Raw genomic sequence first — 107,959 nt, 5'->3', positions numbered from 1 at the left:
GCCCATTTTTCTGATTTGCTTATACCTAAAGATAATCAATCCGGAAAATTTGCACAACCGCTACAAACAAAAAAAGACTGCCTCATTTGAGACAGCCTCTTTTTTCGTACTTAATGTTATAGTTTCTTAAACAAGCAATCTACATTAATAAAGCACTTCATACCAGTGTTCTCTTGCGGCTATTCTTTCCACTTTCGTAACCCAGGCTGCTCTCATGGTAAATATGTATTTGATCTGGCTGCCTTTTGGGTCTTTTTCGTAATAGATAATGCGGATCCGGTCGGGAGATGCACCTGTCACAGCATCTTCTATCGACTTGTATTTAGCAGGAAGTGTATTATCCAGGTAACCAACGGAGGGCGAAAAGTTATTTTTAGAAAGTGATTTTACTGCTGCGGCGAAATAGTTATCAGGAAGTTTGATCTCCAAGGTTTGCCGCTCGTCGTTCCATTGACTGCTGCCCTTTTCTGCACTCTGCGGAAGGAATTCATAAAGCTTTTTACCTGTAGCATAGGGTACATTGCCATGCGGCCCCGAATCAATGACATGGATATTGACAGTCTGCGAATTGAAACTAAATGCGGAATAACCCACGAGCGCTAAAAAGGTAGCCCCATCAATATTTGCTTCGTTACCCAACAGATTTGATGTTTTCGTCACCCCAGCTTGTTCAATCGTCAGCTCCTCACATCGCCAGTATTTGTTTCCTGCTTCCAGGGAGGCCAGCAATGCTTCTTTATCAACAGTCGGTTTTGTTTCAGCCTCAACGGGATCTTCTTGTGAGCACGCGGAAAGGGAGGTAATTAATAGCAGGAGGTACAAATAACGTCTCATAAGTAACAAGTTAGTTCATATGCAAGATAAGATAGTTTTGTAAGTCACCGCACGGCGCATTTTATTTTTTGTAGCTTTGCGCCCCTTTTCAAAACTTTCTCTATGTCAGCCTCCAATCAACTTGGGCATGCTCCTGTCAGATCTCTGTTTTTTCAAAACTATGGTCCTGCTATTATTAGCCTGCTATCCTCCATTGTGCATCAGGTAATCAATGGGATTATACTAGGACAACAGGTAGGGAAAGATGGGCTTGCAGCCGTAGGTCTGTTTGGCCCGGTCGTCATCGTCCTGATCGCATTGAGCTTGCCTGTCATGATCGGTGGAAGCGTGCTGATCGGCAAAGGAATAGGAGCAGGTGACTATAGAAACGTACAACAGGTATTTCAGTTTGCTACCACACTGGTCATTTTAATGGGAGGCTGCGTAGCTGTCAGTGCGCCATTCCTGACAATGCCGCTTGCCCGCTTCCTAGCCGGCGCAGGTAATCTTGCTCTGACAGAAAACACAGCAGACTATGCATTCTGGCAATTAGTCAGTCTTCCGGTATTCTTTCTGGGAATGATCTGGGGCAGCTTCGTACGTGCTAACAATGCACCAAAAGTATCAAGAAATGCGTCGATCCTGGCAGCTGCAGTCAACATCGTTCTTGATGTAATATTCATCATCGTCTTTGAAATGGGTGTTGAAGGTGCATCAATCGCAACATCAGTCGCATTAGCCTGCGGCGCGGCCTACCTTTTTGTCTTCATTTCAAAGGGCAGTACACATTTAAGTTTTTCTTCTTTCCGATTTACACTCAGGCTAGCGCAATGGAAAGAATATTTTCAAATCGGCCTGCCTTCGTTCGCGTCTGAAATCGCGTTTTCATCAGGTTTGTTGCTTATCAACCAATCATTAATCCACTACGGTGCCACTGCAATTGCTGCATTCGGGTTGGTCAATTACCTTAGTTTCCTTTTGATCCGACCATTTACTGCAGCCATGATTGCCGCACTTCCGATTATATCTTACAATATCGGAGCAAAACAACCAGATCGGGTACTTGCAACCCTGCGCTTTTCACTGGGTTTTACCCTAATACTCGGCATAGTAGTTGCAGGGCTGGGTTTGTTCCTGTCTGACGTGCTAGTTGGGTTATTCTCAGGAGATCAAACTGTTAGTTACCGGGAAACTGCGGGCGAAGCAATGGGCTTATACTTCCTGCTATTTCTGGCAGCGGGCCCTAACTACCTGCTTGCAGCATTCTTCCAAAGTACAGGCAAGACAATCGCCTCTCTTTTTGTCAATCTTCTGAAAGGTTTCTTACTGATTCTCCCTGCGCTCGCGATACTGCCTGATTATCTGGGCCTTCCGGGAATTTGGCTGTCCAGGTCGATTTCCGAAATAGTCACGCTCATCGTCATTGCAGCTTATACATTGTATTTCAAAAACCGGTATTACACTAGTGACGCTATCCTTCAAGTTAGTGGTCGCCGGAACTTTTAGGTCTCATTATCCTTTGTAAAAGCAGGCCTACTCTGGAATATATATTATGAAAAAAATAGGATTTTTATCGTTTGGGCACTGGGCTAACCACCCCGCCTACAACGCCCGGACAGCCAGTGATACCCTGCTTCAATCCATTGATCTGGCTGTTGCAGCCGAAGAAATCGGCTTGGACGGGGCGTATTTTCGGGTACATCATTTTGCGTCGCAACTCGCTTCTCCATTTCCGCTGCTTTCAGCGATTGGAGCGAAAACAAGCAAAATTGAAATAGGCACGGGCGTTATTGATATGCGCTACGAAAACCCGTTGTATATGGTGGAAGACGCCGGCGCGGCAGACCTGATCTCGGAAGGTCGATTACAGCTGGGTATCAGCAGGGGATCGCCGGAACAGGTCATCGATGGCTGGCGGTACTTCGGATATGAACTGGCTGGGGGAGAAACGGATGCAGATATGGGACGTCGCAAGGCGCTGGAATTCCTGGAAAGGCTGAATGGAGTTGGGTTTGCGAGACCGAATCCCAACCCAATGTTCCCGAACCCGCCAGGTTTGCTGCGCCTGGAACCCTACTCCGAAGGTTTGCGTGAGCGGATTTGGTGGGGTGCTGCTTCGAATGCAACAGCTGTTTGGGCGGCCGAAAACGGCATGTACCTGCAAAGCTCCACATTGAAGTTTGATGAAAGCGGCAAGCCTTTTCATGTGCAGCAGGCTGAACAGATCAGGCTGTATAAAGAAGCCTGGAAAAAGGCAGGACACCAGCGTGAGCCGAGGGTTTCCGTGAGCCGGTCTATTTTCGCATTGGTCAATGAACAAGACAGATATCTATTCGGTCAGGAAGCCAACAGACGCGACAAGATCGGCATGATCGAGCAAGATAAGCGGGCTATCTTTGGCAGAAGCTATGCTGCTGAACCTGATCAGCTCATTAAAGAATTGGCTCAGGACGAGGCTATTCAGGAGGCGGATACGCTGTTGCTGACCATCCCAAATACGCTGGGCGTCGATTACAACGTGCATGTGCTTTCATCTATTTTGGAGCATGTCGCACCCGGCTTAGGCTGGCGGTAAGTTCTGAATTTGAATGAGATATAATGGCAACCGGTGCAAAGCTGGTTGCCATTGTTCGTTAAAACAGGTCATTCCACACGACACTTTTTTGTACTTTCGCCTAAACTCCTGCTAAACCGTTTATTCAAATGAATCCAATCTGGGCGATTGTAGCTATTATTCTCGGCGTTACTTTGTACAAACAATTTGATTTTCAAACCCTGCAGTTCGAAAAGCCTGCGCTGGCTGTTGTATATCTGCTCACATTTATTGCCTCGGTGTATTTTCTGATAAAAAGCAGAAAACAATCGACCAAGTAAGTTTACAATCATGAAAGTGTGTATTGCTGAAAAGCCCAGCGTTGCGAAGGACATTGCAGGAGTGATCGGGGCAAACCAGCGGCGGGACGGTTATTTTGAGGGGAACGGTTACCAGGTAACCTGGACGTTTGGGCATTTTTGTACGTTGAAAGAGCCTCACGACTACACCGAACGCTGGAAAGCGTGGCGGCTGGAAGATCTGCCTATGATCCCGTCAAGTTTCGGTATCAAGCTGATCGATAATGCAGGCGCATTGAAGCAGTTTGGTGTAATAGAGAGTCTGGTCAGCCAGTGTGAGGAAGTGATTAACTGTGGTGATGCAGGGCAGGAGGGAGAGCTGATCCAGCGCTGGGTCCTGTTGAAAGCCAAATGCAATGTACCTGTCAAGCGCCTCTGGATTTCGTCGTTGACCGAGCAGGCAATCCGCGAAGGTTTTGAGAAGTTGAAGGACAGCGAGCTTTACAACAACCTGTATGCCGCGGGCAGTGCGCGCGCCATTGGCGACTGGCTCCTGGGCATGAATGCGACGCGACTTTTTACCAAAAAATTTGGTCAGGGGAAGGTGGTACTCAGCATCGGGCGCGTACAAACACCGACACTCGCGCTCATCGTGCAGCGACAAAAAGAGATCAATGCATTCGTCTCCGAGGAATATTGGGAGCTCAAAACCATTTACCGGGAAACAGAATTTACAGCCAATATAGACCGCCTTAAAAGTGAGGAAAAAGCAAAAAAAGGCTTGGCTTATCTGCTGTTGCATGATTTTGAAATCACCTCATTTGAAAAGAAAGAAGGTAAAGAAGGAAACCCAAAGCTTTTTGACCTGACTTCCCTGCAGGTGGAGGCCAACAAGAAATACGGCTACTCTGCGGAAGACACATTGAAACACACACAAAACCTTTACGAAAAGAAGTTTATCACCTATCCAAGGGTAGATACCACTTATCTCTCGGAAGATCTGCATCCCAAAGTGGAAGGAATATTAAGAGAACTTACGCACTACGCGCAGTATACCGCGCCGCTACTTGAAAAGCCGATACCGAAATCAAAATCGGTTTTTGACGATAAAAAGGTAACCGATCACCACGCCATTATTCCTACCGGCGTGCAGCCGAATCACATTAGTCAGGACGAGAAATGCATTTACGATCTGGTCACCCGGCGTTTTATAGCCGTGTTTTATCCGGAATGTAAAGTTTCAAACACGACAGTACTGGGGAAAGTCGGTCAGGTTGAGTTCAAGGCTACTGGAAAGCAGATACTGGAACCCGGCTGGCGTGCGCTGTATGCCAATGATGCGAGTGCCAAAAAGGAAGCTGCGGAAGAGGAAAAGCTGATGCCTAACTTCGAAGTAGGTGAAAGAGGGCCGCATGAACCGCGCGTGCACCAGGGAAAAACGACGCCGCCAAAAGCGTATACAGAAGCTACGCTGCTCAGAGCAATGGAAACAGCCGGCAAGCAGGTGGAAGACGATGAAATGCGTGAACTTTTGAAAGACAATGGAATAGGAAGACCTTCCACCCGGGCCAACATCATAGAAACCCTTTTCAAAAGACGATATATCGAGAAGAAAAAGAAGAATATCGTCGCCACGCAGACAGGCATTGATCTCATTGATACGATCCAGAACGAATTGCTTAAAAGTGCCGAGCTGACGGGGAACTGGGAACGCAAGCTGCGCCTGATCGAAAAAGGCGAGTATTCTATGGATACATTCAAGCAGGAATTGATCCAGATGGTTGTGGATCTCACGCAGGAAGTGAAGAACAACCGCGGTCGGGCGATCAGCATTGCGGAGGAAGTGCCGGTAGAAGTCGAAAAAGAGGTAAAGGAAAAGAAGGTCGCCAAACCCAAAGAGCCCAAGGAGGAGATTAATATTGAGACACTTACCTGTCCGAAATGCAAGGCGCATTTGCTGAAAAAAGGTAAAACAGCTTACGGCTGTGCCAATTTTCAGGTTTGCGGCTTTAAGATACCTTTTGAATTTTTGGGTAAAAAGCTTACTGACAAGCACGTTTACGATCTGCTAAGCAAAGGGAAAACGACGCGCATAAAAGGTTTGCAAATCCCGGGCAATCCTGAAACAACCGACGCCAAGCTGGTCATGAACGGAGATTTCAACTTCGAAGTAGGCTAGTTAAGGTTTGATCTTCTCAAAATCGGATGCATTGACCCAGCCAGCTTTCATTTTCTCACCTTTCATGTAGCGTTCATAGAAGTTGCGGGAGGCAGGTTCTGCAAACGGGTAGCTGTCGAAAACGTCTCCTTTCCCAAACATGCGAGGATCATTCTGACTTTTCAGCTCTTTTTCCAGTTGGGTTCGCAGCGCGTTTTTTACTTTGGCGTAAGCAGGGTCTTTCGCGAGATCGGTCATCGCGTCGGGATCTTTGAGATAATTATAAAGTTCTTCCGCCCCCTTTTTTCCAAAAGATAAATTCCATCTTTCCTGATCTTCCCCGGCACGTTTTGCCTTTAGTAGGACGGTTTTCGTCGGACTTCCATCCGTATCGAGGTAGCCGGTTTCGGGGTTACCTGCCGGCCAGCGGTCAGGTTCATAGTTGATCGTGTAAATCAGGCTGTCTTTAACAATCCCGCGTACCGGGTATCCCTGATCGTGTGGCCGGCCCACGTCCGTGCGCTCTTTTCCAAGCAAAACGTGGTCACGTGTTTGATCTGTGCGTCCCGCCTTTCCGCTTGCAAATACAGGAAGTAAAGACTTACCCTGTATTTGCATTCCGGTTTTGCCTTGCAGCCCGGCCGCTTCCAGCAGGGTTGGCGCAAAATCTGTAAAACTTACAAAATCCGACACTTTCCGGCCAGGCGATTTGATCCCGTCTTGCCACATAATAGCCAGTGGAAGGTGGTTATCATATTCGTAAACATGTCCTTTCGTTCTGGGAAATGGCATTCCATTGTCCGAAGTAACGATAACGATGGTGTTGTCCAGCTCGCCTGCATCTTCCAGTATCCGCAGCATCTTTTGTAGATGCTGGTCGAAGTACTCAACCTCGTAGGCATAATCGAGCATATCGTTTCGAACTGTATCATTGTCGGGCCAGTAAGCTGGCACGCGTTCAATATCGGAGCGCTTCTTATTTCCCTTGGCTGCGCCGCTGCCATATTCGTATACGCGATGTGGTTCGTGGCCACCATACCAGAAACAAAATGGCTGGTCGCTGTTGCGGTCTTTCAGAAATACTTCCAGGTTGGCAGCATAGTTTACGGGTGAAATAGCCTTCGTGGGCGCATCCATTTTGATTTCGTTGTAATGCTTCCCAGTCAGCAACCGCGGACTTCCATTGATTTCCCCGGGATCACCAGGTCCCCAGCCTTTGCCGGTAAAACCGGTCAGGTATCCTGCATTGCTCAACTTTTCCACCCAGCTGCTGAATTTCGCCGGAAAAAACGGCACGTGGTTAGCTGCTTCTTCCAACTGCCAGGGATTGCGTCCAGTCAAAATGCAAGAACGGGATGGCGCACACTTGGCATTAGGAGTGAATGCGTTTTCAAACAGGATTCCATTTGACGCAACACGATCAAAGCCCGGCGTGCTGACCCACTTATTTGATAATCCGTACGCGCTCATGTGCCGGTAGGAAGCATCGTCAGCAATGCAAAAGAGGATATTTGGCCTCTTCTGCATTGCGCCAATAGCATCGTTACGGATGATTTGCACAGCAGCCATCAAAGGCAACAGCAGCAACAGGATCCAGCAATAACTTTTGACTTTGCTTTGTTTGATCATGGTCATTATTCCAGCTTGATAGTCCCTGTCTCGCGTTTCGGACTACCTTTCTGTATTTCATTCAACAAGTCGGTCATCTGCTTCAACTTTTCCGGCTGCGAGGAAGCAAGGTTGGTAAGCTGTCCAACATCCGTTTTTACATTATATAACTGGTACTCTTTCGCATTGCCCAGTTCGATATTTACATTCTTGTTTACTGCCGGGCCATTGTAGGGAGGTATCATCACAAAATCACCTTGCCGCAATGCAGTACGGGAGCTCGCTTCTATCACCAGCTCATTCCGCCCTTTTTTGCTTTTACCCAAAAACACATCGAGGTAATTCTGACTGTCCAAACCCTTTGCTTCCTGTCCCGCCAAATGCGCGAGCGAACTTAGTAAATCAAGCTGGCAAACCACGGCGTCGGATACTGTGGGTTTGATCGTGCCTTTCCAGTACGTGATGAATGGAACACGAACGCCAGCTTCAAACAAACTGTATTTGCCGCCCCGCAATGGTCCCGCCGGTTTGTGGCTGCCCAGTTTCTCAACTGCATCGTCATGATAACCGTCATTTACGACCGGTCCGTTGTCACTCGTGAAGATGATCAGGGTGTTTTCAAGAATACCTTCTTTTTCGAGTGTTTTCAATAACTCACCCAGGCACCAGTCTGCCTCCGCGATCGCGTCGCCTCTGGGGCCTATTCCGGTTACCCCTTTAAAGCGGGGATTGGGCGTGCGCGGCACGTGTGGCTGCTGCATGGCGTAGTAAAGAAAGAACGGCTTTGATTTGTTGGAAACAACAAACTGCTGCGCTTTGGTCAGGAACAGGTCGGCCATTTCTTCATCATTCCACTTCGCCTTCGCGCCGCCTTTCATGTAACCAATGCGTGAAATTCCATTGGTGATGCTCTGGTCGTGCCCGTGGTGCCATTTCATTTTCAGCAACTCGGGATTATCTTTCCCCGTCGGCTCACCCGGAAAATTCTCTTTGTAGCTCACCTGAATGGGATCATTCGGGTCAAGACCAACAACACGCGTATTTTCAATGTAAACCGTCGGTACCCTGTCCTGCGTGGCAGCCAGAATGTAGGAGTAGTCGAAGCCCAGCTGGTTGGGCCCGGGCTTGATTTCCTTGTTCCAGTCTGTATTTCCATCTCCCAATCCCAGATGCCATTTACCTACGATCCCTGTCGCATACCCTGCTTTTTTCAGGATTTTCGGAATGGTCGCTTGCGCTGTATCGATCAGCAGCGGAGCATCACCCGGCAGGATCTTCGCGTCTTTGTTACGCCACGGATACACGCCCGTTACCAATGCAAAGCGGCTGGGCGTACAAGTTGACGAAGTGGCATAACCATTTGTAAACCGAATGCCACCTTTCGCGAGCCGGTCCATATTCGGGGTATTCAAAGCAGTCGCTCCATAAGCACCCACATCGCCATAACCGAGGTCGTCGAGATTTATGAGAATGATATTGGGTTTCGCTGCGTCAGGCTCTTTGCCTGCAAACTGCCAGCCGGTAGCAGCCATCAAAACTGCAAATGAGAAGCCCAGAATAGTAAGCTGTATGTTTTTGTTCCGTGTTTTCTTTATCATGTGATATAAAATTGAATGGGGGATATGTGGTTAATTGAGCTTCAACCTGCATTGAAGAAAGTGTTAGGCTTTACATTTTTACCTTGTTGGTTTAATAGCTTGGTTGCTTCTCCCCAACACCTCACTTACCCAGCTTAGGATTTACATTCACCTCCGTTTCCGGGATTGGCCATAATTCGTCAATGCCTTTTCTGAATTTTTTTGACGTAACATACCAGCGGAATTTTGGGTCGGTTTTTTTGGAAGTAGCTGCGTATCTCTTGGAATCCGGGAAGGCGGCTCCCCAGAAATCACTGGACAGAGCCTGATCAGCTGTGCCCCAGCGCAGCAGATCCCACAACCGTATCCCTTCGAAAGCCAGCTCAATGCGCCGCTCTCTCCGCAGGATCGTTCGCAGTTCAGCCGCTTTGGTTACCGTAATCTTGGGTAAATTAACAGAAGCCCTGCCGCGTACTGCATTGATCGTTTGATCCAGAAGTGACTGCGTAATGGGCGTGCCTGCTTCCAGTTCGGCTTCCAGGTAGCTCAGCAGCACTTCGGCGTAGCGGATCACAGGCAGGTTTCCTCCGTAGTCGGCAGTCAGACTTCCATTGAAAGATTCATCAAAAAATTTGCGAAGCCCGTAACCCGTGCGCGTCGCTTGCTTGGAATAAGTGAGCTGGTCGAGTGAGTTGACGGAGTCTGGATGTACCACGTACCTGCGCCCGCCGAATGTAGTTCCATCCCACAGGAAAGTCGCGCGGAAACGCGGGTCGCGGTTGGCGCCCATATCTTTCGGATTGTATTTGGGGCTGTCATAAGAGAATGGCGTTCCGTCTGCAAATCCATATTCCTCAGCCAGACTTCCAAGCGGGTTGATAATATGCCAGCCGCCGTTGATCGCAGGATAAGCATGCTGCGGCATCGCATTAGGCGCTTGTCCAGGCACGTGCTGCAAACTGAAAATGATCTCCCTGCTGTTTTCATTGGCAGTATTGAACAAACCTGCGTAGTCCGGGTCAATGGTATTTTCACCTAGATCAATGAGCTGTTTGTAAGCAGCAGCCGCTTCTTTAAAGCGTTTTTCACCCAAATACATCCGTCCAAGAAACGCCAGCGCGGCCTGTTTGGTAGCGCGACCACTTTCATTCGCAGCCAATGATTTTTGTCCGGGCAGGTCAGCTGCGGCGGCAGTCAGCTCGTCAATTACAAACTGTACAATTGCTGTTTTCGGCGCTTTTTCAACGTTATTGGCCTCATCCGGCGTCAGCGTTTTGGTGACCAGCGGGACCGAGCCCCAGTATTGCGACATATAGAAGTACTGGGTTGCACGCAGGAACCTGGCTTCTGCTGTTAGCCGGCGGATAAAGGCCTCGCTGGCAGGTACTTTCCCAATGTTTTCCAGAAAATCGTTGGTGATTGCGATCCTTTTGTACGAACCTGTCCAGTAACCCTGGATCACATTGTTGTTGGCAGTTAATGTTCCGTCGGTAAGCTTGTTAAAAGTCGAATTGTCGCCCCGGCGGTCGTATGCATTGTCTGTTGCAAATTCGAGAAAAACGCTGCCAAAGTAGCTCCACCAGTCGTTCGGCACCGTGTTGGTTGCATAAGTAATGCCGCCCCGGTACATTCCCGAAAGTGCGATCATCGCATTTGATTCTGAATTCCAGAAAACATCTTTGGCAAATGCATTGGTAGGAAATTGCTTCAACTGGTCGTCGCATGAAAGCAGCGGCAGCAGGATCAGTAACAAAGTCGATTTACGTAAAATATATTGCGGGATTTTCATGACCTAAAATTTGATATTGACACCGAAAGTATAAGTAGATAGAATAGGGTAGTACGGGCCGCCGGTGTTGATCTCGGGATCCCAGCCCTCGCGATAGCTGCTGAATGTGAGCGGATTTTCGATACTCACATAAAGCCGCAAGCGGTCGATCTTCAATTTGCCCAGTACGGAAGCCGGCATAGAGTAGCCCAGCTGCACATTCTTTACCCGCAGGTAAGCTGCATTCTGAACCCAGAAATCGGATTGCACGGTATTGGGCGTGCCGCTGTTGGTGACTACTTCGAGACGAGGGTATTCAGGGTAGCGCTGCGGATTGGCGGGATCAAACCGTCCTTCCATTTGCCAGCGCTGGATATTACCCAGATTAAAGAATGCAACACCGGCGTAATTGTTCAGCTGGCCTTTCACGCCCGCTACACCTTGCAGGAACAGCGAGAAATCAAAGGCTTTGTAGCGCAGATCCGCATTGAAGCTGTATGTATACTTCGGAATGCGGCTGCCGAGGTAAGTGCGGTCGTAAGTAGCGTCCACCTTTCCGTCGGGTACGCCATTGGGTCCGCTGATGTCTTTGTAACGCAGATCGCCGGGCCGCGCGCCGGGTGTAATTGTCGTTTGATTGGGCCAGGCATCGATGTCTGCCTGGTCGAGGAAAACGCCATCGGAAAGGTAGCCGTAGTACATTTCCATTGGAAAGCCATTGAATAGCGTCGAACCGTTTCCGACAAATCCGTTTGGCTGCCGCACATTGCCGAGGCCCAACGAGACCACCTTATTCTGGATAATGGAAAAGTTTCCGCCAAGCGAGTAGTTGAGCTTCCCGACATGGTCGCGGTAAAATCCGTCAAATTCCCAGCCTTTGTTTTGTGCCTCACCCGTATTCGTTTCGCTGATCGCTACGCCCAGCACAGAAGAAACGCTGGCCGAGGGTTTGAAGAGAATGTCTGTTGTATTCCGTTGGAAGTACGTTGCATTAAAGCCTAGCTTCCGGTTGAAGAATTCTGTTTCGATACCGAAATCAGTTGTTCTCGTCGACTCCCATTTGATGTTTGCATCACGGTAAGTGGCATACGCCGCGCCGGTTGTAATGCCGGTGCCAAATGGATAATTGGCGCCCGAATTCAGCACGGTCTGGTAAGGATAGTTCCCGATATTCTGATTACCCAGGATGCCCCAGGAGGCTTTGAGTTTCAAATTGGAGAGCCAGGAAACACTTTTCAGGAACTGCTCTTCCGAAATGCGCCAGCCGGCCGCCGCGGAAGGGAACACGGCATATTTGTTGTTATCAGGAAAGCGCGAAGAACCGTCGTAGCGAAGGGTCGCTTCCAGCAGGTACTTATCCTCGCGGTTGAAGCGCAGCCGGCCGAAGTAGGACTGGATCGCCCATTGCTCCCCATACCCATTAACCTGCTGATTATCCGCGCCGCCCATATCAATGGCGGTATAATCGTTGCTCGGGAATCCCTGGCGATAACCAGAAAAGTAGTCACTTTGCTCGTTTTCAAAAGAATATCCCAGCAGAAAGTCTACCGTGTTCTTCTGGAAACTCCTCGAATACTCTCCCACAAATTGCAGTGTGCGATAGATCTCTTTATTGCGGTCCTGGTTCAGTACCGACTGGGCCAGGTTTACTGTCGGGCTCAGGCGCTGCGATGCATTGTAGGAGACACGTTCGAGCAATGCAAAATTATAGCCGCCTATTGCCGATAGGTTTAATCCGGGAATGGGCTGCCAGTTGAGCTTCATATTGGTAGTCAGCCGGTTTTGCGGATTGCGGAAATAAGATGAAGATGCAATCCAGGACACGGGCGTGCCACCACTTTCCGGACCTAACCCAAATTCGCCGTTTGAAGCCTGGCCCAGGAAAACAGCCGGATATCTCACTGCATTCTGGATCAGCTGGTCTGTGAGCTCGCCGCCTTTGTTGCCTGTGGCCTGCGGCTCCTTGCGCAGTTGGGAAGAACCGCCAGTTCGCGTGGTCAGCTTGAAGTTCCTGCCCAGGTCGTTTTCCAGGTTCAGGCGCACATTGTAGCGGGTAAAGTTGTTCTTCGGCACAATGCCGTCCTGACTCAGATAGCCGCCCGAAATGAAATATTTTGCCCGCTCGTTGCCGCCATTGATGTTGATGGTATGACCGGTCTGAATGCCCTTTTCAGAAAAAAGCATGTCGAGGAACCTGGTATTGGGAAACCGGTCGGGATCACTCTGCGAGCGGAATTTGGCAATATCCTCGGCAGAGTAAGCCGCGGTTCCGGAAGCGATATTGAACATTTCTGCATACTCCCAGGAATTAACGAAATCAGGCAGCTCCGTTGGTTTGTTAAAGCCCACATACCCGTTGTAGCTGATCTTCGCCTTTGCCTCGCCGCCGCTTTTTGTAGTTACCAGGATCACTCCATTAGCGGAACGTGCGCCGTAAATGGCAGCAGAAGAAGCATCTTTCAAAACTGAAACAGACTGGATATCGTCCGGACTGATATCATTCAGCTGTCCGGGTATACCGTCGACAAGGATCAGGGCATCGGGCGTAGCACCGAAGGAACCTACGCCGCGTACCCGGATCGTGCTTCCATTACTACCCGGCCGGCCCGAACCTGTGGTCACGGTTACCCCGGGCATTTGACCGGCAATAGCCTGACTTACCTGCGTCACCGGGCGGTTTTCGAGCGCATCCGAACCGATCTGCGACACGGAGCCGATCACATTCACCTTTTTCTGCTCGCCGTAACCTACTACCACGAGTTCATTCAGGAGCTTTTGGTCAGAAACGAGCGTGACTTCAAGCCGGGCTTTGTTGCCAACTGTAATTTCCTGAGTTACGTACCCGACAAAAGAGATAATTAAAACGGAGCTTTCGTTGACACCGTCAAGACTGAATGCGCCATCGCCGGCGCTGGAGGTGCCTTTGCCTGTACCCTTGATCAGCACGCTCGCGCCGGGGATACCTTCGCCTTTTTCATCGGTAATTTTTCCGGTTAAAGTGCCGGCATCCTGGGCGAGACTTGTCTGCGCATTAAAAACCAGCAGCAAAGCGGCTACGCAAAGCATGGCTGCGAGCCGCTTTTTCAAGGCTGCATTTGGTAAGGTAAAAAATTTGTACATAAGGGTTATAAATTGATAAAAGGGAGCATACCGCTGGTTGAGGTATGGTAATCTATTAAGTCTAGCAAATATATAGGCTTAAAAGACTGGTTTGTACAAAAAAGTTGAAAAAACTGTGAATGGAGCGGATAATTGCGTCCGCTATCGGACACTTCCCGTTCTTTTACGGACAAAGATTTTCTACTGATAACCATTCAAATCGCGCCTGAATGCTCTTATTCGGCATTTCTGGTAAGTGGCACATATTTGTACTATAAAATATAAACTAATCAGCCGGGCTGATGCGACGAACTTATCTGGGAGAATTTGAAGAACTCGTTTTACTGATGATCGCCATCCTGGACGGTCAGGCTTATGGGTTAACCGTCAGTCAGGAAATCGAGCAGCACACGGGACGGATAGTCACCCTGGGCGCCATTCACAACACATTGATCAGACTGGAAGAAAAGGGCTTTGTGCGCTCCGAACTCGGCGGTGCAACTATGGAGCGCGGCGGCAGGCGGAAGCGGCTGTTCAAAGTAACAGCGCTAGGGGCAGGCGCACTGCGCGATATACAGCAACTACGCAGCAAGCTATGGCAGCTGATGCCCGATAGCGGGTTAAATACCAATGCACTATGAATACGCCACAGCCACCCCGCTGGGCCAGATCTGTGCTCAGGTTACTGCATCCGGACAATACACTGGAAGAAGTGGAAGGCGATCTGGATGAACTGTATGCATACTGGTACCGGCGCGCAGGAGCTGGTGAAGCACTGCTGAGATACCTGCTGAATGTGGTTTCCCTGTTGCCGCCTTTTGTGCGATCTCGGGCCCGACAATACGAATATGAACAACCTTTTGCCTTAAATCCTGCTATGTTAAAGAACTACTTCAAAATCGCGTGGCGCAACATTGTCCGTCAGAAAGCTTACTCAGCGCTCAACATCGCCGGACTTTCCATTGGAATGGGGTGCAGTATCCTGATCCTGCTTTGGGTTCAGAACGAGCTGAGCTACGACCGCTTCCACGCACAGGCAGACCGGATTTTCAGACTTACATGTAATGCGGGAGATTTCAAGGCGGCAGTGAGTCCTGCTGGAATCGCGCGCGGTTTACAGCAGCAAATGCCGCAGATTGAGGCAGGTGTGCGGCTAAGCAAGCCGGTAACCAGCCTTTTTGAAGCTGGCGAAAAGAAGTTTGAAGAAAAGCGCGTCTTTTTTGCCGATTCAAATTTTCTCCGTGTCTTTTCCTTTTCGCTGCTGAAAGGGAACCCGGCTACTGTGCTCAGCGATCCGGGCGCGTTGCTCATCACCCAGGAAATGGCCAGGAAGTACTTCGGGAGCGATGATGCTGTGGGCAAGATCCTCAGGAGAAACAATGGCGAGAATTTTAAGGTGGCAGGTGTTCTGGCCAATGCGCCCTCCAACTCTCATTTACAGTTTGATTTCATCATTCCGATGTCCAATCTGGCGCGCACTGACCGGGATTTGCAGACGGATACCTGGGGCAATTATAATTTTTATACCTATTTCAGACTTGCTGAAAATACGGATACCTCACCGCCCGCCCTGCAAAAGCTGACTGCCCGGATGTTCGAGATCTATAAAGCGCATGGACAAGCTTTGAAAGTCGGCTTTCAGCTGCAACCGCTTACCGCCATTCACCTGCATTCCGATCTGCAGATCGATCTTTCCGGTCACGGTAACATCCAGTATGTCAACATCTTCTTTGTTGTGGCGATTTTTATCCTGATCGTCGCATGTATCAATTTCATGAACCTCGCCACGGCCCGATCTGCACGGCGCGCCAAAGAAGTGGGGCTGCGCAAGGTAGTAGGAGCGGGGCGTTACCAGCTTGTGCTGCAATTCCTGGGCGAGTCACTGATCTTTTCATTCCTGTCACTTTTCATTGCAATCGGCATTGTCTTTTTGCTTTTGCCGATCTTCAAAATGCTGACCGAAAAAGAACTTACCATACAATTGCTCGACGCCAGGCTGTGGCTGACCTTAACCGGAATAGCACTGCTCACGGGACTGGTCGCGGGTAGCTATCCTGCCTTATTCCTGTCAGGATTTGCGCCTGTTAAAGTGCTTAAAGGTAAAATGAGGGTAGCAGGTGCGAATCTTGTGTTCCGCAACGGGCTCGTCGTGGCGCAGTTTGTAGTCGCGATCGTGCTGCTTGTGGGTACTGCCGTCGTGTATAAGCAATTGAATTTTATCAAAAACCGGAACCTCGGATTCGATAAATCTAACCTGCTCTATGTGCCTATGACGGGTGAAATGTGGGGGAAAAAACAAAGTCTGAAAGCCGCCCTGGCCCAGGAGCCGCTCACTTCCAATTTCTCCATTATATCGGACTTACCCACCGCGCTCATATCAGGCACTACCGACCTGGAATGGCCCGGACAAGTGGCACCGAACCAGGTTATCATTCCATCCCTGGACGTCGACGAGCATTTTGTCGATGTTTTCAAAACCAAAATACTCGCCGGCCGCAGTTTTTCCAGCGGATTCCCGGGAGATAGTTCCAGCTACATCATCAATGAAAAAGCAATGCAGGTGATGGGCATGAGCCTGCAAAATGCCGTGGGGCAAAGCATTACATTTAGTGAAGTAAAAGGCAATATCATAGGTGTCGTAAAGGATTTTCATTTTAAGTCTTTGCAGTACGAGGTAGAGCCGCTTGTGCTCAGGCTCAATAAATGGGGCGGGTATGTGATTGTTCGCACGCCGGCAGGAAACAACGAAGCGACCATTCAGGCGCTGAGCAGGCTTAATCAACAGCTTAACCCCGCTTTTCCCTTTACGTATGGTTTTCTGGACAAAGACCTGGATAACCTGTACCGCGGCGAGCAGCAAATGGGCAGTATCTTTAACCTTTTTGCCGGACTGGCCATCTTCATTTCCTGCCTGGGATTATACGGTTTGTCCGCTTTTATGGCTGAGCAGCGGAACAAAGAGATAGGTGTCAGAAAGGTGCTGGGTGCAACTGTCACCGGCGTAGTAGCATTGCTTTCGCAGGATTTTTTGAGACTGGTACTGATCGCGATCGTTCTCGCGTCACCAATCGCCTGGTATGCCATGCACAAATGGTTGCAGGATTTCGCTTATCAAACAAGCATCGACTGGTGGGTGTTTGTGCTGGCCGGCGCACTGGCTGCTTCCATTGCTTTGCTTACAGTCAGTTTTCAAAGTATCAAAGCCGCATTAATGAACCCTGTAAAGAGCCTGCGGAGCGAATAATGGAGTGGATTCATAGTCCCGAGACGCGCAATCCGCTTGGTACGGAAGCAGGTACTGTTTTGTCGAAAGCATCATCATTCAGCGTATTCAGGAACTCGACGATCCGCGAGATATCTTTGAAGTTGACATCCATATGCGTAGCCAGTGAGTCCATTTGCGAGGCTTTTACATTCGGGTTCGCGATCTTTCCGCCAGCTACGTCTTCATAAAACAGCAGCACCTGATCCAGCGTGGCAAATTTCCCGCTGTGCATGTACGGAGCAGTATACCGCAGGTTTCTGAGAGTCGGCGTGCGGAATGCATAATCGTTATTGATTCCGCTGTCGCTTTCCTTTCGATTACCACTGTCGGGCACGCCGAGCGTATGTAATTTGAAGTCCGAGAACATCGGACCGGAGTGGCATTTGGCACATCCACTTGTCAGAAATGCATTCAGACCTTCTTTTTCACCGGTCGACAATGCATTGCTGTCGCCGCGCATATACTGGTCAAACCGCGTATTCGTCGCGATCAATGTCCGCTCGTAAGCTGCCAGTGCCTTGGCCATATTCCATTGGTTCACAGGTTCAGGTTCGTTGTAAAAAGCTTTGGCGAACAGCTCCTGATAGGTTGGTATCTTCCGGATCCTGGCGATGATCTCGTCAATAATATTTTCTTCTCCAAAAGCATTGCCACGCATTTCTTCCAGTGTCCTGACGGGCTCCAAAGCCTGCTGCTCCAAACCTTTCGCGCGCAGGTCCCAGAACATCGGCGCTGATTCTGGCTGGTAGGCTTTATGATTTTCAATCCCGTTGAAAGCGGTATTCAGGATACTTTGCGAATTGCGCTTCACAAAAGGAATGGTATTGGCATGGGCAAACCTCCTTTTGCTGCCGGTTCCACTTCCGTTTACACCAATAGACGTTTCGAGAAACTCTGCATAATTGAACTCAGGCTGGTGGCAAGTCGCACACGCCACGTCCTGATTACCCGATAGTACCGGGTCAAAAAACAGCAGCCTGCCCAGCTCGACCTTCTCGGGTGAAGTAGGATTATCCACGGGATGGGTGACGCGCTCTGGCAATGCGCCGAGGTCGGCAATGGTTTCGACAACTTTTGGTTTACGCTGGCGCGTGCTGCTTCCATCCTGTCCGCAAGACAAACAGCCAATGACCAGCAAAGACAAAAGCAGTGTTATATTCATTGCCTTACAAAAGCTTTTCAGAATTGATTTTTACGCAAAATCTCACCGCATTTTGATTCGATGCTCGATGGGTATTCTGAAACACTCCACTGCTTTTAAAACTAAATTCAATGCACATTGATTAATAGATAGGAACTATCGAATGATAGAATTAATCAATTTTCATTATAATCTCCAAAAACATAACTTGCCGACCTGCATTGAAATCCTGTGCAGGTACTGACAGTAAATTCTGAACTTACAATATGGAAAACGAATCAAACGACATTAGCAAATGCCCGTTTCACAACGGCACTATGAACAACAGCAATGTGGGCGGCGGCGGCACGCGAAACCGTGACTGGTGGCCAAATCAGCTTAAATTGAACATTCTGCGTCAACATTCCTCCAAGACAAACCCGATGGGTGAAGACTTCGACTATGCAGAAGCGTTCAAAAGTCTGGACCTCGCCGCTGTAAAGCAGGACCTCCATGCGCTTATGACCGACTCACAGGATTGGTGGCCGGCCGATTTCGGGCACTACGGTCCATTGTTCATCCGTATGGCGTGGCATAGTGCAGGTACTTACCGCGTGTTTGATGGCCGTGGGGGCGGTGGTTCGGGACAGCAGCGTTTCGCGCCGCTGAACAGCTGGCCTGATAACGTGAGTCTTGACAAGGCGCGTCGTCTGCTTTGGCCCATCAAACAAAAATATGGAAACAAAATCTCCTGGGCGGATCTGATGATCCTGACGGGTAATGTGGCCCTGGAATCAATGGGCTTCAAAACGTTTGGATTTGCCGGAGGGCGCGCCGACGTATGGGAGCCGGATGAAGACGTTTATTGGGGAGCGGAAAAAACGTGGCTCGGCAATGACCGCCGGTATCCTCAGGGTGTTCCGGGAGTAGCAGACCACGGTGTGGTATCTTCGGATGAAGATGCGGGCCGGGGCATTCACTCGCGTGACCTGGAAAAGCCGCTTGCCGCAGCACACATGGGACTGATCTACGTAAATCCGGAAGGCCCGGATGGAACACCCGACCCGGTTGCATCTGCAAAGGATATCCGAGATACATTTGGTCGCATGGCGATGAACGACGAGGAAACGGTTGCGTTGATCGCGGGTGGACATAGTTTTGGTAAAACACACGGAGCGGCTCCTTCCGAGCACGTGGGTAATGAGCCGGAAGCGGCAGACGTGGAACTGCAGGGTTTGGGTTGGAGCAACAGCTTCGGCTCAGGAAAAGGTCCTGATACGATCACCAGCGGACTGGAAGTAACCTGGACCGCGACACCTACACAATGGAGCAACAATTTCTTTGAGAACCTTTTCGGTTTTGAATGGGAATTGACAAAAAGTCCTGGCGGTGCACACCAGTGGGTAGCGAAAAACGCGGAGCATATCATCCCTGATGCGTACGATAGTACCAGGAAGCACGCGCCGACGATGCTCACGACCGACCTTGCATTGCGCTTTGATCCGGTTTACGAAAAAATCTCGAGGAACTTCCTTGAAAACCCGGACGCATTTGCCGACGCATTTGCCCGCGCCTGGTTCAAGCTGACGCACCGGGATATGGGCCCGCGCGCCCGCTACCTGGGCCCGGAGGTACCCGAAGAAGTATTGATCTGGCAGGATCCCGTTCCGGCTGTTGACCACGCGTTGATTGATGACGCGGACGCTGCTGCATTGAAGTCGAACATTCTGGCTTCCGAATTAACAGTATCTGAGCTGGTATCTACTGCCTGGGCATCTGCAAGCACATTCCGTGGCTCCGACAAACGCGGTGGCGCGAATGGCGCGCGTGTACGGCTGGCACCTCAGAAAGACTGGCTGGTGAACAATCCGATCCAGTTGCAAAAAGTACTGAGTACGCTGGAAAGTATCCAGGGTGAGTTTAACAGCATTCAGACCGGTGGAAAGAAGGTATCCCTTGCCGATCTGATCGTGCTGGCCGGCTGTGCCGGGGTTGAGAAAGCTGCCCAGGATGCAGGTCACGCAATTTTGGTTCCGTTTACACCCGGCCGCACGGATGCTTCACAGGAGCAGACTGACGTAGAGTCGGTGGCATTCCTCGAACCGGCTGCGGACGGATTCCGTAACTACCGCCGGACAAAAGCGGATGTAGCTACGGAAGAGCTGCTGATCGACAAGGCGCAATTGCTGACGCTCTCGGCACCTGAGCTGACTGTGCTGGTAGGTGGAATGCGGGCATTGGGCGCCAACTTTGACGGTTCCAAAAACGGCATTTTCACGTCACGCCCGGGTGTTCTGACCAACGATTTCTTTGTTAACCTGCTCGATATGCGCACGGCGTGGAAGGCAATGGGAGAAGACAGGGAAACGTACCTCGGTACCGATCGCGCAAGCGGACAGCCGAAATGGACTGCAACGCGTGCCGACCTGGTTTTCGGATCAAACTCAGAGCTGCGCGCCGTTGCAGAAGTATACGCAAGCGCAGACGCCCAGGGCAAGTTTGTAAAAGACTTCGTTGCAGCCTGGAACAAGGTAATGAACCTGGACAGGTTTGATCTTGCAAAATAGGGCAGAAAAAGCCGCATAGCGGCCAAACATAGGTAGGAACAGGTAAAAAGAGGGGAGTAAATCCCGTAGGGATGCAACAACAATGCGCCGCGAAATTATTTGGCCTCTCCTAAGTTTCATGCATAGCCTCCATGCAGACGTTCCGGTTTTCCGGAGCGTCTTTTTTTATCCATCCAAATAAATTTCCCCGAAAACATTTGCGTAGTTAAATGGCTACATTTATATTCGTAGCCAAATAACTACATAATGAATTTAAGAAGAGACGTATTCCAGGCTATTGCCGACCCGACCAGAAGGGCGATCCTGATGCTGGTAGCATCGCAGTCGCTGACAGCCGGCGCGATCGCGGCCAACTTCGACTCGGCGCGCCCCACCATTTCCAAACACTTATCCATCCTGACGGAATGCGAACTGCTTGAACCGCAGCAGAATGGGAGAGAAGTGTACTACCATATCAATGCGAAGAAGATGAAAGAAGTGGCCGATTTTATCGAGCCTTTCCGGCAGATGTGGGATGACAGGTTTAACAAACTGGAAGCAATCATGAAAAATTATAAACCCAAAGAATAAAAGCAATGGAAAGAAAAACCAGAGTGGATGCCGAGGAAGGAAAGCAGGAAATTGTGATTACCCGGGAATTTGATCTCCCGCTTGAACTGCTTTTTAAAGCCTATGTCGAACCCGAGATTGTGGCCCAATGGATGGGAACGAAGGTGCTGAAACTGGAAAGCCGGAAGCACGGCGCTTATCAGTTCGAGACTTCCGATCCGCAGGGTAACGTCGTTTTTCGCGCCAATGGAGTGATCCCCGAATTTGTTCCAAATGAAAGAATTACGCGGACTTTTGAAATGGAAAACATCGTTGCCACGGCGCCTCCTTTCGCCGTGCAGCTTGAATTTCTGGAATTTGAAAAACTGACCGAAGGTACCAGCAAGCTTACCATGCAGATCATTTACAAATCCGTCGAGCTGCGTGATCAGATGTTGAAAATGCCTTTTGCGTACGGATTGAACATGGCGCACAACCGTTTGGAAGAAGTTGTAAAACAGTTGAAATAAAACGATTATGGAAAAACGAAACAGAATCATTTACTGGATTGCCACCATCTGGCTTGCGCTCGGAATGACTTCAACCGGCGTCGTGCAGCTCATGAAGATGAAAGAAGAAGCGGATATGATGACGCATTTGGGCTATCCATCTTACTTTATGACATTGATTGGCGCCTGGAAAATCCTCGGTGTGGTCGCATTGCTTGTTCCAAGGTTCCCTTTGTTAAAGGAATGGACTTATGCGGGCTTTTTCTTTGCAATGTCGGGCGCGGTGTTCTCGCATCTGGCAGCAGGTGACGAGGTGAAGGATCTTTTCGGGCCGGTGCTGCTGATCCTGCTGACAATTGTTTCCTGGTACTTCCGCCCGGCGGAGCGCAGGCTGGCTAGCAAGGGTTTGGCTTGATCCGATTTCAGGTAAACTTGGTTCCCCGTCCAGCTTTCCGATTAGTCAGCTTAACGGTTATCGTCTATCCATTTGTACAGGTAATCCAGAGTTTTGCCCATTGTTTTCAGGTTTGTTTTCAAGTGCAGCGGAGGAATATCTTTGTCAGCAGGGCGGTGGGTGATTGTGCGAAAGCAACCGGGACATTTGTAATGTTCATGAGAAGCTTTTTGTCGCATGTACTTGCAATCATGCGCCTCCAAAAAAGCGACCCAATCATTAACCTTAACGGGCCTGTTACTTCCCAATTATGCAGCTTGTACAATAGAAGTTTTTACTTTTTCCGGGAAGTCAAAGTTTTGCAAGACTCCATTTATTCTGGCCTCTGGCATCATCATTTCATCTGTAAAAGATATTTCCTGCCATCCGAGGCTTTGTAATTCATCATGCATTTCAGTCTGGGACAGCGAGAATAAATCTTCAAAAAAAGTTTCAATATTCTCTTTCAGGGAAGTTAACGCTGTGTGCTCTTCGGAACCATATCCTGACACGTTCAGAGACGGGATAATGCTGACAATGTGTTCCCCTTGTTGACCCGTAAAGACACGAAGTGTGCCTTCGAAACCATCTTTGGAGATCCGTAGCTTCTCTGACGGAACTTCGCGCGAGTCTGACGACTGGTTTGTTGAAAGTATATCTAAGCTAGACATAATTAACGAAGATTGGTTATGAGATCAAGTACTAAAAATACGAACTGATATTCAAGGTAAAAGCATTCAATTGATTTGGTTACCCTAGTTCTTTAGTGGCTATCGGTAATGAATGTGCGGCGCATTTCACGCAGGCAGCTCTACAAAAAACGTAGTCCCGTCGCCCGCTGACTCAAACCAGATCCGGCCGCCGTGGGCTTCCACGATCTGCTTGCAAATGGAAAGCCCGATGCCGAATGATTGCTCACCGGCCGTGCCCGATCGCTTCGCGCTGCTCAAATGGACGAAGATCTGGTCTTTCAGTTCCGCAGGTATCCCGATCCCGTTGTCCTGAACAGCCAGCAGTACTTTTCCTGTTTGTACCTGTAAAGCAACACGGATTGTTCCGCCTGCCGGAGAAAATTTAATCGCATTGCTCAGCAGGTTACAAAACACCCGCCATATTTTTTCCCGGTCAACAGACACTGTTACCTTTTCGAATTGATAGCCGATTTTCTGGTGCTTTTCACTGGCTTTGTAGCTGAGCATATCAATGCACGATTGCACGATTTCCTCTAATGCAACTTCGCTTTTGATGATTTTGTCACGGTCTGGTGTCGATTGCAGGATCTGTCCGATCAGTCCGTTGGCACGTTGCCCGGCTTCCTGAATGCCCGTGATAATTTCCTGCTGATCAGCCGACGGGTCCAGGTCCCAGAAGAGCAGCTGCGAAGCCGACATCATGGACGCGATAGGGTTCCGAAGGTCGTGCGCGATGATTTTCAATACCGCTTCATTTTCCATTTCAGCCTGTTCCAATGCATTCACGGTATCCTGCAAAACAATATTGCTCTGCGTAATGGCGCGGTTCAGTTCGGTGACGGCGAGCAGGTTGCTGGCGCTTTTCTGCGCGCTCCGCCAGATCAGGTACACGATCACACATAGCGAAATGGATATGATCAGGGCAAAATTGAGGATCACTTTCTGTCGGGCATCTTGCTCTGCTTCCAGGTCTATCTCGTGTTCCCGCTGGATCTGCTGCAGAAGCTGCCCCACGTCGCTTTTGTTTTCTGCATTGTTTTTGAGATCAGCAATCCGCTCCGCTTCCATATTGGCGACAAACAGTTTACCGGCCGTTTCAAAATCTCCTAAACCATACGAAATAGCGCCTTGCAGCTTTCCGTACAACCTTTCCGACTCAGGGTCAGGAGCATTCGTGACGCTTTTCAGCAAGTCCAGTTGCTCCCGGGCTTTGGTAAATTGTTTGGTATCAATGTAAAGCTTTGTCAAAATCAGCCTCGATTCCTGCTCCACGTCAAGCGACCATTCAATTTCATTGTCGTGCTGCAGGCAACGTTTGATCAAACTTTCGGCAGTCTGCGTCTCGCCTTTCAGCGCGTAAGCTTCGGCTTTATTTTTCAGGATTACCAGCTTTGCAAAGCGGATAAACTTGTGTTCTCGCGGGAAATCTTTTGCATGGGCAGCAATGAAATCCTCTGCTTTTTTGAAGTATTCCAAAGCAATATCAGGCTCGTTCCGGTGAATGTGCGCAATGCCGATGTTCCGCAAACTACCTTGTTTCTCGATGAATTGCAGCTGGAAATTCTCCTTATCTGTGCATTCCGCCAGTTCTTTCAATTCCTGTTTCCAGTACTGGATTGCCTGGTAATAGTTCTCTTCCTCGTAAGAAATGTTCGCGATTCGGCTGCTGTACCGCGCGCATTCGCAAATCTCACCCAAACCAAGCAAAAAGGATTTTCCATTATAATAGTTGCGGTAAGCTCTATAATAGTCTTTTTGTTTCAGCAGATCGTCTCCTTTCAGCAGCAATGCCCGGGAGTAGTCGATCGGGTTCTCTTCGCGGATCTGTACAGAGGGAAAAAGTTGCATGAGACTGTCGGTATACAGCAATGCATCCGCAGCCCTGGTGGAATCGCGGTGGCTGAGCACTTTCATGAACTTGTAGTATTGAACCTGGTCAGTGAGGCTGAGCGTGCCCAAAGTTGCCACCAGTGAATCGAGTGTTTTGACAGATTCTTTCACGCCAACTATCCTGGAACTTCGGTCGAGACTGTCAATCCACGTTTTAAGTTGTTCATTAGGCTTGTTCTTCTCAGATTTCCTGCAAGCATTCAGGCCGGAGATTAATGGAAGCCAAAGCAGAAAAATGATAAACGGACTTGCAGGTATAATCTGATGAAATCGCTTGTTCATTGCAGTAAAAGCCAATCTATACGTCGGCTTAAATGGGGATAGGAGTGGGTTAATGCCGGATTAATACAATTGTAACACAGCTGTTTGCGTACATAAAGACATAAACTGAACAGAAAGCTACACACAAATCTTTAAGCAAAATTGTAGAAAAACTTGTGTAGTCACCTGGCTACTTATATATTGGTAGCCAAATAGCTACATAATGCATTCGTGAGAAAAGACGAAATGCTTACTTTTAACGAAAACAGCAGCAGATTAAATGCCCTCATGCTTCGTGAAAATTCGTGCATTCGTGGCATCAAAGAATGCGCATTAAAGGATTGATCAAAAGCAAAAAACGAACCAAATCGCTATCATGAAAACAACAAAAAAGCAACTATCCGCTGACCAGACCTCCGAGCTGCTGGCGATACTGAAAGCACGTTTCGAAAAAAACAAAAACCGCCACAAAGGCATAGTATGGGAGCAGGTACAGGCAAAGCTGGAAGCGGATCCCGAAAAATTGTGGACGCTGGATGAAATGGAAGTGACAGGCGGCGAGCCGGACGTGATCGGAATGGATGAAAAAACGGGGGAGTACCTGTTTTTCGACTGTTCACCGGAGACGCCCAAAGATCGGAGAAGCTTATGCTACGACCGCCAGGCATGGGAATCACGCAAGGCAAACAAGCCTGAAAACACGGCCATGGACGTGGCTGCCGAAATGGGGATCGAGCTGCTGACGGAGGAACAGTACCAGGAGTTGCAGCAGCTGGGGAGTTTTGACCAGAAGACATCAAGCTGGCTGAAAACACCCGCTGACGTGCGAAAGGCAGGCGGCGCAATCTTTGGCGACCGCCGCTTCGGGAGGGTTTTTATTTACCATAACGGCGCTGATTCTTATTACGCAGCGAGAGGCTTCCGCGGCGTACTGAGGGTGTAGCAATCAATGCAACAGAATAAATTAGAACTGCTTCAAACCACGCTTTACAGATCAATGTAATTCACCTAAGATATGACGCTCGAAGAAACCCTTAGCAAGCTCGAAGCACTTGGCAGCGAAAAGATGCGGGCTTTTAACACGAAAAATGGAGCAGGTCCCAACCAGTTTGGCATCAAGCTCGGGGATATCCGTGCCGTGGCGAACAAAATAAAAGCCGATCACAAACTGGCGCTAGCGCTTTGGGATACGGGAAATGTAGAGGCGCGGCTGCTGGCTACGCTGATCATGAACCCGAAAAAGCTTTCGGCGGATGAACTTGAAAAAATGGTCAGGTCTGAGCGGTACGTGCAGGTTTTCGAGTGGCTTTATGCCAATGTGGTCAAGAATTATCCGGATGCTGAAACCCTCCGTAACAAGTGGCTGCAATCCGACGACTCCATGTGCAGGCGCCTGGCATGGAGCCTGACGAGCGGCTGCGTGGCAAGGAACCCCGGCGTGCTGGATCTTCCTGCATTGCTTGACACCATTGAGTTCAAAATGCCCGCAGAGGCGCCGGAAGTACAATGGACCATGAACTCAGCACTGGCCAATATCGGCATCCATTTCCCGGAACACCGGGAACGCGCATTGGCGATCGGGGAGAAGCTCGGTATTTACCGCGACTATCCGGTATCCAAAGGATGCACCTCCCCATTTGCCCCGACATGGATCAATGAAATAGTAAGCAGACAAACTAAGTGACCGTTGCATGGAGGCTTTTACAATTTCATGTGTAAATTCCCTCCATGTTCCCGATTGCTTTTGACCCTGTATATAAGTACCCGGTGCCGGAAGGCCACCGCTTTCCAATGGACAAATATGAGCTGCTGCCCATGCAGCTCCTGCGGGAAGGTATCGCGACGGAGATAGATTTTTTCAGTCCTGCGCCAGTTGAACTGGAGTATGTATATGCAGTGCATGAGCGGGATTACATTGACAGGCTTGTGCAAGGGAAGCTGAGCAGGCAGGAAATGCGGCGGATCGGTTTTGAGCAAAGCGCATTGCTGGCCGAGCGTGAGCTGCGGATCACCAACGGTACCGTACTGGGCGCGCTTAAAGCGCTGGATAGTGGCTGTGCTTTCAATATAGCAGGCGGCACGCACCATGCGGGCTACAATTTTGGTGAAGGCTTTTGCATGATCAACGATCAGGCTGTGGCCGCGCAGTACCTGCTCGATCACGGCAATGCAAAGCAGGTGCTGATCATCGATCTAGATGTGCACCAGGGAAATGGTACCGCTCACATTTTCCTCAACGAACCCCGTGTTTTCACCTTTTCTATGCACGGGAAAAATAATTATCCATTCAGAAAGGAACGCAGCGACCTTGATGTGCCGCTGGAAGACAAAACTGGCGACGCTGCCTACCTGCGGTTACTGGAAGAAAATCTCCCCGACCTGATCAGCCGCGTCAAGCCCGATTTCATTTTCTACCAGGCCGGCGTTGACATTCTTTATACAGACAAGATAGGCCGCATGGCGTGCACGGTGGAAGGCTGCCGCATGCGCGACCGGCTGGTTTTCGGGCTGGCTGCACAACATCGCATTCCGTTGCAGGTCAGCATGGGAGGCGGCTACTCACCGCAGTTACGTACCATTCTCGACGCCCACGTGAACACATTCCGTTCCGCTGCGGCGCTTTTATAAGTTGTTCCAAAATTTTTTTTGCTGAGGCACATGGATTTATCAATTTCGTATTTAACTTTGAATTACAAAGTACTTTGGTTAACACGACAAAATGAACTTTCTATGCGCGAACAAATCCTGTTGAACATCGACAATCCTGGACAACTTGAGAAGCTGTACCGGAACAACAAGCCGAATTTCAAGTCGGCATTTAACGACCTTTATCCTCAGCTGCGCGAGAATATGCTCGCGGAGACCTGGTACCAGCGGCTGAATTTCAGCCAGGATGAACTCTTCTGGGGAACGCCCGGCGAGCGCGTTTTTGTAGTAGCCGCTTCGCTCGTCGCCGCACTGCTGGCGCAGCTTCCACGTTTGCTGTCCCTGGATCAGGAGTTTTTTTATTCCCGCAACCTGAGCTTTATCGTTTTCCCGATCCTGATCGCCTACTTCGCCTGGAAAAACAGGATTTCATTTAAAACAGTCGCTGGCCTAGCTGTTTTAACATTGGCTACTGCCGTGTTTATCAATGCGCTCCCGAACGAAACACCCGGCCGGACTGCGGATACCCTCATTCTGGCTTGTATCCATTTGCCTTTGTTGCTGTGGTCGCTACTGGGCTTTGCATTCGGTGGCGGGAAGCTGCGTGACAGGGCAAACTGGCTTGGTTTTCTGCGCTATAATGGCGAGCTCGCCGTGATGATGGTGCTGCTCCTGATCGCCGGTGGCCTTACTACCGCCATTACGATCAACCTTTTCCAACTGATCGGATTGCGCATTGAAGATTTCTATTTCAACTATGTGGTAATATGCGGACTGGCCGCAGTGCCGGTTGTCGCTACTTTCCTGACGCAGGCACAGCCCGCCATTGTCAACCGGGTAGCGCCTCTTATCGCCCGGCTGTTCAGTCCAATCGCGCTGGTGATACTGATCATTTATCTGGGAGCAATGGTATTTTCAGGTAAAAATCCCTACCAGGACCGGGAGTTTCTGTTGCTTTTCAATGCGCTGCTGATAGGAGTAATGGCGCTGATCTTCTTCTCGGTTTCAGGAAGCGACGCCGGAAAGAAGAACGAGATCCAGGTACAAATTCTCTTTTTACTGTCAGCTGTTACTATTCTGGTCAACGGGATCGCGATGTCGGCCGTTTTGTTCCGGATATCGGAGTGGGGGATTACACCTAACCGTCTTGCCGTACTGGGCGCTAACCTGCTTATGCTCATTCATTTGTTCTTCGTGGCCGCTAATCTCTGGAATGCATGGAGGAAAGAAACCGGGTTGTCGCCCGTTGGAAAGATAATGGTCACATTTCTTCCGGTCTACGCATTGTGGGCTGCCGTTGTTACCTTCCTTTTCCCTTTCATTTTTGGATTTAAATAATCAACAGAAGAGCAGGTTGATCTGCGTTCAATTTCAAAAAGCCGGTTGCTGTCACCAGTAACCGGTTTTTTTTTCGAAATAAAATATACTCTATTAAATTGATAGATTTAATGCTTTTTATTTTAGTTTTGCACGCAGTCACAAAATCTTGAAACCAGTGTCACGAATTATCCCCTGCGATCGCAGCCGATGTCAACCCAGTTCCCCTGTCCGGAATAGCGCGGACGTTAGCCATTTTATTTTTAACACCACCAAAAAATAAGCAGATACCTCTCTATGAAGACATTTTTTAAAACCATTCTAAGTTCCGGCTTGATTCTGGTTTCGTTTTTAGTAAATGCGCAGGACCAGCCCATGATCAATGCCACTGTCAGCGGTACGATCCTGGATGCGACCAACGACACGCCGCTGGTTGGTGCCACGGTCACCATTAAGGGAACTACGAATGGGGATGCCACAGACGCCAATGGTCAGTTTGACCTGATTACCGGCCAGAAATTGCCATTTACGCTGATCGTATCGTTTTTGGGTTACCAGAAAAAAGAAGTGCTCGTCAGCGAAACGCAGGTGACGATCAAGCTGGATCCGGCAGCTGATAACCTGGAAGATGTGATCATTTCTTCGCGCCGCCGTCAGGAATCAGCCCAGGAAGTACCTATCCCGATATCTGTAATCCGCGGTTCTACTGCCGAGGATGCGGGTGCGTTCAATGTGAACCGTTTGAAGGAACTTGTGCCTACGGTGCAGCTTTACGTGTCCAATGCACGGAATACCACCCTGAACATTCGCGGGTTAGGATCCACCTATGGTTTAACCAACGACGGTGTTGATCCGGGCGTGGGATTTTATGTGGATGGCGTGTATTATGCGCGTCCCGCCGCAACTGCGCTGGATTTTATAGACATCGAGCGGATTGAGGTACTGCGTGGTCCGCAAGGCACTTTGTTTGGAAAAAACACCACTGCGGGCGCGTTCAACATCAGTACGAGAGCTGCAAGCTTTGATCCGGGTGGCAGCTTTGAATTGAGTTATGGAAATTTCGGGTTTGTTCAGGCCAAAGCTTCGGTAACAGGTCCGATTTCCAAGAAACTGGCAGCACGCGTTTCTTTCACGGGAACACAGCGAAACGGATTGTTTTACAACGTGCATACGCAGCAGCCGATCAATGATATCAACAACATCGGTGTCCGCGGACAGCTTCTTTACACGCCGAATTCAAAAACAAACATTACGATCATCGGAGATGTTTCCGATCAAAAGCCGAACGGATATGGCTGGCCGGTGGCCGGGGTGGTGCCTACCAAACGCGCACCTTACCGCCAGTTCAATGCCATCATCGCGGATCTGAACTACCAACTGCCTTATAACAGCGCATTCGAAAGAAAGTTGGACCTGGATACACCTTCGAAAGCGGATAACCAGCTTGGCGGTGTTTCAGTCAATGCAGATTTCAAAATCGGAAATGGGACATTAACGTCCACTTCGGCATGGCGTTATTGGAAATGGACCCCATTGAATGACCGTGACTACATCGGGCTGCCTGTATTTACGATATCATCGGGTAATTCGAAACACGATCAATGGTCGCAGGAAATCCGCTATTCGGGCAGGATTTCTCCGAAGCTGAGCGGGGTAGTAGGGCTGTTTGGCCTGTGGCAGGACCTGGCTTCCGATCCTGTACAAACAGAAGAGGCAGGTTCGGCGCAATGGCGCTTTGCGCAAAGCTCGAACAGTCCGCTCTGGAAAACACCAGGCTTGTTTGATAATTTCGGAATCCGTACTACCAATCGTATCAAAAGCACGAGTATGGCAGTTTTTGCCAACGTTGACTGGGCGATTACCGACAAGCTGCATGTGCTGCCGGGTATCCGTTACAACTACGACAAGAAGGTGGTAAATTATGACCGCAAAGCATACGGCGGTCTGCAAACCACAGATGCGGCACTGCTCGCACTCAAAAAAGGAGTTTACTCCGACCAATCATTTAACACAGACTATGATCAGGGTAACTTCTCAGGGCAGTTGTCGCTCCAATACAAAGCGAGCGCCAGGTTCAATGCATTTGCAACTTATTCTATTGGATACAAGCCGATTGGAGTGAATGTAGGTGGCTTGCCGACAGCAAACGGCGCGATTCTGCTGGATCTTGCGAATGTGAAGCCGGAACACGTGGAGCATAAAGAACTTGGTTTCAAAACTAAGCCGACTGCCAACTCTATCCTGAATTTAACATTGTACCGCTCCGATATTCGCGATTACCAGACACAGGTTCAAACGCCTGAGCCAGGTGTAAACCGCGGCTACCTGGCCAATGCGGAGAAAGTGCGTGTGCAGGGAATCGAGCTGGACGGTAACATCCGCTGGACGCATTTGACCCTGAATGCAGCTGTGGCTTATACAGACGGTAAGTACGTGAAATTTGCCAATGCGCCTGTTCCTCTGGAAGAAGTGGGTGGTGAGCAGGCATTTAAAGATGTTTCCGGCGGTGCATTGCCAGGTATCTCCAAATGGTCGGGATCGATAGGCGGTGAAGCGAATGTGAAAGGTACTTTCCTTGGATTGAAGGGTAACTACTTCCTGGGTATTGATGAATTTTACCGCTCAAAATTCTCGTCGAGTCCATCGCCTTCCCAATACCTGAACATCGACGGTTATGCGCTGACAAACGGCCGCCTCGGCTTCCGGGCATCTAACGGAATCTCTGCCTTTATCTGGGCGAGAAACCTGCTTAATAAGGATTATTACGAACTGCTCCTGGCCGCGCCGGGTAGCTACGGCCAGTATGCTGGTATCGTGGGCGACCAGCGTACGTACGGCGTAACACTGCGCTACTCGTTCTAAGCGGAGCAGGATTTTAGCTTAAAAACACATTTTACAGCCGGGATTTCCATGCTGTAAAATGTGTTTTTTTTGTTTGTTAGAACGGCAGGTCAATCCTTTTGCAAGAAGGGATATTCATATGTTTTTGGAGGGTCAAATGTTTCCTTGATCGTTCTTGCAGAAACCCAGCGCAGCAGGTTCAGAATGGAGCCGGCCTTGTCATTGGTACCCGAGCCGCGAGCCCCGCCGAAAGGCTGCTGCCCCACGACGGCGCCCGTAGGTTTGTCGTTGATATAAAAGTTACCCGCCGCATGCCGGAGCCGCACCGAAGCTTTCTCAATTGCTTCGCGACTGGTGGCGATCACCGAGCCTGTCAATGCGTAAATGGAAGTTTGATCGATCACATCCATGATCTTTTCATAATCATCGTACACAAAAACAGAGAGTACCGGGCCAAATATCTCTTCCCGCATTGTCACATAATGAGGGTCGGTTACCTCTATGATCGTGGGATCAATGAAGTAACCTGCTGATTTGTCGTAGGTACCTCCTGCAATAAGCTGCGCCTCGGGATCTTTCCGGGCCTGCTCGATATAGGCGACGATCTTGTCAAAGGCTTTTTCCGAGATGACCGCATTGATGAAATTGCCGAAATCCTCCACTGTGCCCGTTCTGATCGCTTTCAGGTCGCTCAGCATACGCGCTTTGACGGCCGGCCAAAGCGCCGCCGGAATGTAGGCGCGGGAGGCGGCGGAGCACTTCTGGCCCTGGTATTCAAATGCGCCGCGGATTAAAGCGGTGGCCACCACGTCCACAGGTGCGCTCCCGTGTACCAGTACAAAATCCTTCCCGCCGGTTTCACCCACGATCCGCGGATAGCTTTTGTACTTTCTGATATTTGCGCCAATGTGGTTCCAGATGGTCTGGAAAACGCCGGTGGAACCTGTAAAGTGGATTCCTGCAAAATCGGGATGATCGAAAATCACCTCGCCGGCCTTCGGTCCGTCCGCATTGATGAGGTTGATCACCCCGGCAGGCAGTCCGGCTTCCCTGAAAACTTCCATGATCACCGCCGCCGAATACACCTGATTTTCCGAAGGTTTCCACACGGCCACATTGCCCATCATGGCCGCAGAAGCGGGCAGGTTGGCTGCTATCGCAGTGAAATTGAATGGGGTAAGTGCATACACAAAGCCTTCCAGCGCGCGGTATTCGGTCTGGTTCCAGATCCCCTTGCCGGAAACGGGCTGCATTCCGTATATCTCTGTCATAAACTTCACATTAAACCTCAGGAAGTCGATCAGCTCGCAGGCGGAATCAATTTCTGCCTGGTAAGCATTTTTCGACTGCCCCAGCATGGTCGCTGCATTGATCTTGTACCGGTAAGGTCCTGCAATGAGGTCGGCGGCTTTCAGGAAAATCGCTGCCCGGCTTTCCCAGGGCGTGTTTTCCCAGCTGGGTTTGGCTGCCAATGCTGCTTCAATGGCGAGTGTTACGTGGAGTTCATTACCCTCGTGGTAATAGCCGAGTATGTGCGCGGTTTCATGCGGCGGGCGGATCGCTACTTTCTTGTCAGTCCTGATCTCCTTATCCCCGATATACATTGGAATGTCCGCTTCCGTTGACTTTGCTGCTTTGATTGCCTCATTCAGTTTTGCCCGTTCCGGGCTTCCGGGAGCATAATTGAGTACAGGTTCGTTTTGAAGTGCGGGAGCGTCGAAGAATCCGTTTGCCATATCTGTTGTTGTGCTGGTTGGTTATTTGTTGAACAATGCGCGGGTGGAATGGTAAAACCGGGTGGGTGCGCATTGAACTAGTTCTATATATATCAAAGGTAAAGCAGGCGCAGAAAACCGCTTTAATCGCAAATTATCCATCTCTAATCAGAAATTGGCATTGCAGGAAATCTGAAAATCTGCCGTTTATTTTTGATGGAAAAAGCTGATCAATACGATGGAAAATATGTTTGAAGACGCAGAGCCTGCATTTGCTTACAAGTCCGACAATGAGCTGAAAAAGGCTTTCTGGATGTTCAGGGCAATGGGTTTCAACCAGCTCGTGGGACTTGGTACCAGTGCTATCCTGAACGCAATCAAATGGAAACTGCCGGTCAATCCAATCCTGAAAAACACGCTTTACAACCAGTTTGTAGGCGGTGAAACACTCGAAAAGATAGGGCGTGTCGCGGATAAGCTGGCCGCCTACCAGGTGGATGTGATCCTCGACTATGGCGCCGAGGCAAAAACAGGTGAAGCGAATTTCGATCTTACCAAACGGGAGTTCATCAAGGCGATCGGGTATGCTTCTTCCCGAGTTAATGTCCCGTTTGTAAGCCTCAAAGTAACCGCACTCGCAAGCTTCGGACTGCTCGAAAAGCTCAATCCCTTTTTCAGGATGAATGCAGCCGGCTTTTCAATGGACACCACGCAGCTGACCGAATCCGAAAGCCGGGAATGGCTGAATATGACTGACCGTATTTTCCAGATCTGCGAAGTGGCGATGAACAAACAGGTAGGCGTGCTGATCGATGCGGAAGAATCCTGGATTCAGAACACGATCGACTACATTACCATGCGCGCCATGCAGATGTACAATCAAAAGCGCGTAACCGTGTTCAACACCATTCAGCTTTACCGGCACGACAGGCTTGCATTTCTCAAAGCAAGTCACGCAGCAGCAGGCAGTCTGGGTTTTCGTCTTGGTGTGAAGCTCGTACGCGGCGCTTACATGGAAAAGGAAGCAGCCCGCGCAGCCGACCGCAACGAAAGTTCGCCTATTCAGCCCGACAAAAGCGCAACCGATCGGGACTACAATGCAGCACTCGCATATTGTCTCGACCACCTGAATGAAATCTCCGTCATCGTGGCCACGCACAACGAGTTCAGCAGCCTGTACACGACAGCAAAGCTCAGGGAACAACACTTGCCTGCGAACAATGGGAAAGTGTTCTTTTCGCAGCTCTATGGGATGAGCGACAATATCACATTCGGGCTGGCCAAAGAAGGGTACAGTACGAGTAAATACCTGCCTTACGGGCCAGTGAGCGATGTTATTCCTTATTTGCTGAGGAGGGCGCAGGAGAACAGTTCGGTAGCGGGACAAACCGGCCGCGAGGTGGAATTACTCCGCCGCGAAATGAAGAGGCGCGGGTTCACAACGTTCTGACAAAAGCCTGAAAACGGCGTGGATAATATTTAATAATTTTTCGCTAATAATAAACATATATTAACCTCCCCCTAGGTTCTTCGGAGAAAAATGATAATATTGATTAAGGTTGTAAACACACTTCATTACGCGTAACCAAACAGATTCGCCGCACAGTTCTGTTTAAAGGCACTATGCCTGTTACAAACCAAAATTTTCATGAAATACTGATATTAAAATTTTACTATTCGTATATACCTAAATCTTTAATGTTTGTAACCCATTTAATGAAAGTTTATGAAAGTACTTCAATTTACTCCGCCAGTCCCGAAAGAAGACGCAGTAGTGGTAGAAGAGGATCTGCTGCCCCACTTTTACAATTTCCTTCACCGGCATAAGGAATTGCAGGTCACTCTCATTATCAAAGGAGAGGGTACATTGGTTGTAGGCAACTATTCGCAAGCCTTCAAATCCGGGGACGTTTATGTGATCGCTGCGAATCAGCCGCATATCTTTAAATCCAACCCGGCTTATTTTGCGAGAATGGAGAAGGACAGTGCGCACGCGATCCACATCTTTTTTGATCTCGAACGTATTCCCGACGCCTTTTTCCAGCTGGCCGAATTCAGTTCCATCAAGAAGTTCATCTGCTCCTGCAACTCGGGCTTACAGCTGCCGGAAGAACACGCAGCGCATGTGGCCGGGGTAATCCGGGCACTTACGGGGCAGAGCAATCTGGAAAGGCTGTTGTCGCTTTTTGAATTGTTCCAGTACTTCTCTCTGCAGGTGAACAGCTGGAAATCAATGTCGACCGGCTTCTTCGATTACCCTGTTTCAGAATCCGACGGAAACCGGATGAACGACATTTTCCAGTATACATTAGAGAATTATGCAGAGAATATTACATTAAACAAAATCGCTGCGATCGCGCACATTACGCCGCATGCATTCTGCAAGTATTTCAAGCAGCATACCCGTAAGACCTACAACAACTTCCTGAATGAGGTCAGGATCAATGAGGCTTGCAAGAAGATCATCAGCGGTAATTACGACGGCATTTCAACGATCGCCTATAAAACAGGTTTCAATAGCGCCATTAATTTCAACCGTGTTTTCAAAAAGACAACCGGCATGTCGCCCAGCGATTACAAACGCGAATTCCGCCGCAAGTTTGCATAATTAGCAATTGCGTATATGTGCTAGCGTTATGTATTTTGGTTATTAGGTGGTCATTTGTGGTCATTGATTGTCATTAGGAGTCATTTGTGGTCATTAGATTGTTATAGCTGTGAGCACAGCAAACAACTCAATGACCACAAATCACCCCCAAACCCCCACTACCTTCCAGGCTGGACGATCTTCATTCCTGTCTTGGCCTTCTCATCATCTACCATTTTCTTGACATCTGCGAGCAGCTTTTTGGCATCGTAAATTACACCGTCTTTGATTGTGTACCGCACGCCGCCCACGCGGGTAACTTTATTGTCGGGCATGAGCCTGATTGCGCCGGTACCGTAAAGTACCTGGAAGTTTTGCAGCGGGTTTTCTTCCACCAGCACGAAGTCGGCGAGCTTGCCTACTTCCACGCTGCCCAGGTCCTGGTCAATGCCAAGCGATTCAGCGCCATTGAGGGTAGCAGCTTTGATCACTTCCAGCGGGTGAAAGCCGGCTTCGCGGAGTAATTCAAGCTCGCGGATGAACGAAAATCCGAAGAGTTCGTAAATAAAGCCCGAGTCTGTGCCCGTAGTGACCCTGCCGCCGCGGTTTTTGTATTCATTCAAAAACATCATCCACAAACGGTAATTTTCTTTCCATTGAATTTCCTGCTCGGTTCCCCACGAATGCCAGTACGATCCGTGCGAGTTCCAGCTAGGCTCGTAAAACCGCCAGAGTTGCGGCATGGTGTACTCGTCGTGCCACTCCGCCCTTCTTGCGCGCATTAAGTCGCGGTTTGCCTCATAGATATTCAGGGTAGGGGACAATGTAAAATTCAATGCGATCATCTCGTTCATCACTGCATTCCATTTTTCCGAAAACGGCGGCGCTGCCTGTTTCCAGAGCGTACCTGCTTCTCCAAACCGGTCCTGTTCGTTGGTATAGTTATAATCGAGCGAATAGTTCTGGACCGTCCGGTCTGCAAAGAGCGCTTCGGGCAGCCCATACCAGTGTTCCATAGAGTTCAGGCCGGCGCGCGCGCTGTTCAATGCATTCCACCTTCCCACGTCGGTTTGCGAGTGGTGCATCATCGAGCGGAGACCGAGCTTCTTGTTTTCATCAATCGCGGCTTTCATGATTTCAGGGGCTGCGCCAAAAAACTTGATACCGTCCGAACCTGCCTTTGCATTGGCTTGTACCCAGGCGCGCGCTTGTTCGGGCGTGGAGATAGGTGTGTTGCTTCCCAAACCAAACCGCGAGTACGCTTTGATCCTGGGCGCTGTGATCAGGTTTTTGGCACTTTTATCTTTTTCTTCCAAAGTCCATTCACGACCGTTCATGCTGCCCGGCTCGGCAATGGTGGTTACGCCGTGCGCCATCCAGAGTTTAAAAACATACTCGGCATGCGCATTTTTGCTGCCGCCCCCAATGTGCGCGTGGGTATCGATAAAGCCGGGCATCAGGTACATTCCTTCCGCCTGTAATTCTTTGCCTCCGGGCTTCAACACGGGGCGGCGCTTGGCGTCAACAGGCTGGCCGGTTACACCGACTGTTGTAATGCTCACAATCCTGTTTTTCTCCACCACAATATCTACCGGACCAGTAGGAGGAGCGAGGGTACTGTTGATCAGCGTGGCACCCCGGATAACCAGCTGGCTGTGCGGCCCGTCGCCTTCCTTCACTTCCGGCGCCTTCATGGTAGCAGCCTGTCCGAATGCATTCAATTGCATGGCAGCCGCAGCGATGGCGAAACTCCATTTTGTTAAAAAACGCATCATAGCAATGGGGTTAAGTTGTTCAAAGCCAAAGAAGCCCGCTGTTGGTGCGGGCTCCTTTGCATATTATTGACTGTCAGTATTTGGCAGGCTGGCCGCGTTTCGGCGTCGCTTTTTTGATGAAATCACGGAGGTCGTTATTGGCAGATACAAGGTCTTCCTGCCGCAGGTACATCATGTGACCGCTCCGGTATCCCTTCCAGTCCATGCGCGATTTAAGCTTACCGCTCGGATCCATTTGCCACATGTTGTTTTGTGCATTGAAGTAATCGCAGGCGCCATCGTAGTAGCCCGATTGTACCAGCAAATGCAGGTATGGGTTTTGGGCCATAGCCTGGCGCAGGTTTTCGCCTGTTTTGTCGGTATCATCTCCCGTCCGCGACCAAGGGTGCACCGGTCCGAACATATAATATTTCAGGTCCGTCTTGTAATTAAGTACCTCGCGGAAATAGTAGTTGATAGGGGGCGTAAATGAATGCAGCCAAGAAGTCAGCTCTGGTGCGTAGTCGGGCTTTTCACCGGCATCCTCACTGTCAATACCCAGGTAGCGCGAGTCGAGGCGGCCGACAGTCCGTCCTTTGTCACGGAGCAGCTCTTTCCAGAAAAACTGCGCAGGAATAACCAGGTTATGTTCCAGTACCACTTTTTCCGACAAGCCCGAGTACCGCGCGATCTTGCCCGCGATTTCTTTTCTTTTCGCAGGTTCAAGGGTACCGCCCATTGCAAGTGCGGGAATCAGCTCGAATGTCGTAAACTGCTCCACTTCCGGCAGCATCTGAACCAGGTCTTTCTGTTGCAGGTCGGACGCAAGTACCTTGTGGTGCCAGGCCGTAGCCGCATAGTAAGGAAGCATGTTCGCGTCGCCTACCGGGCCTTTCCTGTCAATCCCGAGATTGGTTGGGGATACCAGGATCACGCCATTCAGGTACATCCAGTTGGCATTCTGTAGTTCAAGCGCCAGCCCCGACACGCGGTTGGTACCGTAACTTTCCCCGATCAGGTATTTAGGCGAAAGCCAGCGGTTGCGGCGGCTCACGAATGTATTGAGCCAGTCAGCCAGGTATTTGATATCTACATTGGTCCCGAAAAATTTGGATTTGGGCACATCCTTGTCAGCCGGGCGTGAATAGCCGGTGTTGATCGGATCAATGTAAACGATGTCGGCGATATCCAGAATCGAATTGGGATTTTCCTTCACTGTATAAGGCTGCACAGGGTAACCTTCGCTGTCGATGCTCAGCAGCTTTGGTCCCGTGTAAGCCAGGTGCATCCACACCGAAGCAGTACCCGGGCCGCCATTGAACGAGATCACCAGTGGCCGCGTTGCCCGGTCTTTGATATCCGATCTTTCATAATAAGTGTAAAAAACGCCGCCGATTGCTTTGCCCGCTTCGTCCCACACCGGCTGGGTTCCCACGGTTACATTGTAAGGTACCTTCACACCTTTGATCGACACCGACTGGTTAAGCGTGGTCGCCGAGTCGAGCAGGAGCTTTACCGGTTTGGGCAATGGAGAAATGGGTGGTTCCGCCTTGGCTTTCGGGTCCGCTTTGGGCTTGTCCTCCTGCTTGGTTTCAGGCCTCGGGGCAGGGGCGGTTGGCCTTTGCGCGGTCAATGGGGAAACGGTGGTCAGGGCAAGTACAGCAAGTACGAATATTTGCTTCATGGTATGTTTTGTAAAAATGAATGACAGATTGAATGGAGTTGAACGAGGTGCCGACTAGTATTTGGCCGCCTGGTCCGCTTTCGGGGTTGTCTTTTTGATAAATTCCCTTACATCCTCGTTGGAGGTAACAAGGTCTTCGCTTCTCAGGTACATCATGTGCCCGCTCCGGTAACCCTTCCAGCTGAACCGGTCCTGCAACTTTCCGCTCTTGTCCATTTGCCACATATTGAATTTCGCATTGAAGTAGTCGCAGGCGCCATCGTAGTAGCCCGACTGTACCATTACATGCAGGTAAGGATTCTGAGCCACAGCCTGGCGCAGGTTTTCACCTGTTTTGTCAATGTTGGTGCCTTCTCTGTCCCACGGGCGCGTTTGTCCGGCCACGAAATATTTCAGGTCGGTTTTGTATCGGAGTACTTCACGCAGGTAATAGTTGATCGCCGGCGTGAATGAATGCTGCCAGGAAGTATTTTCAGCAGAATAGTCAGGTCTCTCGCCCGCAGTTTCCCTGTCAATACCCATGTACCGTGAATCCAGGCGGCCGATGTTGTAGCCTTTGTCACGCAGCAGTTCTTTCCAGAAAAAGCCGGTAGGGATCATCAGGTTGTGTTCCAGCACCACTTTTTCCGAGATACCTGCGTATTTGGCCACTTTGGCGGCTACTGCTTTTCTTTTTTCCGGTTCCAGAAACCCGCCTTTGGTAATCGCCGGGATAAGTTCATTGATGGTAAACTTCTCGACTTCCGGGAGCATGTCCGTCAGGTCTTTATTTTGAAGATCAGGCGCGAGCACTTTGTGGTGCCAGGCAGTAGCGGCATAATAGGGCAGGAGGTTGGCGGCGGCTACCGGCCCTCCCCGTTCAATGCCCAGGGAGGTCGGTGATACCAGTACCACGCCATTCAAATACATCCAGTGAGAATTTTGCAGTTCCAGGGCGAGTCCCGAAACCCTTGTGGTGCCATAGCTTTCCCCGATCAGGTACTTCGCGGAGCTCCATTTGTTTTTCCGTGTGACAAAGTTGTTGATCCACTCGGCCAGGTATTTGATATCCGCATTCACCCCGAAAAACTTCGATTTCGGGATGGAATCGTTCGCTGCTCTTGAAAACCCTGTATTCACCGGCTCTACATACACGATATCAGCCACGTCGAGAATGGAATTCGGATTGTCCTGGATCCCGTAGGGCTGTACCGGGTAACCTTCATCGTCGATCAGCAGTCGCTTCGGGCCGGTGTAGCCAAGGTGCATCCAGCACGATGCCGCGCCGGGGCCGCCATTGAAGGAGATCACGAGCGGGCGTTTGGTGCGATCGGTCACATCGGTACGTTCGTAATACACATAAAACAAACTGGCGATCGCCTTTCCGTTTTCGTCCCAAACGGGCTGGTTGCCCGCCGTGGCGGTATATGAAACTTTCTGACCTTTGATAGTGACCTGATCTTTGGTGACTACATCGGTATCAAACTTGATCGTCCGGTTTTGCGCCCACGTGGAGGAAACAGCAAAAGTTGCGAGCATCCAAATGGTTAGGATTTTTTTCATACGGCAGAAATTTATATTAGGATAAAAGGTTGGAATTAGCGGTATACTTCGTTCTGAACGACATTGGTGTTGGTGCGTATCTCAGCCGAAGGAATGGGCAAAACCTGCTTTCCGGCCACTTTGATACTGTATGAAGGAAGACTTCCTTTTGACCTTTTGACAGCGCCAAACTCAGTGAGGGCAAGCCCGCGGCGGATCACGTCAAACCAGCGCATACCTTCTCCCACAAATTCCAGCTTCCGCTCATTCAGTACCGCCGTAATCAATGCATCCTTGGTACCAGCAGCACTTGGCGCCACGCCTGCCCGCTTTCTTACCGCATTCAGATCTTCGGCTGCGCCTGGCAGCTTGCCAAGTTCAGCGCGGGCTTCAGCCCGGATCAGGTATTGCTCGGCGAGACGAAGCACCTGTACATTGTCTGCATTCTGGGCAGTGCTCCATTTGGTGGTGTAAAAAACATTGGCAGTTGTATTCTTGGCTGTCAATGCGGCGCGCGTATCAGCCGGGTCGGCGATGATGGCCGCGTACATTTCGTCGTGCAGCGCAGTGCCGCCTCTTCCGCTCAGGCTTGAAGGGAAGTACCAGTTTCTCAATCCGGCTCCGTCGGTCGCATTGAATTGAAGTTCAAAAAGCGATTCAGCCGTGTTCCTGGACCGGAATATGGTTTCAAACGGAGTACTTAATGCCTGGTTCGCGATTGCCTCCGTGGCATATTGCTCGGCCTTGTCCCATTGCTTGTTGTACAGATAGTACCTCGCCAAAAGTGCCCGGGCTGCCCCTTTTGTGGCTTTTGCTTTGCTGAGGATCGTGGAAGACCGCGTTTCGGGCAGCTTCGCAATCGCTTCCAGCAGATCTTTCTCTACCTGGTCGTAAGTTTCACGCAACGTATTGCGCGGCGCGAAGTCAGCTTCGGTGATACCTATTGACGGAGTCAGCTTGATCACCACGCCTTCTGTCCCGTACACATTTGGAATACCGCCGAAAAAGCGCGCAAGATCGAAGTAGGCGAGGCCGCGTACAAAGTGGGCCTGTCCAATTAAATCGTCCTTGCTGGTTTGTGCGACGGTCATTTCGGGTACTCCGGTAATGACGGAATTGGCAATGTCCACGCAGCGGTAAAGTGAGGTGTACAAATCTTCCACTTCCGAATTGTCAGCACTAAAGTTGAACTCGTCAGCCGAAATCAATGCATCCCAGGTATCTACCTGCTGAGACATATCGGAAGCAACGTCGCTGATCACCTGCACGCGCCACATGTAAACGGTTTGTAAATTGTTGTACATCCCGTTTACCACACCCTCGGCGCTGTTGAGACTGGAAAACGCCTGGCTGCTGCTGATCTGCGAAAGCGGCTCGATGTCGAGTACATTGCAGGCAGAAACCCCCGTGATCAATAATAATGCTGTCAGTATCTTTTTCATCGTATCGTTGATTAAAAGGTTAAGTTGATTCCGCCCATGAATACACGTGGCTGCGGCATAACGCCCTGGTCTACACCTTGCACGGTTTCGGATGGACTTACCGACACTTCGGGATCAAGGCCCGTGTATTTGGTGAAAGTGAGCAGGTTTTGTGAGGCCACGTAAATGCGGGCGCTGCTGATACCGATCTTGGAACTGAATGATTTTGGTACCGTAAACCCGAGGTTTACATTTTTCAAACGGAGGTAAGAAGCATCTTCCACGTGGCGTGACGGACGGAAGTTGGTGTCATAGTTGCTGTGCGACATGCGTGGAATGTCCGTCTTGTCGCCCGGATTTTGCCAGCGGTCGAGCTGCTGTGAGCTGTAACCCGTGGTGCGCTCGCCGCCATGCTCGAAGAAGAAGCGGTTGTAGTTGAACACATAATTTCCGTAGCTGTACTGGAAGAATGCCATCAGATCGAAAGCTTTGTACTTGAATGTGTTCGTCAATCCTCCCTGGAAGTCAGGCCACGCGCTTTTATCCAGGATAAACCGGTCGGTATTTACATTGAAAACCTCGTCGCTGCCGGTATTCCAGATGATATTCCCGTTTTGCTCGTCAACACCCAGCTGCTCGTGTACGTAGAAAGAAAAGAGCGGGTAACCTTCTTCAATGCGGATATAATCTCTCGTAAATGCACTGATCGGTGCAGCCAGTTTTTTTACGAGGTTTTTATTACGTGAGATATTGAATGCGATGTCCCAGGTGAAGTCTTCGCTCTGAACTGCCGAAGCATTAATACCCAGCTCAAAACCTTTGTTTTCCATCTCACCATAATTCTGGATCAATGTGCTGTACCCGGTTGAGCGCGGCACAGGTACTTCGAGCAGCATATCCTTGGTTTGCTTGTTGTAATAATCAAGCGTTACATTCAGCTTGTCCTGAAAAAGGCCGAGGTCCATTCCGATGTCAAACTGTGCCGTGGTTTCCCATTTCAGGTCTGGATTAGCCAGCTGAATGGAGTTGAAGCCAGGATAATCGCCGTAAGCCGCCGCACCGCCGGAGCCAGGAGTTACCCCGCCGCCGCCACGCAAGCCGCCTCTTTGTCCGCCCCATAAACCAAGCGAAGCAAAGTTTCCGATCCCGCTCTGGTTACCTGTCACCCCGTAGCTAGCTCTCAACTTCAGTTCTGAAATCGCTTTCACGTCTTTCAGGAATTCCTCTTCCGATACAGCCCAGCCCACGGAAGCCGAGGGGAACATTCCCCAGCGGTTGTTTGCACCAAAGCGCGATGATCCGTCATAGCGGATGTTACCTGTGAAAAGGTATTTCTTTTGAAAATCGTAATTGACCCGGCCAAAAAAGGAGGCGATACCCCAGGCTGTCTGGTCAGCAGTGGAGTTTTTAACTGCCGCCGAAGCGATGGTTTTGAACTCGTTGCTTGGAAAGCCGCTGCCCGTCGCCGAAGTCGCATTGTTGACGTTCTTTTGCAGCGTGTTACCCAGCAGTAAATTGAAGCTGTGGTCGCCCGCCAGTTTGAACTGATAGGTCAGTACGTTTTCGTTGATCCAGTTGAAATCCCGAACAACACTGTTCGTAGCGGTGCCGCCCACAGCTGCACCGGCGATCAGGTTGGTGTTTGAATAATTGTTTTCCGAGATATAGTTGTTGTCAATACTCCAGTTGGTGCGGAACACCAGTCCGCTCGCAATTTCCCAGTCGCCGAACACATTCCCGATGATCCTGTCGGTGTTCATCATGTAGTCCATTTCGTTGACAATCGCGATCGGGTTTTCCCAAACCGGTCTGTTGTATGTCCCGTCCGCATTGTAAACAGGTACATTGCTCGGGTAAAAGAATGCATTGGCTAATGCAGAAGTAGTATTGTTCCCATTCTGAATGCGGTTTCGTTTGCTGTTTGAATAAAAAATGCTCGTACCGAATTTGATCGCGTCGGAGGCGGAAAAGTCAAGGTTAACCCTGAAAGTTTTGCGGTCAAATTTGGTAGGCTTCATAATTCCTTCCTGATTGAAAGTATTGGCCGAGACCAGGTACTTCACCCGCTCATTCCCGCCTGAAATAGACGCGTCAATATTGTAAAGGGCGCCGCTCTGCATGATCGGGTCCAGCCAGTTGGTGTTCACAGCCGCGTCAGGATTGGCGTATTGTGGCTTGTAAGTGGCACCGGCAGGGTTGGGCGCAGTAATGGAGCCGTAAGTATCGACCCAGTTGTTGGCAGAAGCTTCATTTTGCAGCCGCTCGAAAGTAGGCCCGTCCACACGCAGTTCATTCGGGTCCCTCCATGCTTTGGAAGTACCTGCGTAAGACGAGATGGATATTTTTGGCTTACCAGATTTTCCTCTTTTGGTTGTAATCAGAATCACCCCGTTTGCAGCCCGCGCTCCGTAAATCGCCGTGGCGGAAGCATCTTTCAGGATTTCCATGGATTCAATATCGGAAGGGTTCAGGTCGGCGAGCGGGTTGGTGGGTTGTCCGAATGAAGTTCTCGCCAGGTTTTGCGAGACGATCGGCACACCGTCGATTACATAAAGTGGCTCTGAGCTTGCATTGATGGAAGTTGCCCCGCGCACACGCACCATCACGCTCGTTCCCGGCTCCCCTGAGCCTGCGCTCACCTGCACACCCGGGCTTCTTCCCTGAAGCAGCTGGTCGGGGCTCGGACTTGGTACGTTCTTGATCTGTTCTGCGGAAACGGTGGAGATAGCGCCGGTGACCGTGCGCCTGTTCTGCTCACCATAACCCACCACAACCAGCTCCTGCAATGCTTTTGCTTCCGCTACCAGCTCTATTTTATAAGAAGTTTGGGAGGTAACAGGTACTTCAATTGTCGTGTACCCGATAAATGATGCAACAAGCCGCGCGTTGGGTGCTACGTCAATTTTGAACTTACCGTCTACATCCGTTTGCGTACCCGAAGAGGTGCCTGCGACGCGGATAGTGACGCCCGGCATGGGCAGATTATCCTCCTTTGCTACAACCACGCCGGAGATCGGGACGGTCTGTGCCTGCGCGGCGCGGACCACACAAAACAGCAGCAATAACCATAGTAATTTAGCTCTCATATTCTTTCTAGTTTTTGTTTACCTCAATAAATTAACCAAAAAGAAAAATGACATTTCAGCCCGTTGCAGGGCACTGTATGGTTATTACCAATATCTATTTATCATGCGATAATTTTGGTAAAAACAGCAGGAAGTTAAATTTCTAAAATTCTGGAACTGCCTTTTATTGCGCTATTAAATTTTGATATATATAGATAAAATAATTCAATGCGCTATGAACGGGTAATTTGAAGATTTTTTATTTGGTGAGTTGCTGCGGATAGAATTTGTATTATTCAGGTGTTGCGTTTGCTGTTGATCATCCGCATCAGCCGGGTTCCTGTGTTGGAGCCATAGTCATGACCGTTAGTTGCTGGCACATAATTTGTGCGTACTGCCGACTAACTAATGTTGCCTTCCCAATCGAGGAATGCGCATATTACACCTTTCAACTTTTCTTTACTGAATGACGACAGAACAGATACAGGAAAATGTCCTGAAACTTGGCAAATGGTTTCATAACATTGATCTGCATGGCGTGAAAACTGCGCCCGACCACTTCCTGGGAGACTATCCCAGCTTCAAGTACCAGAATTTCTCCAAAGCGATCCCCGCAGACCTGACGGGCAAATCCGTGCTGGACATTGGCTGCAATGCCGGATTCTATTCCATCGAAATGAAAAAGCGCGGAGCCGAGAGAGTGGTGGCCATTGATTCGGACGAACGTTACCTTGCTCAGGGTCGCTTTGCAGCTGAGACACTCGGCTTTGATATCGAGTTTCGTAACATGTCCGTATATGAGGTAGCGGAACTGGGAGAGAAGTTCGACGTGGTTATTTTCATGGGCGTACTATATCACCTGCGCCACCCGCTTCTGGCACTGGACCTGCTGTACGACAATGTGGTTGGAGATATACTGATCTTCCAATCCATGCAGCGCGGGGGAGATGTGGTAGAGCCTTTGAATGTGGACTACGAGTTTAGCGAGACGGATATGTTCATGTCTCCGAATTTCCCGCAGATGTATTTTATCGAAAAGAACTACTCACACGATCCTACGAACTGGTGGATCCCCAACCGAGCAGGAGCAGAAGCAATGCTGCGCAGTGCGGGATTCGAGATTACCGCACATCCTGAACCGGAAGTATATATCTGCCGCCGGGCAGAGCTGGCCGACAACCAGCCACGCGCCGTTTACCCAAGCCGACAAACGAAAAAATAACCATGATAGAAGCAGTTAAATTCTGGAACGAACCGAACAATAAGTCGCATTGGGATTTTGAGATTGATGGAGATTGGCGCATTTTTTCTGAGATGGTCAAATTGGCCGCTCAGGCAGTAAAAGCTGAGAATCCGGGGATTCTCAGGGTGATGGGCGGCATTTCTCCCATTGATGCTACATTTATACAAAAACTGGATCAGTATGGCGCACTGACCGATATTGACCGCGTGGCTGTACACGGTTTTCCGCTCGATTGGAACCACTGGCAGCTGAATCAATGGCCTGAAAAAATTGCGGAGATTGAAGCGGTGACTAACAAGCCTGTCTGGGTTACCGAGGTGGGGATATCTACTTTTGGCGCCGAGGAAGTGCAGGAATTCGGGTTGAGAAGAACGGCAGAGCTGCTGTCCGGAAGAGTGGAACGCGTTCACTGGTACAGCCTGTTTGACCTGCCAATGGCGTGGGGAGCAACTACGCGCCACCGTGAGGCAGAGGGTTCTTCCTACTACCGCCACTTTTATATGGGACTGATCCGCGAGGATGGTACACCCAAGCTGGCATTAAAGCACTTTTCTGATTTTACACCTGAGTTCGGGATCTGTCAATGGTTTCACTTCAATGATGAGCGCCTGGAATCCGCGGTGCACTGGCTTCGCAAGCTTGGGGTGAAAAAGCTCCGCACCGGCCTGAGCTGGGCTGACTGGCTGCGGCCTGATGCACATATCTGGTTTGATAAGATGATGAAAGCGCTGGAAGAGTTTGATCTTACAGTGACATTCTGCTTTACACCGGAAGAAAAGGGCATTGCGCCGCACCATACCAGTGCGCCGAAGAATATCGAAGAATTTGCAGCCTTCTGCGTAGAAATGATGCGCAGATATGCCTGAGCCGAAAATGTGTTGGATATGAGTGAAGAAGTACAGTCAAATGCTGCTGAAAAGTGGTTTGAGCTCATGCTCAATGGCGAATTCGAAGCAGTCTGGAAAATCAGTGATGAGGGTTTAAAGGCCAGGGCTGGAAAGTCAGAGCACCATTTACCCCGTCACTTTCAACATATCTGGCAGGGCGGATCGCTGGCGGACAAGCGTGTGCTTGTCCGCTGCTACCACGGTCTCGGTGATACCATCCAGTTTATCCGCTATGCGCCTTTGATCAGGCAAATCGCAAGTGAAGTAATTATTTGGGTGCAGCCCGCACTCATTCCTTTGCTCCAAAACGTTGCAGGCATCGACAAGCTGCTGCAGCTTCACGATGGTACACCCGAGGTAGCCTATGATGTGGATATCGAGATTATGGAATGCCAGCATATTTTCCGTTCTACCCTCGACACGATCCCTCGTGAAGTGCCTTATATCTTCGTACAACCGCACTATTTGCCACATACCGAAGGTAATCTGGCAGTGGGGCTGGTCTGGAAATCGGGCGGGTGGGATGCGCGCCGCGACGTGCCTTTTGAATTATTGAAGACATTGTTCCGCGTACCCGGCCTGACTATTTTCATCATGCAGGCAGAAGCAGCCGCGTCGGGCTGGGAGGAAGGTTACGGGATCTACCCCGGCGCATTCGACCTTCCTGATTATGCAGAGGCGCTGAAAGGTTTGGATCTGGTGATTTCTGTGGATTCAATGCCGGTACATCTTGCCGGCGCATTGGGAGTACCCGTATGGAACCTGCTGCACGCGCAGGCAGACTGGCGCTGGATGAAAGACCGGGAAGATAGTCCCTGGTACCCTACCATGCGGAACTTCCGTCAGGAAACGGCAGGCGAATGGGAGCCTGTGATAAAGAAAGTGACCGCCGAGCTGGAAAAGCTCAGCGGCCGTTCAATTGCAGATACCGTTTCCTGATCTCACTGAATTTTCCCTGATGATATGCGAGTCCGTGGTACACGGCAGCGGCCATGCGCGCCCATCTGAGATAAATTTCGGGTTCATGCTGCAATCTTGCGCGGCGGAAAATGCGGTGGCTCCAGAGTGAAATATAGTACCGGGTCCGGTAGATCAGCTTTCGCTGGAAAGTCGGAGTGGCTGCGTCCGGCTTCACGCGTTTGCGCGTTTTGGAGCGTCCGGCCGCCCAGGTAAGCCGGTAAGAAAGTCCCTCGCGGCGCTGACGGAATCCAGCTGCCTGCGTTTGCGCCACGAAATCCCCGTCGACCGATTCAAGCTGCAGGCGGCCTGCCGCCACTGCCTCTTTCACCAAACCTGAAATCAGCTCGTTTCTGACAATCACCACGTTAGTGCCGCGTCCGTCTGACGAATAAGGTTCTACCCAGGCATCACCGAATGCGATATCGGCGGTTTCAGCTACTACATCGTCGCAGAAGTTACAAGCGTGGTTCATGAAAAAACCTGCACCCCAGTCTCCGTCTGCCAGGTGCCACCAGTCTTTGTACGTTGATTCTCCATTGTTCATTGTCAGCTCGGCGGTGTACAGATTGGCTGGCCGGGTCGGATCTTTACGCCGGTAATCCACACGGGAAATGTCGGTTGACGGAACATGCATTTGCCATGCAAAGCTCTCCACAAACCGCGCGCTTTTCATGTGACCGCAAAACAATCCCAATGTAAACTTGATCCGCTCACGAAAAACAGGATCTTCCCGGCGGAGCAGATGCACAGCCTTGATAAAACAGGGAATGCCGACTACCGCATAGTTACCGGGCTTTTCACGAATCAAATCCAGTATCCCCGACATTTCGATCGGGTGGTAGCGCGACTTGGCACCTTCGAGGATCTCTGTCTCGGTTGTGGATATACGATAGTGAAAATACCTTCCATTAGTCTGCGGATCTGTCTCTGTGACAACGTGCGCTACTCCGTCGATCAGCCCCAGCCGCAGCAGCTCGGTCGCGACCCAACTGACCATCCCGCCAGAGCTACCAAGAACTCGAAACTCCTTTTCAGCCACGTGCCCCACGTAAGCAGACTCAACTACACCCAGGAGCGGGTGCTTTTCTTGCTGTGTACCAAACTGTTCCGCAGCAATTTGATCTTCATCAGCCGCGCCGCGTGAAAAGGGGCAGGTACGCGTAAATGTTTCTGAATCCTGGTGCAGCCAATATTGCGGACCAGCCGGTTTGAGCTGACAGAATTCGTCAAACTGCATTCGGATGTCGCCTGATCCTGCCTGCGCCACGCAGCTGCCACATCCAATGCATAAACCTGCATCAATGATCTCGCCGGGGCTAAGGAGTTGGTTCATGCGTGAGTTGTTTAAGGCTAATCGCCTCGTCAAGGTAATGATCCGAAACCTGACGGAGCCGTATAATATTCTCGAAAACTGCCTGATCAAGTGGCTGAGAAAGCAGCTGACTTACGATTGCAGAATCTGTATTTTCATTGATCAAATGCTTATCTGCCCCCAGCGTGCCCAGCAGGCCCTGCACTTTGAAGCTGCGATAGGAGGTAACTTCCGTCACAAACGGCCGCTCATTCCGGATCGCGAACACGCAGCCGTGGAAAAAGTTGGTCGCCACAGCTTCGGCTTTCGCCATGAAATGCGCAAAATCGTGCGGGTCAGCTGTAATCCATTGTTCGTCTGCCCAGTCGTTACGGTAACCAATGCTGATCAGCGGCAGCTTGCTGGATTCGGCATATGCTTTGATTTTGGAGATATAAGAATCAGAAAAGTTGTGTCCGTAAACGGCGATATAAGGTTTTTCCCAATACGCACTTTCGCGTGGATCAGGGATGATCGGGAACTGGAGACAAGGATCCAAAACGATCACAGGCTCGAATCCAAGCGCATTCTTGACGATCGTTTGTGAATTTTCATCCCTTACCGCAATGCTTTCGAAATTACGCAGCCGCTGTGCCCAGCTTTCTTCCAATCCTTCCGAAGCAGGGTAGTTACCATAGCTGGCCGCATAAGAAATCAGGTGTTTGGCTTTCACGCCTTCTCCGTAAAATAGCGGGTTACGTCCATACCAAGGATGGTACAGATTCCACACCTCGTCGCTTCCTACCACTACCACATCGTAGTCTTCCATCTCTTCCGGACGGTCCAGCTCAAAGCGGGGAGAAAGCGGGAGTGACTCGAAAATTTCGAAAAATCGCTCTACTTTCTGGCGGTAAACCGGGTGGTCGGATTCAGGAACATGGGTAGGTAATGTAGGCTGTAATGCACATTTCCATTCCGCCATATTGACCCGCCGGGAGTCGTGGTCGAGGATCGTGGAACTGTGTCCGCGTGATTGTAAACCTTCTGCCAGGCAGCGCGCCTGCCAGTAGCTACCATAATTAATACAACGGTGAAAAGTCAGTACTCCGGTTTTTAAAACACTCATTCGGTATAAGGACAGTTATTTTAGGAAAGTGCAGTTATAAAGCTCCTTTTCGCACGATTTTTGAGCTGCGTCAATAATCTTCAATTTTTATGTAAAAAGAATGCCAAAGTACTTGCATTGGCATTCTGACAACTTGCGTAAACAGTAATCAACGATTTACATGACCCGATTTCTTCTGATCCGGCACGCGACTACCGACTCGGTGGGAAAGCGATTGTCCGGCCGAACACCACAGGTATCTTTAAATGAAGCAGGACGCGCCGAAGCTGAAAGGCTTGCAAAGCAGCTCACCGGCGTGACGATCCACGCCATTTACACCAGTCCGCTGGAACGCACGACTGAAACGGCCACGTTCGTTGCCAGGCCGCATAACCTGCAACCAGTCAGCCAGGAAGATTTCCTCGAGATCAACTTCGGGGAATGGACCAATGCTACATTTGCCGAGCTCGACGCCCTCCCGGAATTCCGGCATTTCAACACATTCAGGAGCGGCACGCGCATTCCCGGCGGCGAAACCATGCTCGAAGCACAGGCGCGAATGGTAGGAGGGATTGAAAAACTTTGTCGCCGGCACCCGGGCGAAACGGTCGCCATTGTGAGCCACTCGGATATGATCAAAGCTACCATCGCTTATTACACCGGCGTGCATCTTGATCTTTTCCAGCGCATTGAAGTGAGTCCCGCTTCGGTGAGTATCATCGAAGTTGGTGCTGATTACGCCGGCATCAAGCTGGTGAATTATACGGGTGAGCTGGCGTTCTGATCCTGCGGCTATTTCTTGTCTTGCTTGGCTTCAAGCCCCGCTTCTTTCCGGTGCTGTTCCATTGTTTCCAGCACCTGTTCGGGGCGAACATCTTTGGCAAGACTGTCAATCTCAGCATCATAGGATTCGGGAATATCCATTTTCTTGGCCATCGCCGTGGTGAGCTGGATCAGGCGCGTGATCTCGTGCTCAGCCAGCAGGTTTACCTGCAGGTTCAGCTCGGCGCGCCGGTCAGCCTCTGCATTCATCCGGTTCTGACTGATCAGTACAAATGTGGAGAGGAAAATAGCTTCCACGGAAGCAAACATGGCGAGTACCACAAAAGACTCGTCAAAGGGTTTCAGTCCGAGCCAGCCCAGGTTCCAGATGATCCAGATCACGAACATCGTGAGGTGAATGTATACGAACAGCATACTTCCGGTAAAGCCGGTAATGGAGTCGGCAAGTCTTTCCTCAAAAGTTTTCCTGCGTTGTTCTTCCTTGGTTCTTTCCAGCAACGCGCTGATATTGCGCGTAACGATCTTCATTTCAGGGGCGTTTGCGTGATCCGTTTCGTTTTGTGTTGGGCTGCCCATGTTCAGTTTGTTTAATCCGGCCGCTCCGGTCTACTATCGTGCCACTGAAAAGACCCGGATAAAATTGCATTATTCCTGGCTCTTCATTTTTCAGTCAAATCCTGCCTGTAAGCTGTTATCTTACCCGCAGTTTTTTCAAATACATGAAACAACCGGCGCGGGTCGCATTCTCCTCTCCCAATTTTGTTCGTATGAAATCGAAAATTGAGGGTAAGAAAATTTTGTCCGATAGGTGTTACACTGTTGAAATTGTCCGGGAGTTTGTAGGGAAACATCCCCAGATGGGATCAACAGGTGGTTTGTTCTCTACATGTGGTTACATGATTTATTAAAAATTTCGCCTTTTTTCCCGACTTTCTGCCTGCAAAATCAGGACAAGCCATTTGTCTCCCGGTGTAAAGCCGCTCTGTTCCATTTTCCCTCTTCAGGTACTTACCAGCTTGATTTTCTTGCAAATGACATGCCCACTTTTCAGTAATGCCGGTCGGCGGTCTGCATCATCTTCTACTACTTTATAGCTCCGGCCGCAGCTTCGTATACCGACTTAGGTACAAAGCTTGTAGTACCCAGCGACGAAAATTCGGGTTCACACATTTGTCCCCATCATCGGAGGAAGTGTCCCGCAGCCAGATTCAGGAGGCATATTCCCGCAAGTTGTAGGCTTGGATAATCCGGATTTTTCCGCGCATGGTGCAAGCAGGAATCTTTGATTTTGCAGCCGGGAAGCACAATTGGACAGCGGGTAGAATTGTAATTTTTATAGAAATTAAACTGAACGAATAACTAACCTCAAAGATCATACAATGAGCAAAACAGTTCTAATAACAGGAGGTGCTGGTTTCATAGGTTCTCATTTGGCAAATGAGCTACTCGAAAGAGGGTATAATGTAAAAGCGCTGGATAATTTAAGCGAACAGGTCCACGGAAAGAACTGCACGCGCCCGGACTACCTCAATGAGGAAGTAGAGCTGATCGTCGGCGACGTGCGCGACCCTGAAAAAGTAAAGCAGGCATTGAAGGGTGTGGACGCAGTTTACCACTACGCCGCAATGGTAGGAGTGGGCCAGAGCATGTACCAGATCAAAGAGTATACGGATGTCAACAACTGCGGAACCGCTGTCCTGTTAGAAGCACTGATCAACAATCCCGTTGAAAAGCTGGTCGTAGCAAGCAGCATGAGCATTTATGGCGAAGGTTTGTACCGCGACAAGGCTGGTAAAATCAGTCCGGGCTACGAGCGTGACCTTAACCACCTGAAATCAGGCAACTGGGAGTTGATGGATGCAAACGGTGATCTTTTAACCCCGTATCCGACCCCGGAAACCAAAGCACCTTCACTGGCTTCGGTGTATGCGCTTTCTAAATATGATCAGGAGCGCATGTGCCTCATGATCGGTAAAGCTTATAACATCCCGACTGTCGCATTGCGGTTTTTCAATGTGTACGGTACCAATCAGGCACTGTCAAATCCTTACACCGGCGTACTCGCGATTTTCGCGTCGCGACTGATGAATGGAAATGCGCCGATGATCTTCGAAGACGGCCGCCAGCAGCGTGATTTCGTAAGCGTACAGGATATCGCCCAGGCTTCGCGGCTTGCGCTTGAAACCAAAGCGGCGGAGTACGAATCCTTCAACGTAGGAAGCGGAAACGCTTATACCGTGGTGGAGATCGCCGAGAAAATGGCGCGTGTGCTCGGGAAAGAACACATTGAAGCAGAGATATCAGGCAAATACCGCGTAGGTGATATCCGGCATTGCTTTGCTGACATTACCAAAACGAAGGAAGTACTGGGCTATCAGCCCAAAATATCCCTGGAAGAAGGTCTGGTGGAACTGGCTACCTGGCTGGAAGGACAAACCGCGGAAGACAAAGTTGCACACGCTAAAAACGAGTTGATGACAAGAGGTCTGACCGTTTGAAATATAGTTTCTAATCTATAAACACGCAAACGAAATATGGTGCCGGAAATCCCCTTGAATAGAAAAGATATGGAATATGAAAACAATAATGTGGGACTTGTACAATGGTTCCATATCAATCAGCACCGGGAAGTGGAGAAGGCAGTGGAGGAGTTTGAGAAACTGGGTGTTGCACGCATTCGTACAAATATCTCTTGGGCAGACTGGCATCTGCCGGAAGGAAAAGAATGGTTCGACTGGCTGTTTGCGACGATAGGCAAGAAGCTGGAAATACTGCCTTGCATATTGTACACGCCGCCATCGATCGCATTGAAGCCGAAATCGTCTGCACCGCCGCGCAATGCGAAGGATTATGCAGATTTTGTGGATACCATCATCACCAGGTACGGCGAATATTTCGAATATGTGGAGCTTTGGAATGAGCCCAATAACCAGGCTGAATACGATTTTACATTGGATCCGGACTGGAATATATTCTGCGAAATGATCGGCTCGGCGGCAAACTGGGCGAGACAGCGCGGAAAGAAAACGGTACTCGGCGGAATGAGCCCCATTGATGCGAACTGGCTGAATGAAATGTTCAGAAAGGGCTTGATGGAGCACATTGACGTAGTAGGTGTGCACGGTTTCCCCGATGTATTTGATTACAACTGGGAAGGCTGGCAGGCCGAGATCAGCAAGGTGCGGGAGGTACTGAACAACCACCAGTCCAATGCAGCACTATGGATTACCGAAGCCGGGTTTTCTACCTGGCAGAAGAATGAGCGCAAACAGGTGAAGGAGTTTATCAATGCGCTTGAAGCCGGTGCCGACCGCGTGTACTGGTACACATTGAAAGATCTTTCGGCCGAGCTGCCGGCGGTGGACAGGTTCCACCTTGATGAGCGTGAGTATTATTTTGGTATAAAAAATGAGGACAACTCGCCAAAACTGCTCTACACGCTGCTCGCTGACAGCGGAGTAGCTGGCGTTAAGCAATACGAATGGCTGACGCAGCCGCTTCAAGGCGCAAATGCCGACGAACAATATACATTGATCACAGGCGGCGCGGGCTTTGTAGGTACCAACCTCGCTGAGCGGATACTGAGCTCGGGTAAGCCTGTGCTCATCTTTGATAACCTGTCCCGCGCAGGCGTACAGAACAACCTGTATTGGCTCAAAGAAAGATACCCTGATAAATTGCTCGTGATGGTGGGCGACATCCGCGACAAGCATGCTGTTAAACAGGCTGTTTCGGGTGCTTCGCAGATATTTCATTTTGCAGCGCAGGTGGCGGTGACGTCAAGTCTTACCAATCCTTACCACGATTTCGAGGTAAATGCATTGGGCACGCTCAACCTGCTCGAAGCGATCAGAAACTCGGATCACAAGCCACCGGTTGTTTTCACGTCCACCAACAAAGTGTACGGTGATCTGCACGATTTGGGCATGTCGGTGAATGAAACACGTTACTTTCCGGAGAATAAATATGTTGCGGAAAATGGGATTGACGAGGAACGTAACCTTGATTTCCACAGTCCGTACGGCTGTACCAAGGGTGTAGCCGACCAGTACATCCTCGATTACGCCCGCACATTCGGTTTGAAGAGCGTGGTGTTCCGGATGAGCTGCATTTACGGTCCGCACCAGTTTGGTACCGAAGACCAGGGCTGGGTTGCTCACTTCCTGATCCAGGCGCTGAAAGGTAAGCCGATCACGCTGTACGGCGACGGAAAGCAGGTTCGCGATATCCTGTTTGTTGAAGACCTGGTAGATGCATTCCTGCTCGCAGAGAAACACATGGACCGGATCAGCGGCAATGCATTCAACATTGGTGGCGGCGTAGGTAACACGGTCAGTTTGCTTGAACTGATTGATATGATCAAGCTGATCACAGGCGATAGGCCCGAAGTGAAAATGGAAGAATGGCGTTCCAGTGACCAGAAATACTATGTTTCCAATTTTGACAAACTGAAAGCAGCCACAGGTTGGAGCCCGGCGACAGGTACCATGGAAGGTATAGCCAAGCTGCACGAATGGTTGATGGAAAACGCACATATTTCATTGGACAAAACAAAAAAGGCGAAATCCGCTGAGAAGAAAACAACTCCTATTTTTTAAAATACCCGAAAATGATTGCAGCAGTACTGACCAAACCTGGTCTTTTCGAAATACAGAAAGTAGGCATACCGGAATTAAAAGAAGATGATATCAGAATACAGGTGGAAGGCTGCGGTGTATGTGCATCGAGCCTGCCGCTGTGGGAAGGCCGCGAATGGTTTGGGTACCCGGTGGAAGCCGGTGCGCCCGGACATGAAGGCTGGGGAATCGTGGATCAGGTGGGCGACAAAGTGACGGGTCTGAAATCCGGTGACAGAGTTGCATTCCTTTCTGGCAAGGCGTATGCCGAATATGACATTGCACCTGAAAGTGCAGTGGTAAAGCTGCCCGATAACCTGAATGGTGTACAGTTTCCCGGCGAACCGCTGGGCTGCGCGATGAACATCTTTGATCGAAGCGACATTTCAGAAGGAGATACCGTGGCCATTATCGGCATGGGTTTTCTGGGTGTTTTGCTTTGCCAATTAGCTAAAAAGCGGGGTGCAAAAGTGATCGCTATCTCCAAAAGAGACTTCTCCCTGGGATATGCGGAACAAAATGGCGCTGATGAAGTGATCCCGCTGACAAGTACCTGGGAGGTTGCCAATAAAGTCTCTGAAATTACAGGCGGCGCATTTTGCAGCCGTGTGATCGAAGCGACAGGCAAGCAGGAAGCCATTGATATTGCTACTGAGATCGTAGCAGAAGGCGGCCGACTGATGATCGCGGGTTACCACCAGGACGGAATGCGCCAGGTTAACTTTCAGAAGTGGAACTGGAAAGGCATCGATGTGATCAATGCGCATGAGCGTAAGCCGGAACGGTACCTGAGCGGAATGCAGCAGGCAGTAGCCGCGGTTGTCGACGGAACGATCCGCCCGGCTGACCTGTACACACACATTTTCCGGATAGAAGAGCTGGCGAAAGGTTTTGAAATGACCGCCAGCCGCCCGGACGGATTTATGAAAGCGCTTATTCAGATATAACATTCACGAGTTTGGAAATTTCGACTAACACAAAACCTGCGCTGGCTTTTGCGGGGGTAGGCTGGATAGGCCGCAGCAGAATGCAGGCTGCAATCGAGAGCGGCACAGCAGAAATTGCGCTCTTAACCGACCCGTCTGCCGAGTGCATTACCGAAGCATTGAAAATGGCGCCGGGCTCCAAAACCGTTTCTTCTTTTGAGGAAGCGATTGCAGATCCGGACATTGATGGCGTGGTGATCGCTACGCCTAGTGCGCTTCATATGGAGCAGGCGGTTGCCGCATTTGAAAACAACAAGGCCGTTTTTTGTCAAAAACCACTGGGGCGCAATGCGTCTGAGGTAGCTGCTGTGATCGCCGCTGCTGAAAAAGCGGATAAGCTGCTTGGCGCTGATTTCTCTTACCGCTATACTGCTGCTTTTCAGCAAATCCTGCCCATTATCTCGTCCGGCGAGCTCGGACAGATCTTTGCAGTCGATCTGAAATTTCACAATGCATACGGTCCTGATAAAGCATGGTTTTACGATATGAAGCAATCCGGCGGCGGCTGCGTGCTCGACCTGGGCATTCACCTGATCGACCTGATGCTCTATGCCCTCGATTTCCCTGAGGTAACTGCATTGAACAGCAGTTTATACAGCAAGGGTGTTTCGGTGAAAGGGAAAAATGAGGTGGAGGATTACGCCAACGTTTCGCTTGAACTGGCAACCGGCACCAATGCGCAGCTTTCGTGCAGCTGGAATTTGCAGGCAGGGCAGGAGGCAGTCATTGAGGCTTCTTTTTACGGTACCAACGGTGGTGTTTCGCTTAAAAACGTGAACGGGTCTTTTTATGATTTTACAGGTTCCCGTTACTGGGGTACCAAAACAGAAACGCTCGTGAGCCCGCCGGATGCCTGGGGAGGAAGAGCATTGACAGACTGGATACAAAAACTTTCGGTGAACACGGCCTTCGACGCCTCGGCAGCACAATACCTGCCTTCGGCCGAAGTGCTGGACCGCATTTATGGACGCAGCTAATCACATATCGCCCCTCAAAGTACTCATGACCGCCGATACAGTTGGCGGCGTATGGACCTATTCCGTAGAGCTTTGCCGGGCGCTGGCTGACTATCATGTGCATTTTCACCTGGTTACCATGGGTGCAAAAATGCAGCCCTGGCAGGCAGCTGAAATTGGTGCGCTGGACAATGTAACTGTCTACGAAACAGATTACAAGCTGGAATGGATGGACAATCCCTGGGAGGAAGTGGACGAAGCAGGCGCTTATTTATTGTCTCTGCAAAAAGCGGTACAAGCCGACCTGGTTCATTTAAACGGCTATGTACACGGCGCATTGAAATGGGATGTGCCGGTCATTTCGGTTGCGCACAGCGACGTATTCTCGTGGTTCAGGGCAGTTGCTAAAACAAACCCGCCTGCGGATTGGGATACGTATTTTACAAAAGTCCAAAGCGGCTTGCAGCAGGCAGATCACATTGTAGCCCCTTCCCGGGCGATGATGGACGAACTGGATGCGATTTATTCTTTACACGAAAACCATTCGGTGATTTACAACGCCCGCGGTGCAGACCGGGTTTTTTGTGGTAAAAAAGAAAAGACGGTGCTCTGTATGGGCAGGATCTGGGATGAAGCCAAGAACGTGAAGCTGCTGACCGACGCCGCACCCCTGATCCGCTACCCGATCAAAATCGCAGGCGAAACACAGTTTGAAAATAACAGCACGGAGGTGCAGCAGAGTAATATCTGCCACCTGGGCAAGCTGGGTTCCGAGGCTATTGCCAAGGCACTTTCCACGGCCAGCGTGTATGCATTACCGGCCAGGTACGAACCGTTCGGGCTGTCGGTGCTCGAAGCGGCATTGTCGCATTGTGCATTGGTGCTCGGCGACATTCCTTCCTTGCGGGAAATCTGGCAGGATCATGCGATTTACGTTCAAACAGACAATCCGCAGCAACTGGCCGATACGATCAATGCATTGATGCAAGACGAGGAAAACCTGAATAAAATGGCTGAAAAAGCCCTTCAGCGCGCACAGCAATTTACCACAGGCAACATGGGCAGATCCTACGCAGAACTGTACCAGCAGCTGGTAGAACAGTTTGAAGCGGCACAACGAAACATCCTTTAACTATGAATATTGTCCTTTTTTACCATTCCCTGCTTTCGGACTGGAACCACGGAAACGCACATTTCCTGAGGGGAATCGCCACCGAGCTGATCAAGAGAGGGAATACCGTAAGCATTTACGAGCCCAAAGATGCGTGGAGCCTGCAGAACCTAATTGCAGATTACGGGCAGGAAGCAGTGCAGGAACTGCAAAATTACTACCCGCTCCTGAGCAGCATTCAGTACGATCCGGCCACGCTGGACCTGGATGAAGTACTTAAAGATGCCGATCTGGTGCTGGTGCACGAATGGAATGAACATGCATTGGTGAAGGCAATTGGTGAAAAAAGGAAGAAGTACTCTTTCAAGCTGTTGTTCCACGACACGCACCACCGCGCCGTAACCGAGAAGGCGAGCATGAGCGCGTATGATATTTCCAACTACGATGGCGTACTCGCATTTGGCGGCAAGATCAGGGACATTTATCTGTCAGAAAAATGGACTAAAAACGCGTGGACCTGGCATGAGGCTGCGGATACCAATGTTTTTCATCCCATTGAAAATACCGGCTACGAAGGTGATTTTGTGTGGGTGGGCAACTGGGGCGACGAGGAGCGTACAAAGGAGCTTTTCGAGTTCATTATCGAACCCGTGAAAGAAATGAAGCTGAAAGCGAAGATATACGGCGTGCGCTACCCTGATCACGCAAAAGCGGCTTTGGCCGACGCGGGTATCGAGTACGCAGGCTGGCTGCCCAACTTCAAAGCGCCGGAGGTTTTTTCGAAATACCGGTTTACAGCCCACGTGCCGCGTGGCCCGTATGTAAAAGCATTGCCGGGTATCCCGACGATCCGTCCATTTGAGGCGCTTGCCTGTGGTATCCCGCTTATTTCAGCTCCGTGGGATGATACAGAAAACCTGTTTACTCCCGGAAAGGATTTTGTTTTTGCCAAAAATAAAGAAGAAATGAAGCGGTGGATCGACCGCGTGCTGACAGACGAAAGCCTGGTAGGAGAAATGACCACGCACGGACTGGAAACGATCCGCAGCAAGCATACCTGCGCACACCGTACAGACGAATTGTACCAGATATGCGAGGAGCTGGGTGTTAACAACTTAAACCAAACGATGACGCTATGAAATTTGCATTCTTCGGTTCGAGCCTTGTTTCAGCTTACTGGAACGGCGCTGCAACCTATTACCGCGGCATTATCCGCGCTATGAATGAACTCGGGCACGAGATCACATTTTACGAGCCCGACGCTTATGACCGTCAGAAAAACCGGGATATGGATGATCCTGATTGGGCACGTATTGTCGTTTACCAGCCCAATGAGGAAGATGTAGCCAAGGTGCTGAATGACGCGATGGATGCAGACGTGATCATCAAAACGAGCGGGGTAGGGGTGTTTGACGAGTTACTGGAAAAAGAAGTTGCGGCCCTCGGCCAGCGTGACAAGTTCGTGATCTTCTGGGATGTGGATGCGCCTGCGACGCTGGACCGCGTACATCACAATGAAAATGATTATTTCAAAGACCTCATTCCGCAGTACGATCTTATACTGACTTACGGCGGCGGTGATCCTGTGATCAATGCGTATACAGCGCTGGGCGCAAGAAAATGTGTGCCGATCTACAATGCGCTCGATCCGGCTACGCACCATCCCGTTGAAACGCAGACGCGCTTTGAAGGCGACCTGGTGTTTTTGGGTAACAGACTGCCTGACCGTGAAAAGCGCGTGGAGGATTTCTTCCTGAAAGTGGCGGCGGAAATGCCTGACCAACGTTTTATACTGGGCGGCAACGGCTGGCATGATAAACCGATGTCTTCCAACATCAATTACATCGGACACGTATTTACAAAGGACCATAATGCATTGAACTGCTCGCCGAAAGCGATCCTGAACATCAGTCGCGACAGCATGGCCAAGTACGGTTTCTCGCCCGCAACCCGCGTGTTTGAAGCAGCCGGAGCAGGTGCATGCATTATCACCGATTACTGGGAAGGTATCGAGTTCTTCTTCGAGCCGGGGATAGAGATCCTGGTTGCCCGGAGCGGGGACGAAGTACGGAGCCTGCTTACTTCTCTCACAGCAGAGCACGCAGCGCAGATCGGACAGGCAGCTTTGAATAAGGTTTTGGAAAAACACACTTATGCGCACCGCGCCGTGGAGCTGGACAAGCTTTTGAAAGATGAGCTTACATTAAACAAAGCGGCGGTATGACGGAAGGTAATTTGAAAATAGTGGTCCTGGGTTTATCCATTACCTCTTCGTGGGGAAATGGCCACGCTACTACGTTCAGGGGATTGATCCGTGAGCTGCACCAGAACGGACACGATGTTACATTCCTGGAACGCGATGTACCCTGGTATGCTTCCAACCGCGACCTGAAAGATTTTTCGTACTGCAAAACGATCCTTTACCAGAACATCGACGAGCTGAAAGCCGCTCATTCAGAAACGATCAGGAATGCAGACCTGGTGGTGGTAGGCTCCTATGTGCCGGAAGGCGTAGAGGTAGGAAGGTTCGTAACGGAAACGGCCGAGGGTATCACCGCATTTTACGACATTGATACGCCGGTGACACTTGCAAAGATCAAAAAGGAGGACTACGAATACCTGCACCCGGACCTGATCCCGCTGTACAATATGTACCTGAGCTTTACCGGCGGGCCTACTTTGACTTACCTGGAAGAACATTACGGCTCTCCCATGGCGCGTCCGTTCTATTGCTCTTTCGATCCCGAACTCTATTATCCGGAAGCACACGAAAAGCAATGGGACCTGGGATACCTGGGTACTTACAGCGACGACCGCCAGCCTCCGCTCAAAGCATTGATGCTGGATGCAGCTGAAAAAATGCCTGAAGGGAAGTTTGTAGTAGCAGGTCCGCAGTATCCCGGCAATATTCAATGGGCGGGCAACGTGGCGCGCATTGAACATTTGCCGCCTTCGGAGCACCGGAAATTTTATAATAGTCAGCGATTCACAATGAATATCACGCGGGCAGATATGATCCGAGCGGGTTACTCGCCAAGCGTGCGGCTGTTTGAAGCAGCTGCCTGCAACACGCCGATCATCAGCGACTACTGGGAAGGATTGGATACGATCTTTGAGCCCGGTAAAGAGATCCTGATCTCGCGTTCTGCTGAGGACACGATTGATTTTTTGACCAACATCACGGAAAGCGAGCGGCAGGACATTGCAGAAAATGCAAGACGCAAAGTGCTGGAATTCCATACCGCCGCACACCGCGCTACCGAGCTTGAAGGGTATTATGCCGAGGCAATGCGCATGCGGGAAGTAACTACCGCCGAAATCAGGCCTGATACCTATTGAACCAGCATTCGGCCGCAAACTGATTTACACATTTGCACGAACTGCCACAGCCAGATCAGCAACGAACCGGGGAAGCTGGATCGCCAGCATCCCCGGCGTTATCAGCTCTACTTCTTGCTGCCCCACTATCACTCCATTCAATGTGTCCCAAAAATGAACTGAATAAGTACCCGCGGACATGCCCGGTACTTGGACAGTCACATCAATGGAGGACGCATTTTCATTCAGTATTTTCAGATTGCCGGCTTTCTTGACCAGTGTATCGGTACGCATTGCCCATAAGACCGCCTGCTGGCTGTCGGCGCTGGCGAATACAGCCACATGGTGGTTGCTTGAAGCAATTTCTTCATTCAGATTTTTCCTGCGGAAATTTTTCCAGTCGATCAGGCTTGTGAAGCCTGACAAGCTACGTTGCGCCAGCCGCATGCCGGGCGTCAGACAATGCGGGTGCCGGTTAGGCCAGCGCATGCCGCCGCCTGCTGCTCCCGACGCAAGGTGCGCCCATTGTATGTGGCGGAAATACTCGTCGTCGAAAAAAGCCGGAAATGTGATATGCTTGTCTTTAAACGCGTGAATGGGTCCGTGCTCACTGTCGAAAAATGGTCTGTCGGGCGGTAAGTGCGACAGCGCTTCTCTTACAAGCCGGCCCGTAGCGATAGCCGATGCAACGGTATCCTTTGGATTGTCGATCGTAGCTGAATCGTAAAAATGGGTACTTGCAAAATCAAGGTCGGCGTGGCGGAAAATAACGTCGGCCGCCGCTGGGTGCTCGTTCAGTACCGGTCCGAATATCGATACGGTTTGTGGGTGAGTGCGCCCGTACAGCCGCATTTCGGTGTCCCGCAAATGGGTGCTCAGTTCGTGAACGAAGGTTTCGAAAACGTCGGTGCGCCCGCCTGCGTGTGCCGGGTGGATTTCATTCCAGAGATCCCACGCAAAAAGAACGCCGCTGCCGCCCCAGCGCTCGGCTACAAAGCTCAGCCTGTTCTTGATCGCCTGCAACGTGTCCGGACAAATCAGCCATTCGGTGCGTTTTTTACAGGGACCACCGTGTAACTTATTGTAAGGATGGTGCCGCCAGCGTATCCACATCCAGAAAGTATCTACCGGAGTGAGGAGTATGCGGATGTTGTATTTCGCACAAAGTAGAAAAAGATCATCCCAGAGCCTGATCATGTTTGGTGAGAATTTACCTGCGGGTTTCTCAAAATACCGGTGCTCTCCCTGGGCATATTCCAGCATCAGCCGAATGCAGGTAACCCCGTGCGCAGCAAGCCAGGCGAGATAATCCGCAACCTGCTGCACGTTTTTACGCCTGAAAAGACCCTCCAATTCAGGCCAGGTAATGGCGTCGTTCTGCCCGATCGGCGTCCAGTTCTCACCTTCCTCAGTCACAAAATAAGGTGTACCCGGTGCCACCTGCACCCAGGGCAATGCATGCACGCTATTTAAAGACAACTGCAATCCGCGGTTATCCCTCGTTCCGATACTTTCTTTTTCAAATAAGTCCATTGAAATTCTGCGCTGGTGACAACAATTAAAAAGATCAACAACCCTCGCCCAAAGTCCCCGCGCAAGACAAAATCATGCCAGAACAAACTCATAAACTCTAAACTCATAAACTCCCAAACGGCGACAAACGCCCTTCGTCCACGCCAGGATACCGTCTGCCGACGATGGTTTTAAAAGTCGCCAATTGGTTATTACTTCCTTTTTTGTCCAGTCCCAATTCCTATTATGTCCATGAAAAAACATCTATTCATCATCTTTTTCCTGCTTGCCGGCACTGCGGAAACGCTGCTGGCGCAGAACAGGGTCGTTATCGGAAAGATAAGCGACGCCAGCACCCGTGAGGCACTGCCCGGGGTGAGTATCCTGGTCAAAGGTACGCAGACAGGTACTGCCAGCGACACCGAGGGTAACTTCCGGATCGAAGTGCCTGCCAATGCACCTGTACTGGTTTTTAGCTTTATCGGCTATGCTACCATTGAAATGCCGGTAGGTTCGTCATCCAATATGGAAGTGACATTGCAGGCCGACACGCGCCAGTTGAGCGAAGTGGTGGTTACGGCGCTGGGTGTGGAGCGTACGCGTAATGCATTGCCCTATGCCGCCACCCAGATCGATGCGGCCGCAGTTACCGCCGGCAGAAACCCGAACCTTGTGAATTCGCTGGCGGGCAAGGTAGCCGGACTTAACATCACGCAAACCAACACGCTCGGTGGTTCTTCCAATGTGGTGATCAGGGGTATTAAGTCGCTTACAGGCAATAACCAGGCGCTTTTTGTGGTGGATGGTGTGCCCGTGAACAACGATGTGGCGAACACGCGCAGCCAGGTCACCGGTAGCGGTGGATTTGATTATGGTAACCCTGCATCAGACATTAATCCCGACGACATTGCTTCGGTAACTGTCCTGAAAGGCGCTGCCTCCACTGCCTTGTACGGTTCCCGCGCTTCAAACGGGGTGATTTTAATTACCACCAAAAAAGGGAAAAAAGGATTGGGCGTAACGATTAACAGCGGGCTTACCGTTGGCGCTGTGGACAAGAAGACTTTGCCCGTTTACCAAAAAGAATACGGCGCGGGTTATGCAGTGGAATGGGGAGCTTTTGATGTTGACGGCGATGGTGTGGAGGATAACATTGTCCCATTCAGCGACGATGCTTCTTACGGCCATAAATTCGATCCCAACCTGATGGTGTATCATTGGGATGCATTTGACCCGACTTCACCCAACTACAAAAAGGCCCGGCCCTGGGTAGCGGCAACACACGGCCCGGAGTACTTTTTTGAGAAATCGGTTTCTACCAACAACAGTATTACGATCGATGGCGGGAGTGACAAGGCTACTTTCAAAGTAGGCTATAACCGCACAACCGACAAGGGGATTTTACCAAACAGCCGGATCTCCAAGAACATGATCAATTTTGGCGGTACCCTTCATATGACGTCTAAGCTGTCGGTTAATGCAAGTGCGAATTTTACGGAACAGGAAGGATTGGGCCGCTATGGTTCGGGGTACGGGTCCATTAACCCGATGCTCGGCTTTCGTCAGTGGTTTCAGACCAACGTGGATCTGAAAGAGCAAAAAGAAGCTTATTTCAGAACGAAGCAGAATATGGCGTGGAACTGGAAAGGGCCGGATGATCTGGAAGCGGCGTATTCCGACAATGCCTATTTCACTCGCTACGAAAACTACCAGAACGACAAGCGGTACCGGACTTTCGGTAATATCTCGACAGTTTATAATGCAGCCGACTGGCTCAAAATTACTGGCCGACTATCTCTCGACAGCTTTGACGAATTGCAGGAAGAGCGCTTTGCAATCGGCAGTACGACCAATGAGAATATGCCTTATTACATCAAGTACAACCGCACTTTCCGCGAGTTCAATTTCGATCTTTTTGCCAACATACATAAGTCCCTTTCGAAAGACCTGGATCTGACGGGGCTTGTGGGGGCGAACATGCGGCGGTCGCAGCTCAATACCATGCGGGCTTCCACGAGCGGCGGGCTTGTGGTACCGCGGCTTTACGCATTGTCCAACTCGCGCAACCTGCTTTCGCCACCCATTGAAAGCGAGCAGAATATTGCTGTGGACGGTTTGTACGCCAATGCGACACTGGGTTTTCGGGAAATGCTTTTTCTGGATCTGTCGGCACGCCGCGAGCAGTCTTCCACTTTGCCAAAGGGAAGCAATGCTTACTTTTATCCCTCAGTCGCGCTTAGTTTTGCCTTTTCTGAATTGTTGAAAACGACTCCGTGGCTGTCGTACGGAAAGGTGAGAGCCAACTATGCCGAAGTGGGCAGTGATGCACCATTTGCCGCATTGGACAAGTACTACAACAAGCAGGATGAAGAAATAGGCTCGCCCATCGGTGGCTTCAATGGGATTCCGTTATACTCTGTGCCCAACACCCGCTTTAATCCAAACCTGAAACCGGAACGGACCAAAAGCACCGAGGTAGGGATCGAAATGGCGTTTTTCGGAAGCCGGGTAGGTTTTGACGTCACTACTTACCAGGCTAATACAATCAACCAGATCCTGCCCGTGACCGTGCCGACTACAAGCGGTTACAGCTACAAATACACGAATGCAGGAGAAGTATCAAACAAAGGCTGGGAAGTTTCAGTATTTGCCACGCCGGTGAAAACGGCGGACTTTTCATGGACGATCAATGCAAACTGGGCACGAAACAAGAATAAGGTAGAGTCGCTGGCAGAGGGTGATAATATGATCATCGCCACTTACCAGACGAGCGTTAGTTCCAATGCAACTGTTGGCAGGCCGTTCGGGATGCTGCGGGGTTCGGGATATGTGTACCACGAGAACGGTGGAAAGCTGATCGACTCGCGCGGGCAGTATGTACTGTCAGGCCCGACGAAAGAGATCGGTGACCCAAATCCCGACTGGGTAGGCGGCATCGGCAATACGGTGAGTTTCAAAGGGATCTCGCTCTATTTTTTGGTTGATGTAAAAAAAGGCGGACAGCTCTACAACCTGGACACATTTTACGGATTTGGAACAGGGCTTTATCCTGAAACAGCCGGACTCAATGAGCTGGGCAACCCGTCGCGGCTGCCGGTGGCGCAGGGTGGGGGAATACTGCTCGAAGGTGTCAAAGCAGACGGCTCGCCCAACGATGTCAGGCTGGAAAACCGGGCTTACGCACTTGGCCCGTACGGACCTAATGAATCCCATATTTACGGTGCAGGGTTTGTAAAGCTGCGCGAAGCATCATTGTCGTATGCATTGCCTGCCGCACTGATCTCGAAGCTGAAAGTGGTAAAGGGAATCGATCTCGCGCTGGTAGGGCGGAACCTGTGGATTATCCATAAAGATGTGCCTTATTCAGATCCCGAGGCGGGATTTGGCGCTGGTAATATTTCGATGGGCTACCTGGGAGGAGCCTACCCGACAGCACGCAACATCGGCTTCAATGTAAAACTCAGATTTTGACAAAACACCATGAAAAAGACCATTCTATATAGCATCGCGGCATTGTTTCTGACCGCAGGCTGCGTCAGTAACCTGGACGATGATTTCAATATCGACCCCAAAAAAGCCACGGATGTACCTGCCGCTACGCTGGTGAGCAATGCGCAGTTCAATCTGACAAGTATCATTACTACGCCGGATTATAACTACAATCCGTTCAGGTACTATCTGCAATACTGGGCTGCGGTGCAGTATCCCGACGAAAGTCAGTATAACATCAATTCGCGCGAGATCAACAAGGCGTTCTGGGACGTGATATACCGCGATGTGCTCAGCGACCTGCGTGAGGCACGGAAGACCGTCGACGCCAATGCATTTCTCACAGCCGGTGAGCGCGCCAGCCAGGTTGCTGCCATTGAAATACTGGAAGTGTATGCATGGTCGGTACTGGTGAATACGTTCGGCAACATTCCCTATTCGCAGGCGCTGGATATCAACAATGTACTGGCAGCTTATGAGGATGACGGGGCTATTTATGCAGACCTGATCAAGCGCCTCGACGCAGCAATCGCAAGCCTCAATGCCCACCCGGATGCAAGCGGGTTTTCAACGGGTGATCTGTACTACGGCGGCGACACGGAAAGCTGGCTTAAATTCGCGAACTCCCTCAAACTCCGGTTTGCGCTCACCATTGCGGACGTGGAACCTGCCAATGCCAAAAAGCTCGCCGAGGAAGCCGCGGCGCACGTTTTTACTTCACCGGAAGAAGATGCGCAGCTGAACTACACAGCAAACATGCCAACCGCAAACCCGATGTCGGACATACTTGCCAAAAGGGACGATAACGTGGCTGCCAATACACTTGTGGATGTGATGAATAAGTTATCGGACCCTCGCATTGACGAGTTCTTCCAGCCAGCCACAGCGGGGCCGAACGCTGGTAAGTATGTGGGCGGGGTTTACGGTGTTGCCAATGCTTACGCGCGGTACGCGCAGCCGGGTACTCTGCTCAGAGATCCTGTTTTGCCTGGTTTGCTTTTGTCGTATACCGAAGTTGAGTTTCTGCTCGCCGAAGCTAAGTTGCGCGGGTTTAATGTGCCTGGAACGGCGGCCGCGCATTACAATGCAGCAGTTACGTCTTCCATCGTGCACGATTTCGGGGGAACGCAGGCAGAAGCCAGCACTTACCTGACAAAGCCGGGGGTTGTTTTCGACGCGGCTAACTGGAAAAAAAGCATTGGTACTCAAAAGTGGATTGCAATGCATAACCAGCCGGTAGAAGGCTGGAAGGAGTGGAGAAGGCTGGATTATCCTGTTTTGCAAAAGCCGGCACAGGCTCTTTCTGAAATTCCGCTTCGTTTTCCATACCCGTTTTCGGAACAAAACCTGAATGGGGCAAACTACCGCGCGGCAGCTACGGCAATGGGCGGGGATGAGGTTACCTCACGCATTTTCTGGGACAAACCCTGAACTTATAAGTCTTAAAAACAAGCTGCCCGGAATGTATATATGCATTCCGGGCAGCTTGTTTTTGCCTAGTCGACCCGACCGAGCTCCTTTTTCAGGTTATACCATTTTGTTACATCGCCTTCTTCGGCATCTGTGTAGTTCTTGGCGAGGTAATCCAGGAATGCAAACTTCGCTTCGTCGGATTCCAGGAATAAGTGTTCTACAACACCTTCGGCTTTGATAAAGTACTGGTAGCCATCATTGGTGACTTCCTTGGTTGTATAAAACCGGCCTGATCCTTCAAAATTGGTAATTGAATCATACAGGTTGTAAACGTCTTCGTGATCGGCAAGGCTCACGCCTGAAAGCCATTCCTCATGATCAGTTGTTTTTTCCATTGTGGTTTGTTTTGATAAATTTCAATTCGCGTGGTTCTTTAAATAAGCCTCGATCTTCTCACGGTTGCCGCCTACGGCTTTAATAGCTTCCATGATCTGCTCGCGGGTAGCGCCGCTTTTCTTTGCCAGATATTCAATTTCATAATCCTCGCTGGCGGAAACGCGACTGCGGTCGCGTGCGTCCTTTTTGGTCTTGTCGTCTGCCATGATCGTATTTTTTAGTTTGTTGAACAAAGAATTTCGGGCATACCAGCAAAAACCGTGCTTGCATGCTTTTGAGGGCAGTCTTGCACTGAAAATTCGGGTAATAATTGAATAGCAGGCAGCGCAGGCAGCAGATAGCGTGTCTGTTGAATTAGTTGAAAAATGGTTTTAACAAGAAAAATTTGAACTATGCGAAAACTTCGACGCTACCTGCCGGCACTTGCTTTGCTCATTTTCGTTGCTTCCTGTTCACAGGATGAAGTTGCCAACCGCGAAACTGCGGTGAAGCTCGGAAAGGATTCTGTGAGCCTTCAACTCGGGACCTATCCGCTTTTTATAGCAGAAGCATACCGTTTCGTGGGATCAGATTCGGTCGATCTGATGCAGATTGATCCTAATTTCAACACTTACAGAAAGGAAGTGTATCTGGCATTTCGCCCGAGCGGAGGCTATATCAATTACTGGTTTGGCAGCGAGATCAACGAAGCGGCACAGCAGGGTGCATCATACACCTTTTCCATGAACATCAGAATAGAGCGGCCGATTGGTCTGCGCATTCACTGGGACGATGAAAAAGGCACGGCAGTAGTGGAATCAGAGGCAAATTCGCCTTTGCCAATGATTGTTCCGGGAAAATCGGCGTACCTGGAAACGAGTACTTACAGGATCTACAACACGCTGGAAGAAGCGCGGAATGCGACGGTAAAAGGCGGCGCCACATTCATTTACGAAGATACCGATCCGAAGCTCGGCAAAGTCACTTACAAGATCAGGTTAAAGCCGATGTACCAGTACTATCGCCAGCCAGGGCAGCAGAACGATGCCAAATTCGCGGTATTCTGATTAGTCCGTTGAATTTCAAACAGTTTTCAGGTAGAGCTGTTCCAGTTCATTGGCCGAGATGGCGCCTGCTTCGGTCACGGATTGCAGGTTGCCTTCTTTCATGATCCCGATCCGGGTTGCTACTTCGCGCGCCCGGAAAATGTCGTGCGTAGCCATCAGGATTGCGGTACCCGAGGCAGAGAGTGTTTTCAATATCTCTGAAAATTCGTTGGAAGCTTTGGGATCCAGTCCGCTAGTAGGCTCGTCGAGGAGCAGTACCTTGGCCTTTTTCGCGATCGCAATCGCAATGCCCACCTTTTGTCGCATTCCTTTGGAGTAGCCGCCCAGGCGATTTCCGTGCGCTGAACTTTGCAGCCCCGCCGTGTCCAGAAACCCCGCCAGCTGTCCCGCTTCATAGCTGAACCCGGCCAGGGACGAGAAATATTCCAGGTTTTCGAGTCCGGTCAGGTTGGGATAGAGCATAACGGTTTCGGGAATGTAGGCCAGTCGGGTTTTAGTCTCTTCGGCGTGTGTAGCCACATTCAACCCATCAATGGAAGCAACACCCGAAGTAGGCTCCACAAATCCCAGAAACAGGTTGATCGTAGTCGTTTTGCCTGCGCCGTTCTGGCCGAGCAATGCAAATATTTCCCCTTTCCCGATCGTCAGGTTCAGGTTATTAAGTGCGGTGTAATCACCGTATTTCTTGGTCAGATTGTTAGCTTCAAGCATTTTGCCTCCGGGTATGTTGGATAAAATTTCTTCTCAATAATAAAATGGCAGACAGTCCCGCCAGTACGCTCCACACGATCAGCGGCCAAACCGGTGCATTGCCAGCATTCATAGCCGCTGCTTCGGGCTGGTACTTCGGGTAACTGGTCCAGTCGAGGTGCTCGGTTTGTTCGTTTTCGAAAATAGGAGGGTAAAAAAACTCTCTCAGCTGTTTGTGGTAGCGCTTTACCGATTGCAGGTATTCGATGTGGTTCGTCAGGTCGGTGGCTGCAATGCGGTTGAGCATTTGCTGCGCGTAAATCACCGGATTGAATATACCAATCTGTTCAGCCAGGGCTTGTCTTTGTGCCAGCTTGTCAAACAGTTGCCCGGCCGATTCCCGCGCTTCCACTTCGCCGGCGTACTGCATCGCATAATACCAGCCCGGTGAATATTCATTTTCAGGGACAGGGTATTTGCGGTACTGCGGGTAAGCTGCGTAGAAAGTCTCCATGGTTGGTTTTTTAGGCAAGTCCCATTTAGCGTGGTAACCTTCCCGCTGTTTGACGGTCGTTTCGAGCGCCTCTGGAATGGCGATCTGTCCGCTGATCAGTACATTGGCGATTCCCGGAAAAAGCATGCAAAGAAATATCCAGCACGAAACAAGTGCCGTCGCATTGAAGGAGGAGCTCTTGCCCAGCGAAATCACGAATGCACAAAGCAGGAACCAAAAAAGGAGGTAGCAGACGATCACCAGGAAAAGCTGGAAAGTAGGGCCGGAAAACGGGAGACCGAGCAGCAAAACGCCCGTCAGAAACACGATCGACGCGGTGAGTACCACGGCTGAAAAGCGTACCAGCAGCTTGATGAAAATGATGGTAAGCAGGCTCGGTGCATTCGTTTCCACGATCCGCCACACCCCGTGCTCCTGCTCCTGCGATACCGTGTTGTAAGTGAATGCAATGATCAGCAGCGGGAACAGAAAGATGAAAACAAACGCGGCATCGAGGTTACCTACCAGCAGGGTAAGCGGGTTAGTAAGCTCCGAATCGTACAGCTGACCTTCAATGCCCAATATCTTGATTTTCAAACTGAATGCATTTACATCGCGCTGACCAATTGAAAACGACGCCCAGGGTGAAGGATAGTTGGCCGTGTAAAAGAAAGGGTAATAAGCGGTGGTTCCCACAGACTTCCCTTTGCCTTCCTCGGCGATATGTTGCAAATGGGTTTTCTGAACAGACGGAATGGAGCTGATTGTTGCCAACTGGCTGCCGATCACATTCTTACCATGATAAAAACTGTACAGACCAAACAAAACAAGTCCTGCGATTGCCCAGCGCACTGTTTTCTCGCGGAAGAAATTCCTGACTTCCAAATGGAGGAGCTTACTGCTGATTTTCATAACTGGAATTTGCGTTGGGAAGAAATGAACCCGAGTGCGGCGGCACCGGCAACAAGCCAGAAAAGCAATGCGATCAGGCTCCATTTTGCATTGTATATGGTGGCGGCAAGTGGCACCGGCCGGAATTCAAACGGTGGCATTTGTTGCCAGTTCGATTGGGCTACTTTCTGCGCACGGTCGTTTTCGTAGGAGATTTGCGTCAGGTGGATTTTGTTGATCAGCGTTGTTTTGTCAAAACGGTATTGTTCGGTTTGTTTCTGGAATTCAGAAAAAGTATCGAAATCAACCCCGCAGAGCTGCATGGAAATATTTCGCAGCGGAAGGTAGGGATCAAAGAAGCCGAGGATCACGGACACTGCATTCTGTGCTTGATAAGTTTCGATGAGCTTGTTGAACTGCGTCCCGAAGATGCCCGAGGTAATGCGCTCGCCTTCCTGCATCACCATCGCGCCATAATTCACCGGCAGTTTATGCACCGAGTCCACGCCGTACTTTTTCAGGGTATTGGCCCGCAACGCGGCGAAATGCGGATCGTCGGGATTGTGGCTGTCACCTTCTTTCCTTACTTCAGCTTCAATAGCCTGCTCAAAAGCAATCTTGTCAGGGGCTTTGTACAGGCTGCTGCCGAGCGTCTGCGCGCTTTTTGGAATAACAATAAAACAGACCATCCAGCCCAGTACGAGCATGATCAGCGCATTTGAAGCATTTTTGCTCATTGCCGAAACACCCGTTACGATCATGGTGATGATCAGGAAATAGACCGCGTAGACGAAAAGGATCAGTCCGCTCCTGAGCAGGAGCTCTGCATTGATTTCGTTTTGCAGCAGCACTGCGCCGCCGATCAATGCGGCCAGGATCAAAGGCAGGAACAGCAGCCACGTCACCGCGACCAGTCCGGCCGTTTTTCCAGCCAGTATATCAAAGTAGGAGGCTTTCTGGCATAACAGGATTTTCAGGACTCCGTTTTGCTTCAATCCGGCTACCGTAGCGAAGCCCAGAAAAATGATGAAAAGCGGCACCAACAGTTGAAGCACCAGCGCCATACTCAGCTCACCAAAGCGCAGCATACCATTTGAAAACCCTGCCTCGCTCATATTCACGGTATTCTGCCGGTGCGCTTCCAGGAAAACGGAGTTACCCACGTAGCTGTCCAGACCAAAGTCAAAGAAACTGAGCGGCGCTTTTTCCCTGAAAACGAGGTAGCCGTAATGCGCCACCCGGTGGGGATGGCGCTCGGGCTGGTTCATCCAGTTGTCCTGGACTTCCGTGGTGTACCGGGCTTGCTGTGCATTGAACTTACTCACGTAATTCCAGCCTACAAACCCGGCAAGTAAAAGCATGGCTAACAGAATACTGTAAAGAATAAAAGGCATTTTGCTCCTGAAAACGGTCCTGATTTCGTGCAGGGCAACAATGCGGATCAAATGGAGGTGCATAGGAGTGGGTAAATGAACACGGTTGCAAATATAACGGCGGGTTGCTTATATGCAACAATGTTGCACAAATTTATTGGCGGCTTTCCTTATATTTAGCTCAACCAAATACCAGCTATGTTAGACATTGTCATCGAAGCACGAAAGGCTGCCATCAGCGAGTCTGTCATGGTCAAGCGCATTCTTCCATTCCGTTTAAGGAGAATGGTAGGGCCTTTTATTTTCATGGACCACGCCGGTCCGATCGCCGACATACCGGCCAACCCGTCGTCACTCGACGTGCTGCCGCACCCGCACATCGGCTTGTCGACCGTAAGTTATCTGTTCGGTGGCCAGGTGACGCACCGCGACAGTCTGGGTGTGCAGCAGGTGATCAGGCCGGGTGAGGTAAACTGGATGACGGCAGGCAGCGGCATTGCGCATTCAGAACGTTTTGAAGATCCTGCTGCCTTGGCGGGCGGTTTGGAAATGATACAAACCTGGGTAGCCTTGCCTGAGAAAGATGAAGAAGCTGCGCCCGATTTCAAGAATTACAGCACTGCGGAGCTGCCCATTTTTACTGATAAAGACGTGTGGATGCGGCTGATCGCAGGTGACGCTTACGGTTTAAAGAATGAGGTCAAAACGCATTCACCCTTGTTTTACCTGCACGTGGTACTCAACGCAGGTGCGCGTTTCGGGTTGCCGGCCGGATATAGCGAGCGGGCGATCTATGTGGTGAAAGGGTCGGTGGAAGTTGGCGGACATCGTTACGGATCCGGCAGGATGCTGGCTTTTAATACGGGCGTGGATCCGGTGATCATTGCCGTGGAAAATACGACGCTGATGCTGCTGGGAGGGGAGCCGCTGGGTGAAAGGTTTATCTGGTGGAACTTCGTCTCGTCCCGGAAGGAGCGTATTGAACAGGCCAAGGAAGACTGGAAGCAAGGCCGGATCATACTACCGCCGACAGACGACCAGGAATTTATTCCATTGCCCGAAGACAGATCCAGGCCTGCCGGCGCTCCTCCAAGGCCTGAGCCACTTTCGTGAAGTGCGTGTTTTGGAAGTGATAGCTTCGGCTGCGCGACATTTTCTAAGGTAAATTTAATAGACTATAATTTTAATAGAGTAAATAGATTTGCTACTTTTGAAGCCTAACAATTTTGTGCCGCTTCTATGCTTTCCAAAGTTCTCTCATTACGTCTTCCGTTTTCATCCTGGTTGCTGCTCCCGATCGCATTGGTTCTGGGCGTTGCGGGTATCCTGATTTTCAATGGGCCCGGCACTTTTAATGCCGAAAATGTGACCGGATTCCTGGGCAGCGATTTTGCGCTTTACCTGCTGGTAGGGTTTATAGCACAAATGGTAGACGGTGCATTGGGAATGGCTTACGGCGCTACTTCGTCTTCTTTCCTGCTTGGAATGGGCGTGCCGCCGGCGATCAGCAGTACGAGCGTGCACGTGGCGGAAATGTTCACCACCGGGGCTTCCGCAATCTCGCATTTCCGGTTTAAAAACATCAACAAGAAACTATTTAAAAGTCTGCTTATCCCCGGCGTGATCGGGGCCGTCACAGGCGCTTACCTGCTTTCGGATGTGATCGACGGCGATTTCATCAAGCCTTTTATTGCATTCTATATGCTGATCCTGGGTTTGATCATTATCCGCAAGGCGCTTTTAACCAAACTTGCCAAAACAAAAACGAAACGCATTGGCGTACTCGCAGCAGCTGGTGGCTTCCTTGATTCCATTGGTGGAGGCGGCTGGGGACCGATTGTCACTTCTTCATTGCTCGGGCAGGGCCGCGATCCCCGTTATACGATCGGCTCGGTCAATGCGGCTGAATTTGTGATCAGCTTTTCAAGCGGGATCACATTCCTTTTCTTTCATGGTGTAGCCAGCTGGCAGGTAGTGCTCGGCCTGATCGTCGGCGGCGTAATCGCTTCTCCATTCGGTGCATTGCTGGTGGGCAGGATCAAGCGGAAGCCTTTGATGCTGATCGTCGGCGCGCTGGTAATCTTTCTAAGTACCCGCACTATTCTTCAAAGTCTGATTTAAAGGGAGGAAGGAGGAGGGAGGAAAGGGACGAAGGGAAAAAAAACATTTCGTTGCTCCGCCTCCCATTCCTCCCTTTCTTCCCGTTCCTCCCTTTCTTCCTTCCTCCCTTTCCCTGCAGGAACGATTATTGATCTTGATGATAATGAAAGCCTGTTTTAGGACTTTTCAAGCAATCAAACACATACTCGTTCCATCAAATGCTTGACGATCAAGAAAGTACCCCGAAGATTAACAATTCAAAAACTGCACTGAGCCGCAGGCGATTTTTTCACCATTCTGGGGCGGCCCTTTTGGCTACCACCTTCCTGACCTCGTGTGAAGGTCTGCTCGACGACATTCTCCCCAAGAAAAACGGGTCGGAAAATGAAGCGTCAGGTGATGAAGAATCAGGGCCAAAGAGAGACCAGACGCTCGCGTTTTTTGGCGACAGTCTGACGATAGGAGCGGGGGGAAGTAGGCCCTACGGTGATATAGTAGGCGCGGCATTTCCCGGCAGACCGGTGGTCAGCGACGGGATCGTAGGTCAGATCGCTATGTCGATCGCGATCAGACAAGGCGGTACTCCGCTGAAAATTTCTGTGGAAGGCGGTAAGTTCGACGGGGCCAAAGAATTAAAGGTGACCAAGCTGAACAACGAATTTTTGTCGACACCGATCAACTACACCACTTACAGCAGGACGGGAACGGTTGTAGGCGTTAAATGTACGATTACACGGAAAGCGAATGACACTGGCGAAAGCTACACGATCAAGCCCGATGCAGAAAGTACGCTCGCCATTCCCGAAGATTCGATTTTCGAGCTGGACGACGCGCTTCGCTTGAAAACGGCAACCCAAATCTTGTGGTACGGTCGCAATAACATTACCAAGGGAACAGCGCAGGACGAAATTCTGACGGCACTGGATGATTCCATTGCTTTCATCGAAGATCCGAAAAGATATCTCGTCGTGGGTATGTTGCAGGCGCGGCCGGAGAATAAAGGAACGGATCGTTATAACCAGGTGATCTCAATTAATGAAAAGCTTGAAAGTCGCTATGGCAGTAAATATGTGCCTATGACACCGCCGACTGCTGATGAAATGGCGGCGATCAACTACACACCTACGGAGCAGGACCTGGCTGATATTGAGAACATGAACTTCCCGACAGGAATGCGTCCGGATGATCGTTCAGATGAAATCCACATCAATGACAAAGGATATCAGATTGTAGCCAACCGGGTAATTGCCAAGTTGAAGGAATTGAAATATTAATAACCGATTCTGGTTAAATATTTAAATGCGGACTGTCCCAAAACAGCCCGCATTTATTTTTGAATTATAATTGAATTACCCGCTCTATTTTGATCTGTTCGAGAAAGTGCTCGTCGTGAGATACCACCAGTATTGTTCCCTGATATTCATTCATTGCGGCTGTCAGTATTTCCAGATTTTGTAAATCGAGGTTATTGGTTGGCTCGTCGAGTATGATCATATCCGGCGACTGGCTGATAATAGAAACCGAACAAAGCATCAGTCTCATTTTTTCACCACCGCTTAATGCACCGCAGGGTTTGTCCCAGAATTCCCTTGTAAACAGGAAGCGGTTCAGTCTGATCTTCACTTCATGTTCCTGCAAAAACCCATCATTGAATTGCTGCACCTGATCAAAAACGGAGAGCTCATTTTTAATTAATGAATATTCCTGATCAATGTAAATGGATTTGAAATCGGCGCGCTCCACTTTTCCGGTTTGAGCTGTTAACTGACCTAATATCAATTTAATTAAAGTCGTTTTGCCAGACCCATTATTTCCCTTCAAAGCAATGCGTTCCCCGCTGGTTATTTGAAGATTAATGGACGATTTCCATATTGGTTCCTGATCAAACCGGAAGTTGATCTGATTTGCATTTACCAGCAATTTTCCCCTGTGCAAAGCGGAATGATCCAGGTTCATTTTCATCTTGTCAATTCCTGGTAAATCACGGCGCAATGCGGATAATTCCTGGGAAATAGCACCTACTTTTTCTGAGTGGATCCCTTTGATTTTCGAGGTGCTTTTCTCCGCATTGTTTTTCAGCGTGTTCATCATGATCGTAGGCAAGCCGGCTTTTTCTTGCTTCTTTTTACCTCGGGCATCCAGTTTTTGCTGACGTTCCAAAGTTTCCTTTTCGATCTCTTTTGCCTTGCGCAGCGCTTTTTCCCTGCTTTTTAAGTCCTGGGCAAGCGCCTCCTGTTCGATTGCTTTTTGTTGCTGATAAAAATCAAAGTTGCCTCCGTAAGTGGTGATCCCTTTTTTTGTCAGCTCATAAATCGTTTCTGCCAGGCTGAGCAGCATCCGGTCGTGACTGGCGATCAGCATCGTTTCTGTATGCATTTGAACAAAATCATAGAGCAGCTTTCTTCCTGCTGCGTCCAGGTGATTGCTGGGTTCATCAAGCAGGATAATGTCTGGATTGTGGATCCGTATTCCAGCGAGTAACACCTTCGTTTTCTGACCGCCACTTAATTCTCCGAGTTTTTGGGAGAGGTTAAAATCAGGCAGTTTCCATAATTCAAATGCTTCGCGGCAACGTTCTTCAATGGTCCAGTCGTCGCCAAGTAAAGTCAGATTTTCCTCAGTGACATTTCCATTCAGGATCTGATTCAACGCATTTACTTTTTCATCAATACCAAGCGCTTTTTCGATGGACTGATCATTAAGCTGATCAAAAAGCTGGGGTATATAATAGGGTTGTGAATCGTATTTCACGTGACCATATTGCGGCAGTATCTGGCCGGCAAGTATTTTAATCAATGTTGATTTTCCGGCGCCGTTGTTTCCGATTAATGCAGCCTTTTCGTGCGGGTGAATGGTGAGATTGATGTCCTGAAACAACATATCTCTATTAGGATGTGCGTACGCGACATCTTGAATAAAAAGCATAATTTCTTTCGATTGAAGTAAATAATGGCAGCTCTGAATGTGAAGCTGCACCGACTATTTGTGAAAGAAATTTGCTCTTACATGGAAATGCGTAATGGATTGTTGAAATGCAAAAATAAAAAACTCCATCTCATTTCTGAAATGGAGTGCGAAATATTTCCAATTTGATAAGGTTAAAATGCTTGCTGGTGCGAAACCTGCTGCTGTGTTACCAGCCAGTTTTGAATGGAACCTGCCACTTCTTCCCAGCCTGGTTCCCCACAAATAAAGTGCGAGCGATTTTCAAATTCTTTGAAAGACATATCAGTTACTGCGTCAGTGTAAGCCTTGCTGTTTTTCTCCACCAGTTCGGTAGGTACAATGTGATCTTCTTTGGCACTGATAAACAGCATAGGTACCTGCGGCATATCCAGGTCAATGTGTCCATTCGATCCCAGACAACCTCTTAGTACATTCCGGCTATCGTGGACGGCAGTTTCTTCAAATGCCTGACGCGCCGAGGCTTCATCCAGTGTGTTGCAGAAAGCTTCATGAAAACTCTCCGGCGTTTGTTTGAAAGGTTCATCGCCTTTAAACGGGTTGGTTATGGCAGCCACGTTTTTGAAAAAGGGCCAGTCCAGCGTCATCATCATATTTGGCGCAACCGTGCAGATCGGCACGCCCACACTCGCCAGATTCTTGCTGACAAATATCTGCGTGAGCAGGCCGCCAACAGAATGTCCGATGATAATGGGCTTCTCCGCAACTTCCGGATTGTTCCCGCCGGCTGCAATCACGGCGGCTTCCATGGCTTCAATCACATCTTCAAGCATCAGGTCACCAAGTGTTGCCGGCGGATTGTCGCGCAGGCTTTGCGGATCGCCAACGTGATCGGGCCAGGATGGGGCGGAACATTCGTAGCCCAGGTTTGTGAAATGATTAACCCATTTGTCCCAACTTTTGGAGGTCTGGAACATACCGTGAATAAATACGATTTTCTTTGACATGGTTTCTCGTGTTGATGAAAGATACCCACCTGAATGGCGGTTACCAACCATCATGAAAATACGTGCCACCATGCAGCTTTGTCTGTAACTTACTTACAACCAGCAGGGGTATTTTATTCGTCGGCAATTTCGATCCAGGTAGGAGCGTGGTCGCTTGACTTCTCCCAGCCCCGCACATCCTTGTCTACACCTGCCGAGAGCAGCTTGCCGTTAAAGTGCGGACTCAGGAGAAAGTGATCGATACGCAAGCCCGCATTGCGGCTGAATGCATTGCGGAAGTAATCCCAGAATGTATAAATTTTTTCATCTGGGTAAAGCGTGCGCAATGCATCGGTCCAGCCCTGATCGACCAGCGTCTTGTATGCGGCGCGGGTTTCCGGCCTGAAAAGAGCGTCATCTACCCAGCGTTCTGGTTTATAAACGTCCAGATCCGTGGGCATCACATTGTAATCGCCCGCCAGGATCACTGGTACATCGTGTGCGAGGAGCTCGGCGGCGTGTGTGATGAAATGATTGAACCAGCGCAGCTTATAATCGAACTTCGGACCGGGCGCGGGATTTCCGTTGGGTAAATAAAGGCAGCCGATCAGCATATTATTGATGATCGCTTCCTGGTACCGGCTGTGCGTGTCTTCCTCCTCGCCGGGTAACTGTCGGCGCACTTCCTGTATCTCAAGTCCGCGCGCCAGAATCGCTACGCCGTTCCAGCTTTTCTGTCCGTGCCAGATCGCATTGTAGCCCGCGTCCAGGATCGCCTTTTCGGGGAATTTCTCCTGTGGTGCTTTGAGCTCCTGCAGACAAACGATATCGGGAGCCTGCTCTTCCAGCCAGCGCAGCAGTACCGGCAGCCGGCCGTTTACGCCATTTACATTGTAGGTCGCAATCTTCATTGTTTCTGATCAGCTTTTAGAAAAATGGTCATCCACAAAAATCAAGCCTTGATGAAAGCTGTATTATTTCAGCTCCTGACAGAAGGCGAGCAGCCTGGTAAGGTCTTCCTCCTGTGTAAAATTGACAGGATTGTCTTTCAGGTACTGCGCGATCTCGGTTTTGTATTTCGGGAAAAGCCTGGTGATGCTGTTTTTGCCTGGGATCAGAAAACGATCATTTGGATCCATAAAAAAGTAGAGCGTCCGGTGGCCGAAAATGGCTTCCGTATCCATCTTCAATTTCCTCGCCCCGGGCGATGCCTCATTCGAATAAGAGTTGTAGGTAGTGACAGAAGACGCGGTGTAAGAAATGCCATAAGGTCCGCCTTTTTCATTGCCGATCCGTGCCAAAATGTGCTTTTTTGCCAGCTTGATATCTCCGAATGCAGAAACCATTTCGCAGAATCCGTACTGTTTGTCATTGTAAAAGATCTTCCCCTGCATATCGACAACCTTCACCAGTTTTTGATCGAGGAGTTCGAGGGTATCTTTCTGGTTATTCAAAAACAGCAGGTTTCCGCCGAGATAGGTATAGTTTAAAGGCGCCTCTTCGGTCCGTCCCCCGTAGAAAAGGATCTTCCCACGTTCGAATGTAGGAAACTGGAACTGCTCGGCTACGGGTATCACCTTGTTAGGATAATCCCCGGCTTTCACCTTGAATGTTTTCATCGTTTGCCCGTGCACAGCCGGCGTAAGCAAGGCAAGCAATGTAAGCAGGTATATTGTTTTGCGGCGGTTGATCATTTGTGTCGGTTTAAATGCCTGTGAATTGACCAGGTTGCATTCTTATTTTATCAAAACCGATGCGACCGGCATCTCGTCGGCGTGCGCAAAAGCGGTTTTGTAACGTGCTTCGAGGCTGTTGAGCTCCTTTGTTTTTCCCTGCGCTTTCAGGCTCTCGTGCAAGCCTTTCAGCGACCAGCCGTTTCCGGGGTTCTTTACCAGATCTTCCCGGTACACCTGCTCGGCCTGCGCCGCTTTTCCTGATTTAAGCAGGTATCGCCCCAGAAACTGCCGGCTCGGGATCGGCCAGTCTTTGGGTTCTGTATAAATCAGGTTGTCTTCCAGCTTCACTGCTGCTTCCAGTGAGGTAAGTGCGCGTGTCGGGTCTTTTTGTTCAAACAGCACCGCGCCTCCCAGTATCCGTTCTGCAATGCGCGCTACTTCAACAGGTGAATTGAAAGGAATGCGCCGCTTAGTCAATGTAACGTCGTTGATATTAGCTTTGATAATCGCGAGCTGAGCAGCAGCGGAGTCTGCTTGTCCGGTCTGGGTAAATGCGATCCCTTTCGCGAAAGCAGAAAGTATTGTCGCATAATTCCATTGCGGATCAATGCGGGTGGTATCGCTGAGGATCTCGTTCCACTTGCCCATTCTTACCATCGCCATTTGCGGGAGCATGTACAAATACTGATCATAGGTGCCTTCGTGGGAAGGAGCTACCGTCTTGCGCAGGAGCTGGGCATAGCGGGCAGCGTCTTTGTACATTCCGCCTGTGAGTGCGCAGTAGGTTTGCACTGCGAAATAATGCGCAGAGTGCTTGTTGAGTGACAGATTTTTAGCAAGCGCATCGTAGTATAACAAATTGTCATCTGCTACATTGTTCACCTCCACACCTTTGGCATACAGTCCGTTGCGCTCGTACTCGTGGCTCGCCATATGCACCATGTGTGCCACGCCCGGGGCTACATTGCGAAGCGTTTCAGCACTTGCCAGTGCTACCTCCGGTTTTCGTGAAGCCTCGGTCAGGTGAATGTGGTAATGCAGGGCAGCGGGATGTTTCGGGCTTTCTTTGAGCACCTGCCCGCACAGGCGGATCAGCTCGGGCGTCCACGATTTGGCGCTTCCGTCCTTGTTCCAGAAGTCCCAGGCGTGGATCAGCATCATCGCGTCTACGTACAGGATTTTGAATTCTTTCTCACGCGGATTTTGTGCGACGAGCGCTTTCAGACTTTTTGCATAAGCCACGTTCAGTTCTTGTCTGCGGGAATCGTCTGTCCCTTCCGAGTAGCGCGTGTTCATGCTTTTGATGAGCGCCTGCCCGGTGGGGTTTGCATTGGCGGCGGCTGCATTCATACTGGCGAGTACTTCCGGAATTTCCGCCGGCTTGGTATAGCTGTGCGCGGCATTATAGTAAGGTCCCATAGCGAGCGCCTGTCCCCAGTAAGCCATTGCATTCGCCGGATCCAGTCGCGCCGACTCCCGGAAAGAAGCCACTGCTTCCTTGAAATGGTAACCATAATATAAGTTGAGTCCCTGGTCAAAGAAAAACTGGGAGCTGTCATTTTCAGTTGTGACGGGAAAAGAGTAATCTCCCCAGCCGGGCATGGCGCCGATAAACTTCCCGGCTGCATTCAAGCCCGCCGGGCCGGAATACACGGGTCCGCACATAGTAATATCCTTGCTGTCAGGAATGTAGCGTGTTTCAGGTTGTCCGAAGTACATGTAAGCCGCGGCTCCGGCGAAGGTTGCGCCTAGTGCAGTTGTCAGTAAAATAGTCCTCATGATCATTCTTTTTCTTCCGCCAAAAACAGCCTTTACGGCAGGCAGAAAAGTTTATCTTGAAATATAATTAATAAACAGGCACATTCCGCTTTTAACGATGGCAGATGCATTGATCAGTCCTGTCTCTTTTATTTATTTATTTATTTGCTCAAAACACCATTTAGTTACTTATACAAGATATTAGTACCAAGCTATTTATATCAACGACTTCCAGAACTTACCTTCACCTTAATTAAATGTACATAATGCAGCTACTGTCAATTATTGCTTGTCGTGTACAACCCGGGTAATCAGTATGATCAGCCAAGATTTTAAGGGAATATTTAACTCCAGTCCGGTTCCGTCCCTGGTGCTGGAAGCCGACGCGCCTGCGTTTACGATTGCGGAGGCGAATGAGGCATTTCTGTTGTTGAGCGCCAGGAGCAGGGAAGAGCTGGTGGGCAGGAGCTTTCATGATGCCTTTGTTGAGGTACTCTCCGGAGAAGCAGGCTCATCCCTTGCTGTGTTGGAGGAGGTAGCCGCCACGGGTAAGTCAAATATGGCACCTGTGATGCGGTACGTTACCCCGCCAGATGAGCACGGACAGGTTTCGGAGGAATATTATCAATCCAGTTGTGCTGCTGTCTTCGGGGAGGATGGAAAAGTAAAGTATATCCTGAAATCGGTGATCAATGTAACCAGTGACGCAGGTAGTTTGAACCATCGCGGACTCGTGGTTGATATAGCCGATGCGCGGCGGCTGGAACAAGTGGAGCATCTGGAAAGAACGGTACTGGAAATCAATGCGGGAAAAAACTCGCAGCTGAACGACGTGCTCCTGCATTACGTGACCGGCATTGAGCGGATCTTCCCGGAAATGGCCTGCTCGATCATGGGTATTCGCAACAACAGGCTCCAGAACTGGGTCTCGCCGTCGCTGCCGCCAGAGTACATTCAGTCGATACAGGATGTGGAAATCAGCGCGAAGGCGGGCTCTTGCGGTACTGCTGCATTTACCAAAAAAATGATCGTGGTGGAGGATATTGCCACAGATCCCGTGTGGGAAAACCATAAGGAGCTTGCCCTCAAATATGATCTGCTTGCGTGCTGGTCGCACCCGATCATTCTTTCCGACGATACAGTTATTGCCACGTTCGCTGTATACTACCACAAAATCAAGGCGCCGAATGAAGAAGAGCTCAAATTTGTAGCCAAAGCGGTAGCGCTACTGACAGTAATCCTCGAAAACCGCCGCAACCTGGATTTGATCGCCGACAATGCGCTGCTGATCTCGCAAGGCCAGGAGCTGGCGCGTTTCGGTACCTGGCAATGGGACATTGAAACGGATGTAGTAAGCTGGTCGGACACTTTATACGCGATTTATGGTCTGGAAAAGGGAACGTACAAGCCCAGTCTGGAAGGCTATCTCGCAATGGTGCACCCGGCGGACAGGGACAGGGTGCGCGGAGGGCTTGAATACGCAATGGGGAATAAAACGGATATTGAATTTGAAGAACGGATCATTCATGCTTCCGGTGAGGTAAGGTACCTGAAAACATGGAGCAGGTCGAAACTGGGGGAAAGCGGCCAGGTCGAGAAAATGATCGGCGCTTGTCTGGATATTACCCAGAGCAAGAACATACAGGAGGAGCTGCTGGCCAGCGAGTCGCGGCTGCGCAGCCTGGTGGATGCACAAACCAACTACGTGATCCGGACAGACCTGCAGGGAAATTATACCTACTACAACACCAAGTTCCGGGAGGATTTCAGGTGGTTTTATAATAATGAAGACTTTCTGGGCGTCAATTCGATCATGGTTGTGATGCATTACCACCGGCTGAGCGTGGTGGATGTGGTGAATAAATGCCTGCTTGAACCGGGTAAGATTGTCTCGGCGGAGCTGGATTACGTGCAGCAAAGCGACAAGCCGCGTTCGGTGTACTGGCATTTTATTGCATTAACAGACTCAGCAGACAAGCCCGTGGAGATACAATGCATTGGTATCGATGTGTCTGAACGAAAGCAGGCGATTGATGAGCTGCGAAGAAGCAACCAGCGATACGAGTTGCTGAACATGGCTACAAACGATGCGATTTACGATTGGGACCTGCTGACCGACCGAATCGAATGGGGCGCAGGATTTTTCAGATTGTTCGGCTTCGATTTGATTGAAAAGGACGGAGTAGCTGAGTGGCTGCGGCATTTGCACCCGGAAGACCGTGCCGCGGTGGAGCAAAGCCTGCACCTGCTCCTCGCCGACCGGGGCCAGAAATGGAGCGCAGAATATCGTTTCAGGCGCGCCGACGGTACTTACGCATTCGTGGAAGAAATTGGTTATATCACCCGTAACCGCCAGGGTAAAGCAGTGCGTATGATTGGCGTCATGCGCGATGTATCCCGGCAGAAAGCGGAACAATATGAGCTGAAACTGCTGGGGTCCGTGATCACCAACACCAGCGACGCCGTACTGATCGCCAAATCTGATCCGGGGAATGTAATGGGCTTGCAGATACTGTACGTCAATGCAGCATTTACCAAGCTGACGGGCTACACGCCGGCAGAAGTGATCGGAAAAAGTCCATTGGTGCTGAAAGGATTCAGATCTTCCGACAATGACATTGATAAATTACAAAGGGCGGTTTCCAACCTCGAACAGCTGAAATCGGAGATTGTCTACTACGAAAAAGAGGACAAAGCATACATTATCAACCTGTCGCTGCACCCGGTGCTGGACGGCGCAGGGCAACTTACCCACTGGATTTCCATTGGTCGAGACGTGACTGAAAAGCGCAGGTACATCAGCGAGATCGAAGAGCGGAACCAAAAGCTGCAGCAGATCGCCTGGATGCAGTCGCACGTGATCAGGGCTCCATTGGCGCGTTTAATGTCGCTGATCGACCTGATGAAAAACTACGAGAACTCGGCAGAAGAAGTAAGCGAGCTGTTGGATCACATACTCACGTCCGCGCATTCGCTCGACGACATTATCAGGGATATTTCGTCCAAAACCGACGAGATCTGACCTAAAACCCAAACTTGAAACCGATTGCAAGATTGAGAATGTCGCCGGGTTTCAAAAAACCTGTGTTCTGAACGTAGCTGATCAGCAGCAGATCGTAGGTGCCCAGTTCATAGTACAGTTCGAGCTGGCGCTTGCGTGTGCGCGGCATTACATCACGTCCCACTTTTCCCCCCACATACAAACCCGGACGCACAGACGTAGCCCACCAGTAATAGCCTTTGGGATAATATTTCGGCCATTTCCAGTCAAACTGCGGACCGAATGTGTAGCTGAGGTACATACCCAGCGAAAATGGTTTGATATAATAGGAGTTAGGCAGCGAAATCGACCAGGGCGAGTAGGTGGTTTTGCCGGTAATGGTGATCAATGCATCGCCTCCGAATTCCTCAGGCAGGTAGCCAAAGAGGAAGTCGGTTTCGAGTGTCCGGTTTCTTGAGATATAACCTGGTCCCCCGGAGAGGAAGCCGGTCCCGCCGGCGAATTGCAGTTTGGCATGGTCAGGCATGAACCAGCGCCGGTGTGACCGCGCGAGGTTGATACTTTGTCCCGAAACGGTCAGTTGTGCGCAAAGGAGGCAGAGGAGTAATACTTTTTTCATACTGTTAAAATTCTATTCGTTTCACCTCCTGGCCACCTTTCCAAAGCTTGATCAACAAATAGCCTCTTGCTCCCATACTCGTAGTAACTACATACCGAACGCCATCTTTGTAATATTCTCCGTCTGTAAATGAATGCTGGTGACCGTATAAGCTCATGTTTACATTCGGGTTATCGCGCAGTAAACCGGCGAATTCAGGTTCGAGCTTTTTATCAAAATCATTGTCGTAAGGCGGAACGTGACCCACGACGATCATTTCCTTCCCATCGGGGTTGTCGGCCAGCTGCGCGCGGAGCCAGGGTACATTGGGCACGGTGCCGTCGAATGCATATTCCCGTGAGTTGGTGTTGATGAAAATGAATTTGTAGTTGCCGTAAGTGAAACTGTAATCCAGGGGACCGAACATCTTCTTGTATGCGTCGGGTCCGTTGGCGATGATATCGTGGTTGCCGATCACCGTCATATAGGGAACATTCAGGCGGGACATAATGCGATCCACCCACTTCAATTCCTGGGCAAGTCCAAAGTCGGAAATGTCGCCGGCGTGCAGAACGAACGAGATTTCTTTCTGGCTGTTGGCGCTCTTTACAAAATCTTCCGATTCGTCGTACCAGCGCTGGGTATCTCCCATCAAAATAAAACGCAGTGTATCCTGAGGCGGGTTTGAGGCAAGAAGCGAGATGTTTTTATTGTTGAGATTGGATTGTCCGTTCAACAGTGTAACCTGATTGGGATTATATAAAAACAGACTGTCGCAGGAGGCGAGGCTCAGCAAGAAGAAGAGCAGTAATAGTAGGGTAACGCGGTTCAAAGCAAAGTTGTTTGTCAGTGAGGAGTTTAAAATGATGTTGTACAAACATTTTAAACAAACTATTTAAACAACCTTTTAATTCAGGAAATCGGCATTTCCTGCGAAATTTCCAACTTTTTCCTTGTATGTAACTGCTATTATGACGCACTTTCTTTGCCGGTATGGTTTTTGCACTGTCAGGTTTTTACCTCACATCATAATTTGGAAGCGATGAAAATCAGAAACATAGTAGCATCCCTCGGACTTGCGTTTATTACGCTGTCGGCCTCTGCCCAGGTAGTATCCAAAGACTCTATCAACCTGCTGAAAAATCAAAAAGAAGCACTTGAACTGAGCAAGAAATTGAACGACCGCAAGCTGGAATTGGCCAAACTCGAAAACGAGCTGCAAAGCAAAACGGAAGAAGCAGCGAAAACCGCCGAAGCGGCCGAACGTTCCGTTGAGCAAAACCGCAAGGCTGCCGACAGGCTGAGCGACGATCCGCAGGACAAGCGGGCAGCGAAGCGGGCAAGCAAAAGCGCGAGTTCAGCCAACCGTGATGCCAAAAAAGCAAGGAGAGCTGCGGATAGTCTTGAAAAACTGAAACGAAATATTGATGACCTGAAAAAGGATATCAGCCGCGATGAAGAGAAGTTAGCTTCGCTGCCGGGTACCTCAGGAATGTAAATACCAAATAAATTTGTATGAAAAGCGGGTCAGTTCTGTCCCGCTTTTTTATTGCTTAATACGATCAAATGCTTGCGAAACAGCTTTTATAGTCACTGTAAAGCTTTCCGTTCAAGTATATTTTTCTACCATTCTTCCTTTTTGTACAAAACAAAAATAGATTTACTAAACACTGTTTATTATATTCACGGCGTATTTCAGAGACTATGGCGATCAAGGAAAGGAAAGAGCGGGAAAAGCAGGATATGAGAAACCTGATCATAGATTCGGCAACTCAGTTGTTTTTGAAGCAAGGTTATGATAAGACGTCTATCCGTAACATTGCCGAGGATATCGAGTACAGTCCAGCCACTATCTATCTGTATTTCAAGGATAAGGATGAAATTTTTTACATTATCCACGAAAATGCATTTGAAATACTCGACAAACTTTTGCGTCAGCACAACTCCATCAGCGATCCTTATGAGCGGTTGCATGAACTGGGTAAAACTTACGTGAATTTTGCCCTTGAAAATCCGGATTACTACGATCTGATGTTTGTCATGCGTGCCCCGCTGGCGGAGATCAAGCACAAGGAAAAGTGGAGTGCAGGCGAATGCGCATTCGGGTACCTGCTTGAAACAATGGCCGCGTGCATCGATCAGGGTTTGATTAAGCCGGCCGACAAGTTTGTTGCTGCTATGACAGTCTGGTCTTTTGTGCATGGACTTGTCACATTGTACATCAGGGAGCGAACTTGCATCCTTGAAATGCCCGACGAAGATGTTAGACAAATGATGAATGCATCCCTATCTCATTTTTTGACTCAAATGAAAACCTAAAAAAATTTTACCATTCGATGAACACTGTTTAGTAAATAAACGACTCTTATTATGGACTTCAACTTTAAGGCGCCCTTGCGGCGGCTGTTACACTATGCTTTTGCCTCTTGTATGATGATTTCTGCGGCGCAAGCGCAGGATGCGACTTTACAGGAATACATCGATCATGCATTGAAAAACAATCAGGGTGTAAAGCAGCAGGGGTTTTTACTGGAAAAAAACCTGTATGCATTGAAAGAGGCGAAGACGCTCTTTCTGCCGGAAGTAAACCTGAATGCATCTTACCTGGATTCACGGGGCGGCCGGAAGATCAGCATTCCCATCGGCGATTTGCTGAATCCGGTCTATAATTCGCTTAACCAGCTTACAAATACTTCCGCTTTCCCGCAGGTTGACAATGTAAGCCAGACTTTTAATCCAAACAATTACTACGACGCTCGTTTCAGGACTTCGCTGCCCATCTATAATGCCGAGATCATCTATAACTCCCGCATTAAAAAAGAGCAGATCAACTTGCAGCAGGCCGAACTGGATGTTTACAAAAGGGAACTGGTGAAAGAAGTGAAGCTGGCCTATTATGCTTGTTTACAGGCAAATGAATCCGTCTCAATTATCCAGAATGCAGTTTTGCTGGCCAGGGACAATCTGCGCTTTAATCAGGTTTTGGTTAAAAATGACAAGGCGATCAGGACCGTCGTGAGCCGATCGGAAAATGAGCTGATCGGTTTGGAGGCACGGCTGGAAGACGCCAGGAACCAGGCGGTGAATGCGGTGGCATACTTCAATTTCCTTCTGAATAAGCCGCTGGATAGTCCGGTGAGTTTGCCAAAACAGGAATCGCAAAACCTGCTCGCGGATCAGGCAGCCGATGGGAAGCGAGAGGAGCTGATCAAGCTGGAAACACTTTCAAAGATCAATGCACTTTCTGTTCAGCTTGCGCGCTCCGCTGCATTGCCCAAACTGTCGACGTTTATGGACCTGGGTTCGCAAGGCGACTTCCTGCGGTTTAATAATGATACCCGCTATTACCTCTTCGGTTTTACGCTTGACTGGCGTGTATTTGCGGCCAACCGTGTTCAGCACAGAACCAGACAGGCCGAAATGGAGGTCAAAGCAGCGGGCGAGCAGCTTGACCAGGTAGAACAGCAATTGTTGCTGCAAACACGAACTGCAACGAACCGGCTAAGCTCGGCGGTGCAGATATACCAGGCTTCCCGGAGCCAGACCGCCTTATCGCAGCAGTACTATCATGATCAGCAAAAGCTCTATCGCGAGGGACAACTTCTGTATATAGAGCTGCTCGACGCACAGAACCGGCTGATCAGCGATCAGTTGCAGCAGAGTATTTCCTATCTCAACGTACAAACCCGTGCAGCCGAGCTCGAACGTGCAAAAGCAAGCTATGTACTTCAAAACTAAATTGTTATGAAAACAACTACTCAGATCACAATACCGGGCGTGTTACTCGCCTCGCTTCTTTTGCTGGCAGGATGCAGCGAGGAGAAAAAGCATGAACAATCCGACAATACCATTCCGGTGAAAATCGTGAGCCCGACTGCTCTTACCCAGGCGCAGGCGGTGGAAACCTCGGGGCTGCTGGCATCGGATAGTGAAGCTCGATTGTCTTTCAAAACGGGCGGTATTATCAGTTCCATTACGGTTAAAGAGGGCGATAAGGTACGTCGGGGGCAGGTACTTGCCACGCTGAATATCACGGAGATCCAGGCGCAGGTAAACCAGGCGGAAGAGAATTTCCTGAAAGCAAAGCGCGACGCCCAGCGCGTACAGAACCTGTACCGGGACAGTGTAAATACCAAAGAGCAGCTAGAAAACAGCCAGACTGCATTGGTACTAACAGAAAAACAGCTCGACATTGCGAGGTTCAACTTGTCGCAGACCAGGATCATTTCAAACACCGACGGGGTCGTGATCCGGAAGCTGCAGAATGCAGGTGAGCAGGTGCAGGGCGGCGCGCCGGTATTGTACATCAGCAGTACTGCCAACAAAGATTGGGTGGTGAAATGCGGGTTGACGGATAAGGACTGGGCTCGGCTGAAAGGCGGGGAAAAAGCAGAGGTAACTTTTGACGCTTACAAACAGACTTTCACTGGAAAAGTGAGCGCGCTGGGGCAGGGGAGTGAGGCAGGATCGGGTTTGTACCAGGTGGAGATCAAGCTGTATAAATCAGCATTGAAGCTCGCCAGTGGTCTTTTTGCAAGAGTAAGTATTTACCCGAATGAAAAAACGGATATGATCTCGCTGCCTGTCGACGCGTTGATCGAGGGAGAAAGCGACAGCGCATTTGTGTTTGTAGCGCAGCGCGACAAAGCGGCCAAAAAGCTGGTGAAGATCGCGTACCTGGAAGGCAACAAAGCTTACATTCTTTCCGGCATTGAAGCCGGCGCTAGGGTGATCAGGGAAGGCTCTGCGTACCTGACGGACGGATCGGCGATTAAAATTGTCCAGTAACCTTCAACAGACGAAATCATGAAACTACCTGAATTTGCCGTCAAAAATTATCAGTTTACGCTGGTGGTGTTCCTGGCAGTAATGGCGCTTGGCATTTATTCTTTGCTGACGATGCCGCGAAGCGAAGATCCCGACATTCACCCGCCGCAGTTTACAGTCGTGGTGATCTATCCGGGCGCAAGCCCGAAGGATATGGAGCAGCTTGTGGTGGATCCGATGGAGAAGAAGATTAACGAGTTGGACAATATGAAGCACGTGATCACCGATATTCAGGACGGGTTGGCGGTGATGCAGATCCAGTATAAGTACAGCTCCGATCCCGAAGATAAGTACCAGGAGATTGTGCGCGAGATCAACAGCATTCGCAGCCAGCTTCCTGCCGACATTGCGGATATCCGCATCAACAAACAGATCCCTTCCGACGTAAGTATCTACCAATTCGCGCTGGTCAGTGAGAATGCGACTTATACGCAGTTGAAGAAGTATTCGAAGGAGCTGAAAGAGCAGCTGGAAAAGATCAAGAGCCTGAAAAAAGTGGATTACCAGGGCATGCCTGAGCCACAGGTGAAGGTAAGTCTTAACCTGCAAAAGATCGCTCAGCAGCAGCTTACCCAAAATCAGGTAATCGCCGCCCTCCAAAGTGAGAATGTGAATATACCCGGTGGGAGCATCAGTATGGGTACCAAGAAGCTCAACATTAAGACGAGCGGTAACTATCGCACACTGGACGAAATCGCGAATACAGTTGTTTCCACGGCGAATGGGAAGATCGTTTACCTGAAAGATGTGGCCGAAGTAAAAATGGGCTATGAAGACGAAACCCACCTCGCCAGATTAAATGGATACCGTTGCAGTTTTGTGAATGTAAGTCAGAAAGAGGGAGAAAATATCATTGCCGTGCAGGACCAGGTGGCGCCGGTAGTGGAGCAGTTCAAAACCAGGCTGCCGGCCAATATCGAGCTGGTGAAAGTGTTCGACCAGGCAAAGAGCGTCGATACACGGCTCTCGCATTTTGCCCGCGATTTCGGCATTGCGATCCTGCTGGTGCTGCTCACATTGCTGCCGCTGGGTACACGGGCTTCGGTGGTGGTGATGATCTCCATTCCATTATCTCTCGCGATCGGGCTGACGCTGATGAACCTTTTCGGGTACAATATCAACCAACTGAGTATTGTCGGGATGATCGTCGCGCTCGGTATCTTGGTCGACGACAGCATTGTTGTCGTTGAAAACATTGAAAGGTACCTGCGAATGGGCTTTAACCGCGTGGATGCATCTATCAAAGCTTCCTCGCAGATCGGGTTGGCGGTAGTAGGCTGCACGATCCTGCTGATTTTCGCTTTTCTGCCGTTGGTATTTCTTCCCGAGGGTGCGGGTGATTTTATCCGGAGTCTGCCGCTTTCCGTTATTACCACGGTGTTTGCTTCTATGATCGTATCGCTGACGATCGTTCCCTTTTTATCAAGCGTGATTTTGAAGCCGCATGCGAGCGAGGAAGGTAATTTTTTGTTGAGGGGAATGAAAAAACTCATCCACGGAACTTACGGCACTATCCTGGATAAGGCATTGAAGCGCCCGGCCGTGACGCTGGTAATCGCCGCATTGATCTTCGCAGGCTCACTTGCCCTGGTCCCGCTCATTGGAAACTCACTTTTTCCCAAATCTGAAAAACCGATGTTCCTGGTTAGCATAGAAACGCCGCAAGGGACCAATATCAGGAAGACAAACCAGGTTGCCCGCTATGTGGAGGGTGTTTTGAAGCAGGAACCACAGATCACTTCTTTTGCTACGAATGTGGGTAAAGGAAATCCCAGGATCTACTATAACGTAGTCCAACACAATGAAAGCGAGAATTTTGCGGAGATTTTCGTGCAGGTAGAAGGTTTAAAAACCACGGAGAAAGTGGAAGTGATCGAGCGTCTCAGAAAGAAGCTGGAAGGCTATCCCGGCGCAGAGATCAAGGTGAAAGACTTTGAGCAGGGCCCGCTCATCGAGGCGCCGCTTGCTTACCGGATCTACGGTGAAAATTTATCAGATCTTCGTAAAACGGCATTTCGCGTAGCGGATCTGTTGGCCAAAACGGAGGGTACCATCTATGTGAACAACCCGCTGCTGGTGCAGCCTACTGACCTGCGTATCAGCATTAACAAGCAAAAAGCAGGAACCCTCGGCATTTCCTCTGCGGAAATCGACCGTACGATCCGGCTGGGGGCGGCGGGACTGAATGTGGCTACCTACCGCGAGGATGTGGGTAAGGCGGATAATTACGATGTGAATGTGTCCGTTTCGCGCAATGCAGCAGTTCAGGATTACAGTGTTTTTGACAAGCTGTATGTTACCTCCGCCTCGGGCGCAAGTATCCCTTTGAAAAACGTAGCGACGGTAGAATTCGAGAGTTCGCCCAATCAGATCCGGCATTACGATAAAGATCGCTACGTCACTGTATCCGCATTCGTGAAACCGGGCTATAATGTGCAGCGGCTTGATGAAGAGATTACTTCAAAGCTCAATCAATTCAGATTTGAGGATGGACAAACTTTCACGGTAGCCGGCGAAAAGGAAAGCCAGCAGGAAAGTTTCGGCGGTTTGGGACTCATTATCCTGGTAACTATTTTCGGCTTTCTGGGTGTGCTGATACTTGAATTCAAGACATTCAAAAGTATACTGATTGTGCTTTCTGTGATCCCGCTGGGCATTGTTGGCGGATTGGCTATGCTCTTCCTGACCGGCGAGACCCTCTCTTTCACTGCCACAATCGGCTTTATCGCATTGGTAGGTATTGAGGTCAAAAACTCATTGCTCGTGGTGGATTTTACGAATCAGCTGCGCGAGCAGGGCAAAGGAATTGAAGAGGCAATCATTGAAGCTGGCGAAATTCGTTTTGTGCCTATCCTGCTTACTTCACTCACTGCAATCGGGGGATTACTGCCGTTGGTGATCGAATACAGCGCGCTCTACTCGCCGCTTGCATTGGTGCTGATTGGTGGATTGATAAGCTCTACATTACTGTCGAGGCTAGTGACGCCGGTGATGTACAAGCTGCTCCCTCCGGCCATTGAGGTGAAGAAAGAAGTGCGTGAAGTTGCGGAACTGGCTTATTAGTAAAAAAAGTAATCGGTAGGCCGGGTTTGTTTAAGCCCGGCCTACTGATTTTGATTATAGCTGTATCAAACTTTGCAGTAGGGCAGGCCGCCTGAAAGCTTCGATGCTGCTGACCGGCAATGCTATTTCCGCAGACTTGTTGCAACGTAGGGCAACCGGCTTCACTACCAGTTTCTGGTTCATCGGATCGTAGCACCAATGCGACTCGCCGACGCCTTCGCGGAGGTTTTGTTCAAGTTCAGGAAGAGGTCCCGACGAGATGGTAGGTGCCAGCAGCGCTAGCCCAATGATTACGGCACTGCCACCAATCGCGGCTGGTGCCCATTTTGACTTCGCCATAGCACGCAGGTCGCGCGTGAGGGCGGAGTTTGGGAAGTTGAAGTTTTTAAATTGCATGGCTAAATAGTTAAGTAACAGAACAGGCGCAAATTCGCCTGCAGATAGCCCGTGCGGAAGTACTACTGTTTGAATTGTAGATTATTTTATCTGAACTGTGCCTATCAGTGCCTGAAACAGATTTGCTGTCAGCCGATTTTTGTGAGAAAAGCGCGGATATTTTCCCGGTATCCTCTTGTCCACTTTACTTTATCACCTGTGGAAAGATGGATAATGTACTCGCCATTAAAGTACGTTTCCAGTTCAGAAATATAGTTCATGTTAACGATGTTGGAGCGGCCAACGCGGATCATGATGTCGGGATCAAGCCGATTTTCCAGGCTGCTGAGGCTTTCGTAAATGGTGTAGGTTTTGGCAGCAGTATACACCGAAATGTAATTTCCGTCTGCCGAGAAGTGGCTGATATCTGCTGTTTTGACCAGATACATTTTACCGGCTTCTTTCACCAGAATCCTTTGCAGATAATTCTCCGGTCGCTCGCGCTGTTCTTTCAGGAGGTTGGCAACAAGCTCCTCCATGCGCGGCTGTGATTTGAGGCTCAGCCGCTCTTTTGCCCGCCCGAGCGACTGATGAAACCTGATCTCGTCAAACGGTTTCAGCAGGTAGTCAATCGCATTCACCTCGAAAGCACGAAGCGCATATTGATCGTAGGCAGTTGTAAAGACCACAAATGGCTGATAATGCGGCCAGATTTCCTTCAAAACCTGAAACCCGTCCAGCTCCGGCATTTGTATATCCAAAAAAACCAGTTCGGGCCGATACTGAAGTATTTTAATCACCGCCTCCGATCCATTGCCAGCCTCTCCGGCTACCTGAATGTGCGGGTCGTCTTTCAGAAATGTGCGGATCACATCTCTTGCCAGGATTTCGTCGTCAACGATCAGACTGGAATGTTTCATTGCTGCTCATTAATTTGGTTTTTGCCTGACCTTCAAAAAACAAGGTCACAATGGTACCTCCGCGCGCCGGCTGTTCGAAAGTCAGACCTGCTTTTTCTCCGTACGCCTGCTTCAATCTCGATGTTGTATTTTTCAGCCCGAGCCCCATTCCCTCCGAATCCTTCTGCTGTCCGGCTCCATTGTCTTCCACTTTTATTTCCAGTCCGCTGTTGCTTACGGTAGCTTTAATGCGGATCAGTGCGTCGGTAGTCACATCCGAGATACCGTGTGTGATGGAGTTCTCGACGAGCGGCTGCAAAATCAGCTGCGGCACCGGGTATAGTTCAGATGCAGGATCGATCTCGTATTCCACTTTCAGCCTGTCCTGAAACCTGACCTGCTGAATGCTCAGGTACTGTCGTGTAAGTTTAAGTTCTTCCTGCAATGGAATGAAATCAGCCTTTTGGTTAATCAAAACCGCCCGAAGCAGGTCGCTTAAAGTGGTGATCATTACGGTCGCCTTCCGGATATCATTCTTGATCATGAGGCTGATCACGGCGTGAAGCGTATTGAACAGGAAATGCGGGTTAAGCTGCATTTTCAGTGATTGCAGCTGCGCGTTGGCCAGCTGGCTCCGCAACTGTTCATTATTTAGCTCAATATCAAAATGCTGCTGCTTTAATGCCTGATAGCGATAGATATAAGACACTTTATTAAAGCCAACCACCAGCAGAAGGTACTGTGCAAAACTCCCTGCGAAGCCGAAATAAAAGGAAAAGAGGTATTTTTCAAGAGGAATCGACTTGCCTGCTACTTTGAACATCAGCGGATTGGTAACAAAATAATGCAGCAGGTTTACAAACACATTCAGAAAGCCTACTATAAACAGGTGGATTAAAATGGCTTTCAGGAGCGAACCGTCCCGCCCTTTGAATGCGATAGGCACTTTGAGCGAAGCCCATAGTACCAGCGGCGTAGTCGACCACCAGAATAATCCGTCAAGGAACCAGATAAAAAGCTCGTTCGGCTGCATGGTGAAGCCTTCACGAATGCGCCAGAGCATGGTGAGCTGCCACAAAGTGATCAATGCAAAAATGCCCCAGTAGCAAAACGAATACCACCAGAACTCTTTTTCGGAGACCGGCAACTTGGATTGATCGAGCAGTTTTCTCAGGAAATTATTTCGCTTTTCAGGCACGTTGCGGGAATGAGGATGTGGGTTGTAAAATAAGTGTGGCAAAATATGGTTTTCAGCGCATTTACTTAAACCGTTGGCTCACTTATCTGAACTGTGGTAAATGGGTCTGTAATGCCAATATTGGGTAGAGAAAGGATTTTTGCTTGTTTTATGTGAAAGCGACCTCAATGAAAAAGGCTTCCCTCAAGGACATTGCACATAAAGCCGGCGTTTCCACCGCCCTCGTTTCCTATGTTTTGAATGGGAAGGAGCGTGAAACGCGGGTAGGAGAAGCAATTGCGAAGAAGATCAGGGAGATCGCATTGGAGCTCAACTACCAGCCCAATCATTTGGCGAAGAGTCTGCGCAGCGGCAAAACGCACACCATTGGTCTGGTTATCGCCGATATTTCGAACCCGTTTTTTGCCAATATCGCGCGGGTTGTGGAAGACGAAGCCAAGCGAAACGGTTACACGGTTATTATAGGCAGCTGCGATGAAAACGCAGATAAATCCTGGGACCTGCTGAATGTACTGATCAACCGGCAGGTAGACGGGATCATCATTGTTTCCTCGGAAGGCTCCGAAAACCAGATCCATTATCTCAAAGAAAGGAAGATTCCGTTTGTGCTCCTGGACCGGCATTTTCCGGAAATTCAAACCGATTTTGTGGCAACAAACAATTACAAAGCCTCCTATGATGCTGGCATTCACCTCATCAAAGGAGGGTATACCCGGATCGGGATTATCGCCTATGATTCTAAAATGTACCACATGGAAGAGCGGGTACGCGGCTATAAACACGCACTGGCCGATAGTCAGATCCAGTTTCAGAATGAATGGTTGAAAGAGGTACGCTTCGACACCATGGAAGGCGAGGTACGAATTGCAATTGACCAGATACTGTCCCTGCCCGAGCGGGTTGAGGCACTTATATTCGCGACTTACGGATTGGCGATCAATGGACTGAGATACATCAACGAGCTCCGGCTCAAAGTGCCGCAAGATCTGGCGATTGTCAGCTTCGGTCAGGCAGAAGTTTTCGACCTGTACTATTGTCCGATCTCCTATCTTCGCCAGCCGCTTGAACTGTTGGGGAAAACGGCAGTGGAATTTCTGCTCGCCAAATTTGTTAACCCGGAAGAAGGAGTAAGGCAGATCCTAATGGAGGCCCGGCTGATAGCAAGGGAATCTTCCAGTGCAAAGAAGTAATTGTGCATGGAAGGAGCGAGTTAGCGCTTCAAGTGGCGCGGAGCAAAAAGGCGCTCACAATTGATGAAATAGATAGTTAATTAACACAATGAATAAAGAAAAGTTTTCATTCCCGCTATTTGAGAAAGCTCCTCTGGTAGGGATTATCCGGAATGTAGATCTGGAAGATATCAAGCAAATTCTTCCTATTTACAGGGAAGCTGGTCTTACCACAGTAGAAATCACCATGAACACCCCTGGCGCAGCTGACATAATCCGGTATGCTGTGGAAAATGAAGCGGCAGGTCTGAATATCGGAGCGGGTACGGTTTGCACAAAAGATGATTTGAAAAGTGCCTTAAAGGCCGGCGCCCAGTTCATTGTTACGCCTGTGATCAGCAAGAAAGTAATCAAATCGTGTGTGAAAAAGGGAGTTCCTGTCTTCCCCGGTGCATTTACACCTACCGAGATTTATAATGCATGGAGCCTCGGAGCGACAATGGTGAAAATTTATCCGGCAACCTCCCTGGGACCTGAGTATATCAAAGACCTTAAAGCCCCTATGAACCAGCTCAAACTTCTTCCAACAGGAGGCGTGGGCCTGGACAATATGGTCGCATTCATGAAAGCAGGCGCAAATGGACTCGGTATCGGAGGACAGCTCTTCGATAAGAAGCTGATCCAGAATAAAGATTGGGAAGGTTTGAAAAGCCATTTTATCCAGTTTGTTCAAAAACTGGCAGAGCTCTGATTACCTGAAACCCATGTGAAAAGTATATTCCCCGTATTACTACCTATTTGTATATAACATTTAATACTTTTTAATAGTATATAATGTAATTACAGGTAGCTACTTTTCAACATTAATACTAATGTTAGGAAGCTCCACATGAAGCTGCACTTTGGCCTTCAAAGCAGCAAATACGCGGATCAATGTATCTAGCGTCATGTTCGCTGCATTGTTTTCCAATTTCGAGATCTGCGCTTTTTGTACACCAACAAGCTTACCCAACTCTTCCTGTGTAAGCTGCCTTTCAAGCCGCGTGTCCCTGATTGCTTTGCCCACCAGGTCTATCTGCAGGTTGTACTCGAACCTGTCCCGGGCGGGTGTCCCGATCTTGCCGATTAATTCGTCCTGTACTTCGTCAAGTGTGAAAGTTTTCATTTTTTGAATGGTTTATTTTTCATCGAAATACTTACTTCTAAGTTTTTGAGCTCTGCCAACTTCATTTTCCGGCACTTTGCTTTGCTTCTTGATAAAACCATGTGTCGCAATGACCATCGTTTGTTCTGCCTGAGACTTATCCCAAAATGCCAGAAGCCGGTACTGTAAACCTTGATATAATGTCCGGAACTCCCATATTTCACTATTAAGCTTCTTCAAAAGCTCCGGGTCATTCTTGGCTTGTGCTTTCCTGACGTTGTACAATATTTTTTCGGAATGTTTCTTATCCAGTGCTTTCAGGAAAGTAAACGCCTCTTCGAGGAATACCACCTCAAATAATTTTTCAATCATAAAGTTACATCATTTTTTTGTTTCTATATATGGAAACCATCTTTTTTCAAGATTTTTTTCCTCCTTTCCTTTTTAGACGTAGCGTTAACTGGAAAGTAACTGTGGATCTGGCTTTATTTTTCGTGAGCTCGGCCTGGATCAGGCGATTTATGGTCATATGTGGCTAAAAAGCCAGTATAGAACGGAGAGGATGGTATTTTAAAGTCAGGAAACAATTTTAAACTTAAATTACCTCTTGCATGAAAAGTGCTATCCCAAGAAGCTGGTTGGGCATTTGCCTGGCTTTTTTGTTAATCACGCTACTAACCCCGCAATCAAGTATGGCGCAAAGCAAGGAAGAATCAGAAGTTGCAAAAGCAGTGGAGTCTTTGAAATTGCTGCTTGTTGAACCCAATCAAAAAGGGCTTGAAGCAATTTCTTCCAAAGACCTGAGCTATGGCCATTCGAATGGGTTGGTTGAAGATCAGAAAACATTTGTCGAGTCGCTGATGACCAGCAAGTACGACTTTGTAACGATGGATCTCACGGAACAGACCATCAAGATAGTTGGCAATGCGGCGATCGTGCGTCACATTCTTACCGCTAAGACGAATGACGCCGGAAAAGGCCCCGGTAATGCAAATATCAAAGTGTTGCAGATGTGGCAAAAGCAGGCAGGCGGCAAATGGATTTTGATCGCCCGTCAGGCTGTGAAGATCGTCGCTTAACAATTAATTAGATATTCAAATGAGAGCGGCAGGAGCAATCTTGCCGCTTTTTGTTTCTGAAAGGATTGGGCAAACAACAAAAAAATGGCGGTCATTTCTGACCGCCCGCAACCCACAACAAAGAGTGGCACAGTATTAATCTGCGATTACGTGATTGTAGTCCAGGACTAATCTAGGGTTTTCTTTCGAAACCTGTATTTGTGTTCAGTCATCACATTATTCTGCGGAAAACAGCACTTTTAGATGCTTGCAAAGTAACCCGAGGATTATTTTGCGGTTCGCCAGAAGCGACTCCTGTAATGTGATGAACGAGGTTGCGGAGGCTAAGCTAATGCAATTTCAGGCAAAGCCAAAATCTGCCTAGTAGAAAAAACCCCAGATTGTGTAGCGAATTGTTCAGAAAGACTGGCAAGGGCAATGTGCGTCTTTATGCTTCTTTCAGGTTTAGTTTGGACACATATCAGCATTCCGTCGATTTAGACCGGAATGGCACAATTTTGACGTAAAATAGTAGTCTATGGAAAATTTATCAGATAATGGTAGTGCAGGAAGATTAATAATAGTCGCGTACCGCCTGCCTTTCAAACTGGTTTGGGAGAACGACCAGCCCCGATTATTCCAAAATTCGGGCGGTCTGGTCTCCGCCGTCTTATCGCTTGTTAAAGATACCAGCAATGCTGCTTTTAATGCGAACGAGAAAATTCAATGGGTTGGGTTTTCTGAGAATACGCAGGAGGAGCTGGAAGGACAGTCCATGGAGAACGACAACTTCCAGGCGCATCCGGTCTTCATTCCCGAAGAGATGAATGAAAACTATTATGAAGGTTTTTGTAACAACCTCATCTGGCCGCTATGCCACTACTTCCCGTCGCTCGCCCGCTTTGAAGATGCTTATTTCGAAGCTTATCAGCAGGCCAATCAGCTTTTCTTTGAAAAACTGTCAGAGATCATCAGACCTGGCGATGTGGTTTGGGTACAGGATTACCAGTTGATGCTCCTGCCTGGTATGATCCGGGAGAAATTTGCTGCCAACAAGGTCGGCTTCTTCTTTCACATACCTTTTCCTTCCTACGAACTCTTCCGCATGTTGCCGACAGGCTGGCGGAAGGCGATTGTCAATGGAATTTTAGGGGCTGATGTGGTTGGTTTTCATACCAATGATTATGTAGAGTACTTTCTGAAAGCCGCGCGACTGGTTTCGGAACATGGCAACAAGCTGCATTACATTAATATGAGCAACCGGATTGTGAAGGTTGATTCATTTCCGATCAGTATCGATTTTGCCAAATTCAATGATGCGTATAATAAGCCGGAAGTGGTGCACGCCAGAGAGGATGCGCGTCAATCTTTGAAGGAGAAGATTATCTTTTCCGTGGACAGGCTTGATTATTCCAAAGGTATCATTCACCGGCTGCGTGGTTACCAGCGGTTTTTAGAACGATACCCCGAGTGGCACGAAAAGGTTTCTTTCGCGATGGTGGTAGTGCCTTCACGGGACACAATCGAGCAATATCAGCAGATGAAATCCGATATCGATCAAACGGTAGGGAAGATCAATGCAGATTTTGGAAGTATCTCCTGGCAGCCCATTATTTATCAGTATCGCTCGATGCCTTACGATGAGCTTGTCGGCATGTACACTGCCAGTGATGTGGCACTGATCACGCCGGTGCGTGACGGGATGAATCTGGTTTGCAAGGAATATGTAGCTAGTCGGAAAGACCGCCGGGGAGTGTTGATACTCAGTGAAATGGCGGGTGCAGCTGCGGAGCTTGGTGAAGCTCTGATCATCAACCCGCTTGACAGACAGGATATCGCAGATGCGATCAAACTTGCCTTTGAAATGCCGGAAGAGGAACAGATTAAACGAATGGACGCAATGCGCGAGCGCATCAGAGACTACGATGTTTTTGCGTGGACAAACGACTTTTTTACACAAATGACAATGCTGGAACAAGAACACGAAAGATTAAAACAGGCTTTTTTGACCGACAATGGAATCAATGCGATCCGTCTGGCTTACCGAAGAGCTTCAAACCGGATCCTGTTTTTTGACTATGATGGTACACTCGCGCCGATCGTGCCTGATCCCGCAAAGGCCATTATTTCTCAGGATGTAAAAAGACTGATCGGCGAAATTGCGCAGCGTGACACGGTAGTAATCGTGAGCGGAAGGGACAAGTTTTTCCTGGACAAGCTTTTCAGGGACTTACCTGTACATATGATCGCCGAACACGGCGCTTTGATCAAATTGAAAGGTGAAGAAGATTGGACATTGAACGAGAATTATGAGGAGGGATGGAAAGATAATATTCGCCCGATCATGGATATGTATGCCAAAAGATGCCCTGGCGCATTTGTGGAGGAAAAGGAAACTTCGCTTGCCTGGCACTATCGTACTGCTGACGACCCGGAATACGCAACACGTCGCGCTCAGGAGTTGTTATGGCAATTGAAAAACTACATTCAGCCTGAAATGAACTTGCAGGTAATTGATGGAAACAAGGTTGTGGAAGTTAAGAAGACTGCATTCAACAAGGGAACTGCAACGAAGATGTTTGTAGATAATGGCAGCTATGATTTCGTTTTGGCGATAGGAGATGATACTACGGATGAAGATATGTTTGAAGCATTGCCGGAAACATCTTATACCATTAAAATCGGGGATGATTTGTCTGCTGCCCGAAATCACATTAAAAGTCAGGAAGAGGTATTCTACTTTTTGAACTTCATGGTATCTGCCGACCAGGAATAGGTAGGGTTACTAGCAAAAGCGGCCCGGCGATTTCGCCGGGCCGCTTTTATTTTCAGGCGACAGCAAGCTCGCCGCCGCTCGAATCGAGGTTTTCAAGTTTGATGAAGTGACAAACGTATCCTGCGGATCTTAATGCAGTCTCAATCACTTTGAAGTCTGAAAGCTCAGATGTGAGTGTAAGCATCAGATCCTGGAAATCGTAAGCCCAATGTTTTACATTCAATTGTTTGAGGCAATCGTGGAGGCGTTGAAATGACTTATTGTTTTTGATCCGCGTTCTAAACGAAATCTTATATGTGTTTTTCATTCTGGCTAATTAACGGTCGGTTGATATTCAATTGGCAATCGCTGTGGATCAAAGATGCTAATTATTTATAATAATTCCAAATAAGAAGCTCCGATTTCCAGCTTTATACGTAAACAAAAAAGCCTCGCAATTCGTAAGGCCGAAATTGCGAAGCTTTTCTGAAAAAGGTTTTATTATATTATTAAGAAAATATTAGATTTTACATTAATTACTTTACATAACTATCAACCAGCCCAGGCAACTCGCAGAAACTCAACCCAGTTCTTCCACATGATCTTCTCGATGTCTTCATCAGCGTAACCACGGGAGGCTAGGAGGGGAGCGATTGTTTGCAGGTCGGCAATGGAGTCGAGGTCGCCGGGAGATTGTTCTTTGCCGTAAGCGCCGTCAAGGTCAGATCCTATTCCTACATGATCCGCATTGCCTGCTATCTGGCAAATATGATCAATATGCTGTACAATGTGCCCGATCTTCAATCCGGTACTTTCGGGCGTGGATTTTCCTCTTATCCAACCGGGAATCATCATCCACGCGTCAAATGCCATTCCGATCACCGCGCCTCTTTCGATCAGTGCCTTGATCATCTCGTCTGAAAACTGGCGGTTGTGCGGAGTAATAGCCCGTGTGAGGTTGTGACTCGCCCAAACCGGACCTTTATAAATGTTGAGCGCTTCCCAGAATGCAGTATCGCATAAGTGCGTCGCGTCGAGGATCATATTTAACCTATCCATTTCAAGGAGCAGGTCTTTTCCTTTTTGCGACAATGGCGCGTTAGAATCAGTACCATAGGCATATACGCCAGGCCCGTAATGCGCAGGGCCAATGGCGCGAAGTCCGTAGTTGTAGGCGATTTCCAGGTTTTTCAGACTGATCAGGGAATCCGCGCCTTCAAGACTTAGTATATAGCCGATCGGCAGGTTTTCGGTTGAAGCTGCATTTTGCCAAAGTGACAAATGTGCCGTGAGTTGTTCAAAATTCGTGATCTGGAACATTTCACCCGCTTCCTCCATGGCCTTGTACCACGCAATCTGCGCCTGGCTTTGCGCCCAGGCCTGGGCCTGGGAATGCCAGCCGGGTATCTTACTGTCAGGCTTGACAAACCGGGCAATTTGCGTGGCTACGCAGATACCGATATTACCTTTCCGCATTTCCGGAAAACTGACTACGCCTTTGCCGCGGTCGGGTTTGTCGGTCAGGTTTTTTTCCCGCTCTCTTATTGCATACAGGTCCTGGGTCAAGTCCCGGTTCCATTCCACCGCGTTCATGGAGAGATCGAGATGGGCATCAAATAAAAACATACAAATTGATTTAAATAGTTAATCTCCGGCTCCGTGCGACAATCTTCCATTCGCCTTTGATCGCTCCGGCTTCAATGATTGTAGCAAAGTCGTGAAGCGCGACAGTCGGGCAAACGTGATAGGGTAATGCGTAAAAGACATCACCTATATTAACACTTTCCCAAACATCATTATTTACCTGTAAAACCCCGTGTTCTTCACTCTGGCTGAGCAACGTGTATCCATTCAGGTTCAAAATGCGGAGGCGGTTTTCAATAGGGTTTTCCGCCGCTATCGCTTTGTGTCCCAGGTCGATGGTGACAATCCCGACGGTGGGTTTTGAAACAACGCGCGTCAGTATCAATGCGGCATGCTCAAAAGGCTGGCCATCGAACCGGTCGCCGTAGCCCCAATCCCAGAGTATGTTGGTACCTGGACTCAGATATACATGCTCTCGCAATGCATGAACAGTAAAGGAAGGAGAGCCGCCGACTATGATCATGGGATCACGCCCGACGTCATTTTTAACCAGGTCGATCAGTGGCAGTACTTCATCATAGGCAGCGTCACTGGCGATTTTCCGTTCAGAGAATTCCGGATTACGGATATGTCCGTCATACACATGCAATCCGCCAACTTCCAGGTGTGACATCGTTGTGAGAAACCTGTAAAGCGACAGCAGCGAACCGTCGATCGGGTGACCTGACCGATTCATTCCATTGTTGACATCGATAAACACACTTGCTTTCAGGCCGCGGGCCAGTGCTGCATCGTTAAGCTGACTGGCTGATTTTTCATTATCCACGAGAGACGAAAAGACAACATAAGGAAATGCTTCTTTCAGCCGGAACAATCGCTCAATGTTCGGACCAACCATCTGGTAAGAAAGGAGGATCCACTTCGCACCCGCATTGGCGACCATCTCTGCTTCGGCAATTGTGGCGCATTTGAATTTGCTGATACCCTGTTCAAGCTGAATAGCAACGATCTCTGCGCATTTGTGTGTTTTTACGTGAGGAACAAGTCGTTCCGCACTTCCAGCAATGCTGATCATCCCCCGGATATTATGACGTATCCGGTCTTCAAAAAACAGCAGCGAAGGCGAAATAACCTGATCGGGATTATCTAGTTGGTACCACATGGCGGTTTAATGAGTGAATGAGTGAATGAATTCAAAATTAAAACTATCACTTCTCTTCAAGCTCAAACATAGCCTCGATCTCTACCGGGATGTTGTCTGGCAGGCTGCCCATTCCTACGGCGCTTCTTACGCCGATTCCGTTTTCTTCACCCCAGATCTTCGCAAAAAGTTCGCTGGCGCCGTTGATGATGAATGGATGTTTTTCAAACTCTGACGTACAGTTTACCATTCCTAATACTTTGATCACTCTCTTCACGCGGTTTAGACTGCCCAGATTTGCCTTCAATGTAGATAGGATAGTTAATCCAACCTGGCGCGCTGCGAGCTTTCCCTGATCCTGGTCCATATCCGCGCCGATCCTGCCGATGATCAATTTGGCATCGTCTTGTACGGGTCCGTGTCCCGATACGTACACCCAACGTTTGTCAACGATAATCATTGGTTTGTAAACGCCAAGAGGCTTGGGAGCGGGTGGCAGCGTAAGTCCAAGCGCCGCGAAATTTGATTCAGGTGTATTTTCCATTTTTGTTTTCCTCCGTTCGCTAAAGCGAACGGGTATGGATTAAATTGATTTGCGATTTTTTTTTAACATCCATTTCCGTTCGTTTCAACGAACGGGAAAAGGGGGGTATTTGCCGGATGCTTACGCTACGGTCAAAAACAAATTTAGTATCAAAACGCCCACCAATCCCATAATTGACACAATTGTTTCCATTACAGACCAGGTAAGCAGCGTGTCTTTGATGCTTAGATTGAAGTATTCTTTGAACAGCCAGAAGCCGCCGTCGTTGAGGTGTGAAAACATCAAACTTCCTGACCCAATGGACAGTACGATCAATTCCGGCTGTACGGAAGCATTAATCAAAAGAGGAGAAAGGATACCCACAGTTGTCAGTCCGGCTACCGTTGCAGAACCTACGCAAACGCGTATCACAGCAGCAATTCCCCAGCTCAGGACCAAAGGAGATACATCAATCCCAGCCAGGCTCTCTGCGATATAGGTACTCACGCCGCTTGCTGTCATGATCTCCTTGAATACACCTGCACCGGCAATAATCAGCAGGATCACAGATACGCCTTTGAATGCTTCTTCCATTGATTTACTGATCTTCTTCATATCCATTCCGCGGGCGATGCCGAGGGTGTAGGCCGCGAAAAGTACAGAGAGGAGCATACCGAAATACGGTTCGGCAAGAAGTCCGATGATCTTGTTATCAGGATAATACCGCTTGATACCTGACATCGCGGTAAGTAGAAAAACAGGCAGCAATGCGGTAATAATGCTGATACCGAGCCCGGGTAGCTCGGAGCTGGGCCTGGCTTTTACATTAAAAAGATCTTCGTCAGGTTTTGGTTGAAAGCGTTTCAATGTACTTCCAAAAATCGGCCCTGCTACTGCGATAGCAGGAATGGAGACAATAATACCGTATAAAAGCGTTTGACCGAGATCAGCATTCAGCTGACTGGCGATG

General features: G+C 49.6%; 86 protein-coding genes (1 of these 86 cut by a window edge). 45 read left to right on the top strand and 41 right to left on the bottom strand.

The genetic code is table 11. From position 1 onward, the window contains the following. Positions 1-144: 144 nt before the first annotated feature. Positions 145-834, bottom strand: coding sequence for a hypothetical protein (locus ASG33_RS18395; RefSeq protein WP_056288443.1), 690 nt, complete (start codon positions 832-834; stop codon positions 145-147). A gap of 102 nt (positions 835-936) precedes the next feature. On the opposite strand from ASG33_RS18395, the gene ASG33_RS18390 reads away from it, so the two are divergent. The 4 genes from ASG33_RS18390 (at position 937) to ASG33_RS18375 (ending at position 5,824) form a co-directional block, all read left to right on the top strand. Then, positions 937-2,319 (top strand): MATE family efflux transporter, encoded by a 1,383-nt coding sequence (locus tag ASG33_RS18390; RefSeq protein WP_056288440.1) that lies wholly within the window; start codon positions 937-939, stop codon positions 2,317-2,319. Positions 2,320-2,365: 46 nt separating this feature from the next. Beyond that, positions 2,366-3,388, top strand: coding sequence for an LLM class flavin-dependent oxidoreductase (locus ASG33_RS18385; RefSeq protein ID WP_056288436.1), 1,023 nt, complete (start codon positions 2,366-2,368; stop codon positions 3,386-3,388). Positions 3,389-3,516: 128 nt separating this feature from the next. After that, entirely contained in the window at positions 3,517-3,687 is a 171-nt protein-coding gene (locus tag ASG33_RS25975) for a hypothetical protein (protein WP_056288433.1), read from the top strand. Between the two features lie 10 nt (positions 3,688-3,697). Next, positions 3,698-5,824: a type IA DNA topoisomerase gene (locus ASG33_RS18375; RefSeq protein ID WP_056288429.1), complete on the top strand. Its 2,127-nt coding sequence runs from the start codon at positions 3,698-3,700 to the stop codon at positions 5,822-5,824. Here the strand turns inward: ASG33_RS18375 and ASG33_RS18370 are convergent, their stop codons facing one another. The 4 genes from ASG33_RS18370 to ASG33_RS18355 all read right to left on the bottom strand — a co-directional run bounded on the left by ASG33_RS18370 (position 5,825) and on the right by ASG33_RS18355 (position 13,876). Further along, positions 5,825-7,432 carry a sulfatase gene (locus ASG33_RS18370; RefSeq protein WP_229238716.1) on the bottom strand — a complete coding sequence of 536 codons (1,608 nt, stop codon included), beginning with the start codon at positions 7,430-7,432 and terminating at the stop codon, positions 5,825-5,827. 5 nt (positions 7,433-7,437) lie between these two features. Further along, entirely contained in the window at positions 7,438-8,943 is a 1,506-nt protein-coding gene (locus tag ASG33_RS18365; RefSeq protein WP_229238725.1) for an arylsulfatase, read from the bottom strand. A gap of 187 nt (positions 8,944-9,130) precedes the next feature. Continuing rightward, a complete protein-coding gene (locus ASG33_RS18360; RefSeq protein WP_056288423.1) occupies positions 9,131-10,777 on the bottom strand; it encodes a RagB/SusD family nutrient uptake outer membrane protein in 1,647 nt (548 codons plus the stop codon). 3 nt (positions 10,778-10,780) lie between these two features. Further along, complete coding sequence (locus tag ASG33_RS18355; protein ID WP_229238715.1) at positions 10,781-13,876, bottom strand: TonB-dependent receptor; 3,096 nt, start codon at positions 13,874-13,876, stop codon at positions 10,781-10,783. Positions 13,877-14,157: 281 nt separating this feature from the next. Between ASG33_RS18355 and ASG33_RS18350 the strand changes: the two genes are divergently transcribed. Both ASG33_RS18350 and ASG33_RS18345 read left to right on the top strand, forming a co-directional pair. Next, the gene (locus tag ASG33_RS18350; RefSeq protein WP_056288420.1) at positions 14,158-14,496 is read left to right on the top strand and encodes a PadR family transcriptional regulator; all 339 of its coding nucleotides are present in this window, start codon (positions 14,158-14,160) and stop codon (positions 14,494-14,496) included. Further along, entirely contained in the window at positions 14,493-17,099 is a 2,607-nt protein-coding gene (locus tag ASG33_RS18345; RefSeq protein ID WP_082489293.1) for an ABC transporter permease, read from the top strand. Before ASG33_RS18350 ends, ASG33_RS18345 begins: the two co-directional genes overlap by 4 nt. Positions 17,100-17,109: 10 nt before the next feature. Here ASG33_RS18345 and ASG33_RS18340 read toward each other — a convergent pair whose 3' ends face one another. Further along, positions 17,110-18,282, bottom strand: a complete 1,173-nt coding sequence (locus ASG33_RS18340; protein ID WP_056288417.1) for a cytochrome-c peroxidase — start codon at positions 18,280-18,282, stop codon at positions 17,110-17,112. A gap of 245 nt (positions 18,283-18,527) precedes the next feature. Between ASG33_RS18340 and katG the strand changes: the two genes are divergently transcribed. The 4 genes from katG to ASG33_RS18320 all read left to right on the top strand — a co-directional run bounded on the left by katG (position 18,528) and on the right by ASG33_RS18320 (position 22,259). Further along, positions 18,528-20,807 (top strand): catalase/peroxidase HPI, encoded by a 2,280-nt coding sequence (gene katG, locus ASG33_RS18335; RefSeq protein ID WP_056288414.1) that lies wholly within the window; start codon positions 18,528-18,530, stop codon positions 20,805-20,807. Between the two features lie 246 nt (positions 20,808-21,053). Beyond that, entirely contained in the window at positions 21,054-21,377 is a 324-nt protein-coding gene (locus ASG33_RS18330; protein ID WP_056288410.1) for a helix-turn-helix transcriptional regulator, read from the top strand. A 5-nt stretch (positions 21,378-21,382) separates the two neighbouring features. After that, positions 21,383-21,865, top strand: coding sequence for an SRPBCC domain-containing protein (locus ASG33_RS18325; RefSeq protein WP_056288408.1), 483 nt, complete (start codon positions 21,383-21,385; stop codon positions 21,863-21,865). Positions 21,866-21,872: 7 nt separating this feature from the next. After that, entirely contained in the window at positions 21,873-22,259 is a 387-nt protein-coding gene (locus ASG33_RS18320; protein ID WP_056288405.1) for a DoxX family protein, read from the top strand. A gap of 50 nt (positions 22,260-22,309) precedes the next feature. Here the strand turns inward: ASG33_RS18320 and ASG33_RS26300 are convergent, their stop codons facing one another. The 3 genes from ASG33_RS26300 to ASG33_RS18305 form a co-directional block, all read right to left on the bottom strand. After that, positions 22,310-22,546: a type II toxin-antitoxin system HicA family toxin gene (locus ASG33_RS26300; protein WP_056288402.1), complete on the bottom strand. Its 237-nt coding sequence runs from the start codon at positions 22,544-22,546 to the stop codon at positions 22,310-22,312. Continuing rightward, entirely contained in the window at positions 22,547-22,948 is a 402-nt protein-coding gene (locus ASG33_RS18310; RefSeq protein ID WP_056288399.1) for a hypothetical protein, read from the bottom strand. A gap of 126 nt (positions 22,949-23,074) precedes the next feature. Further along, positions 23,075-25,141 carry a HAMP domain-containing sensor histidine kinase gene (locus tag ASG33_RS18305; protein WP_082489292.1) on the bottom strand — a complete coding sequence of 689 codons (2,067 nt, stop codon included), beginning with the start codon at positions 25,139-25,141 and terminating at the stop codon, positions 23,075-23,077. Between the two features lie 355 nt (positions 25,142-25,496). Here ASG33_RS18305 and ASG33_RS18300 point away from each other — a divergent pair, with 355 nt between their 5' ends. The 5 genes from ASG33_RS18300 (at position 25,497) to ASG33_RS18280 (ending at position 31,945) form a co-directional block, all read left to right on the top strand. Next, positions 25,497-26,063 (top strand): DUF4256 domain-containing protein, encoded by a 567-nt coding sequence (locus ASG33_RS18300; RefSeq protein WP_056288393.1) that lies wholly within the window; start codon positions 25,497-25,499, stop codon positions 26,061-26,063. 72 nt (positions 26,064-26,135) lie between these two features. Further along, positions 26,136-26,804 (top strand): DNA alkylation repair protein, encoded by a 669-nt coding sequence (locus tag ASG33_RS18295; RefSeq protein ID WP_056288390.1) that lies wholly within the window; start codon positions 26,136-26,138, stop codon positions 26,802-26,804. 44 nt (positions 26,805-26,848) lie between these two features. Beyond that, positions 26,849-27,748 (top strand): histone deacetylase, encoded by a 900-nt coding sequence (locus ASG33_RS18290; RefSeq protein WP_056288388.1) that lies wholly within the window; start codon positions 26,849-26,851, stop codon positions 27,746-27,748. 102 nt (positions 27,749-27,850) lie between these two features. After that, positions 27,851-29,104, top strand: coding sequence for a hypothetical protein (locus tag ASG33_RS18285; RefSeq protein WP_056288385.1), 1,254 nt, complete (start codon positions 27,851-27,853; stop codon positions 29,102-29,104). A 276-nt stretch (positions 29,105-29,380) separates the two neighbouring features. Beyond that, complete coding sequence (locus tag ASG33_RS18280) at positions 29,381-31,945, top strand: TonB-dependent receptor (RefSeq protein ID WP_056288382.1); 2,565 nt, start codon at positions 29,381-29,383, stop codon at positions 31,943-31,945. A gap of 89 nt (positions 31,946-32,034) precedes the next feature. On the opposite strand, the gene pruA is transcribed toward ASG33_RS18280, so the two are convergent. After that, positions 32,035-33,660, bottom strand: coding sequence for an L-glutamate gamma-semialdehyde dehydrogenase (pruA, locus tag ASG33_RS18275; protein ID WP_056288380.1), 1,626 nt, complete (start codon positions 33,658-33,660; stop codon positions 32,035-32,037). A 217-nt stretch (positions 33,661-33,877) separates the two neighbouring features. On the opposite strand from pruA, the gene ASG33_RS18270 reads away from it, so the two are divergent. Continuing rightward, entirely contained in the window at positions 33,878-35,089 is a 1,212-nt protein-coding gene (locus tag ASG33_RS18270) for a proline dehydrogenase family protein (protein ID WP_056288377.1), read from the top strand. Between the two features lie 276 nt (positions 35,090-35,365). Continuing rightward, a complete protein-coding gene (locus ASG33_RS18265; RefSeq protein ID WP_056288374.1) occupies positions 35,366-36,247 on the top strand; it encodes an AraC family transcriptional regulator in 882 nt (293 codons plus the stop codon). Between the two features lie 158 nt (positions 36,248-36,405). Here ASG33_RS18265 and ASG33_RS18260 read toward each other — a convergent pair whose 3' ends face one another. The 5 genes from ASG33_RS18260 to ASG33_RS18240 all read right to left on the bottom strand — a co-directional run bounded on the left by ASG33_RS18260 (position 36,406) and on the right by ASG33_RS18240 (position 45,692). Then, on the bottom strand, positions 36,406-37,953 hold the full coding sequence (locus ASG33_RS18260) for an amidohydrolase family protein (protein ID WP_229238723.1): 1,548 nt from the start codon (positions 37,951-37,953) through the stop codon (positions 36,406-36,408). A gap of 121 nt (positions 37,954-38,074) precedes the next feature. Next, positions 38,075-39,664 carry a S10 family peptidase gene (locus ASG33_RS18255; RefSeq protein WP_056288369.1) on the bottom strand — a complete coding sequence of 530 codons (1,590 nt, stop codon included), beginning with the start codon at positions 39,662-39,664 and terminating at the stop codon, positions 38,075-38,077. Between the two features lie 54 nt (positions 39,665-39,718). Next, a complete protein-coding gene (locus ASG33_RS18250) occupies positions 39,719-41,206 on the bottom strand; it encodes a S10 family peptidase (protein WP_056288367.1) in 1,488 nt (495 codons plus the stop codon). 35 nt (positions 41,207-41,241) lie between these two features. After that, on the bottom strand, positions 41,242-42,627 hold the full coding sequence (locus tag ASG33_RS18245) for a RagB/SusD family nutrient uptake outer membrane protein (RefSeq protein ID WP_056288364.1): 1,386 nt from the start codon (positions 42,625-42,627) through the stop codon (positions 41,242-41,244). Positions 42,628-42,638: 11 nt separating this feature from the next. Next, on the bottom strand, positions 42,639-45,692 hold the full coding sequence (locus tag ASG33_RS18240; protein ID WP_056288361.1) for a TonB-dependent receptor: 3,054 nt from the start codon (positions 45,690-45,692) through the stop codon (positions 42,639-42,641). Between the two features lie 445 nt (positions 45,693-46,137). Between ASG33_RS18240 and ASG33_RS18235 the strand changes: the two genes are divergently transcribed. From ASG33_RS18235 to ASG33_RS18225, 3 genes are read left to right on the top strand one after another with little or no spacing between them, the layout of a single operon-like run. Then, complete coding sequence (locus ASG33_RS18235; RefSeq protein WP_056288358.1) at positions 46,138-46,893, top strand: TIGR04290 family methyltransferase; 756 nt, start codon at positions 46,138-46,140, stop codon at positions 46,891-46,893. Positions 46,894-46,895: 2 nt separating this feature from the next. Continuing rightward, complete coding sequence (locus ASG33_RS18230) at positions 46,896-47,780, top strand: glycosyl hydrolase (protein WP_056288356.1); 885 nt, start codon at positions 46,896-46,898, stop codon at positions 47,778-47,780. Positions 47,781-47,798: 18 nt separating this feature from the next. Beyond that, on the top strand, positions 47,799-48,740 hold the full coding sequence (locus tag ASG33_RS18225) for a glycosyltransferase family 9 protein (RefSeq protein WP_056288353.1): 942 nt from the start codon (positions 47,799-47,801) through the stop codon (positions 48,738-48,740). Here the strand turns inward: ASG33_RS18225 and ASG33_RS18220 are convergent. After that, positions 48,706-50,094, bottom strand: a complete 1,389-nt coding sequence (locus tag ASG33_RS18220; protein ID WP_200942803.1) for a Coenzyme F420 hydrogenase/dehydrogenase, beta subunit C-terminal domain — start codon at positions 50,092-50,094, stop codon at positions 48,706-48,708. The genes ASG33_RS18225 and ASG33_RS18220 overlap by 35 nt on opposite strands. Next, positions 50,078-51,178 carry a polysaccharide pyruvyl transferase family protein gene (locus ASG33_RS18215; protein ID WP_056288350.1) on the bottom strand — a complete coding sequence of 367 codons (1,101 nt, stop codon included), beginning with the start codon at positions 51,176-51,178 and terminating at the stop codon, positions 50,078-50,080. Before ASG33_RS18215 ends, ASG33_RS18220 begins: the two co-directional genes overlap by 17 nt. A gap of 160 nt (positions 51,179-51,338) precedes the next feature. On the opposite strand from ASG33_RS18215, the gene ASG33_RS18210 reads away from it, so the two are divergent. Continuing rightward, positions 51,339-51,941: a histidine phosphatase family protein gene (locus tag ASG33_RS18210; protein WP_056288349.1), complete on the top strand. Its 603-nt coding sequence runs from the start codon at positions 51,339-51,341 to the stop codon at positions 51,939-51,941. Positions 51,942-51,949: 8 nt separating this feature from the next. On the opposite strand, the gene ASG33_RS18205 is transcribed toward ASG33_RS18210, so the two are convergent. Further along, positions 51,950-52,516, bottom strand: coding sequence for a DUF1003 domain-containing protein (locus ASG33_RS18205; protein ID WP_056288346.1), 567 nt, complete (start codon positions 52,514-52,516; stop codon positions 51,950-51,952). 803 nt (positions 52,517-53,319) lie between these two features. Here ASG33_RS18205 and ASG33_RS18195 point away from each other — a divergent pair. The 8 genes from ASG33_RS18195 to ASG33_RS18160 all read left to right on the top strand — a co-directional run bounded on the left by ASG33_RS18195 (position 53,320) and on the right by ASG33_RS18160 (position 62,948). Next, positions 53,320-54,438, top strand: a complete 1,119-nt coding sequence (locus ASG33_RS18195) for an NAD(P)-dependent oxidoreductase (protein WP_056288339.1) — start codon at positions 53,320-53,322, stop codon at positions 54,436-54,438. Between the two features lie 69 nt (positions 54,439-54,507). Next, positions 54,508-56,538 (top strand): NAD-dependent epimerase/dehydratase family protein, encoded by a 2,031-nt coding sequence (locus tag ASG33_RS18190; protein ID WP_056288677.1) that lies wholly within the window; start codon positions 54,508-54,510, stop codon positions 56,536-56,538. Positions 56,539-56,549: 11 nt separating this feature from the next. Then, entirely contained in the window at positions 56,550-57,503 is a 954-nt protein-coding gene (locus ASG33_RS18185) for a zinc-binding dehydrogenase (protein ID WP_056288336.1), read from the top strand. 11 nt (positions 57,504-57,514) lie between these two features. After that, a complete protein-coding gene (locus tag ASG33_RS18180; RefSeq protein WP_056288334.1) occupies positions 57,515-58,519 on the top strand; it encodes a Gfo/Idh/MocA family protein in 1,005 nt (334 codons plus the stop codon). Between the two features lie 25 nt (positions 58,520-58,544). Then, positions 58,545-59,630, top strand: a complete 1,086-nt coding sequence (locus ASG33_RS18175; RefSeq protein ID WP_162242757.1) for a glycosyltransferase family 4 protein — start codon at positions 58,545-58,547, stop codon at positions 59,628-59,630. A 2-nt stretch (positions 59,631-59,632) separates the two neighbouring features. After that, entirely contained in the window at positions 59,633-60,748 is a 1,116-nt protein-coding gene (locus ASG33_RS18170) for a glycosyltransferase (RefSeq protein WP_056288328.1), read from the top strand. Continuing rightward, on the top strand, positions 60,745-61,833 hold the full coding sequence (locus ASG33_RS18165; RefSeq protein WP_056288323.1) for a glycosyltransferase: 1,089 nt from the start codon (positions 60,745-60,747) through the stop codon (positions 61,831-61,833). Before ASG33_RS18170 ends, ASG33_RS18165 begins: the two co-directional genes overlap by 4 nt. Then, complete coding sequence (locus tag ASG33_RS18160; protein WP_229238714.1) at positions 61,830-62,948, top strand: glycosyltransferase; 1,119 nt, start codon at positions 61,830-61,832, stop codon at positions 62,946-62,948. Before ASG33_RS18165 ends, ASG33_RS18160 begins: the two co-directional genes overlap by 4 nt. Positions 62,949-62,972: 24 nt before the next feature. On the opposite strand, the gene ASG33_RS18155 is transcribed toward ASG33_RS18160, so the two are convergent. Continuing rightward, positions 62,973-64,460, bottom strand: a complete 1,488-nt coding sequence (locus tag ASG33_RS18155; protein WP_157474835.1) for a hypothetical protein — start codon at positions 64,458-64,460, stop codon at positions 62,973-62,975. Between the two features lie 231 nt (positions 64,461-64,691). Here ASG33_RS18155 and ASG33_RS18150 point away from each other — a divergent pair, with 231 nt between their 5' ends. Continuing rightward, the gene (locus ASG33_RS18150) at positions 64,692-67,910 is read left to right on the top strand and encodes a SusC/RagA family TonB-linked outer membrane protein (protein ID WP_056288319.1); all 3,219 of its coding nucleotides are present in this window, start codon (positions 64,692-64,694) and stop codon (positions 67,908-67,910) included. Positions 67,911-67,919: 9 nt separating this feature from the next. Then, a complete protein-coding gene (locus tag ASG33_RS18145) occupies positions 67,920-69,359 on the top strand; it encodes a SusD/RagB family nutrient-binding outer membrane lipoprotein (protein ID WP_056288316.1) in 1,440 nt (479 codons plus the stop codon). Between the two features lie 65 nt (positions 69,360-69,424). Here ASG33_RS18145 and ASG33_RS18140 read toward each other — a convergent pair whose 3' ends face one another. After that, positions 69,425-69,736, bottom strand: a complete 312-nt coding sequence (locus tag ASG33_RS18140) for a hypothetical protein (RefSeq protein WP_056288313.1) — start codon at positions 69,734-69,736, stop codon at positions 69,425-69,427. 21 nt (positions 69,737-69,757) lie between these two features. Continuing rightward, positions 69,758-69,943: a DUF3606 domain-containing protein gene (locus tag ASG33_RS18135; RefSeq protein WP_056288310.1), complete on the bottom strand. Its 186-nt coding sequence runs from the start codon at positions 69,941-69,943 to the stop codon at positions 69,758-69,760. 186 nt (positions 69,944-70,129) lie between these two features. On the opposite strand from ASG33_RS18135, the gene ASG33_RS18130 reads away from it, so the two are divergent. Then, positions 70,130-70,783, top strand: a complete 654-nt coding sequence (locus ASG33_RS18130) for a hypothetical protein (protein WP_056288305.1) — start codon at positions 70,130-70,132, stop codon at positions 70,781-70,783. Positions 70,784-70,798: 15 nt separating this feature from the next. Here the strand turns inward: ASG33_RS18130 and ASG33_RS18125 are convergent, their stop codons facing one another. Genes ASG33_RS18125 through ASG33_RS18115 form a run of 3 tightly spaced genes read right to left on the bottom strand, consistent with a single transcriptional unit; the run spans position 70,799 to position 74,314 of the window. Continuing rightward, positions 70,799-71,494: an ABC transporter ATP-binding protein gene (locus tag ASG33_RS18125; RefSeq protein WP_056288301.1), complete on the bottom strand. Its 696-nt coding sequence runs from the start codon at positions 71,492-71,494 to the stop codon at positions 70,799-70,801. Then, entirely contained in the window at positions 71,487-72,878 is a 1,392-nt protein-coding gene (locus ASG33_RS18120) for a DUF3526 domain-containing protein (protein WP_056288297.1), read from the bottom strand. The genes ASG33_RS18125 and ASG33_RS18120 overlap by 8 nt, the downstream gene beginning before the upstream one ends. Next, a complete protein-coding gene (locus tag ASG33_RS18115) occupies positions 72,875-74,314 on the bottom strand; it encodes a DUF3526 domain-containing protein (protein ID WP_056288295.1) in 1,440 nt (479 codons plus the stop codon). The genes ASG33_RS18120 and ASG33_RS18115 overlap by 4 nt, the downstream gene beginning before the upstream one ends. A gap of 114 nt (positions 74,315-74,428) precedes the next feature. Here ASG33_RS18115 and ASG33_RS18110 point away from each other — a divergent pair, with 114 nt between their 5' ends. The 3 genes from ASG33_RS18110 (at position 74,429) to ASG33_RS18100 (ending at position 77,604) form a co-directional block, all read left to right on the top strand. After that, on the top strand, positions 74,429-75,343 hold the full coding sequence (locus ASG33_RS18110) for a pirin family protein (RefSeq protein WP_056288291.1): 915 nt from the start codon (positions 74,429-74,431) through the stop codon (positions 75,341-75,343). A gap of 126 nt (positions 75,344-75,469) precedes the next feature. Next, positions 75,470-76,351: a sulfite exporter TauE/SafE family protein gene (locus ASG33_RS18105; protein WP_056288287.1), complete on the top strand. Its 882-nt coding sequence runs from the start codon at positions 75,470-75,472 to the stop codon at positions 76,349-76,351. Between the two features lie 197 nt (positions 76,352-76,548). Continuing rightward, on the top strand, positions 76,549-77,604 hold the full coding sequence (locus ASG33_RS18100) for an SGNH/GDSL hydrolase family protein (RefSeq protein ID WP_229238713.1): 1,056 nt from the start codon (positions 76,549-76,551) through the stop codon (positions 77,602-77,604). Between the two features lie 64 nt (positions 77,605-77,668). Here the strand turns inward: ASG33_RS18100 and ASG33_RS18095 are convergent, their stop codons facing one another. From ASG33_RS18095 to ASG33_RS18075, 5 genes are all read right to left on the bottom strand, one after another. Beyond that, positions 77,669-79,255 carry an ABC-F family ATP-binding cassette domain-containing protein gene (locus tag ASG33_RS18095; protein WP_056288283.1) on the bottom strand — a complete coding sequence of 529 codons (1,587 nt, stop codon included), beginning with the start codon at positions 79,253-79,255 and terminating at the stop codon, positions 77,669-77,671. A gap of 173 nt (positions 79,256-79,428) precedes the next feature. Then, positions 79,429-80,241, bottom strand: coding sequence for an alpha/beta hydrolase (locus ASG33_RS18090; protein WP_056288280.1), 813 nt, complete (start codon positions 80,239-80,241; stop codon positions 79,429-79,431). 113 nt (positions 80,242-80,354) lie between these two features. Next, positions 80,355-81,131, bottom strand: coding sequence for an exodeoxyribonuclease III (gene xth, locus ASG33_RS18085; RefSeq protein ID WP_056288277.1), 777 nt, complete (start codon positions 81,129-81,131; stop codon positions 80,355-80,357). 63 nt (positions 81,132-81,194) lie between these two features. Then, positions 81,195-81,914: a hypothetical protein gene (locus ASG33_RS18080; protein WP_056288275.1), complete on the bottom strand. Its 720-nt coding sequence runs from the start codon at positions 81,912-81,914 to the stop codon at positions 81,195-81,197. 42 nt (positions 81,915-81,956) lie between these two features. Further along, the gene (locus ASG33_RS18075; RefSeq protein ID WP_056288667.1) at positions 81,957-83,675 is read right to left on the bottom strand and encodes a hypothetical protein; all 1,719 of its coding nucleotides are present in this window, start codon (positions 83,673-83,675) and stop codon (positions 81,957-81,959) included. A gap of 295 nt (positions 83,676-83,970) precedes the next feature. On the opposite strand from ASG33_RS18075, the gene ASG33_RS18070 reads away from it, so the two are divergent. After that, a complete protein-coding gene (locus ASG33_RS18070) occupies positions 83,971-86,676 on the top strand; it encodes a PAS domain-containing protein (protein ID WP_056288272.1) in 2,706 nt (901 codons plus the stop codon). Between the two features lies 1 nt (position 86,677). On the opposite strand, the gene ASG33_RS18065 is transcribed toward ASG33_RS18070, so the two are convergent. After that, positions 86,678-87,274: a hypothetical protein gene (locus ASG33_RS18065; RefSeq protein ID WP_056288269.1), complete on the bottom strand. Its 597-nt coding sequence runs from the start codon at positions 87,272-87,274 to the stop codon at positions 86,678-86,680. Positions 87,275-87,278: 4 nt separating this feature from the next. Beyond that, positions 87,279-88,085, bottom strand: a complete 807-nt coding sequence (locus tag ASG33_RS18060; RefSeq protein WP_157474831.1) for a metallophosphoesterase — start codon at positions 88,083-88,085, stop codon at positions 87,279-87,281. A 210-nt stretch (positions 88,086-88,295) separates the two neighbouring features. On the opposite strand from ASG33_RS18060, the gene ASG33_RS18055 reads away from it, so the two are divergent. The 5 genes from ASG33_RS18055 to ASG33_RS18035 all read left to right on the top strand — a co-directional run bounded on the left by ASG33_RS18055 (position 88,296) and on the right by ASG33_RS18035 (position 95,143). Then, entirely contained in the window at positions 88,296-88,751 is a 456-nt protein-coding gene (locus tag ASG33_RS18055; RefSeq protein ID WP_056288267.1) for a hypothetical protein, read from the top strand. Positions 88,752-88,957: 206 nt separating this feature from the next. Then, positions 88,958-89,572 (top strand): TetR/AcrR family transcriptional regulator, encoded by a 615-nt coding sequence (locus ASG33_RS18050; RefSeq protein WP_056288263.1) that lies wholly within the window; start codon positions 88,958-88,960, stop codon positions 89,570-89,572. A 51-nt stretch (positions 89,573-89,623) separates the two neighbouring features. Continuing rightward, positions 89,624-90,991 (top strand): TolC family protein, encoded by a 1,368-nt coding sequence (locus ASG33_RS18045; protein ID WP_229238712.1) that lies wholly within the window; start codon positions 89,624-89,626, stop codon positions 90,989-90,991. A 6-nt stretch (positions 90,992-90,997) separates the two neighbouring features. Beyond that, positions 90,998-92,041 (top strand): efflux RND transporter periplasmic adaptor subunit, encoded by a 1,044-nt coding sequence (locus tag ASG33_RS18040; RefSeq protein ID WP_056288256.1) that lies wholly within the window; start codon positions 90,998-91,000, stop codon positions 92,039-92,041. A gap of 18 nt (positions 92,042-92,059) precedes the next feature. Further along, positions 92,060-95,143, top strand: a complete 3,084-nt coding sequence (locus tag ASG33_RS18035) for an efflux RND transporter permease subunit (protein WP_056288255.1) — start codon at positions 92,060-92,062, stop codon at positions 95,141-95,143. A gap of 54 nt (positions 95,144-95,197) precedes the next feature. Here the strand turns inward: ASG33_RS18035 and ASG33_RS18030 are convergent, their stop codons facing one another. From ASG33_RS18030 to ASG33_RS18020, 3 genes are all read right to left on the bottom strand, one after another. Then, positions 95,198-95,539: a hypothetical protein gene (locus ASG33_RS18030; RefSeq protein ID WP_056288252.1), complete on the bottom strand. Its 342-nt coding sequence runs from the start codon at positions 95,537-95,539 to the stop codon at positions 95,198-95,200. A gap of 128 nt (positions 95,540-95,667) precedes the next feature. After that, entirely contained in the window at positions 95,668-96,438 is a 771-nt protein-coding gene (locus ASG33_RS18025; protein WP_056288248.1) for a LytTR family DNA-binding domain-containing protein, read from the bottom strand. Beyond that, positions 96,413-97,657 carry a sensor histidine kinase gene (locus tag ASG33_RS18020; RefSeq protein WP_229238711.1) on the bottom strand — a complete coding sequence of 415 codons (1,245 nt, stop codon included), beginning with the start codon at positions 97,655-97,657 and terminating at the stop codon, positions 96,413-96,415. Before ASG33_RS18020 ends, ASG33_RS18025 begins: the two co-directional genes overlap by 26 nt. Positions 97,658-97,782: 125 nt before the next feature. Here ASG33_RS18020 and ASG33_RS18015 point away from each other — a divergent pair, with 125 nt between their 5' ends. Then, positions 97,783-98,805 carry a LacI family DNA-binding transcriptional regulator gene (locus ASG33_RS18015; RefSeq protein WP_056288245.1) on the top strand — a complete coding sequence of 341 codons (1,023 nt, stop codon included), beginning with the start codon at positions 97,783-97,785 and terminating at the stop codon, positions 98,803-98,805. A gap of 88 nt (positions 98,806-98,893) precedes the next feature. After that, complete coding sequence (locus tag ASG33_RS18010) at positions 98,894-99,535, top strand: bifunctional 4-hydroxy-2-oxoglutarate aldolase/2-dehydro-3-deoxy-phosphogluconate aldolase (RefSeq protein ID WP_056288241.1); 642 nt, start codon at positions 98,894-98,896, stop codon at positions 99,533-99,535. 99 nt (positions 99,536-99,634) lie between these two features. On the opposite strand, the gene ASG33_RS18005 is transcribed toward ASG33_RS18010, so the two are convergent. Both ASG33_RS18005 and ASG33_RS18000 read right to left on the bottom strand, forming a co-directional pair. Further along, complete coding sequence (locus ASG33_RS18005; RefSeq protein WP_056288238.1) at positions 99,635-99,949, bottom strand: helix-turn-helix domain-containing protein; 315 nt, start codon at positions 99,947-99,949, stop codon at positions 99,635-99,637. Between the two features lie 12 nt (positions 99,950-99,961). Next, positions 99,962-100,300: a type II toxin-antitoxin system RelE/ParE family toxin gene (locus ASG33_RS18000; protein WP_200942801.1), complete on the bottom strand. Its 339-nt coding sequence runs from the start codon at positions 100,298-100,300 to the stop codon at positions 99,962-99,964. 239 nt (positions 100,301-100,539) lie between these two features. On the opposite strand from ASG33_RS18000, the gene ASG33_RS17995 reads away from it, so the two are divergent. Both ASG33_RS17995 and ASG33_RS17990 read left to right on the top strand, forming a co-directional pair. Further along, positions 100,540-101,007: a nuclear transport factor 2 family protein gene (locus ASG33_RS17995; RefSeq protein ID WP_082489290.1), complete on the top strand. Its 468-nt coding sequence runs from the start codon at positions 100,540-100,542 to the stop codon at positions 101,005-101,007. A gap of 517 nt (positions 101,008-101,524) precedes the next feature. Continuing rightward, positions 101,525-103,762, top strand: a complete 2,238-nt coding sequence (locus ASG33_RS17990; RefSeq protein WP_056288232.1) for a bifunctional alpha,alpha-trehalose-phosphate synthase (UDP-forming)/trehalose-phosphatase — start codon at positions 101,525-101,527, stop codon at positions 103,760-103,762. A 52-nt stretch (positions 103,763-103,814) separates the two neighbouring features. Here ASG33_RS17990 and ASG33_RS17985 read toward each other — a convergent pair whose 3' ends face one another. The 5 genes from ASG33_RS17985 to ASG33_RS17965 all read right to left on the bottom strand — a co-directional run. Next, entirely contained in the window at positions 103,815-104,069 is a 255-nt protein-coding gene (locus ASG33_RS17985) for a hypothetical protein (RefSeq protein WP_056288225.1), read from the bottom strand. 224 nt (positions 104,070-104,293) lie between these two features. Continuing rightward, on the bottom strand, positions 104,294-105,367 hold the full coding sequence (locus tag ASG33_RS17980; RefSeq protein WP_056288221.1) for a dipeptidase: 1,074 nt from the start codon (positions 105,365-105,367) through the stop codon (positions 104,294-104,296). Positions 105,368-105,377: 10 nt separating this feature from the next. Beyond that, complete coding sequence (locus ASG33_RS17975) at positions 105,378-106,487, bottom strand: D-TA family PLP-dependent enzyme (RefSeq protein WP_056288218.1); 1,110 nt, start codon at positions 106,485-106,487, stop codon at positions 105,378-105,380. 46 nt (positions 106,488-106,533) lie between these two features. Continuing rightward, on the bottom strand, positions 106,534-107,010 hold the full coding sequence (locus ASG33_RS17970; RefSeq protein WP_056288214.1) for a RidA family protein: 477 nt from the start codon (positions 107,008-107,010) through the stop codon (positions 106,534-106,536). 120 nt (positions 107,011-107,130) lie between these two features. Further along, positions 107,131-107,959, bottom strand: partial view of a gluconate:H+ symporter gene (locus ASG33_RS17965; RefSeq protein WP_056288212.1) — the 3' portion only. The gene runs 485 nt beyond the window's last position; 829 of the gene's 1,314 nt are visible here — the last part of the coding sequence; its start codon lies beyond the right edge, outside the window; the stop codon is at positions 107,131-107,133.

Source organism: Dyadobacter sp. Leaf189 (assembly GCF_001424405.1).
Lineage (GTDB): Bacteria > Bacteroidota > Bacteroidia > Cytophagales > Spirosomataceae > Dyadobacter.
This window is presented reverse-complemented; position numbering and strand designations above follow the sequence as displayed.

Excerpts from the sequence above, each read along its gene's own strand:
- ASG33_RS18395 (WP_056288443.1), bottom strand. The coding sequence starts at position 834 with ATGAGACGTTATTTGTACCTCCTGCTATTAATTACCTCCCTTTCCGCG.
- ASG33_RS18390 (WP_056288440.1), top strand. The coding sequence starts at position 937 with ATGTCAGCCTCCAATCAACTTGGGCATGCTCCTGTCAGATCTCTGTTT.
- ASG33_RS18385 (WP_056288436.1), top strand. The coding sequence starts at position 2,366 with ATGAAAAAAATAGGATTTTTATCGTTTGGGCACTGGGCTAACCACCCC.
- ASG33_RS25975 (WP_056288433.1), top strand. The coding sequence starts at position 3,517 with ATGAATCCAATCTGGGCGATTGTAGCTATTATTCTCGGCGTTACTTTG.
- ASG33_RS18375 (WP_056288429.1), top strand. The coding sequence starts at position 3,698 with ATGAAAGTGTGTATTGCTGAAAAGCCCAGCGTTGCGAAGGACATTGCA.
- ASG33_RS18370 (WP_229238716.1), bottom strand. The coding sequence starts at position 7,432 with ATGATCAAACAAAGCAAAGTCAAAAGTTATTGCTGGATCCTGTTGCTG.
- ASG33_RS18365 (WP_229238725.1), bottom strand. The coding sequence starts at position 8,943 with ATGGCTGCTACCGGCTGGCAGTTTGCAGGCAAAGAGCCTGACGCAGCG.
- ASG33_RS18360 (WP_056288423.1), bottom strand. The coding sequence starts at position 10,777 with ATGAAAATCCCGCAATATATTTTACGTAAATCGACTTTGTTACTGATC.
- ASG33_RS18355 (WP_229238715.1), bottom strand. The coding sequence starts at position 13,876 with ATGTACAAATTTTTTACCTTACCAAATGCAGCCTTGAAAAAGCGGCTC.
- ASG33_RS18350 (WP_056288420.1), top strand. The coding sequence starts at position 14,158 with ATGCGACGAACTTATCTGGGAGAATTTGAAGAACTCGTTTTACTGATG.
- ASG33_RS18345 (WP_082489293.1), top strand. The coding sequence starts at position 14,493 with ATGAATACGCCACAGCCACCCCGCTGGGCCAGATCTGTGCTCAGGTTA.
- ASG33_RS18340 (WP_056288417.1), bottom strand. The coding sequence starts at position 18,282 with ATGAATATAACACTGCTTTTGTCTTTGCTGGTCATTGGCTGTTTGTCT.
- katG (WP_056288414.1), top strand. The coding sequence starts at position 18,528 with ATGGAAAACGAATCAAACGACATTAGCAAATGCCCGTTTCACAACGGC.
- ASG33_RS18330 (WP_056288410.1), top strand. The coding sequence starts at position 21,054 with ATGAATTTAAGAAGAGACGTATTCCAGGCTATTGCCGACCCGACCAGA.
- ASG33_RS18325 (WP_056288408.1), top strand. The coding sequence starts at position 21,383 with ATGGAAAGAAAAACCAGAGTGGATGCCGAGGAAGGAAAGCAGGAAATT.
- ASG33_RS18320 (WP_056288405.1), top strand. The coding sequence starts at position 21,873 with ATGGAAAAACGAAACAGAATCATTTACTGGATTGCCACCATCTGGCTT.
- ASG33_RS18310 (WP_056288399.1), bottom strand. The coding sequence starts at position 22,948 with ATGTCTAGCTTAGATATACTTTCAACAAACCAGTCGTCAGACTCGCGC.
- ASG33_RS18305 (WP_082489292.1), bottom strand. The coding sequence starts at position 25,141 with ATGAACAAGCGATTTCATCAGATTATACCTGCAAGTCCGTTTATCATT.
- ASG33_RS18300 (WP_056288393.1), top strand. The coding sequence starts at position 25,497 with ATGAAAACAACAAAAAAGCAACTATCCGCTGACCAGACCTCCGAGCTG.
- ASG33_RS18295 (WP_056288390.1), top strand. The coding sequence starts at position 26,136 with ATGACGCTCGAAGAAACCCTTAGCAAGCTCGAAGCACTTGGCAGCGAA.
- ASG33_RS18290 (WP_056288388.1), top strand. The coding sequence starts at position 26,849 with ATGTTCCCGATTGCTTTTGACCCTGTATATAAGTACCCGGTGCCGGAA.
- ASG33_RS18285 (WP_056288385.1), top strand. The coding sequence starts at position 27,851 with ATGCGCGAACAAATCCTGTTGAACATCGACAATCCTGGACAACTTGAG.
- ASG33_RS18280 (WP_056288382.1), top strand. The coding sequence starts at position 29,381 with ATGAAGACATTTTTTAAAACCATTCTAAGTTCCGGCTTGATTCTGGTT.
- pruA (WP_056288380.1), bottom strand. The coding sequence starts at position 33,660 with ATGGCAAACGGATTCTTCGACGCTCCCGCACTTCAAAACGAACCTGTA.
- ASG33_RS18270 (WP_056288377.1), top strand. The coding sequence starts at position 33,878 with ATGGAAAATATGTTTGAAGACGCAGAGCCTGCATTTGCTTACAAGTCC.
- ASG33_RS18265 (WP_056288374.1), top strand. The coding sequence starts at position 35,366 with ATGAAAGTACTTCAATTTACTCCGCCAGTCCCGAAAGAAGACGCAGTA.
- ASG33_RS18260 (WP_229238723.1), bottom strand. The coding sequence starts at position 37,953 with ATGCAATTGAATGCATTCGGACAGGCTGCTACCATGAAGGCGCCGGAA.
- ASG33_RS18255 (WP_056288369.1), bottom strand. The coding sequence starts at position 39,664 with ATGAAGCAAATATTCGTACTTGCTGTACTTGCCCTGACCACCGTTTCC.
- ASG33_RS18250 (WP_056288367.1), bottom strand. The coding sequence starts at position 41,206 with ATGAAAAAAATCCTAACCATTTGGATGCTCGCAACTTTTGCTGTTTCC.
- ASG33_RS18245 (WP_056288364.1), bottom strand. The coding sequence starts at position 42,627 with ATGAAAAAGATACTGACAGCATTATTATTGATCACGGGGGTTTCTGCC.
- ASG33_RS18240 (WP_056288361.1), bottom strand. The coding sequence starts at position 45,692 with ATGAGAGCTAAATTACTATGGTTATTGCTGCTGTTTTGTGTGGTCCGC.
- ASG33_RS18235 (WP_056288358.1), top strand. The coding sequence starts at position 46,138 with ATGACGACAGAACAGATACAGGAAAATGTCCTGAAACTTGGCAAATGG.
- ASG33_RS18230 (WP_056288356.1), top strand. The coding sequence starts at position 46,896 with ATGATAGAAGCAGTTAAATTCTGGAACGAACCGAACAATAAGTCGCAT.
- ASG33_RS18225 (WP_056288353.1), top strand. The coding sequence starts at position 47,799 with ATGAGTGAAGAAGTACAGTCAAATGCTGCTGAAAAGTGGTTTGAGCTC.
- ASG33_RS18220 (WP_200942803.1), bottom strand. The coding sequence starts at position 50,094 with ATGAACCAACTCCTTAGCCCCGGCGAGATCATTGATGCAGGTTTATGC.
- ASG33_RS18215 (WP_056288350.1), bottom strand. The coding sequence starts at position 51,178 with ATGAGTGTTTTAAAAACCGGAGTACTGACTTTTCACCGTTGTATTAAT.
- ASG33_RS18210 (WP_056288349.1), top strand. The coding sequence starts at position 51,339 with ATGACCCGATTTCTTCTGATCCGGCACGCGACTACCGACTCGGTGGGA.
- ASG33_RS18205 (WP_056288346.1), bottom strand. The coding sequence starts at position 52,516 with ATGGGCAGCCCAACACAAAACGAAACGGATCACGCAAACGCCCCTGAA.
- ASG33_RS18195 (WP_056288339.1), top strand. The coding sequence starts at position 53,320 with ATGAGCAAAACAGTTCTAATAACAGGAGGTGCTGGTTTCATAGGTTCT.
- ASG33_RS18190 (WP_056288677.1), top strand. The coding sequence starts at position 54,508 with ATGGAATATGAAAACAATAATGTGGGACTTGTACAATGGTTCCATATC.
- ASG33_RS18185 (WP_056288336.1), top strand. The coding sequence starts at position 56,550 with ATGATTGCAGCAGTACTGACCAAACCTGGTCTTTTCGAAATACAGAAA.
- ASG33_RS18175 (WP_162242757.1), top strand. The coding sequence starts at position 58,545 with ATGACCGCCGATACAGTTGGCGGCGTATGGACCTATTCCGTAGAGCTT.
- ASG33_RS18170 (WP_056288328.1), top strand. The coding sequence starts at position 59,633 with ATGAATATTGTCCTTTTTTACCATTCCCTGCTTTCGGACTGGAACCAC.
- ASG33_RS18165 (WP_056288323.1), top strand. The coding sequence starts at position 60,745 with ATGAAATTTGCATTCTTCGGTTCGAGCCTTGTTTCAGCTTACTGGAAC.
- ASG33_RS18160 (WP_229238714.1), top strand. The coding sequence starts at position 61,830 with ATGACGGAAGGTAATTTGAAAATAGTGGTCCTGGGTTTATCCATTACC.
- ASG33_RS18155 (WP_157474835.1), bottom strand. The coding sequence starts at position 64,460 with ATGGACTTATTTGAAAAAGAAAGTATCGGAACGAGGGATAACCGCGGA.
- ASG33_RS18150 (WP_056288319.1), top strand. The coding sequence starts at position 64,692 with ATGAAAAAACATCTATTCATCATCTTTTTCCTGCTTGCCGGCACTGCG.
- ASG33_RS18145 (WP_056288316.1), top strand. The coding sequence starts at position 67,920 with ATGAAAAAGACCATTCTATATAGCATCGCGGCATTGTTTCTGACCGCA.
- ASG33_RS18140 (WP_056288313.1), bottom strand. The coding sequence starts at position 69,736 with ATGGAAAAAACAACTGATCATGAGGAATGGCTTTCAGGCGTGAGCCTT.
- ASG33_RS18135 (WP_056288310.1), bottom strand. The coding sequence starts at position 69,943 with ATGGCAGACGACAAGACCAAAAAGGACGCACGCGACCGCAGTCGCGTT.
- ASG33_RS18130 (WP_056288305.1), top strand. The coding sequence starts at position 70,130 with ATGCGAAAACTTCGACGCTACCTGCCGGCACTTGCTTTGCTCATTTTC.
- ASG33_RS18125 (WP_056288301.1), bottom strand. The coding sequence starts at position 71,494 with ATGCTTGAAGCTAACAATCTGACCAAGAAATACGGTGATTACACCGCA.
- ASG33_RS18120 (WP_056288297.1), bottom strand. The coding sequence starts at position 72,878 with ATGAAAATCAGCAGTAAGCTCCTCCATTTGGAAGTCAGGAATTTCTTC.
- ASG33_RS18115 (WP_056288295.1), bottom strand. The coding sequence starts at position 74,314 with ATGCACCTCCATTTGATCCGCATTGTTGCCCTGCACGAAATCAGGACC.
- ASG33_RS18110 (WP_056288291.1), top strand. The coding sequence starts at position 74,429 with ATGTTAGACATTGTCATCGAAGCACGAAAGGCTGCCATCAGCGAGTCT.
- ASG33_RS18105 (WP_056288287.1), top strand. The coding sequence starts at position 75,470 with ATGCTTTCCAAAGTTCTCTCATTACGTCTTCCGTTTTCATCCTGGTTG.
- ASG33_RS18100 (WP_229238713.1), top strand. The coding sequence starts at position 76,549 with ATGCTTGACGATCAAGAAAGTACCCCGAAGATTAACAATTCAAAAACT.
- ASG33_RS18095 (WP_056288283.1), bottom strand. The coding sequence starts at position 79,255 with ATGCTTTTTATTCAAGATGTCGCGTACGCACATCCTAATAGAGATATG.
- ASG33_RS18090 (WP_056288280.1), bottom strand. The coding sequence starts at position 80,241 with ATGTCAAAGAAAATCGTATTTATTCACGGTATGTTCCAGACCTCCAAA.
- xth (WP_056288277.1), bottom strand. The coding sequence starts at position 81,131 with ATGAAGATTGCGACCTACAATGTAAATGGCGTAAACGGCCGGCTGCCG.
- ASG33_RS18080 (WP_056288275.1), bottom strand. The coding sequence starts at position 81,914 with ATGATCAACCGCCGCAAAACAATATACCTGCTTACATTGCTTGCCTTG.
- ASG33_RS18075 (WP_056288667.1), bottom strand. The coding sequence starts at position 83,675 with ATGAGGACTATTTTACTGACAACTGCACTAGGCGCAACCTTCGCCGGA.
- ASG33_RS18070 (WP_056288272.1), top strand. The coding sequence starts at position 83,971 with ATGATCAGCCAAGATTTTAAGGGAATATTTAACTCCAGTCCGGTTCCG.
- ASG33_RS18065 (WP_056288269.1), bottom strand. The coding sequence starts at position 87,274 with ATGAAAAAAGTATTACTCCTCTGCCTCCTTTGCGCACAACTGACCGTT.
- ASG33_RS18055 (WP_056288267.1), top strand. The coding sequence starts at position 88,296 with ATGAAAATCAGAAACATAGTAGCATCCCTCGGACTTGCGTTTATTACG.
- ASG33_RS18050 (WP_056288263.1), top strand. The coding sequence starts at position 88,958 with ATGGCGATCAAGGAAAGGAAAGAGCGGGAAAAGCAGGATATGAGAAAC.
- ASG33_RS18045 (WP_229238712.1), top strand. The coding sequence starts at position 89,624 with ATGGACTTCAACTTTAAGGCGCCCTTGCGGCGGCTGTTACACTATGCT.
- ASG33_RS18040 (WP_056288256.1), top strand. The coding sequence starts at position 90,998 with ATGAAAACAACTACTCAGATCACAATACCGGGCGTGTTACTCGCCTCG.
- ASG33_RS18035 (WP_056288255.1), top strand. The coding sequence starts at position 92,060 with ATGAAACTACCTGAATTTGCCGTCAAAAATTATCAGTTTACGCTGGTG.
- ASG33_RS18030 (WP_056288252.1), bottom strand. The coding sequence starts at position 95,539 with ATGCAATTTAAAAACTTCAACTTCCCAAACTCCGCCCTCACGCGCGAC.
- ASG33_RS18025 (WP_056288248.1), bottom strand. The coding sequence starts at position 96,438 with ATGAAACATTCCAGTCTGATCGTTGACGACGAAATCCTGGCAAGAGAT.
- ASG33_RS18015 (WP_056288245.1), top strand. The coding sequence starts at position 97,783 with ATGAAAAAGGCTTCCCTCAAGGACATTGCACATAAAGCCGGCGTTTCC.
- ASG33_RS18010 (WP_056288241.1), top strand. The coding sequence starts at position 98,894 with ATGAATAAAGAAAAGTTTTCATTCCCGCTATTTGAGAAAGCTCCTCTG.
- ASG33_RS18005 (WP_056288238.1), bottom strand. The coding sequence starts at position 99,949 with ATGAAAACTTTCACACTTGACGAAGTACAGGACGAATTAATCGGCAAG.
- ASG33_RS18000 (WP_200942801.1), bottom strand. The coding sequence starts at position 100,300 with ATGATTGAAAAATTATTTGAGGTGGTATTCCTCGAAGAGGCGTTTACT.
- ASG33_RS17995 (WP_082489290.1), top strand. The coding sequence starts at position 100,540 with ATGAAAAGTGCTATCCCAAGAAGCTGGTTGGGCATTTGCCTGGCTTTT.
- ASG33_RS17990 (WP_056288232.1), top strand. The coding sequence starts at position 101,525 with ATGGAAAATTTATCAGATAATGGTAGTGCAGGAAGATTAATAATAGTC.
- ASG33_RS17985 (WP_056288225.1), bottom strand. The coding sequence starts at position 104,069 with ATGAAAAACACATATAAGATTTCGTTTAGAACGCGGATCAAAAACAAT.
- ASG33_RS17980 (WP_056288221.1), bottom strand. The coding sequence starts at position 105,367 with ATGTTTTTATTTGATGCCCATCTCGATCTCTCCATGAACGCGGTGGAA.
- ASG33_RS17975 (WP_056288218.1), bottom strand. The coding sequence starts at position 106,487 with ATGTGGTACCAACTAGATAATCCCGATCAGGTTATTTCGCCTTCGCTG.
- ASG33_RS17970 (WP_056288214.1), bottom strand. The coding sequence starts at position 107,010 with ATGGAAAATACACCTGAATCAAATTTCGCGGCGCTTGGACTTACGCTG.